The 111,734-nt window shown below is 61.1% G+C and carries 108 protein-coding genes and 6 pseudogenes (2 of these 114 running past the window's edge); 71 read left to right on the forward strand and 43 right to left on the reverse strand.

The window, feature by feature from the left end; translation table 11 throughout:
* The 5 genes in view from FJ970_RS32535 to FJ970_RS32555 are tightly spaced (at most 44 nt apart) and all read left to right on the forward strand, a layout consistent with a single transcriptional unit that may run on beyond the window.
* Positions 1-830, forward strand: partial view of an ABC transporter permease gene (locus FJ970_RS32535; RefSeq protein ID WP_140761852.1) — the 3' portion only. Its footprint begins 58 nt before the window's first position; only the last 830 of its 888 coding nucleotides appear in the window; its start codon lies beyond the left edge, outside the window; the stop codon is at positions 828-830.
* Positions 827-1,792: an ABC transporter ATP-binding protein gene (locus FJ970_RS32540; protein WP_140761855.1), complete on the forward strand. Its 966-nt coding sequence runs from the start codon at positions 827-829 to the stop codon at positions 1,790-1,792. The genes FJ970_RS32535 and FJ970_RS32540 overlap by 4 nt, the downstream gene beginning before the upstream one ends.
* Positions 1,789-2,817: an ABC transporter ATP-binding protein gene (locus FJ970_RS32545; protein ID WP_140761857.1), complete on the forward strand. Its 1,029-nt coding sequence runs from the start codon at positions 1,789-1,791 to the stop codon at positions 2,815-2,817. Before FJ970_RS32540 ends, FJ970_RS32545 begins: the two co-directional genes overlap by 4 nt.
* 1 nt (position 2,818) lies before the next feature.
* On the forward strand, positions 2,819-4,381 hold the full coding sequence (locus FJ970_RS32550; protein ID WP_140761860.1) for an ABC transporter substrate-binding protein: 1,563 nt from the start codon (positions 2,819-2,821) through the stop codon (positions 4,379-4,381).
* A gap of 44 nt (positions 4,382-4,425) precedes the next feature.
* Positions 4,426-5,109: a TetR/AcrR family transcriptional regulator gene (locus tag FJ970_RS32555; protein WP_140761863.1), complete on the forward strand. Its 684-nt coding sequence runs from the start codon at positions 4,426-4,428 to the stop codon at positions 5,107-5,109.
* Here FJ970_RS32555 and FJ970_RS32560 read toward each other — a convergent pair.
* Positions 5,106-6,644, reverse strand: a complete 1,539-nt coding sequence (locus FJ970_RS32560; protein ID WP_140761866.1) for a trimethylamine methyltransferase family protein — start codon at positions 6,642-6,644, stop codon at positions 5,106-5,108. The two genes, FJ970_RS32555 and FJ970_RS32560, sit on opposite strands and share 4 nt — an antisense overlap.
* Positions 6,629-8,710, reverse strand: a complete 2,082-nt coding sequence (locus FJ970_RS32565; protein ID WP_140761869.1) for an FAD-dependent oxidoreductase — start codon at positions 8,708-8,710, stop codon at positions 6,629-6,631. The genes FJ970_RS32560 and FJ970_RS32565 overlap by 16 nt, the downstream gene beginning before the upstream one ends.
* Positions 8,711-8,804: 94 nt before the next feature.
* On the opposite strand from FJ970_RS32565, the pseudogene FJ970_RS34045 reads away from it, so the two are divergent.
* A pseudogene (locus FJ970_RS34045) lies at positions 8,805-8,996 on the forward strand (Tn3 family transposase); the annotation flags it as partial.
* 424 nt (positions 8,997-9,420) lie between these two features.
* On the opposite strand, the gene FJ970_RS32575 reads toward FJ970_RS34045, so the two are convergent.
* Positions 9,421-11,844, reverse strand: a complete 2,424-nt coding sequence (locus tag FJ970_RS32575) for an EAL domain-containing protein (RefSeq protein ID WP_227792251.1) — start codon at positions 11,842-11,844, stop codon at positions 9,421-9,423.
* A gap of 154 nt (positions 11,845-11,998) precedes the next feature.
* On the opposite strand from FJ970_RS32575, the gene FJ970_RS32580 reads away from it, so the two are divergent.
* Positions 11,999-12,175: a hypothetical protein gene (locus tag FJ970_RS32580; RefSeq protein ID WP_181183002.1), complete on the forward strand. Its 177-nt coding sequence runs from the start codon at positions 11,999-12,001 to the stop codon at positions 12,173-12,175.
* A gap of 382 nt (positions 12,176-12,557) precedes the next feature.
* Here the strand turns inward: FJ970_RS32580 and FJ970_RS32585 are convergent, their stop codons facing one another.
* From FJ970_RS32585 to FJ970_RS32605, 5 genes are all read right to left on the reverse strand, one after another.
* Complete coding sequence (locus FJ970_RS32585; RefSeq protein WP_140765826.1) at positions 12,558-13,259, reverse strand: DUF4336 domain-containing protein; 702 nt, start codon at positions 13,257-13,259, stop codon at positions 12,558-12,560.
* Between the two features lie 378 nt (positions 13,260-13,637).
* On the reverse strand, positions 13,638-14,957 hold the full coding sequence (locus FJ970_RS32590; RefSeq protein WP_227792254.1) for a glucoamylase family protein: 1,320 nt from the start codon (positions 14,955-14,957) through the stop codon (positions 13,638-13,640).
* A complete protein-coding gene (locus tag FJ970_RS32595; protein ID WP_140765821.1) occupies positions 14,954-16,405 on the reverse strand; it encodes a GH39 family glycosyl hydrolase in 1,452 nt (483 codons plus the stop codon). The genes FJ970_RS32590 and FJ970_RS32595 overlap by 4 nt, the downstream gene beginning before the upstream one ends.
* Positions 16,402-17,967: a GMC oxidoreductase gene (locus FJ970_RS32600; RefSeq protein ID WP_140765819.1), complete on the reverse strand. Its 1,566-nt coding sequence runs from the start codon at positions 17,965-17,967 to the stop codon at positions 16,402-16,404. The genes FJ970_RS32595 and FJ970_RS32600 overlap by 4 nt, the downstream gene beginning before the upstream one ends.
* A gap of 7 nt (positions 17,968-17,974) precedes the next feature.
* Positions 17,975-18,784, reverse strand: a complete 810-nt coding sequence (locus tag FJ970_RS32605) for an SDR family oxidoreductase (protein WP_140765823.1) — start codon at positions 18,782-18,784, stop codon at positions 17,975-17,977.
* Between the two features lie 259 nt (positions 18,785-19,043).
* Between FJ970_RS32605 and FJ970_RS32610 the strand changes: the two genes are divergently transcribed.
* The 4 genes from FJ970_RS32610 to FJ970_RS32625 are packed head-to-tail and all read left to right on the forward strand — an operon-like array spanning position 19,044 to position 21,745.
* Positions 19,044-19,514, forward strand: coding sequence for a DoxX family membrane protein (locus FJ970_RS32610; RefSeq protein ID WP_140765817.1), 471 nt, complete (start codon positions 19,044-19,046; stop codon positions 19,512-19,514).
* Positions 19,511-19,954: a cupin domain-containing protein gene (locus FJ970_RS32615; RefSeq protein WP_140765815.1), complete on the forward strand. Its 444-nt coding sequence runs from the start codon at positions 19,511-19,513 to the stop codon at positions 19,952-19,954. Before FJ970_RS32610 ends, FJ970_RS32615 begins: the two co-directional genes overlap by 4 nt.
* A gap of 4 nt (positions 19,955-19,958) precedes the next feature.
* Positions 19,959-20,861 (forward strand): SMP-30/gluconolactonase/LRE family protein, encoded by a 903-nt coding sequence (locus FJ970_RS32620; protein ID WP_140765813.1) that lies wholly within the window; start codon positions 19,959-19,961, stop codon positions 20,859-20,861.
* Positions 20,858-21,745 (forward strand): VOC family protein, encoded by an 888-nt coding sequence (locus tag FJ970_RS32625; protein WP_140765811.1) that lies wholly within the window; start codon positions 20,858-20,860, stop codon positions 21,743-21,745. Before FJ970_RS32620 ends, FJ970_RS32625 begins: the two co-directional genes overlap by 4 nt.
* Positions 21,746-22,608: 863 nt before the next feature.
* Here FJ970_RS32625 and FJ970_RS32630 read toward each other — a convergent pair.
* Positions 22,609-23,369 (reverse strand): IS5 family transposase gene (locus FJ970_RS32630; protein WP_227792257.1). Its coding sequence is split into 2 segments (ribosomal slippage): positions 22,609-23,030 and positions 23,030-23,369, totalling 762 coding nucleotides; the frame shifts between segments, so codons are not numbered across the junction.
* Positions 23,370-23,746: 377 nt separating this feature from the next.
* On the opposite strand from FJ970_RS32630, the gene FJ970_RS32635 reads away from it, so the two are divergent.
* Positions 23,747-23,956 carry a hypothetical protein gene (locus FJ970_RS32635; protein ID WP_140765849.1) on the forward strand — a complete coding sequence of 70 codons (210 nt, stop codon included), beginning with the start codon at positions 23,747-23,749 and terminating at the stop codon, positions 23,954-23,956.
* Between the two features lie 540 nt (positions 23,957-24,496).
* On the opposite strand, the gene FJ970_RS32640 is transcribed toward FJ970_RS32635, so the two are convergent.
* The 3 genes and pseudogenes from FJ970_RS32640 to FJ970_RS32650 all read right to left on the reverse strand — a co-directional run.
* Positions 24,497-24,670: a hypothetical protein gene (locus FJ970_RS32640; protein WP_181178856.1), complete on the reverse strand. Its 174-nt coding sequence runs from the start codon at positions 24,668-24,670 to the stop codon at positions 24,497-24,499.
* A 53-nt stretch (positions 24,671-24,723) separates the two neighbouring features.
* The gene (locus FJ970_RS32645; RefSeq protein WP_224616344.1) at positions 24,724-24,987 is read right to left on the reverse strand and encodes a hypothetical protein; all 264 of its coding nucleotides are present in this window, start codon (positions 24,985-24,987) and stop codon (positions 24,724-24,726) included.
* 83 nt (positions 24,988-25,070) lie between these two features.
* Positions 25,071-25,701, reverse strand: a pseudogene (locus tag FJ970_RS32650) (SDR family oxidoreductase); the annotation flags it as partial.
* Between the two features lie 704 nt (positions 25,702-26,405).
* On the opposite strand from FJ970_RS32650, the gene sbmA reads away from it, so the two are divergent.
* Positions 26,406-27,662, forward strand: coding sequence for a peptide antibiotic transporter SbmA (gene sbmA / locus FJ970_RS32655; RefSeq protein ID WP_140765851.1), 1,257 nt, complete (start codon positions 26,406-26,408; stop codon positions 27,660-27,662).
* A gap of 116 nt (positions 27,663-27,778) precedes the next feature.
* Here the strand turns inward: sbmA and FJ970_RS32660 are convergent, their stop codons facing one another.
* Positions 27,779-28,129 (reverse strand): hypothetical protein, encoded by a 351-nt coding sequence (locus tag FJ970_RS32660; RefSeq protein ID WP_227792259.1) that lies wholly within the window; start codon positions 28,127-28,129, stop codon positions 27,779-27,781.
* Between FJ970_RS32660 and FJ970_RS33835 the strand changes: the two genes are divergently transcribed.
* Entirely contained in the window at positions 28,122-28,349 is a 228-nt protein-coding gene (locus FJ970_RS33835; protein WP_181178857.1) for a hypothetical protein, read from the forward strand. The two genes, FJ970_RS32660 and FJ970_RS33835, sit on opposite strands and share 8 nt — an antisense overlap.
* Before the next feature lie 708 nt (positions 28,350-29,057).
* Here the strand turns inward: FJ970_RS33835 and FJ970_RS32670 are convergent.
* A pseudogene (locus FJ970_RS32670) lies at positions 29,058-30,229 on the reverse strand (ISAs1 family transposase).
* A gap of 232 nt (positions 30,230-30,461) precedes the next feature.
* On the opposite strand from FJ970_RS32670, the pseudogene FJ970_RS32675 reads away from it, so the two are divergent.
* The 5 genes and pseudogenes from FJ970_RS32675 (at position 30,462) to FJ970_RS32695 (ending at position 35,959) form a co-directional block, all read left to right on the forward strand.
* A pseudogene (locus tag FJ970_RS32675) lies at positions 30,462-30,811 on the forward strand (DoxX family protein).
* Positions 30,812-30,919: 108 nt separating this feature from the next.
* Positions 30,920-31,378: a sugar dehydrogenase complex small subunit gene (locus FJ970_RS32680; protein ID WP_140764079.1), complete on the forward strand. Its 459-nt coding sequence runs from the start codon at positions 30,920-30,922 to the stop codon at positions 31,376-31,378.
* Between the two features lie 9 nt (positions 31,379-31,387).
* Positions 31,388-33,022, forward strand: coding sequence for a GMC family oxidoreductase (locus tag FJ970_RS32685; protein ID WP_140764080.1), 1,635 nt, complete (start codon positions 31,388-31,390; stop codon positions 33,020-33,022).
* The gene (locus FJ970_RS32690; protein WP_227792263.1) at positions 33,019-34,410 is read left to right on the forward strand and encodes a c-type cytochrome; all 1,392 of its coding nucleotides are present in this window, start codon (positions 33,019-33,021) and stop codon (positions 34,408-34,410) included. Before FJ970_RS32685 ends, FJ970_RS32690 begins: the two co-directional genes overlap by 4 nt.
* Positions 34,411-34,558: 148 nt before the next feature.
* The gene (locus tag FJ970_RS32695; RefSeq protein WP_140764081.1) at positions 34,559-35,959 is read left to right on the forward strand and encodes a mercuric reductase; all 1,401 of its coding nucleotides are present in this window, start codon (positions 34,559-34,561) and stop codon (positions 35,957-35,959) included.
* Positions 35,960-36,018: 59 nt separating this feature from the next.
* On the opposite strand, the gene FJ970_RS32700 is transcribed toward FJ970_RS32695, so the two are convergent.
* On the reverse strand, positions 36,019-36,687 hold the full coding sequence (locus FJ970_RS32700) for a trimeric intracellular cation channel family protein (protein WP_140764082.1): 669 nt from the start codon (positions 36,685-36,687) through the stop codon (positions 36,019-36,021).
* A 207-nt stretch (positions 36,688-36,894) separates the two neighbouring features.
* Positions 36,895-38,169, reverse strand: coding sequence for a M20 family metallopeptidase (locus tag FJ970_RS32705; protein WP_140764083.1), 1,275 nt, complete (start codon positions 38,167-38,169; stop codon positions 36,895-36,897).
* Between the two features lie 248 nt (positions 38,170-38,417).
* Between FJ970_RS32705 and FJ970_RS32710 the strand changes: the two genes are divergently transcribed.
* Together FJ970_RS32710 and FJ970_RS32715 are read left to right on the forward strand one after the other, a co-directional pair.
* Complete coding sequence (locus FJ970_RS32710) at positions 38,418-38,990, forward strand: NADPH-dependent FMN reductase (RefSeq protein WP_140764084.1); 573 nt, start codon at positions 38,418-38,420, stop codon at positions 38,988-38,990.
* Positions 38,991-39,733: 743 nt separating this feature from the next.
* Complete coding sequence (locus FJ970_RS32715; protein ID WP_210243073.1) at positions 39,734-40,033, forward strand: NAD(P)-binding domain-containing protein; 300 nt, start codon at positions 39,734-39,736, stop codon at positions 40,031-40,033.
* 234 nt (positions 40,034-40,267) lie between these two features.
* Here FJ970_RS32715 and FJ970_RS32720 read toward each other — a convergent pair whose 3' ends face one another.
* The 6 genes from FJ970_RS32720 to FJ970_RS32745 all read right to left on the reverse strand — a co-directional run bounded on the left by FJ970_RS32720 (position 40,268) and on the right by FJ970_RS32745 (position 45,166).
* Entirely contained in the window at positions 40,268-41,212 is a 945-nt protein-coding gene (locus FJ970_RS32720; protein ID WP_140764085.1) for a threonine/serine dehydratase, read from the reverse strand.
* Entirely contained in the window at positions 41,209-42,225 is a 1,017-nt protein-coding gene (locus tag FJ970_RS32725; protein ID WP_140764087.1) for a succinylglutamate desuccinylase/aspartoacylase family protein, read from the reverse strand. Before FJ970_RS32725 ends, FJ970_RS32720 begins: the two co-directional genes overlap by 4 nt.
* Before the next feature lie 80 nt (positions 42,226-42,305).
* Positions 42,306-43,094 (reverse strand): transporter substrate-binding domain-containing protein, encoded by a 789-nt coding sequence (locus FJ970_RS32730; RefSeq protein WP_140764089.1) that lies wholly within the window; start codon positions 43,092-43,094, stop codon positions 42,306-42,308.
* Positions 43,095-43,129: 35 nt separating this feature from the next.
* Positions 43,130-43,861 carry an amino acid ABC transporter ATP-binding protein gene (locus FJ970_RS32735; RefSeq protein WP_140764091.1) on the reverse strand — a complete coding sequence of 244 codons (732 nt, stop codon included), beginning with the start codon at positions 43,859-43,861 and terminating at the stop codon, positions 43,130-43,132.
* Entirely contained in the window at positions 43,848-44,498 is a 651-nt protein-coding gene (locus tag FJ970_RS32740; protein WP_140764093.1) for an amino acid ABC transporter permease, read from the reverse strand. Before FJ970_RS32740 ends, FJ970_RS32735 begins: the two co-directional genes overlap by 14 nt.
* Positions 44,495-45,166 carry an amino acid ABC transporter permease gene (locus FJ970_RS32745; protein WP_181178785.1) on the reverse strand — a complete coding sequence of 224 codons (672 nt, stop codon included), beginning with the start codon at positions 45,164-45,166 and terminating at the stop codon, positions 44,495-44,497. Before FJ970_RS32745 ends, FJ970_RS32740 begins: the two co-directional genes overlap by 4 nt.
* A 121-nt stretch (positions 45,167-45,287) precedes the next feature.
* Between FJ970_RS32745 and FJ970_RS32750 the strand changes: the two genes are divergently transcribed.
* Positions 45,288-46,049, forward strand: a complete 762-nt coding sequence (locus FJ970_RS32750) for an IclR family transcriptional regulator (protein ID WP_181178786.1) — start codon at positions 45,288-45,290, stop codon at positions 46,047-46,049.
* A gap of 6 nt (positions 46,050-46,055) precedes the next feature.
* On the opposite strand, the gene FJ970_RS32755 is transcribed toward FJ970_RS32750, so the two are convergent.
* Entirely contained in the window at positions 46,056-47,213 is a 1,158-nt protein-coding gene (locus FJ970_RS32755; protein WP_140764099.1) for a M24 family metallopeptidase, read from the reverse strand.
* The gene (locus FJ970_RS32760) at positions 47,213-48,412 is read right to left on the reverse strand and encodes a RidA family protein (RefSeq protein WP_140764101.1); all 1,200 of its coding nucleotides are present in this window, start codon (positions 48,410-48,412) and stop codon (positions 47,213-47,215) included. Before FJ970_RS32760 ends, FJ970_RS32755 begins: the two co-directional genes overlap by 1 nt.
* On the opposite strand from FJ970_RS32760, the gene FJ970_RS32765 reads away from it, so the two are divergent.
* Positions 48,345-49,142 (forward strand): TetR/AcrR family transcriptional regulator, encoded by a 798-nt coding sequence (locus FJ970_RS32765; RefSeq protein ID WP_181178787.1) that lies wholly within the window; start codon positions 48,345-48,347, stop codon positions 49,140-49,142. The two genes, FJ970_RS32760 and FJ970_RS32765, sit on opposite strands and share 68 nt — an antisense overlap.
* Positions 49,143-49,455: 313 nt before the next feature.
* Here FJ970_RS32765 and FJ970_RS32770 read toward each other — a convergent pair whose 3' ends face one another.
* The 4 genes from FJ970_RS32770 to FJ970_RS32785 form a co-directional block, all read right to left on the reverse strand.
* Positions 49,456-49,599, reverse strand: a complete 144-nt coding sequence (locus FJ970_RS32770; protein WP_181178788.1) for a hypothetical protein — start codon at positions 49,597-49,599, stop codon at positions 49,456-49,458.
* Positions 49,600-49,748: 149 nt separating this feature from the next.
* Positions 49,749-50,210 (reverse strand): RrF2 family transcriptional regulator, encoded by a 462-nt coding sequence (locus FJ970_RS32775; RefSeq protein WP_140764107.1) that lies wholly within the window; start codon positions 50,208-50,210, stop codon positions 49,749-49,751.
* Between the two features lie 61 nt (positions 50,211-50,271).
* Positions 50,272-50,736, reverse strand: coding sequence for a group III truncated hemoglobin (locus FJ970_RS32780; protein ID WP_140764109.1), 465 nt, complete (start codon positions 50,734-50,736; stop codon positions 50,272-50,274).
* A gap of 302 nt (positions 50,737-51,038) precedes the next feature.
* Positions 51,039-51,575, reverse strand: a complete 537-nt coding sequence (locus tag FJ970_RS32785; protein ID WP_140764112.1) for a PTS sugar transporter subunit IIA — start codon at positions 51,573-51,575, stop codon at positions 51,039-51,041.
* Between the two features lie 601 nt (positions 51,576-52,176).
* Between FJ970_RS32785 and FJ970_RS32790 the strand changes: the two genes are divergently transcribed.
* The 3 genes from FJ970_RS32790 to FJ970_RS32800 all read left to right on the forward strand — a co-directional run bounded on the left by FJ970_RS32790 (position 52,177) and on the right by FJ970_RS32800 (position 54,068).
* Complete coding sequence (locus FJ970_RS32790; protein ID WP_140764115.1) at positions 52,177-52,590, forward strand: DUF5602 domain-containing protein; 414 nt, start codon at positions 52,177-52,179, stop codon at positions 52,588-52,590.
* Complete coding sequence (locus tag FJ970_RS32795; RefSeq protein ID WP_181178789.1) at positions 52,587-53,111, forward strand: plastocyanin/azurin family copper-binding protein; 525 nt, start codon at positions 52,587-52,589, stop codon at positions 53,109-53,111. Before FJ970_RS32790 ends, FJ970_RS32795 begins: the two co-directional genes overlap by 4 nt.
* Before the next feature lie 105 nt (positions 53,112-53,216).
* Positions 53,217-54,068, forward strand: a complete 852-nt coding sequence (locus FJ970_RS32800; RefSeq protein ID WP_140764118.1) for an ATP-binding protein — start codon at positions 53,217-53,219, stop codon at positions 54,066-54,068.
* Here the strand turns inward: FJ970_RS32800 and FJ970_RS32805 are convergent.
* A complete protein-coding gene (locus tag FJ970_RS32805) occupies positions 54,065-54,916 on the reverse strand; it encodes a LysR family transcriptional regulator (RefSeq protein WP_140764120.1) in 852 nt (283 codons plus the stop codon). The genes FJ970_RS32800 and FJ970_RS32805 overlap by 4 nt on opposite strands.
* A gap of 186 nt (positions 54,917-55,102) precedes the next feature.
* Here FJ970_RS32805 and FJ970_RS32810 point away from each other — a divergent pair, with 186 nt between their 5' ends.
* From FJ970_RS32810 to FJ970_RS32850, 9 genes and pseudogenes are all read left to right on the forward strand, one after another.
* Positions 55,103-55,261, forward strand: a complete 159-nt coding sequence (locus tag FJ970_RS32810) for a twin-arginine translocation signal domain-containing protein (protein ID WP_181178790.1) — start codon at positions 55,103-55,105, stop codon at positions 55,259-55,261.
* The gene (locus tag FJ970_RS32815) at positions 55,258-55,860 is read left to right on the forward strand and encodes a gluconate 2-dehydrogenase subunit 3 family protein (RefSeq protein ID WP_181178791.1); all 603 of its coding nucleotides are present in this window, start codon (positions 55,258-55,260) and stop codon (positions 55,858-55,860) included. The genes FJ970_RS32810 and FJ970_RS32815 overlap by 4 nt, the downstream gene beginning before the upstream one ends.
* A gap of 24 nt (positions 55,861-55,884) precedes the next feature.
* Positions 55,885-57,653: pseudogene (locus tag FJ970_RS32820) on the forward strand (GMC family oxidoreductase).
* A 116-nt stretch (positions 57,654-57,769) separates the two neighbouring features.
* Positions 57,770-58,177 (forward strand): c-type cytochrome, encoded by a 408-nt coding sequence (locus FJ970_RS32825; RefSeq protein WP_140764125.1) that lies wholly within the window; start codon positions 57,770-57,772, stop codon positions 58,175-58,177.
* A 40-nt stretch (positions 58,178-58,217) separates the two neighbouring features.
* Entirely contained in the window at positions 58,218-58,427 is a 210-nt protein-coding gene (locus FJ970_RS32830; protein WP_140764128.1) for a hypothetical protein, read from the forward strand.
* Complete coding sequence (locus FJ970_RS32835; protein ID WP_140764130.1) at positions 58,424-58,795, forward strand: DUF488 domain-containing protein; 372 nt, start codon at positions 58,424-58,426, stop codon at positions 58,793-58,795. Before FJ970_RS32830 ends, FJ970_RS32835 begins: the two co-directional genes overlap by 4 nt.
* A gap of 142 nt (positions 58,796-58,937) precedes the next feature.
* A complete protein-coding gene (gene fsa / locus FJ970_RS32840) occupies positions 58,938-59,594 on the forward strand; it encodes a fructose-6-phosphate aldolase (protein ID WP_140764184.1) in 657 nt (218 codons plus the stop codon).
* Between the two features lie 243 nt (positions 59,595-59,837).
* Entirely contained in the window at positions 59,838-61,373 is a 1,536-nt protein-coding gene (locus tag FJ970_RS32845) for an FAD-dependent oxidoreductase (RefSeq protein WP_140764132.1), read from the forward strand.
* A gap of 79 nt (positions 61,374-61,452) precedes the next feature.
* Positions 61,453-61,749 (forward strand): hypothetical protein, encoded by a 297-nt coding sequence (locus FJ970_RS32850; protein WP_140764135.1) that lies wholly within the window; start codon positions 61,453-61,455, stop codon positions 61,747-61,749.
* 287 nt (positions 61,750-62,036) lie between these two features.
* Here the strand turns inward: FJ970_RS32850 and FJ970_RS32855 are convergent, their stop codons facing one another.
* Genes FJ970_RS32855 through FJ970_RS32865 form a run of 3 tightly spaced genes read right to left on the reverse strand, consistent with a single transcriptional unit; the run spans position 62,037 to position 65,007 of the window.
* Complete coding sequence (locus FJ970_RS32855; protein ID WP_140764138.1) at positions 62,037-62,657, reverse strand: Tim44/TimA family putative adaptor protein; 621 nt, start codon at positions 62,655-62,657, stop codon at positions 62,037-62,039.
* Positions 62,658-62,717: 60 nt separating this feature from the next.
* Positions 62,718-64,313: a cytochrome c oxidase subunit I gene (ctaD, locus tag FJ970_RS32860; protein WP_140764141.1), complete on the reverse strand. Its 1,596-nt coding sequence runs from the start codon at positions 64,311-64,313 to the stop codon at positions 62,718-62,720.
* Between the two features lie 31 nt (positions 64,314-64,344).
* Entirely contained in the window at positions 64,345-65,007 is a 663-nt protein-coding gene (locus FJ970_RS32865; RefSeq protein ID WP_140764143.1) for a 5-formyltetrahydrofolate cyclo-ligase, read from the reverse strand.
* A 131-nt stretch (positions 65,008-65,138) separates the two neighbouring features.
* On the opposite strand from FJ970_RS32865, the gene FJ970_RS32870 reads away from it, so the two are divergent.
* Together FJ970_RS32870 and FJ970_RS32875 are read left to right on the forward strand one after the other, a co-directional pair.
* Positions 65,139-65,984, forward strand: coding sequence for a LysR family transcriptional regulator (locus FJ970_RS32870; RefSeq protein WP_140764146.1), 846 nt, complete (start codon positions 65,139-65,141; stop codon positions 65,982-65,984).
* Between the two features lie 69 nt (positions 65,985-66,053).
* Positions 66,054-66,599 (forward strand): DUF488 family protein, encoded by a 546-nt coding sequence (locus tag FJ970_RS32875; RefSeq protein WP_140764149.1) that lies wholly within the window; start codon positions 66,054-66,056, stop codon positions 66,597-66,599.
* An 8-nt stretch (positions 66,600-66,607) separates the two neighbouring features.
* Here the strand turns inward: FJ970_RS32875 and FJ970_RS32880 are convergent, their stop codons facing one another.
* The 4 genes from FJ970_RS32880 to FJ970_RS32895 all read right to left on the reverse strand — a co-directional run bounded on the left by FJ970_RS32880 (position 66,608) and on the right by FJ970_RS32895 (position 68,710).
* The gene (locus FJ970_RS32880) at positions 66,608-67,162 is read right to left on the reverse strand and encodes a GreA/GreB family elongation factor (RefSeq protein WP_140764152.1); all 555 of its coding nucleotides are present in this window, start codon (positions 67,160-67,162) and stop codon (positions 66,608-66,610) included.
* Positions 67,163-67,324: 162 nt separating this feature from the next.
* A complete protein-coding gene (rnk, locus tag FJ970_RS32885) occupies positions 67,325-67,789 on the reverse strand; it encodes a nucleoside diphosphate kinase regulator (protein WP_140764155.1) in 465 nt (154 codons plus the stop codon).
* 318 nt (positions 67,790-68,107) lie between these two features.
* Positions 68,108-68,314: a hypothetical protein gene (locus tag FJ970_RS32890; protein WP_227792266.1), complete on the reverse strand. Its 207-nt coding sequence runs from the start codon at positions 68,312-68,314 to the stop codon at positions 68,108-68,110.
* 96 nt (positions 68,315-68,410) lie between these two features.
* Positions 68,411-68,710, reverse strand: coding sequence for an XRE family transcriptional regulator (locus FJ970_RS32895; protein ID WP_140764158.1), 300 nt, complete (start codon positions 68,708-68,710; stop codon positions 68,411-68,413).
* 317 nt (positions 68,711-69,027) lie between these two features.
* Here FJ970_RS32895 and FJ970_RS32900 point away from each other — a divergent pair, with 317 nt between their 5' ends.
* From FJ970_RS32900 to FJ970_RS32945, 10 genes are all read left to right on the forward strand, one after another.
* A complete protein-coding gene (locus tag FJ970_RS32900) occupies positions 69,028-69,537 on the forward strand; it encodes a hypothetical protein (protein WP_227792268.1) in 510 nt (169 codons plus the stop codon).
* A gap of 11 nt (positions 69,538-69,548) precedes the next feature.
* Positions 69,549-70,247: a CBS domain-containing protein gene (locus FJ970_RS32905; protein ID WP_227792270.1), complete on the forward strand. Its 699-nt coding sequence runs from the start codon at positions 69,549-69,551 to the stop codon at positions 70,245-70,247.
* Between the two features lie 33 nt (positions 70,248-70,280).
* Positions 70,281-70,679, forward strand: a complete 399-nt coding sequence (locus tag FJ970_RS32910; protein WP_140764164.1) for a group III truncated hemoglobin — start codon at positions 70,281-70,283, stop codon at positions 70,677-70,679.
* On the forward strand, positions 70,676-71,014 hold the full coding sequence (gene fdxA, locus FJ970_RS32915; RefSeq protein WP_140764167.1) for a ferredoxin FdxA: 339 nt from the start codon (positions 70,676-70,678) through the stop codon (positions 71,012-71,014). Before FJ970_RS32910 ends, fdxA begins: the two co-directional genes overlap by 4 nt.
* Positions 71,015-71,019: 5 nt before the next feature.
* Positions 71,020-73,038, forward strand: coding sequence for a hydantoinase/oxoprolinase N-terminal domain-containing protein (locus FJ970_RS32920; protein WP_140764169.1), 2,019 nt, complete (start codon positions 71,020-71,022; stop codon positions 73,036-73,038).
* A gap of 417 nt (positions 73,039-73,455) precedes the next feature.
* On the forward strand, positions 73,456-74,085 hold the full coding sequence (folE, locus tag FJ970_RS32925; protein ID WP_140764172.1) for a GTP cyclohydrolase I: 630 nt from the start codon (positions 73,456-73,458) through the stop codon (positions 74,083-74,085).
* Positions 74,086-74,176: 91 nt separating this feature from the next.
* Complete coding sequence (locus tag FJ970_RS32930; RefSeq protein WP_227792273.1) at positions 74,177-74,851, forward strand: RNA polymerase sigma factor; 675 nt, start codon at positions 74,177-74,179, stop codon at positions 74,849-74,851.
* Positions 74,852-74,972: 121 nt separating this feature from the next.
* Positions 74,973-75,497, forward strand: coding sequence for a DUF4142 domain-containing protein (locus tag FJ970_RS32935; RefSeq protein ID WP_227792276.1), 525 nt, complete (start codon positions 74,973-74,975; stop codon positions 75,495-75,497).
* On the forward strand, positions 75,494-75,802 hold the full coding sequence (locus tag FJ970_RS32940) for a cupredoxin family copper-binding protein (RefSeq protein ID WP_227792278.1): 309 nt from the start codon (positions 75,494-75,496) through the stop codon (positions 75,800-75,802). The genes FJ970_RS32935 and FJ970_RS32940 overlap by 4 nt, the downstream gene beginning before the upstream one ends.
* A gap of 54 nt (positions 75,803-75,856) precedes the next feature.
* Positions 75,857-76,021, forward strand: coding sequence for a hypothetical protein (locus tag FJ970_RS32945; RefSeq protein WP_181178853.1), 165 nt, complete (start codon positions 75,857-75,859; stop codon positions 76,019-76,021).
* Between the two features lie 45 nt (positions 76,022-76,066).
* On the opposite strand, the gene FJ970_RS34050 is transcribed toward FJ970_RS32945, so the two are convergent.
* Entirely contained in the window at positions 76,067-76,246 is a 180-nt protein-coding gene (locus FJ970_RS34050; RefSeq protein ID WP_415752058.1) for a hypothetical protein, read from the reverse strand.
* A gap of 35 nt (positions 76,247-76,281) precedes the next feature.
* On the opposite strand from FJ970_RS34050, the gene FJ970_RS34055 reads away from it, so the two are divergent.
* The 5 genes from FJ970_RS34055 (at position 76,282) to FJ970_RS32970 (ending at position 81,061) form a co-directional block, all read left to right on the forward strand.
* Positions 76,282-76,428 carry a hypothetical protein gene (locus FJ970_RS34055; protein WP_415752059.1) on the forward strand — a complete coding sequence of 49 codons (147 nt, stop codon included), beginning with the start codon at positions 76,282-76,284 and terminating at the stop codon, positions 76,426-76,428.
* Positions 76,429-76,823: 395 nt separating this feature from the next.
* Complete coding sequence (locus FJ970_RS32955; protein ID WP_140765838.1) at positions 76,824-77,867, forward strand: ABC transporter substrate-binding protein; 1,044 nt, start codon at positions 76,824-76,826, stop codon at positions 77,865-77,867.
* A gap of 43 nt (positions 77,868-77,910) precedes the next feature.
* Positions 77,911-79,011, forward strand: coding sequence for an ABC transporter ATP-binding protein (locus tag FJ970_RS32960; RefSeq protein ID WP_140765836.1), 1,101 nt, complete (start codon positions 77,911-77,913; stop codon positions 79,009-79,011).
* A 3-nt stretch (positions 79,012-79,014) separates the two neighbouring features.
* Positions 79,015-80,247, forward strand: coding sequence for an ABC transporter permease (locus FJ970_RS32965; protein WP_140765834.1), 1,233 nt, complete (start codon positions 79,015-79,017; stop codon positions 80,245-80,247).
* Positions 80,248-80,251: 4 nt separating this feature from the next.
* Complete coding sequence (locus tag FJ970_RS32970; RefSeq protein WP_140765832.1) at positions 80,252-81,061, forward strand: ABC transporter permease; 810 nt, start codon at positions 80,252-80,254, stop codon at positions 81,059-81,061.
* A 47-nt stretch (positions 81,062-81,108) separates the two neighbouring features.
* Here the strand turns inward: FJ970_RS32970 and FJ970_RS32975 are convergent, their stop codons facing one another.
* Both FJ970_RS32975 and FJ970_RS32980 read right to left on the reverse strand, forming a co-directional pair.
* Positions 81,109-81,996 carry a LysR substrate-binding domain-containing protein gene (locus FJ970_RS32975; protein WP_140765830.1) on the reverse strand — a complete coding sequence of 296 codons (888 nt, stop codon included), beginning with the start codon at positions 81,994-81,996 and terminating at the stop codon, positions 81,109-81,111.
* 100 nt (positions 81,997-82,096) lie between these two features.
* Entirely contained in the window at positions 82,097-83,311 is a 1,215-nt protein-coding gene (locus FJ970_RS32980; RefSeq protein WP_227792358.1) for a M24 family metallopeptidase, read from the reverse strand.
* Between the two features lie 254 nt (positions 83,312-83,565).
* Between FJ970_RS32980 and FJ970_RS32985 the strand changes: the two genes are divergently transcribed.
* Entirely contained in the window at positions 83,566-84,780 is a 1,215-nt protein-coding gene (locus tag FJ970_RS32985) for a M24 family metallopeptidase (protein WP_227792280.1), read from the forward strand.
* Positions 84,781-85,220: 440 nt separating this feature from the next.
* Here the strand turns inward: FJ970_RS32985 and FJ970_RS32990 are convergent, their stop codons facing one another.
* Positions 85,221-86,000 carry a creatininase gene (locus FJ970_RS32990; protein ID WP_140765419.1) on the reverse strand — a complete coding sequence of 260 codons (780 nt, stop codon included), beginning with the start codon at positions 85,998-86,000 and terminating at the stop codon, positions 85,221-85,223.
* 142 nt (positions 86,001-86,142) lie between these two features.
* On the opposite strand from FJ970_RS32990, the gene FJ970_RS32995 reads away from it, so the two are divergent.
* The 5 genes from FJ970_RS32995 to FJ970_RS33015 all read left to right on the forward strand — a co-directional run bounded on the left by FJ970_RS32995 (position 86,143) and on the right by FJ970_RS33015 (position 91,131).
* Positions 86,143-87,012 carry a LysR substrate-binding domain-containing protein gene (locus FJ970_RS32995; RefSeq protein ID WP_415752060.1) on the forward strand — a complete coding sequence of 290 codons (870 nt, stop codon included), beginning with the start codon at positions 86,143-86,145 and terminating at the stop codon, positions 87,010-87,012.
* Between the two features lie 91 nt (positions 87,013-87,103).
* On the forward strand, positions 87,104-88,240 hold the full coding sequence (locus tag FJ970_RS33000) for a spermidine/putrescine ABC transporter substrate-binding protein (RefSeq protein WP_140765415.1): 1,137 nt from the start codon (positions 87,104-87,106) through the stop codon (positions 88,238-88,240).
* 130 nt (positions 88,241-88,370) lie between these two features.
* Positions 88,371-89,216: an ABC transporter permease gene (locus FJ970_RS33005; RefSeq protein ID WP_140765425.1), complete on the forward strand. Its 846-nt coding sequence runs from the start codon at positions 88,371-88,373 to the stop codon at positions 89,214-89,216.
* A complete protein-coding gene (locus FJ970_RS33010) occupies positions 89,213-90,034 on the forward strand; it encodes an ABC transporter permease (protein WP_140765413.1) in 822 nt (273 codons plus the stop codon). The genes FJ970_RS33005 and FJ970_RS33010 overlap by 4 nt, the downstream gene beginning before the upstream one ends.
* Before the next feature lie 5 nt (positions 90,035-90,039).
* Positions 90,040-91,131 carry an ABC transporter ATP-binding protein gene (locus tag FJ970_RS33015; RefSeq protein WP_140765411.1) on the forward strand — a complete coding sequence of 364 codons (1,092 nt, stop codon included), beginning with the start codon at positions 90,040-90,042 and terminating at the stop codon, positions 91,129-91,131.
* A gap of 18 nt (positions 91,132-91,149) precedes the next feature.
* Here the strand turns inward: FJ970_RS33015 and FJ970_RS33020 are convergent, their stop codons facing one another.
* Entirely contained in the window at positions 91,150-92,151 is a 1,002-nt protein-coding gene (locus FJ970_RS33020; RefSeq protein ID WP_140765409.1) for a GlxA family transcriptional regulator, read from the reverse strand.
* Positions 92,152-92,273: 122 nt separating this feature from the next.
* Here FJ970_RS33020 and FJ970_RS33025 point away from each other — a divergent pair, with 122 nt between their 5' ends.
* The 6 genes from FJ970_RS33025 (at position 92,274) to FJ970_RS33050 (ending at position 100,175) form a co-directional block, all read left to right on the forward strand.
* Positions 92,274-93,527, forward strand: coding sequence for a sarcosine oxidase subunit beta family protein (locus tag FJ970_RS33025; protein ID WP_140765407.1), 1,254 nt, complete (start codon positions 92,274-92,276; stop codon positions 93,525-93,527).
* A gap of 13 nt (positions 93,528-93,540) precedes the next feature.
* Entirely contained in the window at positions 93,541-93,843 is a 303-nt protein-coding gene (locus FJ970_RS33030) for a sarcosine oxidase subunit delta (RefSeq protein ID WP_140765405.1), read from the forward strand.
* Positions 93,840-96,839 carry a sarcosine oxidase subunit alpha gene (locus FJ970_RS33035; protein WP_140765403.1) on the forward strand — a complete coding sequence of 1,000 codons (3,000 nt, stop codon included), beginning with the start codon at positions 93,840-93,842 and terminating at the stop codon, positions 96,837-96,839. The genes FJ970_RS33030 and FJ970_RS33035 overlap by 4 nt, the downstream gene beginning before the upstream one ends.
* 10 nt (positions 96,840-96,849) lie before the next feature.
* Entirely contained in the window at positions 96,850-97,410 is a 561-nt protein-coding gene (locus FJ970_RS33040) for a sarcosine oxidase subunit gamma (protein WP_140765401.1), read from the forward strand.
* Between the two features lie 17 nt (positions 97,411-97,427).
* Positions 97,428-98,702, forward strand: coding sequence for a serine hydroxymethyltransferase (gene glyA / locus FJ970_RS33045; RefSeq protein ID WP_140765399.1), 1,275 nt, complete (start codon positions 97,428-97,430; stop codon positions 98,700-98,702).
* Positions 98,703-98,789: 87 nt separating this feature from the next.
* Positions 98,790-100,175: an L-serine ammonia-lyase gene (locus FJ970_RS33050; RefSeq protein WP_140765397.1), complete on the forward strand. Its 1,386-nt coding sequence runs from the start codon at positions 98,790-98,792 to the stop codon at positions 100,173-100,175.
* Positions 100,176-100,201: 26 nt separating this feature from the next.
* On the opposite strand, the gene FJ970_RS33055 is transcribed toward FJ970_RS33050, so the two are convergent.
* Complete coding sequence (locus tag FJ970_RS33055) at positions 100,202-101,101, reverse strand: LysR family transcriptional regulator (RefSeq protein WP_140765396.1); 900 nt, start codon at positions 101,099-101,101, stop codon at positions 100,202-100,204.
* 186 nt (positions 101,102-101,287) lie between these two features.
* On the opposite strand from FJ970_RS33055, the gene FJ970_RS33060 reads away from it, so the two are divergent.
* From FJ970_RS33060 to FJ970_RS33075, 4 genes are all read left to right on the forward strand, one after another.
* A complete protein-coding gene (locus tag FJ970_RS33060; RefSeq protein ID WP_140765394.1) occupies positions 101,288-102,016 on the forward strand; it encodes an isochorismatase family protein in 729 nt (242 codons plus the stop codon).
* 55 nt (positions 102,017-102,071) lie between these two features.
* Entirely contained in the window at positions 102,072-104,153 is a 2,082-nt protein-coding gene (locus FJ970_RS33065; protein ID WP_140765392.1) for a hydantoinase/oxoprolinase family protein, read from the forward strand.
* Between the two features lie 17 nt (positions 104,154-104,170).
* Positions 104,171-105,970, forward strand: a complete 1,800-nt coding sequence (locus tag FJ970_RS33070; RefSeq protein WP_181178829.1) for a hydantoinase B/oxoprolinase family protein — start codon at positions 104,171-104,173, stop codon at positions 105,968-105,970.
* A gap of 63 nt (positions 105,971-106,033) precedes the next feature.
* Positions 106,034-107,539 carry an NCS1 family transporter gene (locus FJ970_RS33075; protein WP_227792282.1) on the forward strand — a complete coding sequence of 502 codons (1,506 nt, stop codon included), beginning with the start codon at positions 106,034-106,036 and terminating at the stop codon, positions 107,537-107,539.
* 625 nt (positions 107,540-108,164) lie between these two features.
* Here the strand turns inward: FJ970_RS33075 and FJ970_RS33080 are convergent.
* Positions 108,165-109,195: pseudogene (locus FJ970_RS33080) on the reverse strand (IS110 family transposase).
* A 599-nt stretch (positions 109,196-109,794) separates the two neighbouring features.
* Here FJ970_RS33080 and FJ970_RS33085 point away from each other — a divergent pair.
* From FJ970_RS33085 to FJ970_RS33095, 3 genes are all read left to right on the forward strand, one after another.
* A complete protein-coding gene (locus tag FJ970_RS33085; protein WP_140758461.1) occupies positions 109,795-110,532 on the forward strand; it encodes an amino acid ABC transporter ATP-binding protein in 738 nt (245 codons plus the stop codon).
* 51 nt (positions 110,533-110,583) lie between these two features.
* Positions 110,584-111,396: a transporter substrate-binding domain-containing protein gene (locus tag FJ970_RS33090; protein ID WP_210241231.1), complete on the forward strand. Its 813-nt coding sequence runs from the start codon at positions 110,584-110,586 to the stop codon at positions 111,394-111,396.
* Positions 111,397-111,520: 124 nt separating this feature from the next.
* Positions 111,521-111,734, forward strand: partial view of an amino acid ABC transporter permease gene (locus FJ970_RS33095; RefSeq protein WP_140758446.1) — the beginning only. The gene runs 482 nt beyond the window's last position; only the first 214 of its 696 coding nucleotides appear in the window; it begins with the start codon at positions 111,521-111,523; its stop codon lies beyond the right edge, outside the window.

Here is a 111,734-nt window from a genome sequence, read left to right on the forward strand (position 1 = left end):
TGTGTGCGTTGCTTACCGATCCGTTCACCTGTGTGGCGCTGATCCTGGTCGTGGGGTTCCTCGTCACAGCCGTCCTCGCGCCGTGGCTCGCGCCCTATTCTCCGGTCAAGATCGACGTGCTGCACAAGTTGCAGCCGCCATCGGCCGGGCACTGGTTCGGCACCGATCATCTCGGCCGCGATCTCCTGTCGCGCGTCATTTACGGCGCGCGCACCGCGCTGACGATCGCCATTGTTTCGGTGGCCATCGCCGGCGCCATTGGCCTGATGCTCGGCCTGATCGCTGGCTACGGCCCGCGCTGGCTCGACGCCATTCTGGTGCTGACATTCGACAGCCTGAACTCGCTGCCGATGATCATGTTCGCGCTCGCCATCATCACCGTGCTCGGCGCTGGCACCGGCACGCTGATCATCGTCATCGCCGCGACCTCGTTTCCAAGCTACGCCAGGCTGATCCGGGCGCAAACGCTGGCGCTGAAGAACAGCGACTACATCCTTGCCGAACGACTGATCGATGCCGGTGCCGCGCGCATCATCTTCATCCACCTTCTGCCCAATGTCGTCGGTCCGCTGATCATCCTCTTGTCGATGGACATCCCGGTCGTCATCATGGTGGAGGCCGGTTTGAGTTTCCTTGGCCTGGGCGTCCGTCCGCCAACACCGTCCTGGGGGAGCATCCTCTATGACGGCTACACCTCGATCCGTTCGGCCCCCTTCATGGTGATCTTCGGCGGGCTGCCGCTGGTGCTCGCCACACTCGGCTTCACCTTCCTCGGCGAAGGTCTGCGCGACTATCTCGATCCGCGCCTGCAACTGCGGAGGCCGGCATGACCGGCTCGCTCGCCGCCAATGACCTCAGCGTCCGCTATGAGACGCCGCATGGCAGCGTCCATGCGCTGCGCCATGTCGACATCGAGGCGCATCCGGGCGAAGTGATCGGCATCGTCGGCGAGAGCGGCTGCGGCAAGTCTACGCTGGTCACCGCCTTGGCCAACCTGTTGCCGGCCAATGCCCGCATCGACGGATCGATCAGCTACAACGGCGTCGACCTGGCAAAGCTCGACGCCCACCGCCAGCGCCTGCTGCGCGGCGACGAGATCGCACTGGTCAGCCAAGACCCGATGACGGCGTTCAACCCGGTGCTGACCATCGGCGACCAGCTCGTCGATTTCCAGCACCATCGCAAGGATCTTGGCCGGGTACAGAAGCGCGCGCGGATCGCCGCCATGCTTGGCCGCGTCGGCATCGCCGATGCCGAGCGCCGGATGCAGAGCTATCCGCATGAACTGTCGGGCGGCATGCGCCAGCGTGTCGCCATTGCCGCCGCCTTGCTGACCGATCCCGGCCTCCTCATCGCCGACGAGCCGACCACGGCGCTCGATGTCACCATGGAGGCGCAGATCATCCGTCTGCTGCGCGAGCTCCGCCGTGAATACAACGGCATCATCATCGTCGTCTCGCACCATCTCGGCGTCATCGCCGAACTCTGCGACCGGGTCTACGTCATGTATGCCGGCGAGGTGGTCGAGGGCGGCGAGGTCGATGCGATCTTCCACGACGCCAGGCATCCCTACACCCAGGCGCTGCTCGCCTGCGATCCCGCCCGGTTCCATGAGCGGTTGGACAGGCTGCCGACCATTCCAGGCTTCCTGCCCAACCTGACCCAGCCACCCACGGGATGCGTCTATGCACCGCGTTGCGGCCGCGCCTTCGCGCCATGCGGTTCTATCACCCCACCGCTGGTGAAACTCGCCGCTGCCCATGTCGCACGCTGCCACGCGGTGATGCCATGACCCCGCTGCTCGCCGTGGAAGACCTGTCCGCGAGCTTCGTTCGCGGCGGCTTGCTCAATCGGCTAATCAATCCGTTCCCTCTGCCGGGCTTCAACGTCATCGACGGCGTGACGCTGTCGCTGATGCCGGGCGAAACGCTCGGGCTGGTCGGCGAATCCGGCTCCGGCAAGACGACGCTGGCCCGCACCATCCTCGGCCTTGTCGTGGCAGCGGCGGGCCGCATCGTCTTCGAGGGCAGGGACGTGGCGACGCCGGCCGATTTCCGCGCCATGCGACGGCGCTCGGCGATGATGTTCCAGGACCCTGTCGCCTCGCTCAGCCCGCGCCTGCGCATCGGCACGCTGCTCACCGAACCGCAGATCATCCAGGGCGAGCCGATGCCGGACCGCCGCGTCGCCGCCAAGGCGCTGCTGGCGCTGGTTGGGTTGCCATCATCCTTCGTCGACCGCTTTCCGCACGAGCTGTCTGGCGGGCAGGCGCGCCGCGTCGGTGTCGCCCGCGCCTTGGCGATGAAGCCGCATCTGCTGCTCGCCGATGAGCCGACCGCAGGTCTCGATGTATCGGTGCAGGGCGATGTGCTCAACCTGATCGGCGAGCTCAAGCGCGAACTCGGTTTCGCCGCCATGATCGTCACCCACAACTTGGCCATGATCCGTCACGTCAGCGACCGGCTCGCCATCATGTATCTCGGCCGGCTGGTCGAAACCGGACCGACACTAGATGTGTTTTCCGCGCCGATGCATCCCTACACGGCGACGCTCATCCGATCGGAGCCGATACCCGACCCGCGCAGGCGTAACCACAACCCGGCCGTCACCGGTGAGATTCCGAGCGTGTTCCGGCGGCCTTCGGGCTGCGAGTTCCACACGCGCTGCCCGATCGCCCGCGAGCGCTGCAGGACCGAGCCGCCTGCCTATCGGTCGATGGGCGCCGGCCGGATGGTGCGTTGCCATTTCCCGCTGGAGACCGGCGGGCAAGAACGGGAAGCGTTTTCACGCGCTTCCGCAAACCAAAGGGGAAACTGACATGACGCAATGGACCATGGACAGACGTGCATTCCTGAAGGCAGCCGGCGCGCTGGGCGCTGGTCTCACGATGAAGCCAGGCTTTGCCTGGTCGGCCGTTGGCGACACGCTGCGCATGCGAATGGAAGGTGACCTGCAGTGCCTCGATCCTGCCTTCATGAATGGCGGCATCGAGGATGTCATGATGCGCGGCATCTACGTCTCGCTGAACCATTTCGGCGATATCCAGAAAGGCTCGCCATGGTCGCTGTGGGGCGCCGAGAAGCTCGAACAGAAAGACCCGAAAACCATCGCCTTCACCTTGATCGATGGGATGAAATGGTCTGGCGACTTCGGCGCGGTCACATCAGACGACGTGAAATTCTCGTTCGAGCGCATCGCGGACAAGGCTCTCGCATCGCCCTGGGCCTATCAGTTCGAGAAGCTCGACCAGGTCGAGGTCGTCGATGCTCGCAACGGCATCATCCACCTGAAAGAACCATACCAGCCGATCTTCGTCACCAGCCTGCCTTACTATGGCGGCCACATCATCAGCCGCGCCGGCACCGAGAAGGCGGGCGGCAAATTCACCACGCAGCCGCCGGCGACATGCGGGCCTTATCTCTTCAGCGACTGGCAGCAGAAGCAGAAGGTGACGCTGACCGCCAATCCTGACTGGCCGGGTCCGAAGCCGGATTTCAACAAGGTCGAGATCTATGTTGTGGCAGACGATCAGGCAGCGCAACTCGCCTACGAGGCCGACGCCTTCGACTACACCAAGATCGCCATTTCGGCGACCAAGGCCGTCAAGGCGAACCCACCAGCGGACACAAGTCTGATCGAGGCGCAGTCGACACGATATGTCTGGCTGACCATCAACATGCTGAGCCCGCGGCTCAAGGATCTGAAAGTCCGCCAGGCCGTGCAGTACGGCGTCGATGTCGGGCAGATCCTCACCGGCGTCTATGACGATCTAACCAGGCGTTCCACCGGCGTCGTCCAGCCCGGAACCAAATTCGCGCGGGCCGGCAATTTGATCGCCGCACCGGACTATGAGAAGTCCGCGTCGCTGCTCGCGGAAGCCGGCGTTAGCGACCTGTCACTGACCTTGACGGTGATGAACGATTCCATCCGCACCGCGACCGCCCAGATTATCCAGGCCAGCCTCGAACAGGCCGGCATCAAGGTCGAAATCCAACCGTATGACGAGGCGGCATTCTGGGGCGTCGGCGACAAGACGCAAGGCGATGGCTACAAGAACATCGATCTGGCACTGATGGATTTCGCCGGCGGCATCGATCCTTCCGAAAACCTGGTCTGGTTCCGTCCCGACCAGATCGGCGCCTACAACTGGTCGGGCTTCGACAGCCCCGAATTCGAGACCAGCTATCAGCAGCTGGTGGCGGAAAGCGACGAGGTCAAGCGCATCGCCCTGTCCAACCGCATGGAGGATCTGATGGAACAGTCCGGCGGCTTCGTCTTCATCTGCCACCAGCCGCTGGTCGCCATCCACAAGACCGCTTTCGAGCCGGTCATCTATCCCGACGGCCATCCCAATCCGGTGCTGTTCAAGAAGAAGGCATGACCGCCTCCGTGGACAGGAGGGGCGTAATCGATTAGCTGGTTTGCATGACGGATGCCCAACCAGAAGGTGCAAGAAGGAAGCGCGGTGCAAGAAAAGCTCCGCCGCGCTTCAGCCGCGAGCAGGCCGATGTGCGCCGCTCCATGCTGATCGAGGCGGCGACGCGATGCCTGTCGGTCGGCGGCATCGGCGCCTTCACCATCGACCGCATCTGCAAGGAGGCCGGCGTCTCGCGCGGCCTCATCAACCATCACTTCGAAAGCCTCGATGGCTTGCTGGTCGAGGTCTACAAATCCTCGCTCTACGCCAGCGTCAACAACCAGATCGCCGAAGCCAAACGCCGCCGCGCCGAGACGTCGGATTGGTCGCCGCAAGCAGCGCTTGCCGCCCTGGTGCACTCCAATTTTGCACCCGAATACTTCAGCCGCGAGAACCTGCTGATCTGGCTGTCGCTGTGGGGCGAGATCGCCGTCAATCCGCGTCTTCAGGCGGCGCATCGCGAACTCTATGACGCCTACCGGGCGGAGCTGGCCGAGGACATTGCCGCCGTCGCCATACCGCGCGGCAGGCAAGTCGACGCCCGGGCGCTGGCGCGCAATTTCATCGCGCTGGTCGACGGGCTCTGGCTCGAATGGTGCCTCGATGAAAGCGTGGTGACGCCGCAAGCAGCGGAAGCCGCAGGCTTCGAGATGCTTGAGGCTCAGGTCGGGCCTTTGCGAGACGCCTACTAGTTGAGCGGCGAACCGCCTTCGCGCTTGCGGCGCTCCATATAGTCCCGCAAGGCTTCGTCGATGCCCGGGTCGATCGGCGGCTGCTCGTATTCGGCGACCATCCGCTTCCAGACGACATTGGCGCGCTCGCGCGCGGTCACCTGGCCGCGCTCCATCCAGGTGTCGTAATTGTCCCAGTTGGATACCAATGGCGAATAGAAGGCCCGCTCGTAGCGTTGCATGGTGTGGGCGGCGCCAAAGAAATGCCCGGCCGGGCCGACCTCGCGCACGGCCTCCAGCGCCAGCGTGTCAATGTCAACGACCGGCGGATCGAAATAGGCCGACATCATCTGAAGCATCTCGGCATCGATAACCAGTTTCTCGAACGATGCCGTCAGGCCACCGCCGAGCCAGCCGGCGGCGTGCATCACCAGATGGGCGCCGCCCATCAGGCAGCCCCACAGCGACATGGCGCTCTCATAGGCCGCCTGTGCATCGACCGAATTGGCGGCGGTGACGTTACTGGATCGGAACGGCACGCCGATCAGCCGGCTGAGCTGGCCGGTGATCTGTGCGGCCTGCGTGTATTCGGGCGTGCCGAAGGCCGGGGCGCCGGTCTTCATGTCGACATTGGAGGTGAAGCCGCCATACATGACCGGCACGCCGGGGCGAACGATCTGGGTCAGCGCGATTCCGGCCAGCGCCTCGGCATGTTGTTGCGACAACGCCCCGGCCAATGTCACCGGGCTCATCGCACCAGCCAGCGTAAATGGCGTGACGACATTGACCTGGCCGTGTTCGGCCAGCGCGATCAGGCCTTCGGCCATCGGCTCGTCGAGCTGCAGCGGCGAGTTGGTGTTGATAATGCCGGTGAATACCGGCATCTCCTGCGCCAGGTTTTCGCGCGTCGTGCCGAGCGATATCGCCACCATTTCCAGCGCGTCGATGGCGCGCCCCCGGCCAAGCGCCTGCGGTTGCCAGTTCTTGTCGAGCAAAGTGATCTCAGCATAGTAGAGGTCGAGATGGCGGGTATTCTGGTGCAGGTCGAGCGGCTCGAACGGCCCGCCACCTTCCTGGTGCAGCACGTTGAACGATTGGATCAGCTTGAGGTAGTCGCACATCTCCGCATAGGTTCCGGGTCGGCGTCCGCGATCATTGTCCATGACATAGGCCGGCCCGCCCACCGACGACAGGATACAGTGCCTGCCGCCGACCTTGACGTTTTTTTCCGGGTTGCGGGCGCGCAGCTCGAACGAGGACGGCGCCGTGGCGACGCGCTCCATGATCATGGCGCGGTCGAAGCGCACCCGCATCTCGCTTTCGTCGACATCACAGCCCGCCGCGCGATAGAGCTGGCGCGCCCGCGGCTGCAGTACCCGCATGCCGATCTCTTCCAGGATGGTGAGACCCATCTCATGGATGGACTGGACCTGGTCGGCCGACAGCACCTCGATCGGCGCGTAAGGTCGCGTCAGCTGTTTCCACGGACGCTGCGCGATGCCGCCGATTTCACGCTGCGGGCGGCCGGGTCTGCGGCGGGCTATACTGCGTTCCATGGCTTGGCTCCTGTCGTGAAAGATGGTCGTTCGCGCAGCGGTATTCCTGCCCCTGCCGGCAGATCCAGATGGCGGGCGTACTTGTGGCCGGAATGCACCGCATCGGCGATCGAGGACGGCGCCAGGCAATCGCCGATCCGCGTTATCGACGGGTTGTTCTCGCGCTTGCGCGCACTTGCTGCGGAGAGCGCGTCGAATAGCGTCTGTTCGGCGATGCGTCCCGTCACCAGCACCAGCGTGCCGAAGTCGCGGCGCGTGACCCGGCGGGTGTAGGTGCAGGCGAATTCGGCAACGCCGTTCGCTGCCGACACCAGGCTTTGCGACAAAAGCAGGCCAATGCCGCTTTCCATCAACTGCTTCTGGACGAAGAACTGCTCGTCGGTCATCTGCGTCCAGCTCGACACCACTGGCAGCGGCGTGGCGATGGTCACCGCGTGGCCGGCAACGCGCAGTTTCTCCGCCAGCGCACCGCCCATAAAATAATGCTCGTCGTCATAGACCAGCACCGGACCCGTTACCGGGACTCCGGCGAAGATGTCGTCCGGCGTCAGGATCGACGGCGACGCCTCGATCCCGACCGGCATCTCGACGCTGGCGCCGACACCGTCGCGCCGCCAGAAGCTGCCGGTCGCCAGCACGATATGGTCGACGCCGAGTGATAGCACGTCCTCGGCGTCGAGCCGGCTGCCGGGATAGATCGCGACCGATGGCTGTTTGCCGAGCATGTGCAGGCGGTGGTCGCGTACCCGCGCCCATGCCGCCAGCCCGGGCAATGTCGCCTCCCGCGAGACGCGGCCGCCGAGCAAGTTGCCGGCTTCGGCCAGCATCACGCCATAGCCGCGCCGGCCAAGCGTCAGTGCGCATTCGAGCCCTGCCGGGCCGCCGCCGACCACTAGCACGCGCGCTTCCGAACCCTTGTTGTCGACCTGTTCGGGATGCCAGCCGCGCCGCCATTCCTCGCCGATCGTCGGGTTCTGGGTACAGCGCAGCGGCACGCTTTCATTGTTGGCCGAGCGGCAGATATTGCAGCCGATGCATTCGCGGATCTCGTCCTCGCGTCCCTCGAAGATCTTCTTCGGCAGGAACGGGTCGGCGATCGACGGGCGCGCCGCGCCGATGAAATCCTGGATGCCACGCCTGATCTGGCCGACCATGGTGTCCGGCGAGGTGAACCGCCCGACGCTGACCACCGGTTTTGTCGTCAGCCCTTTGACGAAGCCGACATACTCTTCCTGAAAACCTTCCGCGCTGAACCGTGACGATTTGGAATCGTTGCCGAGCGAGCCGGCAACGTTGATGTCCCAGAGATCCGGCAGCTCGGCCAGCATCTCGATGATCTCGCGCCCTTCGCCTTCCGAGGTGATGCCATGCGGTCCGTGCAGTTCGTCGACCGCCAACCGCACCGCCACCGCGCAGCTGTCGCCGACGGCTTCCTTGGTGTCCTCGATCATTTCGCGCAGCAGCCGCACGCGGTTCTGCAAGGCGCCGCCATACTCGTCGGTGCGGCGGTTGGTGCGGCGCGACAGGAACTGGAACGGCAGGTAGTCGTGCCCAGCATAGCAGTAGACGATGTCGAACCCCGCCCGCCGCGCGCGGATCGCGGCTTCGCGCTGCCAGCGACGGAAGTCGCTGATGTCCTGCCGGTCCATGGCGCGCGCGCCGCCGGGCTGGACAAACTTCGCTGGTTGCGCCGAGGGCGCCAGCAGTGGTTCGCGCGTCAGCCGGTTGTTGGTGTGGGCGCCGCCATGCCACAGCTCGACCGCTGCCAGGCTGCCATGGGCGTGGATGGCGTCGGCGGTGCGCGCCAGCTCGCGGACGTCGTCCTCATCCCACAGCGACAGGAAGCCAAACGGCGAGTCGTCGGAACTCGGATGGATCGAGCAATATTCCGTTGAGACCACGCCCCAACCGCCTGCGGCCTTGATGCCGCGCAGCGCAGCGCCGCTTTGCGGCCTGAGCGTGCCCATGCCGGTCGCATGCGGGGTCTGGTAGAAGCGGTTCGGCGCGGTGACGGGCCCGATGCGAACCGGTTCGAAAAGGATTTTGTAGCGGGGATTGCAGTGCATCGGGGCTTCGCGAATATGCTTGTTGAACGATCGTACAACAAGCATATTCGCGCTTTTGGTAAAACGCAATCCCAATGCCGCGCTTCGCACCTCGGTACGCAATCTCAAAGATCGTAAGTTCCACACGTTCGAGAAGGGCGACGCATACCCGGCACTGTCGAACCACATCGGAGCACCGATCAACACCACGCTCATTCTCGACCACTGGGACGATCTGCTTCAGCTGGCAGCGTCGATCACGACGCGATCCGTCGTGCCGTCGACCATCCTGAAGAAGCTCTCGGCACGACGGCGGGTAGTGTTTCAGTTTGAAAATAGCGCAAACGCCTGTTCCGTTTGATCGAGGTGGCGCAAACGCCTATAATAGCGGAAGCATGGAGGCCACTCATGTCGGTGCGCGCCCGCGAATCGCGAACAGCCTCAACCATCCGAACCTCAAAGGGGTCGGGGTTGGAACCCATGTGTTCAGTCTTACCTGTTTGGCAAGCGAGGCTCACATCCGAATGGCGAAGGTCATCGCAGAAGCCGGCCCGATTGCTGCTGCGCTTACAAAGCGGGTCACCTAAACGATGCCGGCGGCGCGGGATCTTCGCAGGAGCAAGGCAATTTCGTCCGAGGGAGGCGAGGACCAAATGTGGCTACTCAATCTCCAGGTCCACGCTAACCCGAGGCGCCCGGCGCCCCCGACTTTTTTATGCTCCCGTTCCGGCCTAGGCCGCGCTGCTCTTGACCACGTGCAATTCGTGCTTGTTTGGCCGTCGGGGAGCGGCTGACGAGTCTTCACCGCTTGTATGATGGACGAACTCGGCTATCGGGCAAGGCCGGCCGAGAAGATAACCCTGCATGGCGTCACAGGGTTCTGCACGCAGAAAATCTAACTCTGCGTCGGTTTCGACGCCCTCCGCCAGAACCGGCAGGTTGAGGCCCCGAGCGAGACCGAAGACGGCGCGCAGAACTGCGGCGGCCTCATCGCTCGCATCCACAGAATGCACCAGGGACTGGTCCACCTTGATCTTGTCAAACGGGAACGCCCGCAGGTTCGATAAAGAAGAGTAGCCAGTGCCAAAATCATCCATCGCGATCTGGACACCAAGGATTTTGAGCTTGTTGAGCACTGCGAGCGCTCGGCCAATATCCTTGATCAGCGATGATTCTGTAATCTCCAACTCAAGTCGGGATGGATCCAGACCCGTTTCCTTCAGTATCTCTTCCACCAGTTCCGGAAGATTCCCGCCATGGAGTTGTACGGCCGAGACGTTGACGCTGATCGCTAACGGTTGTTCCCATGACGCCGCTTCGGTGCAGGCGGTGCGCAGCACCCATTCACCGATCTTCAGAATGGCGCCGCATTCTTCCGCGATCGGAATGAACACCGCCGGGGATACGGCGCCCTTGGTGTTGTGATCCCAACGAAGCAAGGCTTCGAAGCCGTAGACCTTGTTTGATGGAAGCTTTGCCTGCGGCTGGTAGACGAGGCGGAACTCGTTGCGCGAGATTGCAAGACGAATGTCGTGTTCCATCTGGCGTCGGTCGCGCAGATGCTCACCCATGGCCGGCGCAAAGAAGCGATACACGCCACGCCCTTCCGCCTTAGCCTCATAAAGCGCGGCGTCTGCATGGCTTAGAAGCGTCGCGCGATCAGGCGCATCATTCGGGAATACAGCGATGCCGATGCTTGTGCCGAGCGTGACCCCGGCGGGCAGAATCATCCCTCCTCCGTCGCTAAACGCCTCCAGGATGGCTTCAGCGGTTCGCGTTGCATAAGCGGGGCTCGGCAGGCCCGGAATGATCACCGCGAACTCGTCGCCCCCAAGGCGCGCGAACATGTATTGTGGCTTGAGAATACTTTTGATCTTCTCGGCAACCAATTGAAGCACCTCGTCGCCGACGAGGTGACCGAAGAGATCGTTGATATCCTTGAAGCGATCGAGATCCAGGAAGAGGACGGCAAAGCAGCGGTCGGCGCCACGATGCGCCACGAACTCAGCGTCCAGCCTCTCGTTGAAGCTTCTGCGATTTGGCAGACCGGTCAGGGGATCGTGGTTGGCGAGGAAGTGAATCTCCTCCTCGGCCCGCTTGCGACCGCGGATGTCGCGCACTGCAAGAACCTTGTGTGGCTTGCCGCTAAAGACGATGCTGCGGCGGATCAACTCCACCGGTATCGTGGTGCCGTTCGTCGCCCAAAGCCCCGCCTCCAGTGGCTTCCGTTCCGTGTTAACGAGTTCGTCCTGCGACAGCGTGGGGAAGAAAGAAGCGAGCGAGCGGCCGACCACTTCCGATCTGTCGACGCCGGCAAGTGCGGCGAAGCTTTTATTGGCTGCAACAATCCCGGCCTCGTTGCACACAACCAGCCCCTCGACGGTGGCGTCTGCCAGTTCCTGCATACGCGCAGTCTCACCCGCGCGGCGAAGGTCTCGCAGATCGAGGCCGAGACCGACAAGGGCTAAAAGGATGATGACAGTCGAAGCGAGCGCCACACCGATCGCCATCCATTCGGCAGGCAGCGCCGAGGCCGAAACCACAACACGCGGATCAGGTATGATCGCTGCCGCGGCCATCGCCGTGAAATGGTGGCTGCAGATCGCAATTGTCAGCACCAGGGCGCCGAGCGCCTTCCACCTGACGTTGTTTTCCCGAAGCGCGACCGGCAATGCAGCGGCGCCGAACATACCGCCGAGGAGGATGGAGGCGGCAACGAGCGGCGGATCCCAGTCGATGCGGCCGGCGATCTCGAACGCGGCCATGCCGGTATAATGCATAACGGCGATCCCGCCGCCCACGATGGCGCCGCCAATCCAGCGGCCATGCTGCACGCGTGGTGAGATGCCAATGGAAAGGCCAGTTCCCGTCAAAATGATAGCCGCGACCAGTGAGACGATCGTCAAGGCGATGTTGTAGCCGCTCGGCACCGCGGGCTGGAAGGCCAGCATGGCGATGAAATGGGTAGCCCAGATGCCGAAGCCGGTGGCGACGGCAGCGACCGCGAGCCAGAACCGTTGCATCGCAAATTCGCTGCGCCGGACATGATGGAGAAGATTAACCGCAGCGAAGCAGGCCAGTGCGCAAACGAAGGCCGCTAGCGCAACCAGACGCAAATCATGCTCCGTTGCAATGCAGGTGTAGACCTTCAGCATGCTTTTTTCTCGAAGCCCGCACACACTTGCAAGAAAAATGCGTTGAGTAATGAATAAGTGCTTAAACTGCTTGCGCACTGTTTAAGAAATGATTTGTTGTTGCTATAAATAGCTCATCTGACCAGCAGCGACGATGCTTCTCATGCAGGCGGGCGTGGCAGACGCTCCAAGGCGGTGTCTGAGGCCGGGCGCCGCGACCGGCGACGGCTATGGCGAGAAGAACCCGCGCCGGCTGCGCAACGGCTACCGCGACCGCGACTGGCCGCGGCCGATGTTGTGGCTATGGTTCGTGATCCTGCCAGAGCCGAAGCGCTCCGAGCCCAAGGCGTGACCTCCGGCAGGGGGATTACAAGAGGCGCTGGTTCGATGACAGCCAGACCCTAAGTCGTCTCATCCGCCGAGCCACTACCTCACTGGAAGGCGCGGTGGCCGATGCGATGTAAGAATAATCTGGTTTGGGGAGCCGCTTCGGCTCGGCGCCTGCTGGGATGGTCGGGGCGCACCCGCATATCGAACCAGCAAACTGAACTGGCCAGCAATGATGTTTGTAAACTGGCGAGAGGCGTCTCGACGGCGCTGCCATTCGCGATCGCTGGATGGAGATCGATAGCCGCGTCTAAGCTTAGCAGTATGAAAGGGCCGGACGACGACCGGTGACTATGTAAGATCACCGGCTAGCCGCCATTCGGCGAAACCAGTTGGCGACGGTGAGACTACTGGATCAGCCATGAAAAGGCACGCCGCAAAAAGGCTTCGCCACCCGTCCTGACAACCTCACCGTGCGCCACGACGACGTGCTCGGGATGGTTTCCGATCAACTCACGAATCTTTGGGCGCGCGGTTGCACGGTTGCGGAAACTGATCCGATAGTCGATCGGCGGATAGCCCCAGCCTTCGACCATTTTCGAAAGGTTGGCGATTGGCCGCGTCCACCAAGGCCAATGGCGTTTCAAGAACGTCTCACTGAAGGTCTGCGAGAGGTCGGCGATGATGGCGGTGCGCGACGCGCGGTGAAAGAAGATCAGCTCGTCCATGAAAGGCGAATTGGTGAAATAGAACTGGTCGATCTGGCCGTTCCATTCGGCTGGCGGATTATCGGCCAGCGCCCCGGAAAAGCGGAGTTCCCTGCACTTGGCGATTGTCTGCGCCGTCGCCCATAAATTCGCTTCTGGGAATGCGGCCTGCCACTCGCCCAGAAACAGGTAGTGCAGCTTGTTGGGGCTGACGATATTCCGAACAGGGCCAAGCGCCCGAATCTCGTCCTCAATCGCTGCCGTCCTTTCGACAGGCGACCATAACCACAGCCCCCCATCGGCAAGACGCACGACGACCATGCGTGTCGGATAATCGAAGCCTTTGAATGAGACGACCCCGCCATCCGCAAACCATAGGTTCAATCCCAGCGGCTCCAACATGGTCGGGAAGTCTAATCCGCCAGATGGACGCTTTCCACCCCCTGAAGGAGCTAGAAGCGCGATTGCAGCGATATCGAAAACGGCCGTCCGACACGGCCGCAGCTTGCTGTCGATTGCTTGCCAGGTCGAAAAATGCACGATCGCGCAGGCGTCCCTCTCCGTCGAGGAAGAAGCCGATCGCTTAGATCCGTTTCTGAGTAAGTGGTCGCTTTGTACGAATGGTTTCGCCAGCGTTCCATGCTGCGCGACCGTGCATGCTAGGATCATAGTGTAAAGAACCCGTCATCGTTCTCCTTGACCTAGATTGGCTGAAGACGAAAACCGATTGAGGTGTGAAGCTCTGGCTCTATGCAACCGTTTAACTCCCAGTTGGTCGACCTACTCGCCGACAGTCTCGAGCCATCCTCCCCGAAAGCCGGCCCCGCGCAGACCGCGAACAACATGCTTGCAGCCGCGCATCAGCCGCCAAAGAAAATCGGATCGGTGATTCTCCACCATCAGCACGATCGGCCCCTGGTTCAGCCCCAGATGATCCGGAGCCACCCAGCCGGCAGGATCTCCGATGTCTGGCGAAAGCGTCGGGTTGAAACTCGCCTTGAAACCGTAGGAATTGTCGAGATTGAGGTTGATATCATGGAAATGGCGCAGCGCTGGCAGGACGATCTCCGGAGCAAAAGGCAGTGATGCCGCGACTGCCCAGGGCGACAGAGTGCCATCGTCGGGTCCGAACGGCACGCCGCGGGCGCGATAGCCGTAGAACCGCCGCTCGACCCCGCCGATCCGTCGCGTCTGCCATCCTGGCCCGTCGCTGGCAGTCACGCCCCAGCTGTTCTCGTGATAACCGGAAAATTCCATTGAATTACGGGACGCGTATTCGCGCTGGACATAAGTCGCCGTCCGGCTGTTCTCGAAATAATCGCTTTTGTGGTCGCGCATGAAGCCGTCGCGGATGCCGCGGAAGTCGAGCCAGACATGCGACAACTGATGGATGAACAGCGGTCCTGCATAGACGAACTCGTGGCCGTAGATCTTCTTCCAGCGGTAAGTTGACAGCCACGCCTGGTAGCTTTCAGGCGGCAGGCAATGCGTCGGCGAGCCGATGCCGAGGACATAGAGGATCAACGCTTCGTCGTAGCCTTCCCATCGGTAGCCAAGGAATCCTTTTTCCGGCGTCCAGCCATGGGCCACGGTGGCGCCGCCATTGCGAGCCCAGTCCCAGTCGACGCGCTCGTAAAGCGCCTCCGAGAGGGTGCGGATTTCCGTTTCGTCCTCGGAGTTCTCCCGGAAATATGCGCCTACCGTCAGGATGCCGGCGATCAGAAGCGCGGTGTCTATCGTGGACAGTTCGCAGCGCCAGACGCGCCGTCCCGTCTCCATGTCCAGGAAATGGTAATAGAACCCCTTGTAGCCGGTGGCATCCGGTCCGGTTCCTTGCGTGCCCTTCCAGAAGAAGCGCAACGTGGCCAGCGTCCTCGCGCACGCCTGCTCGCGTGTCATGAAGCCGCGCGCCACCCCGACCGGATAGGCCGCGAGCGCGAGCCCGACCGCCGCGATGCTGGCGGGGGAGCCTTTTCTGGATCTGTCGGCAACCAGCCCGTTCGCCTCATTTGCTTCGTAGAGGAAATAGGCGAATGACTTGCGCTGGAGCGCCGCCAGCAGGTCCTCGCCGACCGGCATCTGGTCCGGATCGGCTTTCATTGACCGAGCCTGGATGGAAGAGCGACCGTCACTGCGGCGACCGACTGCGGCGGCATAGAAATCTCGAAGCTCGCCGTGTTGGCGTCGTTCTTGATCTCGATCGGTTCGCCCCGGAGCTCTGACCGTCTCTTGAGTTCATCGACCGACGCTGCGTCCAAATATTCCGGCTCGCCCAGTTGTTCCCAGTGGCGCTTGGCATTGGCGTGCTCGATATCAATGCGCTGAACCGAGGCGCCCATCCCCGACGGCGCGGATTCGAGCGCGAAGAGAACCTGCTCCGTTTCAATCGGGTGGCGTGGCAGTCCAAAGTTCGTCAGCACCACCGTGGAGCTTCGGTCGCCGTGCACGAGCCAAGCATCGACGGTTTCATGGCTGCCCTCGACAGGCAGCATCTGCGTGCCCAGTCGATGCAGCAGCTGGAATGCGCGATACGCGGGCTTGGCGATCCCGTGGATGTTGAGCAATCCGAACCCTCCCTGGAAGGGGACGGAAGGTAAATAGTTCTCCTCGAAAATGTCTGAGAACGTCCAGTAACTATACCCCTGAACGAGCCCTCTCGCCTCCATGACCGTCTTGACGATGAACGCGGCGGCATAGGGGTCGTCGTGCATGGCGTCGCGCGGGTTCGACGATGTGCACCATTCCGTGTAGTAGAGGGGCAGATCGCCCGCTTGCTTGCGCGCGATGCGGGCTTCGTCGCGCAAGGCGCTGCGCCTGCTCGCGGCAAGCTGTGCCTCGCTGTCGTCGCCCGGCTTGCCGAAGTCATCGGTTGGGTAATGATGCGTGCTGACGAAATCGGCTGGAAGATTGCTGGTCCGGCAATAGTTCAGAAAATCCTCGATCCACGCATTGTCGGCTGTCGCGGGGCCGCCGACCTTGAGCATCTTGTCGACGCCTTTAATGGCTTCGACGGTGTAGCGGTACAGCTCGAAGTAGTCGCTCTGCTTTCCGCTCCCGAAGGCAGCGAGGTTCGGTTCGTTCCAGACCTCGAAGAACCACTGCCGCACCTCGTCCAGGCCGTAGCGGTCCACCCAGTGGCTCACTAGCTTTCGGATCAGCACCGCCCATTGCGCGTGGTCCTTTGGTGGCGTGACATTGGCACCATAATGGAAAACCGTTTGATCGCCCGAGGCCAGGGCGGATGGCATGAAGCTCAGTTCGACAAAGGGCCTCATGCCAATGGAAAGAAGAAAATCGAAAATCTGGTCTGCGTTGAAGAATGAATAGAAGAATGTGTCACCTTCGGCGACGAGCGTCCCCATGTTGTCGCATAAGATACCGTGGAACCTGACATGCCGCATGCCCAACTCGTCATGCGTTTGCTTCAACTGAGTTTGCCAGTCGGCGCGCAGCGCAAGCGTAGCATGGCCGCTGCCTACCGTGTGCTCCCAGAAATGCGGAAAACTGGTCGCGGGTCCGTTCAGGTCGCTCGAAAACATAGCCGTCATAGGAGCCGCTCCTTGATCCGGTCCGCGACACGGAGCGCGTTGGCGATGATGGTCAGTGTGGGATTGACCGCGGCGATCGACGGAAAGAAGCTCGCATCTGCGAGGTAGAGGTTGTCGAGTTCATGCGCCTTGCAGTCGACGTCGAGGACCGACACTGCGGGATCAGTGCCGAAGCGCGCGGTTCCTGCCTGGTGCGCGGTTCCGGCAATCGGGATGTCCTGGCTGAGATAGAGCTTGCGTTCCAACAGCAGCGGATGCGCCCCAGCCTTGCCCAATATTTGCTTGAGCTTCTGCCGGAGCCGGCGGTGCGCCTCCTGATCGCCGTCGGCGAGGTCGAGGACGACCCGCTCGCCATCGTAGCGAATGCGGTTCTCCGGGCGCGGAAGATCCTCGCTCGACAGCCAGAAATCCATCGAGTGCCGCGCCATTTCATCGAACGGCATCTTCGGCAACCATTCCAGCCACTGGGGCAGCACTTCGCCCCTGATCTGGGCGCCATGCGACGTCGCGCACATCTGGATCAGGCCGAGCGGGTAGCCCCAGTCATCTTCTGACTCGAAGTAGAAATCAGAGACGGCGAGAGTCTTTTGGAAAATGGTTTCGTTCGGCTCAAGCATCAGGGCCATCAGCACGGATTGATTGTGCCGCATGTAGTTGCGGCCGACCTGGCCGGAACCGTTGGCCAGGCCGTCGGGATGCTTGTCGTTCGCGGAGCGCAGCAGAAGCAGCGCCGAGGATAGCGCGCCGCAAGCGACCACCACAATGTCGGCCGTATAGTGCTCCTTCTCGCCGTAGCGAGTCACGGCCACGTCATTGATCTTCCTGCCCGTCGCATGAGTTCCGAGCCTGGAGACGTAGGCATTGGTGAGCAGCATCAGATTGGGATGCGCCTTGAGCGCCGGATCGACGCATACGACCTGCGCGTCCGCCTTGCCGTTCAAGAGACAGGGAAATCCATCGAACGCATCGCAGCGAATGCACGTGCTGGTCGGCGTGACCTTGCCATCCTCCTCATGGAGAAGGATGCCGAGCGGCAGATGAAACGGTCGCAATCCGCCGGCCGCCAAAGCGTCGTGCAGCGCCTGGATGCGCGGCTCGTGTGAAACGGGCGGATAGGGAAAAGGGCCGCTCGACGGCGGTTCGGTCGGGTCTTCGCCGCGTTGGCCGTGAACGTGAAAGAGCCGTTCGGCCTCGGCGTAATAGGGTTCGAACGCTTCATATCCCAGCGGCCAGGCGGGAGATATGCCGTCCTTGTGGCGAAGCTCGCCAAAATCGCGTTCGCGCATTCGAAGGAGCGCCGCGCCATAGACCTTCGAATTGCCTCCGACATAATAATGCAGGCCGGGGCGAAAACTTTTGCCGTCCTTGTCATACCAGATGTCGTTCGCCTGATAGGCGGCATCCACGAACACCGCCTGCGCATCCCAGTTGGCGCGCGAGCGCGGCAGATAGCCGCCGCGCTCGATGAGCAAGATGCGCTTGCCCGTCGGCGCCAGACGTTGCGCTACCGACGCCCCGCCGGGACCGCTGCCAATGACGATGACGTCAAAATGGTCTGTCATCGCGTTTTTAACCGTTGGTCGAAAAGCCCGGAAAGAGGGTCATGCCGCCATCGACGAAGAGCGTGGTGCCCACGACGTAGTCGGACTCGTCGGATGCCAGCCAGACGGCCGCCCGCGCGATGTCTTCCGGCAGCCCGATCCGCCCGTAGGGGATCAGCGTCAGCAGGCTCTTCAGGGCCTCTGGCGTGTCCCAGGCAGACGTGTTGATGGGTGTCCGTATCGCGCCCGGCGCAATGGCGTTGACGCGGATGCGTTTGGGGGCAAGCTCCTGGGCCATGCTTTCCATCAGCAGTTTGATGCCGCCTTTCGAGCTGGCGTAATTGGCATGGCCGGCCCACGGTATCTCCTGATGCACCGAACTCATGCAGATGATCTTGCCGGCCGCGCGCGAGACGGACGAAACGACCCCGCGGCGCAGGAATTCGCGCGTCGCGGCCCGGGCGCAGAGAAATTGTCCGGTCAGGTTGACAGCGAGGACCTTGTTCCACCCTTCCAGCGTCATCTCGGCAAAGGCGCAATCGCGTTGCAGGCCGGCATTGGCGACGAGAATGTCGATAGTGCCGAATTCGCGCATGGCGCGCTCGAACATTTCCTCGACCTGATTTTCCGCCGAAACATCAGCCTTGTGCGCGATAGCCTTGCTGCCGGCCTGATGAAGTTGATCAACGACGGCGTTCGCGGCAGCTTCGCCTTCGACATAGTTCACCACCACATCGGCACCCGCCCTTCCGAGGGCGATGGCGACGCTCTCGCCGATACCGGAGCTGGCCCCGGTTACGATGGCTTTTTGCCTGGCCAATGGCTTGAACTCGGGCATGGCGGACTTCGAACCAGATGCCAATATTGCAGACCCTGAAAACTGCGCGGATGCGAATGAACGCCTCGGAGAAGCAAAAGGTCCGCTCGTTTCGTTACATCGCGATACATGTTCGGGAACAATTTTGTGATGCGTCGGTTCCGAACCAATTGGTGCCTGAACGTATATCCACGGTGACGCGGCCCTCTCGCCCATGGAGTCCGACGCGGCCATGCGCTGCTCGGCGGGGGTGCCGCCCGTGCATCGAAAGGGTTGTCCGATGCCCGTCCTGATCGCTCTCGCGGTGCGCTGTTTGTTGATAGGGCTCTTTCTGCCGTTCAGCGCGTTGGACAAGGCGCTGAACTTCAGGCTGGCGATAGATCAGGCATCCCAGGCGGTTCCAAACCGCCCGCTGGCGGCGGCTTTGATCGCCTGCGGATTTTGCGTCGAGGTCTTCATGTCGCTCGCCATCTTGGGCGGGGTCGCCGATCGACTGGCAGCCTTGATCCTGGCTGGCTACTGCCTCATCACGGCGCTGTTGTGGAAACAGTTCTGGCGCCAGCCCGACTTTCGGCTGAAGGGCAAGAGCAGCGGCCGGGAAGTCTTTTGGGATTTCCTCAAGAACGTCTCCCTTGCCGGCGGCTTTCTTCTTCTCGCCTTCGGGTCGAATGCCGTCGGCGTCGAGCATTTCCTGCGTCATCCGCTGGCCTCCTCAAACCCTTATCAGCTGGTTCCAGGAGAAGCGAAATGAGCGCACGGCCAACGGTTCATTATTGCCATCTATGGACGGACGACGATGGCATCAGCCGTCAGACCCAATGCGCGATGACGGAGTTCGACCTGAAGTCGATAGCGCCACCCGCCGATCCGCAGTGGCAGGGCAAAAAATCGAGCGGTCGGATGACGACGCTTGTCACCGTGCTGCCTGTCGGCTGGATCGGCACATGGCACGAGAACCCCAAGCCGCAATGGATCGTTCCCCTCTCGGGCCGCTGGTTCGTCGAATCGATGGACGGCGAGCGCGTCGAGATGGGGCCAGGCGAATTGTCTTTCGGCGGCGATCAGAACTGCCGGGAGGTCGACGGCAAGCGCGGTCACCGATCCGGGACGGCGGGCGATGCGCCTGCCGTGTTGATGGTCGTTCAGTTGGAAGACGTGCCCGCGCCATCTCGGCCTTGCGAATTCAGATAGTGCGATGAAGAATTTCGACATCATCGATCGACGGTTTTCCCATTATATCCTCGAGAATGCGCCGCTCGAGGAACTCGCCGGCGGATTTCGCTGGATCGAGGGGCTGGTGTGGATGGGCGACGCAAACTGCCTCCTGTTCCAGGATCTGCCGCGCGACCGGACCATGCGCTGGATCGAAGACGCAAGCGTATCCGTCTATCGCGCTCCCTCGGGCTACGCCAACGGGCAGGCGCGCGACACACAGGGCCGCCTGATCTCCTGCTCGCACCGCAAGCGGTGCCTGCTTCGGACCGAATGGGACGGCACGGTCACGCGGCTGGTTGATCGGCACGACGGTAAGCGCCTCAACGCGCCGAACGATGTGGTCGTGAAGTCGGATGGCTCGATCTGGTTCACCGATCCACTTTACGGCATTCAGACCGACTATGAAGGCGGCTGCCAGCCTTCCGAGCAGCCGCCTGCGCTGTATCGGTTCAATCCGCAAACCAAGCGGATCGCCGTTATGTCCGGCGATTTCGACGGTCCGAATGGCCTCGCATTTTCCCCTGACGAAAGACGTCTCTACGTTGCCGAAACCGGCGATCAGACCACCGACGATCCCAAGCGGTACATCATGGCCTTCGATGTCGCGCCGGACGGCGCGCTCGCTAGCGGCGAAATCTTCCATAAGATAGAGCCCGGCTATGCGGACGGGCTGTGCGTCGACGGAGACGGCAACCTTTGGTCCAGCGCGGCGGACGGTGTTCACTGCATCGCACCGGAGGGCAAACTGCTCGGGAAGATCTTGGTCCCGTACCGCGTTTCCAATCTGACGTTCGGCGGCCCGTTCCGGAACAGGCTCTTTATTGGCGGCTCGCACACGCTTTATGCCATCTTCCTCAATCGCCGCGGGGTGTCGTGGCCATGACCGCCGACGTGCCGTCCATCGAGAGGATCGCCTGTTTCAGCCTTACGACGGCCGATGCCGAAGGCGGCGCCCGGTTCTACGAAAAAGCCTTCGGCTGTCGCCGACTCGCAAAGGACCGCCTCGGCGGCCCGCAATTCGAGCAACTGATGGGCCTGAGCGGCGCCGCCGACCGGATCACGCTTGGCATTGGACGCCAGACCATCGAACTCCTGCAGTTCGATCTGTCGGGCGACCCTTATCCGTCCGGATCGTCTGCTTCGGACCTGGTGTTCCAGCATTTTGCGATCGCCGTCACAGACATGCACCAAGCCTTTCAACGGCTTTCGACCGTGGCGGGCTGGACGCCCATCTCCACGGGCGGGCCGCAGCGCCTGCCGGCCTCGTCCGGTGGCGTTACTGCGTTCAAATTCCGAGATCCGGAAGGCCATCCGCTTGAGTTTCTCCAATTCCGCGGAGGCGGCGACTCGCGCTGGCCGGCAAGCTCGCCTCACGAACCGTGTGTGGGGATCGATCATTCTGCGATAACAATCTCCGACACCGATGCCAGTGTCGCCTACTACGAGAACATCGGCCTTAGCGTGTCCGCGCGCTCGTTCAACCACGGGATCGAGCAGGAAAGGCTTGACGACGTGCAAGGCGCCGAGGTCGACGTGGTTGCGCTCACACCGGTTACCTGCATTCCGCATCTTGAACTGCTATGCTATCGCAAGGCTCAGCGGGCCCCGCTTGTTCATCCTGCACCTCCCCCAAAAGCCAACGATATTGCCAGCACACGTGTTGTGTACGAGGCTGGCAGAGCATGGAGTGCTGCGGATAGGGGTGTAACGCGCGCCATGCGCGACCCGGACGGCCATGCTTTCGTGATAGCTTCTCCAAACGCATGAATTTCGCCTCGCCAAGACTCCGGCGAACCTGGTGACGTGTTGATGTGGTTTGAGCCGTGATACCCGCCCCAGGCCTCGGCTGTCACGTATGGCCTTACATCGGAGCTTGTGCAAAATGGGCAGGGATCCCACCAGCTGTCTCCCTCAATAACGGCGATTCCAGCTTCTAACGGCGTTTAATTCGTCGATGCAGACCGGGCCGGATGCCGCCCGGGAAAATGGCATCCAACAACGGGGAAGCGTTTCGGCGGATTGACAATCCTTACTGGCCGCAGCCGTCAATCCCAATCCTGATCAGGTGTGGCGGGACGGCGTGTTGAGGCTCGGGTGTGGAAGTGTATCATTTTAACACAATCGTAAATTTGTAGACTCCCGCGATGCATCGGCAGCTAGTGTCTCCGTCCAGGCTAAGGGTGGGAAAGCTGCGGACCCGGGAGGAAAACGATGTCTGTCCAAAAAGGCGACTTTCGAACGAACAGAGCCGACTATTTGATCGCCGCGGCGAAAGGCCGATCGGCCGTTGATCTCGGCCGCGATGAGATACTGGAAAGGAAGTCTCTGTGGCTACGAGATCCGCGTACTGCCAGATTCGGCGCGAATCCGCGTGATAGCGCTCCGGGATCGAGAGGCAGACCCCGCGGCAATTAGCAGCTCTGGTACTTCCGGCACACCCTGCCTTTGTGCTACCCCAGCTTCGTCCTTATGGATGCCTGCCGATCATTCAGGCAGGGGCGTATATTTGTCGTCAGCCGGTGCCGTGTTTCTTTCCGAGCCCCCGCCGATTGGTCCGCTGGCACACCCCAAACCCGACGGCTACCGGGCCGCTCCCGTATCGGCACTCCTAGGGCGTAGTGACGATTTAACTACCTGAGCCAGATGGCGATAGCTGCAAGTTTGACAAAGCCCATGAAGTTGGCGAGCAGCTTGTCGTATCGAGTTGCGACGCGGCGGAACTGTTTGAGTTTGTTGAAGAAACGCTCGATGATGTTGCGCTCCTTGTAGAGATCAGCGTCGTAGGGACGCTGATGCTTTCGATTGCGCTTGGGCGGGATGACGACGTCGGCGCCTATTTCTGCGATCTTTTCAAGCAAATGGTCGGCGTCATAGCCCTTGTCGGCGATCGCTGCGCCGGTCTCGAAGCCGTCGACGAGATCATGCGCGAAGGCGATGTCATTACGCTGCCCTGGGCTTGCGATCAGGCGAACCGGTAACCCAAGAGCATCGCCTGCCGCATGGATTTTGGTGCTCAGGCCGCCGCGAGACCGGCCCAGACCTTGGGCATCCGCCCCCCTTTTGACCGGCGCGCACCGGCGGCGTGCTGATGAGCGCGCACAATGGTCGAGTCGATCATCAGCCATTCCAGATCGGCTTCGCGCGCAAGAACCATAAGCATCTCGTCGAGAACGCCCATTTCGATCCAGCGATAGTAGCGCCGCTTCACGGATCGATAGTCGCCGAGCCGCTCGGGTAGATCACGCCAGCGCCCACCCGAGCGGGCCATCCACAGCAGGGCATCGAGGAACTTCCGGTTGTCGGTGCGCGGGCCGCGCTTGCCCTTCGTACCGCCAGGCACAAAGCCCTTGATCCGTTCCCACTGATCGTCTCGAAGCGCATCGCAGTCCATCGCTGACCTCCAAAAATCAGCGTTGAATCTGATTTGCCCTTCCTTGGGAATCCCAACCCGTTAAATCGTCACTACGTCCTAGCGAAGCAGAGTTGGGGATTGCGCGAGAGCAAGCAACGGATGCGTGCGGCATGCGCGACTTACGTTGCACGGTGCAAACCGCCCTCAGCCCCGCTCTCTTGCCGCAGGATCAGCCGCCGTCCTTCCCCTCAGGCGGCTGCCGTGGGGCGCCCCTGCTTGCGTTCCACACCAACGCTCTAGTCTGCTCGTCTCCGCTAATGCAGCGCGGGCTGGGACGCCCCATCCGCGTAAATGTCGGCTTGGTCGAATGTCTGCCATATTTGGGGTAGACGCTGCGGCACTTGGGGAGAAATCAAATGCCCGCACTCACCTTGGCAGTCGATATTGCAGACGCGGTAGCAGCGGCAAAGAAGCGTCGGCAGTTTTCGTTTGACCTGCAATCCAAGGCAAAGGAACTGGCGATGGCTCACCCAGATGCGGAAGCCAGCATCGGTGATGTGACAGATGTCCTCGAAGAGGAGAGCTTGGCCGCTGGCATTGTTCTGGTTTCCGAGCCTGGCAGATAGCCGGCCACAGCAGCGTTGGCCCGTGCTGGTAGCTGAGCACGGGACGAGCGGAAAACCTTTAGCGGCTCTCGCCGTCAAACTTAAACTTGCCATTGCAGACGTAACGATTCCGGCCACTTCCTCACGGTTGCGACCAGTGATGGGGTCGGTCATCTTAGTGCCATTGATTATCACTGTCACGTTGACCGAGCCGAACTGTTGCTCACACCAGACTTCGGAATGTAGCGGCATGCAGGGAAGGACACGGCGAGGCGAAGGGGTGTCCCATTGGTCCCTATCAAGGAGTGCAGGTGATTTCACCGGAGACGGCTATGCCCGCCTTGTTTGAGCGCAGATCATAGCTGCCCAGCGGAAGCGCAAGTTCGGCGGCAAGTTTCTTCAGCTTTTAACGAGCTGTCGTGTGAAAACGTCTCTTATGCTGCTCGTCATAGGAGCAACTTCTGTTCCAGTCGAACATGTCGGCCTCCATGAAACGAAACAGGCCCGGCGATCGCTCGCGACCCCAGGCCCATCATCGGTTGGTTTTATCCGGTGAAACGATCAGGCGGCCGCGCGCCCCTCGATGACATCGGCGCCGATCTCGTCGGCGGAGACCTCATCGAGATAGGCGCGGCCGCAGGAGTTGCCGGCAAGCCAGTGCTCGGCCGCCTCGCTGTTTTCGGCCAGATGCGGAAGCTCCGGGCTGTCGCCGAGGGCCTGCAGCACGCGGACCATGTCGATTTCGGGGGCCTGGCTGATGTGCCGGGCCTGGTGCGGAACGGGAGGGCCTATTCGGCAGCCTGGAGGTGGTCCGTCTCGTCGCTGTCGTCGATGGTCACCGGCTCATCGGAGGACGCACCCGCACCCTCGGCGAGAAAGGCTGGCAGTTCGGCGGCATCGCCATCGAGCGCCGCCTCGTCCGGCAGCTCGCCGGCGACGGCGTCGCCGGTATCGTCAGCCACTTCGTCGACGTCGAGGCGCAGCGGCTCGGGCAGCCAGTTCGATCCTTCGAGAAGACGGGCGGCTTCACGCGCCACGATGTCCTTCTTCATGTGATCGATCAGCTGCGCGGAGTCCGCGCCACGGGCTTCACGGACAGCCTGCAGGATCCGCGCCTGGTGAGGCGAACGAGGAACTCGAAGATCGGGGCGACCGGCTTGGCCTTGCGCCCCATCTTGTTGAGCGCCCAGTCGAATTGCGGCGTATTGACCGCAGGCAGGTCGACCATCGTCAGGTGTACATCGAGCTTGTCGTGGATGATCTCGGAACGCAGACTGTCGGTAAACCCGCTGATCGCTGCTTTGGCGCCGCAGTAAACCGATTGCAGCGGCACGGAACGATAGGCCAGTGCCGACCCGACGTTGACGATGGTTCCGCGATTTCGCACGCGCATTCTCTTCAGCGCCGGGCCATCATACCATGTACCTGTCCGAGGTAAGTCACCTTGGTGCCGCGCTCGACCTCTTCGGCAGTCAGCTTGGCGACGGGGGAAAATATCGTCGCCATCGCGACATTGACCCAAATGTCGATTGGACCGAGCTCCGCTTCGACCCGATCCGCGGCCGCCTCAACCGCGGCAGGATCGTGACATCCGTCGGAATCGGCAGCGCGTTTACGCCGTACCGCCGCACATCATTGGCTGCCCGCTCAAGCCGCGCGGCATCACGCGAAAGCAGGCCGACATCGAAGCCCTCTCGAGCAAACTCCTCGACGGTGGCGCGACCGGCGCCCGCGCCGGCACCTGTGATCACCACCACCTTGGCCATACATCCTCTCCTGGATATGGCCATCTAACGACGGGTTCGGAGTGTTGTTCCGGGCCGAATGGCGAAAATGGGCCACGGCGGAAACATTGGCGTCGTGCGCCGTTTAGGGATGGACAGCGCTGAGCGCCGCCTTGCCGCCGGGAGGATGGGTTGCTTGAACACTATCATTTGATCGCCATCGGCAGCTGCCTAGGCTGTGCTTCGTTCGCCTATGCGCCCGCGCCAACCGGAAAGCGCCTGATCCTCGAACGATTATCTACCGGGCGAGGAGGCTGACTGGAGCGCGCAGGCTGCCTTGGTCGACGGCAGGTACCAAGTCGGCCCACGCGCAGGTAATCTACATCGATCCAATGCTGGCGAAAACACGACAATGTGAAGCTGGTGACCAATGCCGACGGCCAAGAGGAACCCTGCCGTCCATGGAATAGACGTGGCTATCCGGATGGGGCAGGTCCTCAGACTGCAGGCAGAAGTCCATAGAATGGCGCGCGAACTCGCTGAACGACATGTCCGGCAGCCTGAAGCAAACCAATCCCGGAGTGAAGCGCAAGCTGAAGGCGGTTTTGTCGGATCGGGTGGTCGGCCGTCGCTCGATCTCACCCTGGCTCCGCCACTTGTCAAGTCATCCCAAATAGCCCTTCGGGAGCTTTGTGCGCCTGCGTCAGATGGCGCTTTCGCGTTGCGTAGTTGAAGGAGAGCCTCTCGTGTTCGTATCGTTCTTTCCCAGGCCGCGCCTGTTCTTCCTCTCAGCTTTTTTGTGGACCGTCCTCGCCATGACGCTGTGGTATGTCGTCGGCAAGCACGCGGGCGTGTCTATAGGCCTGCCGCCGCTTCCGCCCGGGACGATGCCGCGGGTCGATGCCTCGTATTTCTGGTCCGGGCCATTTCTTTGGTTTGATATCTATTTCGCGATCGCATTAGGCATATTCGCGGCATTCTGGATGTTTATGGCGCCGCACCCTTGGGCGCTCTGGTCCATTCTCGGTTCCGCCCTCATCATTTTCACCAACTACATTCAGGTTGAGGCCAGCGTCGCGATCAACAATTGGTACGGACCTTTTTACAATCTGATCGAGGCCGCCTTGTCCAGATCGGCGCCTGTCACTTTGGCCGAGTTCTACACAAAGATCGGCGGGCTCGCGGGGATCGTCGGCGTCGGTGTCGGCGTCGGCGTGCTGACGCGCTTCCTCGCTAGTCACTACATCTTCCGCTGGCGTACGGCCATGAACAGCTACTACATGGCGCATTGGAGCCGGCTGCGCACCACCGAAGGTGCCTCGCAGCGCGTGCAAGACGACACAATGCGCTTCGCCTCGACGATAGAAACCCTGGGCATCAATTTCATCGAGTCGGTCATGACGTTAGTCGCCTTCCTGCCCGTCCTGCTCCGCCTCTCCGCCGATGTGACCGAACTGCCGCTCATTGGGCACGTGCCTTATGCACTCGTCGTCGCCGTTGTCGTCTGGTCTATTTTCGGAACGGGTTTGCTCGCTCTCGTCGGCATCCGCTTGCCGGCGCTACAATTTCGTAACCAGAGGGTTGAGGCGGCCTACCGCAAGGAGCTTGTTCATGGCGAGGATAGCGCCGAGCGGGCGCAGCCGGCGACGATCGCGGAACTCTTCTCGCACATCCGGCGCAATTACTTTCGACTTTATCTCAACTACGTTTACTTCAATGTGGTTCGACTGACTTATTTACAGGTAGATAACATCTTCCCCTACGTCGTACTGGGACCAAATATTGTGGCTGGCAAAATCACGCTAGGTGCCATGAACCAGATTCTGAACGCCTTCCTGCAGGTACGTACGTCTATGCAGTTTCTGATCAATTCGTGGACGGTGATCGTGGAACTCTTGTCCATCTACAAGCGCCTGCGCGGCCTTGATGCCAATATCCGGGGCGAACGCCTGCCCAAGATTGACCGGCGCTTCCGCGAGGATCCTCTCGAGACTCCCTGGTGACCTCGGCTAGTGACCATCACCGTTGATCTGCTGCGACGTCAAGGAGTTCGGATCGATCTCCCGCTGCTTCAGCATGTACCGGATCTGCTTCGGCCCCTTGTTCAGGAAGACGCCCGTCAGCAGGGACAGAATCCAGAAAGGCGCGCCGAAGAGGCTGCCTGTGTGGTCTCCGGTTTAGGAGTCACGTCAGGGTCGGGCGCTTTCGTGCGCTCTGCCTTGAGCTGGATGCGGATGCGGACGTCGTCGGACTGCGGCGTGTCGTCGAGCTGACTCTGGATCTCCTCGAGGATCTCGGCACCCTGCTCGCAAGTCCCGCTGCTCTTGTGATCGCGGATGAAGATTCTGTAATAGCGCATGATCATTGCCCCGAGGCGTTCGCGGTTCGCTTCCCGCTGTGCCTGCCGCCTCGCCTTGTTTACAGCCTTGAAGAGGCTGGACATGCACTCGAGAAAGATGTCGATGACCACAGCGTTTAGCAAGTGCTCTAATTGCCATTGCTTTGCACAGCCAGATTTCCCTCTCGGCGAATTTGAGGAGGCGAGCAATGGAAATCGTGCATTCCTGTCGCGGCTGAAATTTGCCTGGCTGATTGGCTGGCACATCCTGCTGCCGGCAATTACCGTCGGACTGGCCTCGTTCATCGCGATGACAAAGTTGCCGGAAAGGGGCGTCGCGACTTTCCTTTGAAGACGCCGCTGAGCTGAAGTCAAACACCAAGCGCAATATTGCGGGCTCGATCAAACTCGTTCTGGCCGGTGTTCTTGCGTTATCTCGGCCTGCCGCCATTCTCTGAATCAAACGGTGGCCTAGTTATTGGAACGCTGACATTCGTGATGTCCAGATTGCCAAGCCGATGATGACAATCAATATCCAGAAGAGCGAATTAAAAAGCATGCGAACAAGGTCGCGGTTTTGCTCCTTGGTGACGCCAAGTCGATCCGAGATAATGTCGCCCGGCGCGATAAACAGCCAGAGTATGAATCGACCGAGCCTTCCCATGTCCCGTTCCTCGCCGCTTCAGCCAGACACCAAACCACCAAGCTCCGTGCAAGTCGAGCGTGGTCATACTTGAAATCTCTCGTTCAGATGCACATCAGTCCTTGGCACCGGAAAATCAGCAAGGCTAAGAACAGATTGCCGCCGCTCCGTTGCGCGGCACGCCAACGGCGTCGCCTCATGCCAACGGAATTTCGGGCGTGACGCCGTTTAACCAAGGCGCAGCTCGTTAACCGTCAAAATCGTGTCTGGATGCCGTTTCATTCCCGACGCGATGCCAACGCAACCATGCATGGCATGTTGCGCTTCATCTCGGGCCGCATAACCGGTCCCGAACGACGTGATCTTGCAGTCCGTCAGGCAACTACCCAGCAACTACCCCAGGGCTGCGAATCCAGGTTAACGGGGAAGTTGACCGAGGATTGAGGCGAGGTAGTCGGGGCTCCATCCGGCCTTTTTGCGCCTCAGTTTGATCGACTGCCTGTCGTTGATTGCCCGGACGAGGTTGAGGGCAAAATGGCGGACGATGGCCATGTTGTGGGCGCCATGGCCCTTTCTGAGCCGCGACTGGTCGTCCTTGAAGACGACATCAAGGGTCCAGTGCAGGGCATTCTCGATCAGCCAGTGGCCGCGCACGGCGTGGGCGGCCCGTTCGGCGGTGAGGTCGGCGGAGGCGATGAAGTAGCGGGTATCGAAGCGGCTCCTGTCCTTCAGTCCGGTGCGTGAAAAGTGACGCGGACGATGGCCTTGACCTCAGGCAGGCGCAGTTCGCCGGGGAAACGGCGCTGGCCTGCGAGCCATCCAGTCTCGCGGCTGACGGTGACGACGCGTTCCTCGATGCGGCCATGGCCCTTGTCGAGGTCGGTGAAGCTGTCGAGGCTGTCTTGCGGCGCGTCGTCGAAGTAGCGCTCGATCTCGGCGCGCAATGTCGGCTGATTGGCCTTGACTGCGAGCAGATAGTCGGCGCCGTGAGCGCGGATTGCGGTTGCGATGGCGGCATTTGTGGCAATGGCGTCAATGGAGACGAGCGCGCCCAGGAGGCCGCCATTGGCGCCGAGGCGCTCCAGAAGCACGGGAATGGCCGTTGTCTCGTTGCTCTTGTCGGCCACGGCCTCCTGGCCGAGCACCAGCCGTGCGGTGGTGGCGAAGGCGGAAACCAGATGCAGCGGCGCCTTGCCTGCGCTCTTGTCGTGGCTGCGCCGCGAGGTCTTGCCGTCGATGGCAACGAAGTCGGGCTTGTCCGGCCACGTCTCGCGCACCCACGCGGTGAAGGCGCCGGCAAACAGCGCCGGATCGATGCGGTTCATGAGCAAAGTCAGCCAGCGGCCGCCCGGCACGCCGTGATGGTAGGGCAGATAGCGGCGCAGGAAGTCAAGATGGGCATTTCCCCACGCTGCTATCAGGTCGTAATCCTCGCAGTCGCAGATCGTGCCGCAGACGACCAGAAGCAGCACCTCGGGCAGCGGATGGGCAACCCGCCACGGCTCACGCGGGTCTTCGATCTCGCCAAAATGCTCGAGAAGCGACCTCAGGCGGGACTTTTCGAATCCTTCAAGGGCGACAGTGGTCATGGCGAGGCTCCGAATCATGGGACCCCCATGGAATCAGATCAGCCGCAATCCCCAAAGCGCGTTAACCCGAGTTCGCAGCCCTGGCAACTACCCTTGCGGCATTGACTCCCGACAGGGCCAGCGTAGGCTGGAGGGCACTCAGCGCGTCGGTCGTCTGGCATTGCCGTGACCGGGGGGAAGCCCATGATCGATCAGGTAGCGGGACCTTCTGCTACGGCTTTGCCTCGGCGCGATGTTCATCGCCGCGCGATGCTCAAAGTCAGGGTTTTCACCATTCCCGGCACCGTTGCCTTTTTCAAGTCGCTTGGGCTGCCCGGCTGGCTGGCCTATGTGACGATCGTGGCGGAACTGGGTGGCGCGGCCTGTCTCATCCTGGGCATTTATCCGCGCTATGTCGCCCTGCTTTTGGTGCCGCTCATCCTTGGCACCATCGTCACCGTGCACGGCAAAAAGGGATGGCTGTTCAGCAACACCGACGGCGGCTGGGAATATCCGGCGTTCTGGGCTGCGGCTCTTTTTGCAGTGTTTCTTCTGGGCGACGGAGCAGCCACGCTGGTCGCATCGCCTTATTTCGGGTTTTGACGATTTGAGGCGATAGTCAAAGCAGCGATTGTGCGTTGCGCTTAGCGAGGACAGGTCGTGGAAAGGCTTGCCGATTCAATCGATCCACCGAATCCTAGCCGGCGACTGATGCTGTTTGGGCTGGTTTCAGCCTATACGGCCTCTTTGATACCTTGGGCATTGGCCCAGGAGGAGACCGATGCGGATAGCGGTGCTTTCCTGGCGGTTTCCGCCATTCTGGTCGGCCGCCAGTCGCTCGATCAGGCGCAAGCCCGACGCTTATACGCAGCGCTTGTCGCCGACGAGCCCGGGTTTCCGGCGGCCGCCAAGGCGCTGCTCGACACAATCGAGCAGCGCAAGATCGATCCCATGCAGTTGCAGAAGATTCTCAACGACGAAAATTCGCCGCTCAAGCTTGTGCCCTGGCGGATCGTGACGGCCTGGTACATGGGCATCGTCGGCGACGGCGCGAAGGCGCGCTGTCTCGCTTTTGAGACGGCACTCAACGCGCAGGCAGTTGCCGATGTGTTGAAGCCGCCGACCTACGCCTATGGGGCCTATGGCAGCTGGATCAGAAAACCGATCTGAGGGAATATGATGGCCGACATCCTGTCAGCGGATTTTATCGTCGTCGGCTCGGGGATCATGGGTTCACTGGTGGCGCACAAGCTGGCGCTCGCGGGTGCGTCGGTGATCATCCTCGAAGCGGGCCCCCGCGTCACCCGCGGCGAACTGGTGGCGCGCTTCCGCAACTCCACCCGCCGCAGCGACTGGATGTCGCCATATCCGCCCGCCTCCTGGGCGCCGCACCCGGTTTACCAACCTGAGCCGAACAACCATCTCATCCAGGCCGGGCCATATCCCTACGCGGCCGAGTACATCAGGCAGGTCGGCGGCACGACGTGGCATTGGGCGGCGCATGCCTGGCGCAACGTACGCAACGATTTCAGGATCAAGAGCCTCTATGGTGTCGGCGTCGACTGGCCGATGAGCTACGACGACCTCGAACCATTCTACCAGGAGGCGGAGGAGATCATGGGCGTTTCGGGTGCGCCCAACACCGGTTCGCCGCGCAACAAGCCGTTTCCGATGGAGTCTGTGGCCGAACCCTATGCCATGCGCCGCCTGCGCGAACGGCTTGTCTCCGACTATCCGGTCGTGTCCAATACCACGGCGCGCAACAGCCGCCCTTATGACGGCCGGCCAGCCTGCTGCGGCAACAACTCCTGCCAGCCGATCTGCCCCATCGACGCCCAGTATCATGGCGGGCTTGCCGCGGCGGCCGCCGAAGCAGCTGGTGCAAGACTGATCGCCAACGCCAATGTCTACAAGCTCGAACATGACGAAAAGGGTCGCATCGCGGCGGCACTCTACTACGATTCCGACAAGGCCTCGCATCGGGTGACTGGCAAGACCTTCATCGTCGCCGCTAACGGCATCGAGAGCCCGCGCCTGTTGCTCCTTTCGGCCAGCGACAAGTTCCCGAACGGCCTCGCCAACAGCTCCGACATGGTCGGGCGCAATTTGATGGATCATCCCAGCACGTCGCTGACCTTCGACGCGGACGAGGACGTGTGGCTGGGGCGCGGGCCGCAAAGCCCAAGCTCCATCAACACCATGCGCGACGGCGCGTTCCGCTCGGAGCATGCGCCTTACCGGCTCGATTTCACCAATATCTCGCGGGTCGACGGTGCGACGAAGAGCCTGATAGCAGCGGGTGTCTACGGCGCTGAATTGGAAAAGCGCCTGCGCTTCAGCGCGGCGCGCGAGATGAACGTGAAGAACGTGCTCGAAGTCCTGCCGGACCCTGAGCACAGGATCACGCTCAGTTCGGAAAAGGACGCGATGGGCATCCCGAAGCCCGAGGCGCATTATGCGATCGCCGACTATACCGTGCGGGGCCATGAGCGATCCCAGCAGGATTTTCGGCGCATTGCCGAGCTGATGGGCGGCACCAATCTGCGCTTCAGCAAGAACGGAGACTTCGCCAACAACCAGCATATTTGCGGCACGTTGAGCATGGGCAGCGACCCCAAGACCTCGGTCTGCGACGGCTATGGTCGCGCGCACGATCACGAGAACCTGTTTCTCGCCAGCACCGGTGTGCTGCCGACAGCGGCGACTTGCAATTCGACGGAAAATGGCCTGGCGGTAGCACTGCGCTCGGTTGCGCACATATTGGGACAGCAAGCGGCCTCGACCGGCGCTGCTGGCGGCGCGGCAAAATCATGAGCCGCGCCATGCCTCGCCTGTTTCGCCGCTCAGGTGTTGCCTTGGCGCTGTCGATTGCCGTGAACCCTGCTCTTAGCGCGGATATGGATCAGATTGCCCGCGGCAAGTATATCGCTACTGCCTCCGATTGCGTGGCCTGCCACACCGCTCCCGGCGGCGCGGTGATGGCGGGCGGCCTGCCGCTTGCAACGCCGATCGGGCCCATTATGTCAACCAATATAACCCCGTCGAAGGAAAACGGTATCGGCAGCTATACGCTGGAGCAGTTCGGCGCGGCGTTGCGCAAGGGCGTGCGTGCCGACGGCAAGCATCTCTACCCGGCCATGCCCTATACGGCCTATGCACTGCTGTCGGGCGACGACGTCGAGGCACTCTATGCGTTTTTCATGAACGGCGTGGCCCCGGTCGAGACTAGCCCCGCCGAAACGAAACTGCCGTTTCCGTTCAACATTCGCCTGTCGATGGCGGCCTGGAACCTGCTGTTCCTCGACAACGGCCCTTACAAGCCCGATCCGGCGCATGACGCCGAATGGAACCGCGGCGCCTATCTGGCGCGTGGACCCACGCATTGCGGTACCTGCCATTCGCCTCGCAATCTATTCATGGCGGAAAAGACCTCCAGCGAAATGGCCGGCGGCGATGTCGGCTTCTGGCATGCACCCAACATCACCTCCGATGCCAACAGTGGTGTGGGCGGGTGGAGCGTCGAGGAACTGGTCACTTACATGCGTGACGGCCATGCCGCCGGCAAGAGCCAGGCGGCCGGTCCGATGGCGGAAGCGGTAGACAACAGCTTGCGATTCCTGATGCCTGAAGATTTGCAGGCGATCGCGGTCTACGTGAAATCCATACCGGCGGCTCACGATGCCGTCGACACGAAGCCGGTCTTTGCATGGGGCAGTCCTTCGGACGAACTGGAGAGTATCCGCGGCTTTGCGTTGCCGCAGGATCGCGACAAAATGAGCGGCCCGCAGCTCTACGACGCCTATTGCGCGAGCTGCCATCAGGCACAAGGGCAGGGCAGTTTCGAAGGCGGTCTGCCGCCGCTGCTGCACAACACCGCGCTCGGCCGAGAAAATTCCAACAATTTGGTGATGGTGATGCTGGAGGGCCTGCGTCGCCAACCGGACGTTCTGATGCCCGGCTTCGCGAAGGAACTTTCGGATACGCAAATTGCCACGCTGGGCACCTATCTGATTCAGCATTTTGGCAACCCGGCGGCCAAAGTGGACGTTGGGCAAGTCTCGGAGCTGCGCGCCGGCACGCAGAAATCCATGCTGGTTCCGGCCATACGAGTGGCCATGGTCGTCGGCGCGCTGGTGCTGATCGGGCTTGTCGTCCTATGGCTGCGTCGGCGAAGAAATAGGGCCGTTGTGGTCCAGCATTGAGCGGAAGTCACGGTGTGACATGACGCTCTCAACCCTGTGCATGTCGCCCAAATACTGATCTGCTTTGGGATGAGGGGATGCATAAAAACAAAGGCCCAAGCCGCGTCGAATGAATCCGTTCAGATGCGATGGCCTGGCGGAGATGGTGATGGCCCTGCCGGAACAGTTCGATGCCCTGGTTCTCGGAAGCGGCGAGGGCGGCAAGTATCTCGCGTGGCACCTGGCAAAATCAGGGCGTCGGACCGCGGTCGTGGAACGAAGATGGATTGGCGGTTCCTGCCCCAACATCAACTGCCTCCCCAGCAAGAATGAAATTTGGAGCGCGAAGGTCGCGGATCTGGCGCGCCATGCCGCTAAATTCGGCACGCGGACTGGTGCGGTTACGGTCGACATGGGCAAAGTCCGCCAGCGGAAGCGTGACATGGTCGAAGGCCTGATCGCGATGCATCTGCAAAACTACAAGGCGAGCGGCGCCGAACTTGTCATGGGTAGTGGTCGCATGGTGGAATCGAAGACGATCGAGGTAGGCCTGAACGACGGTGGAACACGCGTCCTGAGTGCTGATCAAATCTTCCTCGATGTCGGGACCCGCCCCGCGATCCCGGACGTGCCCGGCCTGACTGACGCAGCGCCGCTCACCAATATCGAGGCACTCGATCTCGACTATGTCCCTTCGCATTTGATCGTGCTGGGAGGCGGTTATGTCGGTCTCGAACTGGCCCAGGCCTACCGTCGCTTCGGCAGCCGGGTCACCGTCATTGATCGTGGATCTCGGCTGGCCCGCCGCGAAGATGCCGATGTCGGTGGCGAAGTAGAGCAATTCCTGGCCGCGGAAGGCATCCACATACGCCTGTCGACGGATATTCTCAGGGTGAAAGGTCAATCCGGTGGAACAATCAGCCTCGTGCTGCGCACGCCCTCGGGCGAGCGGACCATGGAAGGCAGCGACATTCTGGTGGCGGCCGGCCGCGTTCCCAACACAGCGGGAATCGGACTCGAAGCGGCGGGCGTCAAGCTCGACGATCGCGGATATATTCATGTCAACGAAAGGCTGGAGACAAGCGCGCGCAACGTATGGGCGATCGGGGAGTGTGCCGGCAGCCCACAGTTCACGCATGTCTCCTACGACGATTTCCGGATCATCCGCGATAACCTCGCTGGAGGAATTCGCACGACACGGGACCGGCTGGTCCCGTATTGCATGTTCACCGATCCGCCCCTCGCGCGGGTGGGTCTGAACGAAGATGAGGCGATGCGCAAGGGTATGGCGGTGCGGGTCGCGCGGCTTCCGATGAAGGCGGTGTTGCGCACGCGAACCATCGACGAAACCACGGGGTTCATGAAGGCGATCATCTCCGCGGATGACGACCAAATTCTTGGCTTTGTCATGGTCGGCCCGGAAGCGGGCGAGGTCATGGCCACGGTACAGACGGCCATGCTCGCCGGCCTGCCATACACGCACCTGCGCGACGCCATATTGGCGCATCCGACCATGGCGGAGGGCCTCGGTGCGTTGTTCTCGAATGTTGCGGCCCGCAACGGATCGTAGGCGCCACGAGAGGCCGGACGGTGCCCGGCGGAGGCCGTGGACATACCGCGACCGAGGATTCAGCGTGGCTCCTCATCGCTCGAATTATCTGTTTCAGCGCGCCGCTGCGCCGACAGATGGGCGACTGGCAGATGCCAGCCATGTCTGATCGCCATGAAGCGAAGGCCGAAACACAAGATTGCTCCGGCCAATGCCGAGATGCCATAGGAAAAACCGAGCATATTGCCGACGACGGCGATGGATGCACCGGCCAGTGCTGCCACAGCGTATAGATCGGAACGCAACACCTGTGGAATTTCCACAAGAAGAACATCCCGCAACATGCCACCACCGATGCCAGTCAACATGCCGAGCAGGGCTGACATTACCGGGCTTAATCCGAACTGAGTTGCCTTTTGCGCACCGGCGACGGCGAAAAGCGACAGTCCCGCCGCGTCGAACCACAGAACGGGTTCGCGCAGCCTGTCGACACCGGCATACCAGAAGGAAACGATGAGACCGGCGAGAACCGAAACCAGCAGATATCGTCCGTCAGTCAGGGCCGCCGGCGGCACTGCGCCAATTAAGAGATCCCGGGTAATCCCACCGAAATTTCCGGCAACGAATGAGAGCACGAGAATGCCGAAAATATCGAGGCGCCGATTGACTGCCGCAACTGCGCCGCTGATCGCAAAGACGAAGGTTCCGACCAAGTCGAGAACGTGCACGAAGGTTCCAATGGCGACCATGCCGTTCCTACTCGTGAAGGCTAGGGTGCAGGACTGATACCGGTTTTGGGTAAATCCGGGCTCAATCAAGTACCCGATCTTCTTTGTCCATCTGAGGGGACGTTCGGCGCTCCAAAATGCCAGACCGCAAGCGCGAAACGACTTCAGAAAAGTTCGCATGCAAGCGCAAAAGGCAATCCCGACAACCACAATCCTGGCAGGCGAATGTCACGCCGCACCGAGCCAGGCCAACGTGCCAACGACCAACGCCTCGACGCCTGTTTCCAGGGTGGGATGCAGAACCGGCGCGAATTGCGGGCTGTGATTGACCGGCAGTTCGTTCAGCTTTCCCGCCGCCTTGGCCTTGGCATAGACTTTGGGATCATTGCCGCCCACGAACCAGAACACCGAGGGCACCTGCCATGCGGTGCCGAAGCAGCCAAAATCCTCGCTCGCTGGGGCTGGGCCGGTATGTTTCACCCGATCTGGCGAGAAATAACCGCGAAACGCCTCGGCGATGCGGTTGCTGGCGGCTTCGTCATTCACGTTAAGCGGGTAGCGGTCGAGCGGCGTGATCTCCGGCTTGCGCGGCGCGCCCGAGGCTTCGGCCTCAGCATTGACTATCCGCTCGATGGCGGCAAGCACATGCTTGCGCACGCCAGCGTCGAATGTCCGCACATTGAGCTTGATGACGGCGTCGTCAGGAATGACATTTTCCTTGGTGCCCGCCTGCAGCACGCCAACCGTGACCACCGCCGCATCGTTGGCTGCAACCTCGCGGGAAACAATAGTCTGCAGCCGTAGCACGACGGACGCCGCCATGACGACAGGATCAATGCTTGCCTGCGGCATCGAGCCATGCGCGCCACGGCCAAAAAGACGAATTTGCAGGCTGTCGGCCGCGGAGGTGATGGGGCCGGCGCTGCCAGCAACGGATCCGGAGGGACCGACCATGACATGCTGGCCAAGCACGACATCGGGTTGAGGAAAGCGTTTGAGCAGGCCGTCGTCGATCATGGCCTGAGCGCCTTGCGCGGTCTCCTCACCCGGCTGGAAGACGGCCATCAAGGTACCCTTCCAGGCATCGCGCGTCTGCGACAGGAGTGTAGACGCCCCGACCAGCCAGGCCACATGCATATCGTGACCGCACATATGGCCCACCGGCACAACATTGCCTTCGGCGTCCTTCGCCGTAACCTTGCTGGCATAGGCAAGCCCAGTGTTCTCTGCGATCGGGAGCGCATCCATGTCGGCGCGCAGCATCACCGTCGGGCCTTCTCCGTTGCGGAGTAAGCCAACCACACCCGTTTTGCCCACCCCGGTCGTCACGTCGAAACCGGCTTTCTTGAGCCTGTCGGCGGCAATGCCCGCTGTGCGCGTCTCCTGCATCGAGAGCTCGGGATGTGCGTGGACATCCTTGTAGAGCGCCTCAAGCTCGGGCAGCAGCTTGGTCATGTCCTTCAACATGGCGGAAGCGCTTTTGGTGTGGACATGCTTTGTCATGACGGACTCCTGTTCGTCCTCGATGCCTCCCGCTCTGGAACGGTCCGGGCAAGTCGGCGATCATGATCATGACCATCCACAGCGGCGGCAAGGTGGATCTTCGCAATCAACTGATCGTGACCTTGTCTCGCGCCAACGTAGCTGCCGCACAATCAGGGTGACAATCGGATTCAACAGGCAAACAATGATTTTCTGGGATGCGGGGTTGGTTTTCGATCAGACACGGCTCGACGAAGCAGGAGACCCTTATGACTACGCACAAAGTGGGCTATCTCATCGGCAGCCTCGCCAAAGGCTCGATCAATCGCAAACTCGCCAAAGCACTGGTGCGGTTGGCGCCGCCCGAACTCGAAATGTCGGAGATCGCCTTCAAGGACCTGCCGCTCTATAGCTACGACTATGATGCCGACTATCCCCCCGCCGGCAAGGCGTTCAAGGCGGCCATCGCAGCCGTCAATGCTGTGCTGTTCGTCACGCCGGAATACAATCGTTCGATCCCGGGCGGGTTGAAGAATGCGATAGACTGGGCGAGCCGACCCTACGGCACCAACTCGTTTGCCCGCAAACCGTCCGCAGTGATCGGCACGTCGCCAGGCGCAATCGGCACCGCCGTCGCCCAGCAGAATCTGCGCAGCGTGCTCGGCTTCTGCAACTCGCCCCAGATGAACGCCCCGGAAGCCTATATCCAGTTCACACCGGGGCTGATCACCGATGACGGCGAGGTCACCAATGACGGCACCGCCGATTTCCTGCGCACCTTCATGCAGGATTTCCACACCTTCATCGCGAGGGTTCGTTCAGTGCTGCCGAAAGATGCGTAGAGGCCGCTACAAGGGGCGCGTTATCCCTTGCCTTTCCATCTGTGGTCGATGTCTCTCTTGCTTTGTCCAAGCGGCGAGCGGACCATGGTATTGGTACCATGTGGGAATTCGCGGCCGAGCGTTAAGCCGCCGCGCCAAACGCTGCATATGCTGAAGGAACCGAACCCAGGATTCCTGGCAATGACTGCCCGAAGCACAAGTAGCGCACGAGAGTTGACACCGTTGTCTTCTCCGCCTCAACGCGTGCGGTATTCGCCGCGGCAGGATCCGGGTCAAGGCTATTGCGCTCGGTCTGGTGCGTATGCCCACGGCCGCGCGTTAACTCAATGGTCCCGAATCCGTCTAGAGGACGCCGACGTGTTCGATGAACGTGAGCGGGTCTTCCTGCGATTCGGCAAGGCGATCCTTTCGCTCCGGTGCTGTTCAAGCACACACTTGAGCACTTCGCTGTGCAAGCGCTGGCCGATGCCATGATCGTTCTCGGTTTCTACAGAATACTATCTGGGTTCAGCCAGACTTCAACCTGCGCAACCATCCCGTGGAAGACCGGAATTGGGTCAAGGGCTGACCTGGAACGCGCACAATCTGCTGAAGGAACAGGATCATGAGCAAGAAGATCGGATCTATTGGCCTCGGAACGATGGGCTTCCCTATGGCCGTCAACCTCAAAAGGCCGGTTCGAGGTGATCGGCTAAGACGCCTTCAAAGGCATTTACGAGAAGGCGGGCGGCGCCGGCATCACCATGGTCGATACGCTCAAGGAGGTCGCCGAACAGTCAGACGATGAGATCACCTCGACGGTGCGCGACTATGCACAGAACGTCGAGGTCATCCTTGGTCAAAAGGGCCGGCTCGCGGCGCATGCCAAGGGCAAGACGATCATCATGCGCACGCTCCACCCCGAGACGACGAACGGGCTGGGTGAGAAGGTCGAAGCAGAAAGCGATTTCACGCTGATCAGCGCGGCGGTGAGCGGCGGGCATTCGGGCGCTGTTCAACGCGGTATCCGCGACGCGCCTGTTCACGTCCATGGGCAGGGATAAGCCTGCGGCATAACAAATCGGCCGTAACGCGGGAGAGCGGATCGAACATGCCACTACAAACCTTCCGCCATCGTCTGATGGGTTAGAGTGGCATAGCTCGAGGCACGGCAATCTCGATGAAGGGTGCGCGGCCGTAACTGAACGAACCTCCGGTGCTCTCCCGAGCAGCGTGCCCAAATGGGATGTCGTGCGATGCAGGCACAGCTTTTGTCCGCTTTTCTGACACCAGTCAGCTTATCCCCGGATCGCATCCGGCCCCGCACCGCAAACGATGGCGCAGATCCGCTCGCTCGCGTTCAGCCGTACTCGGCCTTCTGCGATTGCGGCTATCGCGGCCGCGCCACTGAGGTCGGCGGCGAGGCCCATCTCGAACCAAAGGCCCTTCGCGGCGCGCAGCATCTCGTCGTCATCGACCAGCACGATCTCGTCGACTTTGTCACTGACAATGTCGAAGATGCGGTCGTCGGTCTTAGCACACGCCATGGTCGCCACCGAGGTCGTCACCTTGTCCAGCGCGACGTTGCGTCCTGCTTCGAGCGCGCGCAGCAGCACTGGTGAGCCCGCCGCCTCCACGCCGACGACGCGGATATGCGGCGCCAGCGCCTTGATCGCCGTCGCCACGCCGCTGATCAGCCCGCCGCCACCCATGGCGACCAGCACCGTCGTCACGTCCGGCATCTGGTGGAGGATTTCGAGACCGACGGTGCCTTGCCCGGCCACCACCGCCGGGTCGGCGAACGGGTGGAAGTAGACCGCACCAGTCTCACGAACGAAGGCCTGAGCCGCCTCGTTCGATTCATGCCAGGCAGAGCCGACGATGTGTGTGGCCGCACCCCAGGCTTGCAGCTTCTCGATCTTGGCCGGCGAGGCATTGGTGGGCAAGAAGATGGTGGTCTGCACGCCGGCCATGAGACCGGCGCGCGCGGTGGCAATGCCGTGGTTCCCGCCCGACGCGGTGACGATGCCATGCGTCAGCATCGCACGGTCCAGCGACAGCAGCTTGTTGGTGGCGCCGCGCGCCTTGAACGACCCGGTGACCTGCAGCAGTTCCAATTTCAGCATCAGTTCGACATCGCCGGCCAGGGGTGTCTTGAAATTGGAACCGGCGATCATCGGCGTGCGTCTTATGTTGCCCTCAATGCGCGCGGCGGCGGCGCGGATGTCTTCCAGCGCAATCACGCTAGCTCTCCTTCGTAGCGCGTGGCGACAGTGACGCAGCAATTGCCGACGACGACACGGCCGGGCTGGCGGCGGCCATAGACGATGCCGTCCGAGAGGTAGCGCACGGTCTCGGGCGCACGGCCGGGATCGGCCAGATTGTGGATGCGGCCGGCGTCCTCGCCAGCATGGACCACGGCGCCCAGAGCATGGAACGGTTCGAACACACCGTCACTCGTTGCCAGCACATAGCCGTCATGGCCGGGAATGCGCAGGATCTTTTCAGGTCGCGCGGCCCGCGGCTTGCCGGTCGGCGGCAGCACACCGAGATGGCTGAGCACATTGCGCACACCCTTGCGGCAGATGCCGAGCGCATCGAGCGACACCGTGCCGGCGCCGGCCATCTCGGTGCCGACCGTGGTCAGCCCGGCGCGCACCGATGTGGCTGTCGAGGTGCGCGGTTCGCCGAGATTGTCGATGACGACGGTCAGCGGCGCGTCGAAGGCCAGTACTGCCTCCATGTTGCGCTTGCGGTGGGCGGCATCCGGCGCCGGCTCGATGATGGCGCTGGGCAGGATGTTGAGCGAGGAGCCGCCTGAATGAAGATCGACATAGGCGTGGCCGAGCGGCATGACGATGTCGCTGACATAGGCCGAGATCTGCTGGGTGATCGTGCCGGTGGGGTCGCCCGGAAAGGTGCGGTTGAGGTTCAGCCCGTCAACCGGCGAGGTGCGGCGGCCGGCCAGAACGGCGGGCAGGTTGATCGCCGGCAGGAAGATGATGCGGCCGCTGACCATGCCCGGGTCGAGATCGCGGATCATTTCGCCGAGCGTGATCGGCCCCTCATATTCGTCGCCATGGTTGCCGGCCTGCAGGATCGCAGTCGGGCCGCTGCCATTGCTGATCACGGCAATCGGGATGCGCGTCGCGCCCCAGGCGTCTTCATGTGGCGAATGCGGGATGTCAACGAAGCCGACCTGCTTGCCGGCGCGGTCGAAGTCGATGGTGGTGCGGGCGGTGGACATGCGAGCCATGTTTCTCTTTGGAACTCTTGTGGGGATGGAAGCGGGCCGAGAAAGGGCGGCGGGGGCGGAAAACCCCCGCCGCCGAAAGGTCAGATCGGGGGCAGGGTCGGCAGGGTGGTGCCGATCCACTTCTGCGACAGCGCCGAGAGCGAGCCGTCAAGCATGCCGAGATGGATGTAGGTGTCGAGCCAGCGCAGCAGTTCGGGACTACCCTGCTGGATGCCGATGTAGCATGGCGAGAACTGAAGGATGAATTTTGGCTTCAGCTGCACCTTGGGGTCCTTGTCCATCAGGTCCTTGGCGACGACATCGGCGGTGGCCAGCAATTGCGCCTGGCCAGAGGTGAAGGCGGCGGCGGCGGTGGCGTCGTCGTCGAAGCGCACGATCTTGGCGTTGGGCGCGGCCTTGGTCAGTTCGAGGTCCTGCGTCGTGCCGCGCGCAACGGCGACGGTCTCGTCCTTGAGGTCGGCGGGGCTCTTCACCGCGATGCTGTCGGGGCCGAAGACACCGATCGAAAGGGCTGAGTAGGGCGAGGTGAAGGCAATCTGCAGCGCGCGTTCCGGCGTCGCGCCCATGGCGGCGATGACGATGTCGAGGCGGTCGGTGACGAGATAGGGTACGCGGTTCGCGCCGGTGATCTGCTGCATTTCGAGCTTGACGCCCAGCGCCTCGGCGATCTTCTTGGCCATGTCGACATCGAGGCCGACCGGCTCGTTCTTGGCGTCGACCGAACCGAAGGGCGGCACGTCGATGGGCACGCCGATGCGCACCGTGCCGGCGGAAAGGATCTTCTGCAGGTCGGCCGCGCTGGCCGGCATTGCCGAGACCGCGCCGGCCAGGAGCACGGCTGTGACGATCCTGGTAAGATGCTTGAACATGGAACTTCCCCTTTTTCTGGTTGGGCTTTCTTTTCCTAGTGAAGGACGGCGCTCAGGAAGCTCCTGAGTTCGGCCGTACGAGGCTCGAGCAAGGTCTCACGCGCTGGCCCATCCTCGTGGATGCGGCCCTCGTGCATGAAGATCACGCGGTCGGCGACGTTCTTGGCAAAGTTCATCTCATGGGTGACGAGCATCATGGTCATGCCTTCGCTGGCGACGCTTTCGAGTACGCGCAGCACTTCGCCGACCAGTTCGGGGTCGAGCGCAGAGGTGATCTCGTCAAACAGCATCAACGTCGGCTGCATGGCCAGAGAGCGGGCGATGGCGACGCGCTGCTGCTGGCCGCCCGACAATTCGTCGGGATAGGCAAGCAGCTTGTCTGCGAGGCCGACCTTGGCCACCACGGCGTGGGCGACCTCGCGGGCGGCCGGCCTGTCGAGCTTGCGCACCAGCTTCAGCGCCAGCATGACATTGCGCTCGACATTGAGATGCGGGAACAGATTGTAGCTCTGGAACACCATGCCGGCGCGCTGGCGCAGCAGGTTGAGGTCGGCCTTGGGCGCGGTGACGTCGATGCCGTCGACGACGATGCGGCCGGCCTGCACCTTCTCCAGTCCGTTGATGCAGCGAAGCATGGTCGACTTGCCCGAGCCCGAGCGGCCGATGACGGCGACGATCTCGCCTTTTTCCACGTTGAGCGAGATGCCCTTCAGCACCTCGACCGCGCCGAAGCGCTTGCGGATATCGGCGATTTCAACGAGCGACATGAAGTCTCCTTTCCAGCATGCGGGCGAGCTGGGAGAGGGAAAAGCAGATGACGAAATAGATGGCGGCGGCGGTGAGATAAACCGGCAGCGGAGCAAAGGTCGCACCGCTGATGATCTGGCTGGCGCGGGTCAGCTCGACGAAGCCGATCAGCGCGGTGAGCGAGGTGTTCTTCACCAGCTGGACGAGGAAGCCGACGGTCGGCGCGACGGAGATGCGGATCGCCTGCGGCAGCACGACGTGGCCAAGCCGCTGCGCGTAGGTGAGGCCGAGCGCCGCGCCCGCCTCCCATTGGCGCTGCGACACCGATTGCAGGCTGCCGCGCCAGATCTCTCCGAAGAAGGCCGATGCATAGATCGACAGCGACAAGGCCGCCGCCGTCCAGGCGTCGACCGAGAGGCCGACCAGCGGCAGGCCGAAGAAGAAGACGAAGAGCTGGCCGAGCAGCGGCGTGCCCTGGATCAGGTTGATCCAGGCGATGGCCAGCCAGTTGAGCGGCCCGAACGGGATGACGCGCAGCACGGCGACGACGATGCCCAGAAGGCCGCCGCCCACCGTGGCGGTGAACGCCAGCAGCAGCGTCCAGCGCGCGGCCTCGATCAGGTAGACGATATCGGTGCCGCCAAATTCGCGGATCATCGGCGCGGCCTCTTGACGAAGACCGCCCAGTAGACGCCGGCGAAGAAAGCGCGGAAGCCCAGTGTGAGCACGAGATAGGAAACGGTGATCAGCGTGTAGGTCTCGAAGGAGCGGTAGGTGCGTGAATCGATGAAGGCGGCCTGGTGGAACAGTTCGGTGGCGCCGATCGAGGAGACGACGCTGGTGGTCAGCATGATCAGCACGAACTGGCTGGAAAGCGCCGGGTAAATGGCCTTCATTGCCTGGAACAGCACGACATGGCGAAAGGTCTGGCCGGCGGTGAGGCCGAGCGATCGGCCGGCCTCGATCTGGCTCTGGCGCACGGACTGGAAACCGGCGCGCAGGATTTCCGCACCATAGGCGCCCATGTTGATCGACAGCGCGATCAGCGCGGCGGTGTTGGCGCCAAGCTTGATGCCGATAGAAGGCAGGCCGAAGAAGACGATGAACAGCTGCACCAGCAGCGGCGTGTTGCGCAGCGCCTCGACATAGACGCGGGCGCAGGCGCGCAGTGGCGTCAGCGGGCTTATCGAGGCCATGGCGACGATCAAGCCGATGGCAAGTCCGCAGAGCATGGTGACGACCGAGAACTGCAAGGTCAGCAGCACGCCTTGCACGATCTCGGGGATATAGCGCAGCAGGACATCAAACTTGAAATTATAGCTCATGGATGCAGAGCGTCCCCTATGCAACGCTAGGCAGATCGCTATTTTCCGCTCGGATTTGCCTGGACACCACGCTATCGTCGCTTCATATGTGACGTCAAGCGTCATCTATGAAGCGATACAAATGACGGACGACAAGCTCAATTACAGCGCGCCGGCCCTCGAAAAGGGACTGGATATCCTCGAATTGCTGGCCAACGCCGGCCAGCCCTTGGGCACGCGCCAGATCGCCGAGGAACTGGGGCGATCGAAGAACGAGATCTTCCGCATGGTCCATGTGCTGTTTGCGCGCGGCTACATCCAGCGCGACGAAGGCGGCGAGGGGCTGATGCTGTCGAACAAGCTGTTCGGGCTGGGCATGCAGACGGCGCGCGCCCGTGACCTGGTGAGCACGGCGGCCCCCATCGTCGAGCGCTTCGCCGAGGAAGTGCACCAGGCGGCGCATCTGGTTGTCGCGCATCGCGGCGAAACCGTCATCATCGCGGCAGCATCGGGCGGGGCGGACATGAACTTCTCGCTCAAGCTCGGCTATCGCCGGCCGCTGGCGGACGCCCATTCCGGGCTGGTGCTGATGGCGTTCCAGCCCAAACCGGTGCGTGACCGGATGATCGCCGAATGCCTGATGCTGATGCGCGAGCCGCCGGACCCGACGACGCTCGCCGCCGAACTCGACGCGGTGCGCGAGCGCGGCGCCATCATCCATGAAAGCCGCGACATCATCGGCGTGACCGACGTCGTCTGTCCGATAATCGCCGGCGACCGGCGCGCCGTGGCCTGCGTAACGGTTGCGGCGGTCAGCCGACGCAGCGCCGCGCCCAATTTCGAGGCCATGCTGGCGCGGCTGAAGCTCGCTTGCGCCGAGATCGCGCATGAGCTTGGAGGGTAGGGACGCTCAGCCCGCGACGATGATGTCGCGCGGCGTGCGGGACAGCACCTCCGCACCGGTCGTGGTGACAAGCACATTGTCGATGATGCGCGCTCCAAGGCCTTCGGCGCCGATATAGACCGGCGGCTCGATGGTGACCACCATGCCAGCCTTCAGCATGTGCGGGCTGTCGCCGATCATGTGCAGCGGCTCGGCCCAGCTCGGCGGAAAGCCCGGCCCCAGCGCATAGCCTGATGTGTGGACACGGCAGGCTTCGAGCCCGGCCTCACCGATCACGGCGCGGGCCGCCTGGTGCGGCACGGTTGCCGGCACGCCATCGCGAATCGCCGCGATCATGGCATCGCCGGCGCGCAGGACGACGTCGTGCAATTCGGCCATGCGCGGCGTCGGCGTGCCCAGCGCGAAATTGCGGCCGATAGTGGCGGTGTAGCGGTTGAAGGTGGTGCCGAATTCGATGTTACCGAAATCGCCATGTTCAAGCCGGCGCGCGGTCGGCGCGCCGTGGCTGTAGGCGGAGCGCGGGCCGGAGACGAGGTTGATCGGGCTAGCGGCGATGCCGCTGCCATTGCGCAGCAAGGTCTCGTGGATGCCGCCGGCCAGCGCCAGTTCCGATACGCCCACCGCGAGTTGGCAGGCGAAACGCTGCATTCCGAGGTCGGCAAGGGCCGCCGCGCGCCTCATAAATCCGATCTCGGCCGGCGACTTCACCAGCTTCAGGCCGGCGATCAGCTCGGTCGCCTCGGTGACCAGGGCATCGCCGATGACGGCGCGAAGGCCGAGATAGTGATGCGGGTGGAGATAGTAGGCCGGCACTTCGAGGCCGACGCGCCTGCCGAGCACGCCGTGGCGCCGCGCCATGCCGGCGAAGACTGCGACCGGATCCTCGTTCTCGCCGCCGCCATAGCCTTGTACCTCGCCGGCAAGGGCGTCCGTCTCGAATTCATGCACCTCGCCCTGGCGTGTCAGCACGACCAGCGGCTCGTCACGCGCGCCGACCAGCAGGCATTGGAATTCCTGGTAGCTTTTGGCATCGCTGCCGGTCAGCCAATGGATTGAGGCGGGGTGGACGGCAACCAGCCAGTCGAGGTCGCGTGCGGCCATGGCGGCGCGGACACGCGTCAGCCGATCAGCGAACTCGGCGGCGGTGAAATCATGTTTCGACATCAGTCTTGCGTCACCGCCATTGCCTCGATCTCGATCAGCAGGTTCTCGAAGGCAAAGCCGGCGACGCGGATCGCGGTCACCGCCGGACCAGGCTCGGCGTAGAATTCGCGCTGGACGCGGGCAATCACCGCGCGCGTCGCCTCGATCCCGGCCCAGCTGCCTTCGACGTGATAGTAGATGTAGAGCTTGGCGACATCGCTTTCGTCGAGCCCGCCTTCGGCCAGCGTGCGGCGGATGAACTCGAAGACGTTGCGGGTCTGCGTTTCCATGTCGTCGCCGACGGCCTGTGCCTTGTTGTCGGCCGAGATCTGGCCGCCGATGAAGGCGAGCCCGCCGACCTTCCAACCTTGCGTGAACTGGGTGTTGGGAATGCTCCAGTCCCAATGGTTGGCCGGCTGCAGGCGCTGCTTGTCGTCGCCGAGCATGCCGATGCCCTCGACCTGGATCAGTTCGTCGGCATTGCCCATGCCCTGGATGCGCAGTCCGGCACCGGCCGCCGAAGGCGCCGACATGTAGCGGCGTCGCACATTGGTCATCTTCTCCCAGAAGTCGGTGACCTCGCGGCCCTCGCCGAAAAAGCGGAAATAGGTGTTCTGGCGCATCAGGCTGTGGCGGTCGCCGCCGCCCGACCGCAGCATCGTGTCGAGGTTGCGGAAGGCCTCGTCGGTCTGCACCTCGATATCGCCAAGCCCGAGCACATCGCCTTCGGCATCGAGCGAGCGCTGGCCTCCGACAAACAGCATGTCGCCGACCTTCCAGCCATGGACGAAGGGCAGCTGCTTGCGCCAGCGCCAATGACCGGGCGGGTCGAGCAGTTCGCGCTTGCCGCCGATGACCACCCAAGCGTCGACCATCAGCAGCGCGCCCTCGCGGTCGAGGCCGCAGCGGATTTCCGTTGTGGTCGGGCCGGGGGCCGCGAAACAGCCGGCGCGCACGGCATCGAGTTCGTCGAGGAAGGCGCCGACGGCATCGGCCTCGCAACTGAAATAGATGTTGTGCTTGACCACATCGGCCATGCCCGCGCCGGCCTGGGCGAGGAGGGCCGCCAGCCGGTCGAAGATGGCGCGCGCCTGACCGATTATGTCGCTTGCGACGATATTGCCGTTGGCGTCCGTCGCCATCAGCCCGCCGATGAAGACGATGTCGCCCGCGCGGACGGCCTGCGGCGCCGATCCTTCGATATCGCTGAATGTCTGCATCCGCACCACGTATCCTCCCCCACCGATTCCAACTTACTTACCTGCAAGTCAGTATTCCGTCAAATGCTGGGGATGCCGCAAAGCTTCGGCGTCCAAGGCCAACGCATTTGGCTATGATGGAAGCATGGACGAGACCGACACCAGACAGGCGATCAAGGATACGGCGCTGGAGCTTCTGGTGCGCCATGGCTATCGCGGCACCAGCTTCGGGGATATTTCGGCGGCGCTCGGTACGACGCGCGCCAATATTCACTATCATTTCGGCAACAAGCAGGCGCTCGTCGACGAGGTGCTTGGCGACTACATGGAGGCGACGCTGAGTGCCTTGCGCGCCGTGTGGTCGGATGAGGGTGCGAAGCTCTCCGATCAGGTAGAGGCCATGATCGCCTACAGCCGCGGCCGCTTCTTGCATTTCAATCCACCCGACACGAAGGGACGAAATTGGAGCCTGATCACAAGGCTCAGGCAGGACGCCGAACTTCTTGGCGCCGATGGCCAGAAGATGCTCGACCATTTCGGCGCGGAGCTTTCCATGCTGTTTACGGATGCCCTATCGGCTGCAGGCCGACGTGGCGAGCTAGCTCCAAATATTGTCCCTAGTGATGCGGCTCTGCTGCTCGCGGCGATAGCCGACAACGCTGCGCCGATCACGCTTGCCGAAGGCGGTTTTGACATGCTGGAGAAAACGTATCGCAGCCTGGCGCAGATCATCAAATCCAGCACCTACTGACTTTCAGTCGGAAAAGCACATAGAGGAAGGCGGTTTGAACCGAGGCTGACTGACGCATCAAGCGACTTGCACTTGACGCCGACATTGGTCATCCACAGGAGGAGGCGCGGCCCACCTAGTCGGGAGGCAACAATCTCGTAGGGTATTCGACGCAAATAAGAGTCTGCGGTGGCGATCGAGGCGGCCGCCGCGTTAAGTAGACAGACGCTTTGGGAATTTCTCTTGTCAAATCAGCCCAAGAAAACCGGTCCTGTAAGCCCCTCGAGCATCGGGCTTGCCGGCAATGCGCGGCGGCGACTATGCCATTCCGGAACTAGACGAACATCATGACAATAATCGCGCCGATGACGATCAGAACAAGGCCGCCGATCAGCATCGGCAACAGACTGTTGTCCGAGTCGATACCAGACTCAAACTGCTTTGTTGTCGGCTTGTCGCTCTTATTTGGTTCAGCCATAGCTCGTCTCCTTGTGTGACAAAGATCAGCATCTGTCCGGTAAAGGGAAAGGCCTCCGTCGGGGCCCGCGACGACCCTCTGCTCAGTCCTCAAATTGATCGGGCGACGAGATGGAAACACTTTGTCCCCGACCGTAAGAGACTTCGACCTTACCCGCCGCTTTGCGTCACGCCGAAAGCTTGGGGTGACGCGGGCCGGCCAAGGAAATCCTGAGGCATCAGTGCGACGTCGGCCAGCGTGTAGCGGTCAAGAACGTTCTGGAAGGAGGCTATCGCTTCGCCAAACATGCTTGAAAGCTTGCAGGATCCGGTGAGCACACATTGGTTTCCGGTAGCAAAGCACTCCACAACCGCAAAATCCGGCTCAGTCAGCCGTATGACATCGCCGATCCGGATCATCTCGGGCCGGAGTCCCAGAACGAGGCCGCCGGAACGGCCGCGGACCGCCTTCAGGTATCCGCCGCGCGTCAGGGTATTGGCGACTTTGTTGAGGTGCGTTTTCGATACCTCGAAGATCCGGGCAGTTTCCTCGATCGTGATCAGGTGATCACCGGCGGAGGCCGCGTACATCAGCATTCTCAAGGCATAGTCCGAGAAGTTGGTCAGCCTCACCGGCGCTTCCTCTCTTGGGTTGGCGTGCTGCAATGGCAACCACTCACAAACCAATTCGGCATCACAGGTCTTTCTCGGCAATCGGTTCGATGCCAATCGTGGTCTCGCCGCGGCTGAAGGCGACCGCAAGACGAAAGCTGTGAGCGATGCGCAGCGCGCGATCCATGAACAGCGCCGCGACTTCAGGCGGGCAGATACGGCGCACTGTTACGCGAAATAACGTCAACCAACGCCGGAAATGCACCTCGCCAAGGCTGCCTATCGCGAGATGTGGGGGCAGGGGCCGACCTTCATATCGGGATGTTCGCAGCAGTGTCGCGGACCAGAAGTCACACATCTTCGCCAGATGACGCGGCCACTCGTCGGATTGTATCTGCTGGCGGAAGATGGGACCAAGAAGCTCATCACGGCGAATTTCTTCATAGAAGCCGTCAACCACGCCGCGGATCATGGTCTCGTCGAGCACATCCGGCAACGGGAGGCCGTCGACGATGATCGTTCTCTTGCTCCGGCTATTCCCGCTCATGTGCTCGCCCTCATTTCCGCCAGGCCAATGCGGCTTTTGGAATCGCCGCCAGGCTCAATCCAGGCCGCCGGCTCGTCGGCAGCACCGAAGTGCGCAGTCCTTGCAGCCATGGTTTGGGGATCAGGATCTATCAATGGCTTGCATTCTGATTGTGCCTTGGCTTGGCATCGAGGTAAGCATCTCAACTAAAACATACATTGTCAATGTATGTTTTAGGAATATGATCATGAAGTCGGGGTTCGATGGACTGGCAAGCTTTCTGTCGAACTGCACCCTGCTGAAGGCCGAGGCGTCGGAGTTCCTCAAAGGCGTACGTCCGCTACTAATGAGGCGTCGCGCAACTGGCCAGGCATGAAGCCGGCTGCGCACGTGTGCCAATTGGCGGAAATGACCGAGCGCGGATCAGCATCGAGTATCGCCATCACCTCACCGGCTGACTGTGCCTGTTGCAGTCCCTCTCGAGTCCGAGGCATCCGAAGCACCCGGCACACCTGCGAAAGAGCGGGAAGGAAGGCGGAGACGGCGGACCGAGGCCAGAGCAGGGTATAAACGATATCGACCGGATCGTCGTCCGGCCCGCCGAAATCGATAGGCCGATGCAGTCGAGCAAAAGATGCCACGGGAGAAGAGATCGTGTCGAACAAGGCGTGCGGGGTCGCAACGCCGCGGCCGAGACCTGTCGAGCCGTGACACTCGCTGCGCCAAAGGCTATGGAGAACCATCTGCTCGTCGAGTCCGGCTCTCCGCGCTATCCTGACGGCTATTTTCGACAATGCGGAATGCTTGCCCTTTGTCGCGAGGTCAAGCGCGACATCTTCTTCTAACAAGTAGGGGATCATCACAGTTGCCTGTAAGACTGATCCAAACGCAATCGCGGACAACGGTCAGTCACATCGCCAGCGTAGGGAAACGTTCACTTTGGACTGAATTGGAATCCCGGCTTTCCCGGACGCGAAGCCCAACGTCTTTCGCGTCCGGGCTAGAGGAGCCTGCGTTGAGGCGCCACGGATCTCTTCGGAAATTTTGCGTGAAAATATGCATAGCAACTGAAATGTAGTGAAGGCCTTTTTGGAATCAAGCGACGCCAATAGTGGCCGTCGCTTCAGAGTTATTCGGTTCTGTGGGTACAACCCCTTCGACGATTTGACACGTGCCGTCTTGGTTCGCGAGCTATCGCGAATGGTCTAAGGGGTCTTGGTAATGCGCATTCTGGGATCTTTGCCATCGAGTGACTGAAGAGAATTCATGGATGCAAACAGGAGATACCAAATAAACGCAAAAACAATGCACTGAAATGCCACTTAATTTCGTTTGACGGACGTGGCCGTCTCCTCCTTGCTTGGCGGGCACGAATAGGCCGTGTCAGCGATGAAGATCGGATATTAGGTCTTCCATCTTTTGGCTGTTGCGCGGCTTCTACCAAAACAAGGAGTTACCGTGATGAAAACGCTTGCCTTCGCAGTTGTCGTGACAATGGCCAGCTCGCTTTGCGCTATCGCGGCGAGCGATGTCGCCAAATCTCCGCCGGCTGCTCCTTACCAACAGGTCAGCAAGCTTGTGAAATTGCCAGACTTCCTCCCCGGCATGGGCCAGCTCTTCGTCGATCCGGCGACATTGCCGGCGGGTCCATTCCTTGCCTATGATCACGACGGCAAGCTTGTCAGCACCATCTACATGCTGCCGATCAAGGATCTCAATCCGGACAAGCGTTTTGACGACCTCGCGGCGCCGGGCGGCAATGTCGACCATGTCGACGTCTACTACAATGCCGGGCATCCGGGTGTTCCCGAACCGCATGTCCACGTCGTGTTGTGGCACGTCTCGGCCACCGACGAAGCCCGTGTCGCCAAATGATGCTCACGCGTCGTCAGATACTGGGCGGGGGCGGCGCGCTTGCCGCCGCCCTTTCTCGCTCTTCTCCGGCCGCATGGGCCGAGGAGGTGGTGGAAATCGCGATGCGAGGGCGCGACGACGGCTCACAGGTCTGGTTCGACCCGATCGGCATTCTGATCAAACCAGGACAGACGGTCCGCTGGACCAATCTCAATTCGGGCAATTCGCACACTACGACTGCATACAGTCCGACGAACTTCGAGAGACCGCGCCGCATGCCCGGGGCCGCAAAACCGTGGGATTCTGGCTACCTCCTGCCCAACGAGAGTTTTTCGGCTGCCTTCACTGAGCAGGGGGTCTATGACTACTACTGCGTCCCGCATGAGCACGCCGGCATGGTCGGCCGTATCATCGTCGGCGCGCCCGAAGCGCATGGCTGGACCGAGCTGGTTGGTGCGAATGGCGATTTGCCGGAGAAGGCCCTCAAAGCATTTCCGAAAGTCGAAAACATCATGATTCGCGGGGTCGTCCAGCGCGATTAGGTCATGTCCGCGAAGGCGCCTGGCTGAACAACGAGGATTGGATACCGCGATCAGACCGGGCCACGAGTTCCCTGGCTGTCGTCAGTGACCGATGGGGACGTTTTCATGACGGGCGACGTGCATCCATGCGGAAATCAGCCACAATCTCAGACAGGGCGGGACGGGCGCTCTCGGTTGCCGCCCGCTTCTCTCGATGCCCGGACCGCAATCGAACGACGCGGGCAGGCGACACATCGGCTTGCTGCATTGGGCGAAATGACGGGCGGCATTGTCCATGACTTCAGAAACCTGCTGGCGGTCATCGAATCCGGCCTGAGGCTTGCCGAAGCAAGGGCTGACGAGCCAAACCATGTGCTGACCTGCATTGCGATGGCGCGGGAAGGAATCGCTCGTGGGATCGATTTGACCTCGCAGCTCCTCGCTTTTGCAAAGCACCAGGAACTCGATGCCCATGCCGGCGACCTCAATGAATTCCTCAGGTCCTTCGAGCCATTGCTGAGATATGGCGCCGGTCCCGATATACGCGTCAGGCTTGAACTTGGTTCCGATATTCCGGACTGCCTGATCGATCCTGCATTGTTCGACACGGCGGTGCTTAATCTCGTTGTCAACGCACGGGATGCCATGCCCAAAGGCGGCGAGATCAGGATTGTCACCGAGCGGTTGGTGCAGGAGACCGCCATACCTGACCACGTGGGGCCGGGAACCTATGTCTGCGTTCGCGTCAAGGACCAAGGGTGCGGTATGACCGAGGAAGTCTTGCGAACGGCGTTCGATCCCTTCTTCACGACCAAAGGCGATAAGGGCACGGGCATCGGGCTGTCGCAGGTGCGCGCAGTGATGCGGATGATTGGCGGCCATGTTCGCATTGCGAGCGAGACGGGGATTGGGACGACAGTCGATCTGCTGTTCCCGTCAATCCAACCGGAAGTCAAAGCGTCGCCAAGCAATGACTAGAGTTTGACGTCGCCACCTGCAACGGCATGCAATCCCGCCAGGGCAGGACCCACAACGCTCTCGTCCGCACTCGCGGATTGGACCGCGTAAACCGGGTAAGAGAACTGCGGCATTTCAGGCACAAGATGAAGCCGGCCCGCTTCTATGTGAGGTTGCACTGAACTCATTCTGAAATACCCGGAGCCGCCAGCCGCAAGAACATAGTTCAGCGCGAGCGGACCGAGATCGAAAGAAAGATCCGGCGCAGCACTCGGGAAATTCATCCCGTGATGAAGTCCAAAATCCGGCCCCCAGTCCATATAGACATAATCGGATTCATCCAGGAGACGCGATTCGGAATTGGTAGTCACCAGGACGAGTTTCTCTTCCAAAAGCAGATCGATCTTCAAACCCGGTCTGTGCGGGGGCGCGTACATAATGGCCAAGTCGACCAGTCCCGACGCGACCTGATTGATCAGATCCTGCGGCACGTCGACGTGTACTCTAAGCGCAATATCCGGAAGCGAATGGCGCATCCATCTGACCCAATCGAGCAGAAGGGGTTGCGCAAGGCTGACTTCGCTTCCGACCGTCAGAACGGCCCGGCGGCCCGGCGGCACTGCAACCTGATGAAGGGTTCGCTGCCATAGCTGGACGAACATCGGGGCGTGGCGCAGGAACTGCTCGCCAGCCGGGGTGAGCGAGGCTCCGCCCTTGTGCCGAACGAAAAGAGAACGGCCCAATTGCTGTTCAAGGTTGCGGATTCGCGCGCTCACGGTCGTCTGAGCGACGTTCAGGCGTTCCGAAGCTCGAATGAAACTCCCTGTAGAAACGATCTCGATGAAAGTGCGGGCGAGCTCAATGTCCATTCTGCATATAGCATAAAAATTGCGCTCAAATGTCAATGAATTTCGTTTGCCACATAGTAAGTGCGAACATTAGGCTCCGGTAATCCACCAAGCTTAGCGCTGGTTGCTGCACAGCGCGGTTGGAGCGAGCGCAAGCTCTCTCCATCGCTACCCATCGTATTGCCTGCGGCGTCACAAGGAGAGATCATGTCGACGAGAGAAAAGAGCCATGGCGGTGTGGGGCGTCGCGACTTCCTGAAGCTGTTCGGCGCAGCAGGGGCAGCAGCGGGTACACTGCCGCTTGGCGGATCCGCATCGGCGGACGAAAACATCGCGCTACCGCCAGTACGAAACATCATCACGTGACTGTCGCCGAACCTCATACTCGAGGGTCCGGCTATGAATTCTTCAACGTCGACGAATCCGCCTTCATCGAGGCAGCGGTCGATACGCTCATTCCAAGCGATTCAACAGGCCCTGGTGCCAAGGAACTCGGCGTTGCGACCTACGTCGACCGGCAGATGGCCGGCGGATACGGCAAGGGCGACCGTCAGTATCTGGAAGGACCGTTTGGCGAGGGTACGCCCGAGCAGGGCTATCAATTGCCGATGACGCCATCGGAAGTGATCCGAGCCGGCATCGCGGATGTCAGGGCCTACGTGCAGAAAAGCCACAAGAGCACCTTCGAGGGCTTGTCGGCAAAAGATCGTGCCGAGGTCATGGCTGACCTTGAGAGCAACAAGATCGAGCTTCCGACAGTCCCGACGGCAACCTTCTTCGGGCTTTTGCTCCAGCTCACGATCGAGGGTTATTTCGCGGACCCGATGTATGGCGGAAACAAGGACGCGGCTGCCTGGAAGATGATCGGCTTTCCCGGCGCGGATGCCATGTACGCGGACAAGATCGAGCCCTTCCGGAACAAGCCTTACAAGGCTGAACCGAAGGGCATCCAGGACCTCATTTGATCGGCGGAAGAAGGAGATTTTGACATGACCACCAAACTGAACCCGGTAGATGTCCTGATTGTCGGTCTTGGGTGGACAGGCGGCATCATTGCCAAGGAGCTTGCATCCACCAAGCTGAAGATCGTCGCCCTTGAGCGGGGAGGCCCACGTGACACCAATCCGGACTTCATCGACCCAGAAATCCATGACGAATTGCGTTACGCGGCTCGCTACGATCTCATGCAGAACGTGCGACGGGAGACCATCACATTCCGCAATGGTGAATCGCAAACGGCGCTGCCTATGCGTCAACTCGGCTCCTTCCTGCCCGGCCAGGGCGTCGGCGGCGCCGGCGTGCACTGGAACGGCGTCACATGGCGCTGGCTCGAATGGGATCATCAGGCGCGCACCAGGACCGCCGACAAGTACGGCGAGAAGATCATCCCTTCGGACATGCACCTGCAGGACTGGCCGATCACCTACGACGATCTCGAACCCTATTATGACAAGTTCGAAAAAACCTGCGGCACCTCCGGCAAGGCCGGCAATATCAACGGTCGGAAGATCGATGGTGGCAACATCTTCGAGGGAGCGCGAAAGGAAGAGTACCCTAATCCGCCGATGATTGCCGCGCAGAGCATGATGATGTTCGAGAAGGCGGCCCGCAATCTGGGCTACCACCCTTTTCCAAATCCGTCGTCAAACGCGTCGCGGGATTACGTCAATCCCGACGCGTGGCCTTCGGCCAGTGCCACTACTGTGGATTCTGCGAGCGGTTCGGTTGCGAAGCGAATGCCAAGGCCAGCCCGCATTTCACCGTTATCCCGCTGGCGCTGAAGAACCCGAATTTCGAGCTGCGCACCAACTCGATCGTACTGAAGGTCAATCTCGACTCGACCCGCAAGCGGGCGGTCAGCGTCACCTATCTCGACGCACGCGGGCGTGAATTCGAACAGCCTGCCGACCTCATCATCCTGTCGGCCTATGCGCTCGGCAACGTCAATCTGTTGCTGCAGTCCGGCATCGGCGTGCCCTACGATCCGGCAACGGGGAAGGGCGTGGTCGGCCGCAACTATGCCTATCAGTGCGGTGGCGGGGCCACCGCCTTCTTCGACAAGAAGACCATCCTGAACCGCTACATGGGCGCCGGTGCGCTCGGCACCTGCATGGATGATTTCAACGGCGACAACTACGATTTCGTGAAGGCAGGCTATATCGGCGGCGGCGGCATCAGCTGCAGCAACTCGGGCGCCCGGCCTATCCAGTCGCATCCAACTCCGCACGGCACGCCGCGCTGGGGCTCCGACTGGAAGCAGGCAGTGGTCGACAATTATGACCGCGCGGCGAGCGTTGGCAATCAAGGGGCCGTCATGGCCTACCGACAGAACTACTTGAGCCTTGATCCGACCTACACTGACGTCTTTGGACGTCCGCTGATGAGGATGACGTTCGACTTCCAGGACAACGAGGTAAAGCAGATGAACGGTCAGGCCGACATCTGCGTGGAGATCGCCAAGGAAATGGGTGCGACCAAGGTCGATCGGAGCATCCCGCCTGTGCCCTATTCCATCGTGCCTTATCAGAGCACGCACAACACAGGCGGGGCAGTCTTCGGAGCAGACCCGAGCACCAGCGTTCTGAACAAGTATCTTCAGGTCTGGGATGTCCCGAACGTATTCGTCACCGGCGCTTGCGTGTTTCCGCAAAACGCAGGGAAGAATCCGACCGGGCCGGTAGGTGCTCTTGCCTACTGGGCAGTGGACGCGATCAAGAACCAGTATCTGAAGAGCCCAGGCCGATTGGTTCCCTCCTGAGGCAACGCCTGCCGGATCCGCGGTTCGGGTCCGGCAGGCTGGGTGTGTTTCGAACCTCATATTGCCGGGAGCCGGCTCGACCGGAACCAACCATTAACTCATTGAAAGCAGCACACATGAAATCGATCATGCTTGGATTGGCGACCGCGGTTCTCACCGCAGTCGGTTCGGCCCATGCGCAGGACGCATCTCCTGGCAATGCTGAGGCCGGCGCCGTCGTCTTCAAGAGGTGCATGGCCTGCCACCAGGTCGGCCCTGATGCAAAGAACGGAGTAGGGCCTGTATTAAATGGCGTCGTTGGCCGTGCGGCAGGCACCTACCCCGATTACATTTATTCCGCGGCGAACAAGGATTCAGGGCTGACCTGGGATGAACCGACGCTGACGACTTACCTGCGCGCGCCGCGCAAGCTGGTGCCAGGCACAAAGATGACATTCGCCGGCCTCAGCAAGGACCAGGAGATCGCCGATGTGATCACCTATCTCAAACAGTTCAACGCTCAAGGACAGAAGGCCGCCCCCTGAAACAGGGGACGATCTGTTCCGGCTTGCGAAGCGCTACCTTATGAAGTTCCTCCTGCATCAGGGTCTGGGGTATTCCACGGTTCATCAGATTGGTGATTACCTGCGCAGCCATGGAACCGGTCATCACTGGATCGCGCGATATCGCGGCGACATCTTCGTCATCGTATCCGATCAAGCCGACGAGATAATCCTTCGAAAGGAGTTCTCCGGGCTTCTCGATGCCGTCAACGACGCGGAGACGGACGGATGAGCGGAAAAGTCTTCAACGAGAGAGTGAAATTGAAGCGGGCATATGAGAGCCCTGTTGCCGACGATGGCACGCGGTTGCTGGTTGACCGGCTTTGGCCGCGCGGGGTCAAGAAGACCGAGGCCGCCATCGACTATTGGATGAAAGAACTCGCGCCAAGCACCGAGCTTCGGAAATGGTTCGGACACGATCCAGCCCGCTGGGAGGAGTTCCGTCGGCGATATGCGGCGGAAATCCACGCGCACCGCGACGAGGTCGACCGGCTGCGCGACCTGATACGGCAGGGCGCCGTCACGCTCGTCTACTCGGCTCACGACGAGGCCCACAATGATGCCGTCGTCCTGAGAGAGATTTTGCTGGGACATCGATAGAGACGCCGCGCGGCGCTGCCATTGACCTTCAAAAGCATTGGGCGTGCGATCACGACAGCGAGACCGAAATCACCTTATGGAACCAAACTGGAGAAGCCTCATCAAAGCATCGATGGACACGCTCACGTCGAGGAGAAACACCATGAAATTCTTTGTTGATACCGCCGACGTGTCTGAAATTCGCGAGCTTGCTGCGGCTGGATTTGTCGACGGGGTGACCACGAACCCATCGCTCATCTCAAAGACCGGTCGGCCGATCAGCGATGTGATCAAGGAGATTTGCGGGACGATCGAAGGCCCGGTTTCAGCGGAAGTCACCGCGCCCGACTTCGACGGCATGATCGCCGAGGGGGAGCGTTTGGCCAGCATTGCCGCCAATGTGGCGATCAAGGTGCCGTCGTCCTGGGATGGGTTCAGGGCTTGCAGGGCGCTCAGTCAGCTCGGGTACAAGGTCAACGTGACGCTGTGCTTTTCAGCCAACCAGGCGTTGCTCGCAGCCAAGGCAGGCGCGACCTTCATTTCGCCGTTTGTCGGCAGGCTCGACGATCTCGGTCTGGACGGCATGGAAGTGATCCGCGAAATCCGGGCGATTTACGACAATGACAAATCCTTCACGACGCAAATCCTCGCCTCCTCAATTCGCACCCCACTCCATGTCAAGCACGCGGCGATGGCAGGCGCCGATATCGCGACGGTGCCACCGGCGGTGCTCAGAAACCTCGCCAAGCACCCGCTCACCGACAGGGGTCTCGAGTCGTTCCTCGCCGATTGGGGCAAGGCGGGGCAGGCGATCCTATAATCACCGCAGTGGAATCGCTAAGGAAGCCATCATAAAAATTGCACTCAATCACCGATTAAATTCGTTTGCAGGATACCGGAGATGGCAGGAAACTCAGCCCAACGCGTGACGTGGTCGGAATGTTTGCTGCAAGCGGCGCTGAGAATCTGAAGGCGCACTAGCCAGGCAGAAAATATCCCGAAGCTGTGGGATTGCCGCCTCGCCGGACGAGCGATTTTGTAACAGGATCGCCAGGAGAAGAAAATGGCTGAAGGCCATACCGTACTAGTGGGACCGAATCTGGTCCAGGGCATCGCGTTGTCAGACCTTCCCGATGGCGGAAAGCTTGTCGGCCATTGCGGCGACGAACAGGTGCTGTTGGTGCGCCGAGGGACAGAGGTCTTCGCCACCGCGGCGACATGCACACATTACAGCGGGCCGCTCGTCGAAGGTCTTCTGGTGGAGGATACTGTCCGGTGTCCCTGGCATCACGCATGCTTCGATTTGCGCACAGGCGAGGCCTTGCACGCCCCTGCCTTCAATCCACTCGCTTGCTGGTCGGTGGAACAGCGCGACGGCCGGATATTCGTGGGCGAGAAGCGCAAGCGGACAGCACCAAAGCCGCGCGACGGAAGCTCTGGCCAGATTCCTGGGAAAATCGTCATTGTCGGCGGCGGGGCGGCTGGTTTCGCCGCGGCCGAAACACTGCGGCGCGAGCAGTATCTGGGCAGCATCGTCATGATCAGCGATGACCAAGCGCCGCCTGTCGACCGACCCAACCTCTCCAAGGACTACCTCGCCGGAAAGGCACCGGAGGATTGGATGCCGCTCCGGGGGGAGAAGTTCTATTCAAAAAACAACATCGGCCTGCGTCTCGATACGAAGGCCGTTGATATCGACCTGCATTCCCGGGAGGTCGTCCTCGCGGGTGAAGGCAGGATCCCATACGATAGGCTGCTGCTCGCCACGGGGGCAGAACCAGTTTGTCTTACTATCCCCGGCGCCGACCACCCACACGTTCACACCCTCCGCTCGTTCGCAGACTGCAAGGCGATCATCGAGCGAGCCACGACTGCGCAGCGCGCCATTGTGCTTGGCGCCAGTTTCATTGGCTTGGAAGTTGCCGCGGCCCTGCGCGCGCGCGGCATCGACGTTCACGTCGTGGCACCAGATAAAAAGCCTATGGAGCGTGTCCTGGGTTCACAGATGGGCGACTTCATCCGGGCCCTCCATGAGGAGAACGGCGTTGTTTTCCACCTTGAGGACGTAGCGAGCCGCATCAACGGCAGCAGGGTGAAGCTCAGAAGTGGCGGCACGTTGGCGGCGGACTTCCTTGTGGCCGGCATCGGCGTGCGGCCGCGGACCGGGCTTGCCGAGACGGCTGGGCTAAGCCTTGATCGCGGTGTCGTGGTGGACGCCTTTCTGGAGACGAGCACGCCCGGCATATTTGCGGCCGGCGACATTGCACGGTGGCCCGATCCCCACACTGGTGAAAACATTCGGGTCGAGCATTGGGTCGTTGCAGAGAGACAGGGGCGAACTGCGGCACTCAACATGCTCGGCCATCGCGAGAAATTCGCTGCCGTGCCGTTCTTCTGGAGCCAGCACTACGACGTTCCCATCAACTATGTCGGCCATGCCGAGCGATGGGACGAGATCGCAGTCGAGGGTGACATTGCCGCCAAGGATTGCCTGATCCGCTTCAAACGCGAAGGGCGCACGCTAGCTGTCGCTTCGATCTTCCGCGACATCGAGAGCCTAGAAGCCGAGGTGGAAATGGAGCGCCAAATAGCGACCTAGCAAACGCTCTCCGGCACTCCGATCCGAGAGAGCACAACCAACATGGCAGAGCGGTGCATGACCGAAAGGAGTTCGACCTATGTCCAAAACGCAACAGGAACTTGGCAATGCCAATGGTTTGCGCACGGTTGCGCCCGCTCAGCATTATTCAAAGATCGTCGAGTTCGCCAAGGAGGTGGCTAGGGAAGCGTCCGATGCGATACCGACCTCGGTTGAAATCTTCTCGGACGGCGGCCACTGGTACTGCCGGGTCCGTCGAGGCAATCAAAAAACCCGGCCAATGGGCCCCTATACCAAGCAACAGGCTGAGCGGATCCAGGAAACTCGAAGCATGTTGATCGCCAAAAGGGGTACCGCTCGGATTATGTTCGATTAGGGTGGGACCTTCGTGATCACGCCGACCGGCGCACTTCTCATTCAATGATCGTTTGTCATTAGGTTTTTGGAACCTGCGCGGCAGACCTTCCGGCGTTCGAGGGTTGCCGCATTGCGCTGCTTGAAAATGACCGACTGAACCGAGTCATGTCGAATTGGTTGAAACACCAGTAGCGAATGCGCATCCTCAAAATTGAACAAATCTGCCCATGCAGTCCAGCGCTCTGGGGTCGACCCCCACCGACGGTGACCAGGAGGTCAGGCAGGCATCGGAATGACACGCGCTTGCTATTCGCCTTCCGTGGCGATCAACATCCAATTCCTCTTGGTTGACAGGGTTTCGCAGGCGAACGTCCATGTATCGGTCACCTCGACGATCTGCTTGGGATCGCCGGCGACGATCGTATCATCTGCCAACCGTGTAACCTGGATCAAATCGGAAACGTACCGAACAACAATTTCAGCGGTACCATCCTTTTCCAGAGCGTCGACCACCTTTGCTTCGCTCGTGCCGATGAATGTGAGTTGCAGCATCTCCCCGCAATCCCGGCGTCCCGCAATCGCTTGCTCGAAGGTATAAAGCACTTCCGGCCCGACGAGGTGCTTCAACGTCTGGAAGTCGCTGTCCACATAGGCTCTCAGGATAGTTTCGTAAGCGGTCTTGGCGCCGGCCAGGAATTTGGCGAGGTCGAAATCCGGGTCGATCTTTCGGATCAAATCCGAGGGCGCGTCCGCGGAGGAACGGGGTTCCGTACTCGCGGTTCGTTGGCCAGTCAGCGCATCGTCCCGCTTAGGCTTGTCTTCACCTGAGCGCGGCAGAAGTTGGCTCCAACTGCCCAGCAGTGCCCAATAAAACGCGATGATCGCCACGATCAGGATGTGGTTGCTCGGATCTGTTGTCTCGTTCATGACCTTCTCCCGATAAGTATCGAAGCGACGGAAGGTGTCGATTTGGAACAGGGTGCGAAGTCAGAGAATGCGCGGCAGCTTTTCCCACTGATGGAAGGGCGGCGGCGACGGAAGTTGCCACTCGAGCGTGGTCGCGCCTTCGCCCCATGGATTGGCTCCTGCCTGGCGTCTGCGGCTGAAAGCTTCCGCCACCGCGATGAAGAAGACGACAAGCCCGGCCGTTGAAATGTAGGACCCGATCGAGGACACGAAATTCCAGCCGGCAAAAGCGTCGGGGTAGTCGGCATAGCGTCGGGGCATGCCGGCCATGCCGAGGAAATGCTGCGGGAAGAAGACGAGATTAACGCCGACGAACATCAGGCAGAAGTGCAGCTTTCCCAAAACTTCGCTGTACATGTAGCCTGTCATCTTCGGGAACCAGTAGTAGAAGCCCGCGAAGATCGCGAAGACCGCCCCCAAAGACAACACATAGTGGAAGTGGGCGATGACAAAGTAAGTGTCGTGATACACGCGGTCGATACCGGGGTTCGCAACCATTATGCCAGTGACGCCACCAATGGTGAACAGCAGGACGAAACCGAGAGCCCACAGCATCGGCGTCTTGAACTCTATCGAGCCCCCCCACATGGTCGCCAACCATGAAAACACCTTCACGCCGGTCGGAACGGCGATGACCATCGAAGCGAAGGCGAAGTAGCGCTGCGTGTCGACTGAAAGGCCGGTCGTATACATATGATGTGCCCAGACGACAAAGCCGATCGCGCCGATTGCCACCATCGCATAGGCCATGCCGACGTAACCGAAGATCGGTTTCTTGGCGAAGGTCGAGATGACGTGGCTGATGATGCCGAAGCCAGGGAGAATCATGATGTAGACTTCGGGATGGCCGAAGAACCAGAACAGGTGCTGGTAGAGTATCGGGTCGCCGCCGCTATCCGGAACAAAGAAGGTCGTGCCAAAATTGCGGTCCGTGAGCAGCATCGTGATCGCGCCGGCAAGCACCGGAAGCGACATGAGCAGCATGAAGGCGGTGACCAGCATCGACCAGGCGAACAGAGGCATCTTGTGCATCGTCATTCCCGGCGCGCGCATGTTGAAGATGGTCGTGATGAAGTTGATCGCGCCGAGGATCGATGACGCTCCTGCGAGGTGGATCGAAAGGATGACGAGATCGACGGCAGGGCCAGGCTGGCCGGAGGTCGAAAGCGGCGGATAAAGCGTCCAGCCGCCACCATGGCCGAGCGTGCCGGGCGCTCCCGGCACGAACATCGAAGTGACGAAAAGGCTAAACGCGGCCACGAGCAGCCAGAACGAGATGTTGTTCATGCGCGGGAAAGCCATGTCGGGCGCACCGATCATGATCGGCACCATCCAGTTGCCGAAGCCACCGATCAGCGCCGGCATGAGGACGAAAAAGATCATGACCAGACCATGGGCGCTGACGACGACGTTGTAGACGCTCGGATCGCCGAATATCTGCAAACCTGGTTCCTGCAACTCCATGCGGATCAAAACAGAAAGCGCCGTGCCGAAGACTCCCGCCATGATCGAGAACAGCAGGTAAAGTGTCCCGATATCCTTGTGGTTGGTGGAAAACAGCCACCTGACGAGAAAACGGGGCTTGTGATCATCCAAGGTCGTGGCCGGATTAGACATGATGTGCTTCCTGCTCTTCACCTGCGCTCAGTCATTCATCCGTGACGATCACATCCATCGGAATGTCGTGTGGCTGCGGATAGATGGTTTGAATTCTGCTGCCGGTGTAACCGACGCCGACGACGAAAGGACGCTTCGGCGCGGCGGCCAAGGTCCGGTCGAAGAAGCCGCCGCCATAACCCAGGCGATAGTTGGCCTGGTCGAAACCGACAACGGGCGCGACGACCACATCCGGTTGGACCGATGGCCCGTGTGAGGGGACAAGAATATTCCATATGCCGCGTTCCAGAGGGTCTCCCGGTCCCCAGATGCGAAACTCCAGCGGCCAGCCTTTTTTGATGACGACCGGCAACGCGACCCGTCCGCCGCGCTCGATCACCCGTATCGCCCAGTTGCGAAGGTCCGGTTCGCCTCGAAAAGGCCAGTAGCCGCTGACGATGCGACCGCTCACCCGGCCGACAACTAGGTCGAGAGCCGAAGCGATGCGCAAAGACCTCGCAGCGCGTTCCTCGGCGTCGACGGCCAGACGCTCGTCGATCAGGCGCTTGCGCTCCGCCTTGCGCCATCGACAGACACCGGTCCATGCGTCTTGCGCAATCGCTTCGGCGCCATATCCTGGGACGAGTTCGTGCATGAAGCATGGCGGAGAGGCGTACTCTCGCGTTTCCAGGGGACCATCCTCCTGATCGGACATTACGCACTCCGTTCCATAGACCGCCGCGGCCGGATATCTCTGCTGAACGAGGTTGCGCTGCGTAAAACAGGAAGGCAAACGGAATTAAATGCTGTATTAGTGCAACATTATTGCATTGATCCGGGACCAGCATGGACATTGACCGCGCTCGCACTTTTTTGGAGATCGTTCATTCGGGCAGCTTTCTGAAAGCCGCAGACCGACTCCACGTGACCCAGACGACAGTGAGCGCGCGGATACGCACGCTGGAAGACGAACTCGGACGTCAGCTCTTTATCCGCAATCGCAATGGAGCGCAGCTGACGCAGGCAGGCAGAGAGTTCGAGCGGTTCGCCCAGTCATTCGTGCAAATCTGGGAGCGGGCACGCCACCAGCTCGCCATCCCATCGGGAAGGACAAGCGTCGTTGCCCTGGGCGGAGAGCTCAGTCTGTGGAACCCCCTGCTGCTCGACTGGCTGGTCTGGATGAAGAACGCCAAGCCGGAAATCGCTATCCAAGCCCAGGTGGGTGTGCCGGACCAGCTCCTCGATCAGCTCAGGACCGGCGTTCTGGACATCGCGGTGCTCTATGCGCCGAAGCTGCTGCCAGGTTTCAGGGTGGAGCTTCTTGTCGAGGAGCAGCTCGTCCTGGTTCGGACCACGGACAGAGACGGGGAACTGGGTGCCTCCAGGGACTACGTCTATGTAGATTGGGGGCCGCTGTTTGCCGCGCAGCATGGTGCCAGTTCCTCGGTCTTCGGCGAGCCGGGATTGATGGTCGGCCTTGGCCCGCTCGGGCTGAGCTATATCCTGCGTGCCGGTGGCATGGGCTATTTCCGCAGGGGGGCGGCGGCTCCCCATATCGAGGCGGGGCAGCTGGAGGCCGTGAAGGGTGCGCCGGAATTCACCTACCCGGCCTATGCAGTCTATCCGGAAGCAAGCGCGGCGCGAGCCGACGTGCAGGAGGCGCTACGCGGCCTGAAACAGGTGGTGAAATGACCGCGCTCTTTGTTCCAAATCACTGATCATGCCGCCGGAAATAGATCCGTCGCCATGGATTAATTGAACATGCCTTATCCATTCCACACCATCGGTCACTCGGCCCGGTCGATTGCCGAATTCGTAGCTCTGCTGCGGGTCGCCGATATAAGCCTGGTGGTCGACATAAGAACCATCCGGCGCTCGCGTGCCAACCCGCAGTTCAACGGCGAGGTGCTGGCGGAAAAGCTGGCAGCATACGGGATTGGATATGAATGCATTGCTGAGCTTGGCGGCCTGCGCGGCAAGGCGCATGGTATCCCACCGGCGCTTAACGCATTCTGGATCAACCAGAGTTTTCACAACTACGCCGACTACGCGCTATCAGTGGAGTTTCTTGGCGGCTTGGACCGGCTTGTGTACTTCGGCAGGCAGCGGCGATGCGCCGTCATGTGCTCTGAAACGCTCTGGTGGCGCTGTCACAGAAGGATCGTCGCGGACTATCTGATCAGCCGCGGCGAGTCCGTTTTTCATCTGATGGGTCATGACAAGGTCGAGCCAGCGAAACTTACCGACGGGGCGCGGGTAAGAGCTGACGGAACGCTTGTCTACCCGCCTTCGCAACCTCCGGGATAGTCGAGCCTTCAGGCGGCCGACGGACCTGGGTCGTCGAATCCGACGTCCGAAACCGCCAAGCGTTTGTTCTCCGCTTTGTCTTGCGGTTCATCGGAACGATGGACGACGCGCAGAACCGGTCTCCCCGAGCCCGGCGCGGCACCCCCCGCCAGCTTCAATTTCTCGCGGGTTGCGTCTTCGGGCTGATAGACCACTTCATGAACAGTCAGCGTTTCTAGGCCGCCGTCTGCGGTCGGAATGGATATGGACTGACCTTCGGCCAGACCAAGCAGCGCCAGGCCGCGCGGACTGGTGATAGGCAAAAGCATGCCAACCAGGCCGCGCATCTCGTCATGTGAGACGATGCGCGTTTCGGCAGGGCCGTCGTTTACCCGATAAGCCACGCGGCTGCTGAGGGTCACGACGGTTGCCGGAATATCATCCCGAAACACTACAACCGCGCTCGAAATCTTCCGTTTAAGGATAGTCAAGAAGGCTTCCCCTCGGGCAGGATGACGATCCCGCATCACTTCAAGAATTGTGTAGTCCTTTGTAGTCAGTTGGCAGCTGTCGATAGTGGGCATGGTGCGTCTCCAGCCGGTCCGCGCAAGGGGGCCAGCGTCAAGCAAATGATCGGGTGTGGAAAGCTGACCCCCTGTGCCGGACCACGAGAGACCGGCGCAGGGGTCAGACACCCGCGATCAGGCTGCCTGCGTGATTGAGGAGACGGATGGAAACGCCCATGGCTAGACGTCCGCCGCAATCGTCGAAGACGCTGGTGCGCGCCAATCAGCCGTACCGGTTTCCGGAGCGGGTTGGTCCACTGCAAGTACCGACAGTTCGTGCCGGCGCCCATCGCGCGCGATCCACATGATCGACTGTCCAGCCGAGAGGCCGATCAGAGCCGTGCCAATCGGCGTGAGGATTGAGACCTTGCCCTCGGAGATATCCGCATCGCCAGGAAAAACCAGCGTAACTGTCTTTGCGTCGCCGGTATCAGGCTTGAACGTCACGGTAGAACCCATACGGACAGTGCCGGCGGAGACCCAACCATCGGCGACGACGCGCGCGCGCTCAAGTTCCGCGAGCAGTTCGTCGATAGCTTCCGGATTTCGTGCAGCAACGGTGTTTGCAAGCGCCGATAAACGTGCATGGTCCGACTTTGAGATACGGATGTTCGGCTTGCGCCGGGTTTTCGTATTGTGTTGCATTTGAATACTCATGCTCTTGCCGGCACCAGCCGCCCACCAACGGTGTCGGAGCTGAGTCGGTCCGTGAAAAATCCTGCTGACAACGCCGAGATCCCAGAGGCTTGCGGTCCTGCGGGACCATCCCATTTGGGCTAACGCACCGCCCCCTCGGCTCAGGGCGTATGGCTGAGCCGGGGGCTAGATTCCCGCTATGGGGCAAACCCGGAAAAGAAAATCGTGACGAATTTTGACTGCGGCGTTCATAAGGCCATAGATGGTGAAGCAATCCGGGAAGTCAAGTCAGCCACCTCGTCGCAGCTGGCAGGAATCAATGCAGACTTAGTTAGAGCGAGCACTAAGCAACGTTCTTATCACGAGCTCTCGTCCGGTCCTGTTTATCCCGGTTCCGCTCGGTCTTTCTTGCGCCAGTCCGAGGAAGACAAGACGTTCGGCCAAGGCTTTCGATAAAAATGGATAAGGCCCGCGGTTCATGCGCTTGAGCGCCGTTCGCTCCTCCTCGGTGAGATCGTCCCAGATAACGGTCATGAGGGCCACCTCCCTTGTTTGCGTTGTCTAGCCGATGCAGCTTCTGGATTGTCCAGCGATGGACCGCGACCGCGAGCCCCGAAGAAGATGTGGGGCCTATGGAACGGCATCTATTCCAACAATGCCGCCTTCATTCTCCAGGACGCCGATCCGCTTGACTTCCGAGCGGTTGAGTTTCAGGCGAACGCCGATGCCGCCGCCATTCTCGGCGATGAAAACGGCGCCGGCGTTTTCAAGCGCGGTTTGCAGCGTGTCACAGACATCCTGGCTGGGAAGGCTGATCCGGCGTTCGAATTCCTCGACAATCAACGTGTCTACGCCTGAATTGACGGCGAGCTTTCCCCGGGTCCATTCGACCAGCGCGCGAGCGGCGCGGCATTGAGCACCAGTGATCATGTAAAATCTCCTGCTGGACTGCTTTCCTGGACGAAATCGCGCTGCCGACGGCCAAGACGTTTCGGTCGGGCGGGTTCATCCGGCAAAAAATGCATATCGAACCCGAAAAGGAAAGGGCCGCGTTAACTGCCAGATCAAATTTGTGGTGCAAAAAAATTAAGCTAAAGCGGCAATAAATTTCGTTTGTTTTGCATGCAAGGATGAGTGAAGCTTCCGCGCAGCGAAATTGACAGGATCCGGTGCCAGGCAGCAGGTTTCAGCGCCAGGATGTGGAAATCTTGGCGGTATCGCGGGAAGGGCACGGGCTTAAGATGGACATGCTTGAACACGACGTCGGACCACTTTCCGGTCGGGACATTCAGCGCCGTGTGGTATCCGCCGACCGCCTCAACGCGAATGACTGCGCCCCGATGGCTCCCGCGGATTACAACGCTCTCAAAGCACGGCTGCGTGAAGAACTGCTCCTGCAGGCACAGACCCGACTGCCGATCACCTATGCAAGGCTGGCCGACAGCATGGTTGTTTCCGATGCAACGGGCGTGATCCGGGACGCACTTGAACAACTGATGGATGATGATGCGGACGACGGCCTGCCGTTGCTTGCGGCTGTTGCCGTGAAGGCGCTCGAACCTGGTCTGCCGGCTCCCTGGTTCTTCCGGAAAGCCGAGGACATTGGTCTGTTCGCCGGCGATCCGGCCGATCTGGAAGCCTATGCTTTCCATGCACGGGAGTTCTATCGCGCGATCAGCCTCCATGCTGGTTTGTCACACGACGGCCAAGGCTCTGGAAGAACCTTGCCGGCGGGTCCCGCGCCTGCAAACAGGTGAAGGAGAACGAAATGCTGATCGCCAAGGACGTTATGACCTCACCGGTTATCACAGTAGGGCCGGACAGTACGCTGGAAGAGGTCGCCGATATTCTTTTGTCGCATGGAATTAGTGCCGTGCCGGTGACTGATCGAGGTGTGTTGCTGGGCATCGTCAGTGAAGGAGACCTGATCCGCCGGGCAGAGATCGGTACGGCCCCGCAACATCGTTCCTGGTGGCTTCGGCTTTTCGGCAACAACGCCGCTCTTGCGGAAGGCTATCTCAAGTCTCATTCCGCGCATGTGACCGATGTCATGACAAGACAAGTTGCGACTGTGGCCGAGAACACGCCGGTTATGGAGATCGCCACGCTGCTTGAACACAATCGGATCAAGCGTGTTCCGGTGCTACGCGACGGGCAGGTGATCGGGGTCGTCAGTCGCGCCAATCTGGTCCGGGCCTTTGTCGCCGCCAGGAAACGTTCTCGAGCCCCGGTCTGGCGCAACGACAGCAGTATCAGGTCGGAGATTCTTGATGCCTTGCGATTCGAATCATGGCCGTCGACCGGGAGTCCGGGTGTAACTGTGAGCAACGGCGTGGTCACCTTATGGGGAGCTTACTTATCCGAGCAGGAGCGGAAAGCCTTGCTCATTCTGGCTGAAAACACCGCTGGCGTACGAGCTATCGACGATCACCGCATTCCCCTCGATATGACCTATGGCGTGGTCTGAAGGGCCGGATGAGCGCTGCATCAGACTATGCCCTTGACGCTGACATTCCCGATTTCCGAAGAGCAGATTCGACTGCGCGTCTACGCCTTCTGCGGCAAGATCCGCCCCGACGCAGATCTCGGGCCGAGTTTCGAGCGCTTCGCTGTCGGCGATTGGGAAACGCATCTGGCGAAGACGTGCGATTTCTGGTCCTCGGCCATGCTGACCACCGGGCCCTCCAAGGCAAGTTTCGCCGCGGTCCGCAAGCACATGGGTAGGTTGGAGACCGATCTGCTCGACCGGTGGCTTACCTTGTTTGGCGACAGTTGCGGCGAAGTGCTGGACAGCGAGACTGCGGGGCTCTGTTGGCTGAAGGCGGCCCACCTCGTCGAAAGCCTGAAGCTGATCTTGTCCTATCGTCCTGGCCCGGCATGGCTGAGACACGCCGCATGACGTTCGTGGTCACCGACAATTGCATCAGATGCAAATACATGGACTGCGTGGAAGTCTGTCCGGTCGACTGTTTCTACGAAGGCGAGAACATGCTCGTCATCCATCCCGATGAGTGCATCGACTGCGGCGTCTGCGAGCCAGAATGCCCGGCGAAGGCCATTTTTCCCGATACCGAGCCTGGTCTCGACGATTGGCTCGCGCCGAACGCTGAGTACGCCTCTACGTGGCCTAATATTGCGATCAAGCGTGATCCACTCGCCGACGCCAACGCGTTCGACGGCGAAGCGAACAAGCTCGCGAGATATTTCTCGCCGGAACCCGGGCTGGGCGACTGATCAAAATGAACGCATATGCGCATCAGCCGTCGCCTCTGTACCTGGGCATCGACACCGGCGGCACCTACACTGATGCCGTGCTGTGGTCGGAATCGACAGGCATCGTGGCCAAGGCCAAATCGCTGACCACGCGGTACGATCTTGCCGAGGGCATCGCTGGCGCGGTCAACGCTGTTTTGTCCGAAGCCGCCATCGAACCTGGCGCGATCAAGCTCGTCTCGATGTCGACCACGCTCGCGACCAACGCCCTCGTCGAAGGGCAGGGCGGACGGGTCGTGCTGGTGATGATCGGCTTTGCTGAAGCCGATCTTACCCGGAACGGATTGTCAAAAGCCCTCGGCTCCGATCCCGTGATCTTTTGCCCGGGCGGACATGACGTCCACGGCGATGCGCGTCAGCTGGTCCTGGACGCTCTCGTGGCTGCGTTGCCGTCTCTCGCCGACACGGTTTCTGGCGTCGCCGTAGCTTCTTATTTTGCGGTCCGCAATCCAGAACACGAGATCGCAGTGCGTGACGTCATCCGCGAGCGTACCGGGCTTCCAGTGACCTGTTCGCACGAACTGTCGTCGAAACTCGGCGGCCCGCGTCGGGCGCTGACGACGCTTCTCAATGCGCGACTGATCTCGATGATTGATCGCCTTGTCAACGCCACCGAAGGCTTTCTGGCAAGACGCGGGATCGTCGCTCCGCTCATGGTCGTGCGTGGCGATGGCGCGCTCATTACCGCTGAATTCGCCCGCGCCCGGCCGATCGAGACCATCCTCTCAGGACCAGCGGCAAGCCTGGTGGGGGCGCGCTACATGACTGGCGTTGATAACGCCGTGGTGTCCGATATCGGCGGCACCACCACCGACATCGCCGTTCTCGACGGCGGCCGCCTTCGGCTCGATCCGGAAGGTGCCACCGTCGGCGGAATGCGCACCATGGTTGAAGCCGTCGCCATGCGCACCTTTGGCCTCGGCGGGGATTCGGAAGTCTCGCTTCACGAGCGGTCGCTGACTTCGACGATAGTGCTTGGGCCCCGTCGGCTCGTGCCGCTGGCGCTCGCCGCGGTGAAGCACGGCGATGCCGTCTACCAAGGCCTCAAGCGGCAATTGCTCAGTCCCAACGCCAGCCGTTTGGACGGTCGTTTCGCATTGCGCACAGGTGTGCCCGAAGGTCTGGCCGCAGGCCTGACGGTTACTGAGGCGCGGCTCTATGGCGACATTTCGGCAATTCCCGCCGCACTCGATCGGCTGCTCGTATCGACGTCACAGGTCGCGACGCTCAATCGCCTGGTCGCGCGCGGTCTGGTGCACATCGCGGGCTTCACGCCATCCGACGCGGCACACGTTCTGGGCCGGCAAGGAAATTGGGATCCTGTCGCGGCTCGATTGGGCGCCGAATTGTTCGCACGCAAACGCTGCGGCCAGGGGCATCGCGTCGCCAGAGGCGCGGAAGCTTTTTCCGGGATGGTTCTCACCGCGGTGACCCGGCGTTCTGCCGAAGCCATTCTTGAAACCGTTTTTTCCGAGGACGGGCTGGATGGCGGGGTCTCGGTTGCCAATCCGCTGGTTCAGCGCGCGGTTGGCCGGCAAGGTGGCATGGCGCGCCTGTCGATCGCACTCGACCGGCCGGTGATCGGCCTCGGCGCTTCGGCATCGCTTCACTACGCGAGTCTGCCGCATTTGATTGGCAATGACTGCACCATTGCCGAACACGCCGACGTCGCAAACGCACTGGGTGCCGTCGTCGGGCAAGTGCGGATGTCGGCGGAAGCGCGCGTCAGCCAGCCGGAGATCGGGCTATTCCGTCTGAATTCAGGCGAGCGGCTGGACGACTATGACACCGAGGACGAAGCAATGGCTGCCGCCGAAACCCACATTCGCGCCTTGGCAGCAGGTCTCGCCGAGCGCGCGGGGACCGATCAGGCGCGAATCGAAATCTCACGCGACATAAGGGTTGCTACAATCGAAGGAGAGCGAAGTTTCGTCGAAGCCATCGTCGTCGCGACAGCCACCGGGCGGCCGCGCGTCGCGTCATGACGCAGATCAGAGCCCCCTCCGGTCATGACCGCAGGTCCCGCGACGAGCGCGTGCCGGTACAAAGACCGAAGCAAGCAATGGTGCCAGAAACAGCGAACCAAGCTGCGCCGTGGTCGGCGTCACAGACTCGTAGCAGGCTCACCAGCTAACCGGCGGCATGGGCATTGTCGCGACGCCACGATGGACACACCAAGAGCGAGGTGGGAGTCGGTTTTTCACGGACTGTTTCGATGCCATTTTGGTTCTCCTTCAGGATCCTGACGACGTGTGTCGAGAACGCGGCGGACGTGAAACTGGAGGAGAGGTTTCGAAACCTTCCCGTGGTTCGCCATGGGTGCGAACCTTGCTCCCTGCCTGTCGGGAACCAATCCTCGCTGGGCGCATCCAATAGTTTCGAGCGTGGACCCGGAGAGACCGATGGACCTGCATTCGCAAATTCTGGACGGCGCCGAAGACCGCGTGCCGGCCTCCGCCGAGGGAAGTTCAGCGGGAAACGGGACGCCCAAGACAATCGGCTGCGCCCGCCCGACGCGCTTCGATGCAGAGGCCGCGGTCAGGACGTTGATCTCATGGGTCGGAGACGATCCGGCCCGACCCGGGCTTGTCGATACTCCTGCGCGTGTCGTTCGTGCTTATGAAGAGTGGTTTGCCGGCTATCGGCAAGATCCTGTGAGACTGCTCGAACGGACGTTCGATGAGATCGGCGGCTATGACCAGGCGGTCGAACTGCACGACATAGCGTTTCATTCGTTCTGCGAACACCACATGGCGGCAATCCACGGCAAGGCATACGTCGCCTACATGCCCGTCAGCCGCGTGGTGGGTATCTCCAAATTGGCAAGGGTTGTCGAGGCTTGTGCCTGTCGCCTGCAGATACAGGAGCGGCTCGCGGAAGACATCGCTCGCGCCATTGAGGATGCCCTGCAGCCGGGTGGAGTGGCCGTCGTGCTTGTTGCCGAGCATGGCTGCATGACATCGCGTGGCATCCACGCGCACGGCACGCGCCTGGTCACCAAATGGAGGTTTTCGACACGGACCTCGATCTGAGGCGCGAATTCCTGTCGTCGATTCCAGTGTGACGAATTTTCGGGAACCCTTGTTGTCGAGACCCATCTATTGAAGGGCAAGGAGACTGCTCATGTTGTACGTTCGACGAGACGCGACCGAAATCATCGCCGCCTCTGATGACCTGGTATTGGCACAGCGCGCCATGGCGCGCGACGGCGCTGCCTTCCGCACCATCATCAAGACGCATAACCAGCGGCTTTACCGGATCGCGCGCGGCGTGGTGCGCAACGACAGCGAGGCCGAGGACGTCGTCCAGGAGGCCTATGTCAGGGCCTTTGCCCATCTCGAAAGTTTTCGCGGCGACGCCTCGCTCGGCACGTGGCTGTCGCGCATCGTCATCAACGAAGCGCTTGGCCGGTTGCGTAAAAGACGGCGAACGGTGACGATGCCCGACAACCCCCAAGCCGAAATCATCCGGTTCCCCCTCAACCCAACCGACGATCCGGAGCGGACGATGGCGCAACGGCAGATTCTGGCCCTTGTCGAACGGGCGACCGACACCCTTCCAGATCTTTACCGGATGGTGTTCGTGGCACGGGTGATCGAGGGCCTGAGCATTGAAGAGACGTCAGAACTACTCGGCGTGCGCCCCGAAACTATCAAGACCCGCCTGCATCGCGCCCGCGTCCTGCTGCGCAAGGCGCTGGACGACCAAATCGGGCCAGTGCTCCTCGATGCCTTTCCCTTCGCCGGCCGGCGCTGCGAACGGCTGACCGCTGCCGTGATGGAGCGGCTCGGCTTGTGAGACTGATCCTGGTCGAATTCAGCTGATTTGGCGGGAACGTTTGCCGCTACCCAGCATCCAATTGACCGTCAACTGAAAACGATGCCCGATGCGATTTTCGAGTCCGGGCGAAGGAGATCTCATGCTTATTCGTCACACTGCCGCCCTGGCCGCCTTGCTGCTGCTCGGCACAGCCCCGCTCGCGCAAGCCGCCGATAAACCAACCGACCCGCAGATCGCGCACATCGCCTATACTGCCGGCGTGATCGATGTCGAGGCGGCCAAGCAAGCGCTCAAGAAATCAAGGAACAAAGAGGTGCTCGCCTTCGCCAAGGACATGGTGCGCGACCACGAAGCGGTGAACAAGCAGGCGCTCGATCTCGTCAAGAAGCTCAAGGTGACGCCGGAAGACAACGCCACCAGCAAGGCGCTCACCAAAGCCGCCACGGAAGAGCGGGCCAAGCTCGCCGACCTGAAGGGTGCGGCCTTCGACAAAGCCTATGTCGACAATGAAGTGGCCTACCACAAGCAGGTAGACGGCGCTCTCGAAACGCTGCTCATTCCTTCAGCCAGCAATGCCGAACTGAAGAGCCTGCTGGAGACCGGCCTGAAGATATTTCAGGGCCATGAGCAGCATGCCGAACACGTCGCCAGTATGCTGAAATGAGGCCGGCGTTGATGGTGCCGACATTGGCGCTGACGTTCATTGCAGCGCCGGTGAAGGCCGAAACCATTCAGGTCACCATCGACAAGCTGGTGTTCTCGCCAGCCACCGTCGAGGCGAAGGTAGGCGATACGATCGAGTGGGTGAACAAGGACATGTTCGCCCACACGGCCACCGTCAAGGGCGGTTGGGAGGTGATGATCCCGCCGAAGAAGTCCGCAAGCCTGACATTGAAGGCCGCGGGAGCGGTCGACTATTTCTGCCGCTTCCATCCCAACATGAGGGGTCACATCGCGGTGGCGCCGTAGCTGGAGCGTGGGATCGCGGCAGGCGCCGCGATCCCACAATTGGGGAGGTGCGTCGTGACCAAGCCGGTTGCACAACCCAAGGCCGCGCTTGCCTTTGCGGGCGGCGGCAGCTTCGGCGCTATTGAGGTTGCCGTGCTGAGCTCACTCGCGCGTCGCGGCATTGCAGCGGATATGGTTGTCGATCGAGCGTCAGAACCGGATACGCATCGTGACGACTGATGTTGTAGCCCCAAACAGTCTTGCGCTGAACACGGCGCCTACACGTCAGAACTCCTGCGCGGCGGTTTGATGTCGGTTCCGGTCGGTCTCGCGACCCAGGCGTGCGGCATGTCGCGCGTGCTGCGGTTCGGCCGCATCGAGTTTCCGCTCGCAATCCGCCGGGCGCTGCCGGCCCATGGCAATGAGCTTATCCTTGTCGTGAAAGGACCAGCCTTGCTTCGACAATCACGGTGCTCGAAACCGGGTATGCCAAGCGACTGATGAACCAGACCTTCGCGATCTTCGAGATATTCGACATTGCCGGGGTGCTCTATCTCGCAATCAATCTGCTGTTGATCGCGATCATCCGTTCCATAGAATGTTTTCTCATGCGGCATGAAAACTCATCTGGTAAGATGACGGCGTGAAGCTCAACTTAGTCGACTGCAGTTCCATGCGCCAGCCAAGACAAGTGGCGGACCACGGAAACCATCTGGACTTTTCGCGGTTCCTCCGAGCTCCCGACGATGCGCGTATTCCCAAGCGTTAGCTGTAGTGCCTGGGCCGTGCGCCGGAATTTTCGAAAGTTGGAGTAGGCGGGCGCTACGCGGATCTGCTCCCAAGTTGAACGGCGGCAACCGGACCATCCGAAATGCAGAGGCAAGAGCGCCTGCTCTCTCGAAGGCCAAGATAACGGGATCTGATGGAGTCATGTCATGTACTTATTTGCCGGCGCCAATTTGCGAAACTAGCGTTGTGAGACTGGCCAAGGCGGAAAAATAATGAGCCGAGGTCTGGTTCAACTCACAACGGAGTGACGGGCATGGCGATCAAATCAATCGGACCGGCGCTAATTTTCTCCATCGGCGTGCTTTTTTCGACAACGGTGATGGCGCAGGACGCGCTCTCCGTCATGAGTTTCGGCGGCGCCTACCAGGAAGCGCAGCGCAAGGCCGTATTCGAAACCTACACAGCCAGCACAGGCATCAAGATTGACGAACAGGAATATGGCGGGGAAATCGCCAAGATCAAGGCGATGATCGAATCCGGAAACACCACCATAGACGTCGTCGATGTTGATGCGCCCACGTTGTTGCAAGGCTGCGATGAGGGCATTTTCGAAAAGATCGACTGGTCAACGATCGGCCCGAAAGAGGATTGGATTGAAGGCACGACGTCCGATTGTGGCGTTGGCACCATTGTCTATGCGACGACGCTTGCCTATGACGGCGCCAAACTTTCCGACGGCCCGAAGACGATCAAGGATCTGTTCGACACGAACAAATACCCGGGGAAGCGGGGCCTGTGGAAGAACCCGGCAACCAATCTCGAATTTGCGTTGCTTGCTGACGGAGTGCCCCCGGGCCAGGTCTATGAGACGCTTTCGACGCCCGCGGGTCTCGACAGGGCCTTCGCCAAGCTCGATACCATCAAGGATAGCATCGTGTGGTGGGAAGCAGGCGCACAAGCACCGCAGCTGCTTGCCTCGGGCGAGGTGACGATGACAACTGCCTGGAATGGCCGCATCTACAACGCCAACAAAGAGGGCAAGGACTTCCGCATCGTCTGGGACAACCAGATCCTCGATTCCAACTACTGGGTGATTCCGAAGGGCGCCAAGAATGCGGAAAGCTCCCTGGCCTTTATCAAATACGCAGCTGATCCCAAAATCCTGGCGGGCATCACCAAGTACATCCCTTACGGACCGGTGCGGAAATCCGCTTCCCAATTCGTAGCGCCCGAAGACGCCAAGAACTTGCCAACCAGCCCGCAAAACCTGACCGTTTCGCTGACGCTGGACAATGGGTTCTGGGCTGACAACGGAGATGAAATCCGCAAGCGGTTCACGACGTGGCTCGCACAATAGCGCGGCCATCCGGAGGATAGCATCGATGAACTTTTCTCGACGAATGTCACCTGCAACGGACAGTCAAGTCGATGCCCTCGTTCGGTTCGAGGATGTGAAGAAGTCCTACGATGGCATCAACTTCGTCGTTAAGGACTTGAACCTGACCGTCTTTCGCGGCGAGTTCCTGACCATGCTGGGGCCTTCGGGCTCCGGCAAGACCACGACCTTGATGATGCTGGGCGGCTTCGAGCAGCCGACGCTCGGTCATATCCTGCTCGACAACAGGCCAGTCGAGCGGCTGCCGCCGGAAAAGCGCAACATCGGCTTCGTGTTCCAGAACTACGCGCTGTTTCCGCACATGACGGTGGCGGAGAATGTCGCGTTCCCGCTGCGCTATCGCGGCAGTACAGGCGCTGCCGCCAAAGAAAAGGTGCGTCAGGCGCTTGGCCGCGTAAACCTTGAAACGCTGGGTGATCGACGCCCGGCACAGCTTTCCGGCGGCCAGCAGCAGCGCGTCGCATTGGCCCGCGCGCTGGTGTTCGAACCGTCGCTGGTGCTGATGGATGAACCGCTCGGTGCGCTCGACAAGCAGCTTCGCGAGCACATGCAGATCGAGATCAAGCAGCTCCAGACCTCACTCGGCATCACCATGGTCTACGTCACGCACGACCAGTCCGAGGCGCTGACCATGTCGGACAGGATCGCGGTTTTCCATGACGGCCGCATCCAGCAGCTTGCCGATCCGGTGACGCTCTACAACGAGCCGTCCAATCGTTTCGTGGCTTCCTTCATAGGCGAGAACAACACCTTGCCTTGCACCTTGGCCGGGCAGGAAGCCGGTCGCGCTGTGCTGCGCATGGCCGATGGGACGACGTTCAAGGCGGCGAATGGCAACCCGGCTGCCGGCGACGCACTCAGCCTATCGGTGCGGCCTGAAAATCTTTCGCTCGCCGGCGCCGCGACCGGTAGGGAGGTGAACCGCTTTTCCGGCACGGCGCGAGACGTATTCTTCCTTGGCGATCATATGCGGCTGTCGGTCGAGGCACTCGGCGGCCAGCTTGTCACCGCGCGTATCCCCGCCCGCCAGGGGCGGGCTTTCGCTCTCGGCGAAGAGGTGATGCTCGAATGCAGCGTCGCCGAATGCCGCTTGCTTAGGGGCTGAGCCATGACCGCCGTCGACACCGATCGCATCAACGTCTTCATGGCCGTGCGTCGTGCCGAACGTCCAGCCAGGCGCGCCGCTCTTACGCTGGCGCTGCCGCTTATTGCCTTTCTGGTCGTCGTCTTCGTCGCGCCGATTCTCTACCTGTTGGTGACGGCCGTCGGAAATCCGGAGACGCGCGAGGTACTGCCGCAGACAATGGTCGCGCTTGAAAGCTGGGATGGTGCGGCCGCGCCGGACGAGGCGGTGTTTGCCGCCTTCGCAGCGGATCTCAAGATCGCCAAGAACAACAGCACGGCTGCCCTGCTTGGCAAGCGCCTGAACTACGAGATATCCGGCATGCGTGGGCGCGTCCTCGCCGCCGCCCGCATGGTCGAGAAACTGGACGTCGGTCCTTACAAGAAAAAGTTCGTCGAACTCGACAAGAACTGGCGATCGCCGGAAATCTGGTCGGTGATCAAGCGTAATTCTTCGGTGCTCACGCCCTACTATCTGTTGACGGCCATTGACCTCAAGCAGGATCCGGATGGTTCGCTTGTGCGTGTCCAGGACGACCAGGCGATCTTCATCAACGTTTTGCTTCGCACACTCTTCGTCGCCGGGCTCGTGACCGCCTTCACGCTGCTTCTTGGCTATCCCGTCGCCTATGTGCTCACCATCGCGCCGAAGGCAATCGCCGGGGTCATGATGCTGATGGTGCTGTTGCCGCTGTGGACGTCGCTGCTGGTTCGTACCACTGCCTGGGTGGTGCTGCTGCAATCGGACGGGGTTATCAACGATCTGCTGATGGCGCTTCACCTGACCAGCGAGAAGGTGCAACTGATCTTTACGCGATTCGGCACGGTCACCGCCATGACCCACATCCAGCTGCCCTTCACAATCCTGCCGATCTATAGTGTGATGCGCTCGATCCCGACCACGCAGCTGCGCGCTGCCCGCTCGCTCGGCGCGCCGCCGCTTTCCGCATTCTGGCGTATCTATGCGCCGCAAACGCTGCCCGGCGTCGTTGCCGGCTGCCTGATGACCTTCATTCTTTCACTCGGCTATTACATCACGCCGGCGCTGGTTGGCGGTCCGCGGGACCAGATGGTCTCCAACTTCATCTCGGTCTACATAAACCGGGATCTCAACTGGGGCCTGGCCGCCGGTCTCGGTGTGGTCCTGCTCGTCGTGACGCTCGCCATTTACCTGTTGTTCCTGCGCCTCGTCGGCGCGGACAAGATCAAGCTGGGGTGACGCCATGTGGCTGCCTTCCTACGCAACGCCGTCCGAACGCCTGATGCGCACACTCGTGGTGGCATTCGCCGTCGCGGTGCTATTGTTCCTGATTGCGCCGCTGTTCATCATCGTGCCGCTCTCCTTCTCCAAGGATCCTTTCTTCACCTTGCCGGTGCGGGAATATTCGTTGCGCTGGTATGCGGATTTCTTTGGCAACGCGCGGTGGATGAACGCCATATTCAACAGCGCGGTGGCGGCGGTGATGACCACGATCCTGGCCACCACGCTCGGCACCTTGGCGGCACTCGGCATTTCGCGGCCCGATTTCCCGGCGCGGCGGCTGGTCATGGCATTGATAATTTCGCCGATGATCGTGCCGATCGTCATCGTGGCTGTCGGCAGCTACCTCTTCTTCGGCCAGTTCGGCTTGACAAACACACGCACTGGCCTCGTCCTGGCGCATACGGCGCTGGCGACGCCGTTCGTCGTTATTACAGTGACAGCAACGTTGTCCACCTACGACACCAACCTTACTCGAGCGGCATTGAGCCTCGGCGCGTCGCCATTATCGACCTTCTTCCGCGTCACTTTACCGAACATCATGCCGGGCGTGGTGTCAGGCGCGATCTTCGCCTTCGCGACCTCTTTCGATGAGGTGGTCGTTGCGCTGTTCATGACGGCCGCCGAGCAGCGTACTCTTCCGGTGCAGATGTTTTCGGGCATCCGCGACCAGATAAATCCGACCATCATGGCGGCCGCCACGCTGCTGCTTGCGCTGTCGATCATCCTGTTCATGATGCTGGCGCTGCTGACCCGGCGTCGGCTGAAGTAGTTGGCTTGCCGCTCCTTCGGTCTCGAGCCGAGAAAGCAGTTCTCAACCTATGTCGCAACGCCTTGGCCGGCGACGAACATGTCGGCAAAACGGGCTGCAAAACTCTGCGCCACGGCCGAACGCTTGCGATCGGGGCTGACATAAATGCCGACCACGACATCGGCGAGCCGGGGAAGATGGTTCGACGGCTCGATGATCCGAAGCTTGTCCGGAATGATCCGGCGCGCCAGAACCGTCACGCCGAAGTCCGCGCCCACGGCAGCCTCCAGGCCGGCGAGGCTTGGGCTTGTGTACACGATCTCAAAATTGCGTCCGTCACGCTGCAGCGCGGTCAGCATGTTGCGGCGGTAGAGGCATCCTTCCGGGTAGCAAACGATGCGCAGCTCATCCTGTGTTCCCCCATCCTCCGGTTGATGGGCGGATTGCGCTCCGGCGACCCAGGCCAGCGTTTCCTTCCAGGTCATGAACGCGCCTTCGGCAGGCCCATCGGGGGTCATCGCCACGACGATGTCGAAGAGACCGTTGCGCAGGCCTTGCAGCAGGTTGTGCGACAGGTCGCAGACGACGTCGAAGGTGAGGTCGCCGCCGTCGCGCGCCAGGCTGGCCATCAGCTTGGGCAAGAAATGATCGGCGTAGTCATTGGGAATGCCGAGCCGTAGCCGGCCCTTGCTGTCACGTTTCGAGAGCTTCAGCATCATGTCGTCATTGAGCGTCAGGATTTGGCGTGCGTAGCCGGCAACGAGTTCGCCCTGTTCCGTGATCTGCGCGCCACCTTCCTTGGTGAAGAGCGAGACGCCAAGCAGATCTTGAAGCCGCCTCATCTGAAGGCTGATCGCCGGCTGCGTGCGGCCGAGTTTTTCGGCGGCCCGCGTGTAACCGCGCAGGTCGATGACGGTGATGAATGCGCGGAGAAGGTCGGTCGGGATGCTGCGCATGGTAAGCTCCACATTTGCCGATTAGATCACGCTGCTCCAAACAAACGCAAGCGGGCCTCCCTTTTCAGGAAGGCCCGCCAAGAGTCGTGGCAATCGGCGATCACGCCTTGACGATGTTGCGCTCAGGGCCGAACGGGAATTTGGTGATGTTTTCCGCCCCATCTTCCGTCATCACCAGAATGTCGTGTTCGCGATAGCCGCCGGCGCCCGGCAGGCCTTCGGGAATGGTCAGCATCGGTTCCATTGAGACGACCATGCCCGGTTGCAGCACGGTGTTGATGTCTTCGCGCAGTTCCACGCCGGCCTCGCGGCCGTAGTAATGCGACAGCACGCCGAAGGAGTGGCCATAGCCGAACGAGCGGTAGCCGAGCAGATTGTGGCTGCGGTAGATTTCGTTCAATTCCGTCGCCACGTCGCCGCAGCGTGCGCCGGGCTTCAGAAGTTCCAGGCCGCGACGGTGGACGTCGCAGTTGATCTCCCAGATGCGCAGGTGCTCGTCGCTGGCGTGGTCGAGGAACAGCGTGCGTTCGAGCGCGGTATAATAACCCGAAATCATCGGGAAGCAGTTGAGCGAGAGGATGTCGCCTTTTTGAACCTTGCGCGAGGTCACCGGGTTGTGTGCGCCGTCGGTGTTGATGCCCGACTGGAACCACACCCAGGTATCCATCAGTTCGGCATGCGGAAAGGTCTTGGCGATATGCCGGACCATGGACTGCGTGCCGGCCAGCGCGACCTCGTACTCGGGAACGTTCGCCCCGATGGCCTTGTAGATGGCGTCGCCGCCGATATCGGCGGTGCGCGCGCCTTCCTTGATTAGGGCGATTTCCTCTGCCGATTTGATGGTGCGCAGCCACATGGTCGGCGCACCAACGTCGACGAACTCGACGTCGGGGAAGGCGTCCTGCAGCAGCTTCCTGAATTCGAGGTTGACGTGGTCGAACTCGATGCCGATCCGCTTCACGCCGGGTAGCGTTTGCTGGAGGGCATAGAAATAGTTGTCACGCTGCCAGTCGGTGTAGGTGATGTTGTCGCCGAAGGTGCGGCGCCAAGGCTGGCCAGCATCGATGCCCGCCGAGACGGACACCGCCTTTTCAGCAGTCACCACGAAGGCGTAGCGGCGGCCGAAATAGCAGAACATGAAGTCCGAGAAGTAACAGATGTTGTGATACGAAGTGAGCACGGCTGCGTCGAGCTTCAGCTCGGCCAGAATGCGGCGAAGGCCGTCCTGGCGCCGGGTCATTTCACCAGCGCTGAAGGTCGGGACCGCCCTCTCGCCATTGTGCATTTTCTGCAGCCGCAACAGTTCGTTGGGCATCCCTTTGGCATAAACGTTCATTTCATTGCTCCGCATCTAAGTGGGTTTCAGGTTGGAAGCGGACTATAGAAATTCGGCCGCGCCGCCGGAAATGAGAAGTCGATATCGAGGGATTAGCGTTCCTAATCGCTCGCCATCGCCCAAACGGCTGACGATCTCCATAACTTGCCGAAATGCAGGTATCAGGTGAATAAATTTTCCTGATGCGCGCGTCGATTGTAGCTTCCTTGCATCAACCTGCAAGGAGCCGCGCGATGACCGATGACATGTTGCACGTTATGGCGTGGCACAATGGCGAAAAGGAGTATTCGCCGTTCTCGGAGGCCGAGATGAAACGCCGCCAAAACGACGTGCGCCGCTGGATGGCTGAGAACTCGGTCGATGCGGTGCTGTTCACCTCCTATCACTGCATCAATTACTACTCGGGCTGGCTGTACTGCTATTTCGGTCGCAAGTACGGCATGGTCATCGACCATGACAGCGCGACGACCATTTCTGCCGGCATCGACGGCGGCCAGCCTTTCCGTCGCAGCTTCGGCGACAACATCACCTACACCGATTGGCGTCGCGACAATTTCTACAGCGCCCTGCGCCAGCTCGCCACTGGCGCCAGGCGGATCGGTATCGAGTTCGACCACGTCAACCTCGACTTCCGCCGTCAGCTCGAGGAGGCGCTGCCGGGCGTCGAGTTCGTCGACATCGCCCAACCGTCCATGTGGATGCGCTCCATCAAGTCGCTGGAAGAGCAAAAGCTGATCCGCGAGGGGGCGCACGTCTGCGATGTCGGCGGTGCCGCTTGCGTGGCTGCCGTGAAGGCCGGCGTGGCTGAGCACGAGGTGGCGATCGCGACGACAAATGCGATGATCCGCGAGATCGCAAAATCGCACCCTTATGTCGAACTGATGGACACCTGGACCTGGTTTCAGTCCGGCATCAACACTGACGGCGCGCACAATCCGGTCACCAACCGCAGCGTCCAGTCAGGCGATATCCTGTCGCTTAACACGTTCCCCATGATCTTCGGCTATTACACCGCGCTCGAACGGACGCTGTTCTGCGACCATGTCGACGACGCCAGCCTCGACATTTGGCAGAAAAATGTCGCGGTTCACCGCCGCGGACTCGAATTGATCAAGCCCGGCGCGCGCTGCAAGGACATCGCGATCGAACTCAACGAAATGTACCGCGCGTGGGATCTGCTGAAATACCGCTCCTTCGGGTATGGCCATTCCTTCGGCGTGCTCTGCCACTATTATGGCCGCGAAGCAGGGGTGGAGCTGCGCGAAGACATCGACACCGTGCTGCAACCCGGAATGGTTGTGTCGATGGAACCGATGGTGATGTTACCGCAAGGCATGCCTGGCGCTGGCGGCTATCGCGAGCACGACATCCTGATCGTGAAGGAGGACGGCGCGGAAAACATCACCAAGTTCCCGTTTGGTCCGGACCATAATGTCATCAGGACCTGACGGGTGTGTTTTACATCCCGCACGATTGGAATCGAGGGACGTCGCAACACGCAAGCCGGCCAGACCCATCGAGGTCACCTGTTTATGGCCTCGCATGCGTGTTTGTCATTTACCTGACAAGAGTGTTCATGTCCGACACCCTCGTGGAGCGCAAGGATGTCTCCTTGGCCCCACCAGGCGAAAATACTGACAAAGAGATAGCGCAGGCGCCACCGAATTGGCCTTTTCCATACTGATTACACTTATCAAGCACCGGCCAGCGTCCATATTTTGATACAGCAACTGCCTGGCAGTATGACCTACCCATCTCTCGACGGCCGGCAGCGGCGGACATTGGTGAGCGCCCCCTACTGGCATGCAGAGGTATCTCCCAGCCTGCCTGCGGACACGGGGTCCTGGGTCAGAATCCCGATCGGCTATCCAACTTGCTGGGTGCAAACTCAGCGCGGAAATTCGACCTGCAATGCCTTGACGATGCCGCTCACGCAAACGTCCAGCAAGATTTCGCCCTTCTCCTTCGAAGCTTCCTTGGGCGATGACAGCGTGCCGCTCGTCGGTGTCCATTCAGGCTTTGGCGGGTAGACATCATAGGGCGGAAAGGTCGCCGGCTCATGATCGATGGCGCGCTCGAGATGAACGAGATTCGGATAGAGTGCCAACATCAGCGATGTTTCGAGCACGCCGCCGTGCTCCAAGTCCCAGCCGGCGAACCCGTTGGGATAAAGACGCGCGATCGTCGCCTTGTCGACGAAATCCCAATAGGACAGCACTACGATCTTCATGTCGCCAATGCCTGACCAGCGCAGTTCGCGCAGCGCCAGATCGATGCCCTCGACGATGAACCATGAGTTTTCAAAATGGCCGTTCATCAAACAGATATTGCGCACGCCATGGCGGGCGAACTCCTTGATGACATCGCGCAGTGCCGCGACCAGTGTAGCGCCATCCAGGCTGGTCGTGCCCGGCAAGTGATTGCCGCCACCCGATTTCTGATGCGACTTGTAGCCATAGGTGAAGGGCGGCGCGACCAGCGCTCCAATCTCTCCGGCGACGCGACGGGAGAATTCGACCGGTAACAGCACATCGACATGCATGGGCATGTGGTGGCCATGCTGTTCCATCGAACCGACAGGGAGGAGGATGGGCACCGAACCGCCACGAACCTTTCCGTCATAGTCCGGCCAAGGCAGCTCGGCGGCAAAAACAGTGGCATCCGGCATGGCGTTCTCCAACTTCAGCTGTTGGATTGATGATTAGTTGCGATGCCCGTATATGAAAAATTGATATTCATCATCCTCGTATGAGAAATCCAAATCCATGCGCAACATAGTCAATTTCCAGACGGACCTCTTGAGGACCTTCGTGTCGGTTATCGATCTCGGTGCCTACACCAAGGCCGGAGACGCGCTCGGGCGCACCCAGCCCGCGATATCGCTCCAGATCCGCCGGCTAGAGGAACTGGTCGGCGCACAACTCATCAGGCAGGTCGGACGCACACTGCTTCTTACCAGCGAGGGGGAGATGCTGTTGAGTTACGCCCGCGAGATGCTGCGGCTCAACGATGAGGCCGCTTCCTATTTCAACCGGTCGAAGATAGCTGGCGTGTTGCGCATCGGCTTGCCGAACGACTACGCGGTCGCTTTCCTGCAGGGCGTGATCACCGAATATACCAGCCAGCATCCGGGCATCTCACTGGAAATCCATTGCGGTTGGAGTGCCGACATTCTCGATCGGCTGCGCGCCGACGAACTCGATCTGGCCGTAGCAATGGTAAACAATGAGCGTTCCCAATATCTGTCGCGGTCGTGGATCGAGCGGCCGATTTGGGCTGCCGCCGAATCCGCGCGCTTTGAGTTGGAAACCGGCGTGCCTTTGGCAGCGCACCCGGAAGGATGTGCCTATCGGGCGCGCATGATCCAGTCTCTGGATGCCGCCCAAATCCGTTGGCGGATTGCCTATACCGGATCCGGCATTGCCGGGCTCCAGAATGCCGTGGTGAACGGCTTTGGCGCCAGCGCGCTGACCCGCTACACAATGCTACCAGGGATGCGAGTGCTTGACGACAGTGACGGGTTCCCAGCACTCGCAGAAATCCGTGTCGGTTTGTTCTACAAGCACCCCAGACTGTCCGACGCAGGTATCCGGCTGGTCAACCATATTGTCTCGCGTCTGGATGAAGCGGGTGTCTCCGGCGACCCCGTGCGCCGGCCAATCGAGCTGAACCGTCAATAAGGTGTGCAAATGCATTTATTATTAGAATTAATTTTTCAAATGGATTGCCCCTTCATACCCTAGCTGAAACTACAAACCAAGGGGAACAATCATGACAATCAAGAAAAGCTTGTCCGGCGTACCCACCCGCCGCGACCTACTGAAGAGTGCAAGCATTTTCGGCGGCGGCGCCCTCGCCATGCCGTTTCTCAGCCGGCTGGCTTTCGCCGAACCGGTCGAGCTCAATATGCTCGCCTGGTACGGTCATGCGGAGCCCGACGTCGTGGCCGAGTTCGAGGCCGCCAACAACGTCAAGTTCAAGCCGAAATATTATACCGGCGGCGACAACATGCTCGGCCTGATTTCCCAGTCACCCCCTGGCACCTTCGACGTCATCCTGTCCGACGCGGAATACGTACAGCAGCTCAACGCTGCCGGCTATATCGAGAAGCTCGACCCGGCAGACTATCGGTTCGACGAGTTCTTCCCAGAGTTCCAGCATTTTCCTGGCCATTGGCAAGGCGACAATCTGTACTCGGTCATTACGCGCTTCGGATTTCTCGGTGTGGCCTACAATACCGAGGCGATCACCGAAAAGGAAGCTTCGACCTACAACATCTACTGGGCTGATAAACTGAAGGGTAAGGTCGGTCATTTCGACTGGCATCTACCAAATCTCGGGCAAATCAGCCTGCTTGACGGCAACGCCAAACCGTACGACATCGATACAGCCGCCTGGGGCGCACTGCAGGAAAAGATGAAGACACTGCGTCCGCAGATCGGTGGATTCTTCGACTATGGCGGCACCTTCTCCTCGCTGCAGAACGGCCAGATGCTGGCGATGGCTGGCATTGGCGACTGGATCACCGGAGCGCTGGAAAAAGGCGGCGCCAAGGTGCGTACCGTAATCCCGGAAGAGGGAGGCCTTCAGTTCACTGAATCCTTCTCCATCGGCAAGGGCTCCACCAAGGCCGATCTGGCGAAGAAATGGATCCAGTACATCACCTCGGCCAAGGGCCAGGTGAAGTCAGCCAACATGGTCGCCTATCCTTGCCTCATCCCCAACAAGAAGGGCTGGGAACTGCTGGCCAAGGAAACGCCGGCGGAAGCCAAGCGCCAAGGCATGCTGCTCAACGAGAGCAACGTCATGGACATGATCCGCGCTGGTCGCATCAAATATCGGCAGTTACCGGTCCAGCAGAGCCTTGAGGACTGGAACGATTTCTGGTCGGATTACAAGGGCGCTTAGAACCCCGGATCGCGATATCTAGACAGCTTCGTGAAACGTGGGGCGGGCCGCTGCGCCCGCCCTTGCATTGCGGCGTGCCTGCGCGGCAGCCAATCAGATGAGCCGTGTTCCAACGGCAGGGCTTGCTTCCATGCGGAAATCGATCACTCTCTACGGGCTGACCTTCTCCTTGCCGATGCTGATCTGGCAGGTGATGTTCTTCCTCGCACCGCTGGTCTTCCTGATCGCGCTGAGCTTCTGGACGGTCCGGAACTTCCGCATGGAGTCGGACTTCAATCCGGACAATTGGGTAAGGATGCTCGGCCGCGGTGTGTTCTGGGACGCCTATTTCCGAACGCTGAAGTTATCCGCCGCCGCCGCCATCATCACCAGTGCGCTGGCCTTTCCCTGCTCCTACGGAATTGCCTTCAAGCTGTCGGATGCGGCACGGCGCTGGGCGGTGTTCCTGATGGTCATTCCGTTCTTTACGTCCTATCTCGTGCGCGTCTATTCCTGGCAGATCTTTCTGTCCGACAATGGCATCTTCAACGCGGCGCTGGCCAGGGCCGGCATCGGTCCTTTCGGCATGCTGAATTCGACTTTCGGCACGTTGATCGGTTACCTGACGCTGAGCTTCCCGCTGGTGGTGCTATTGCAACTGTTCAGCCTGATTTTCGTCGACAGGAACCTGATCGAGGCCGCGCATAATCTGCGCTGCGGGCGGCTGCGTACGGTGTTCGAGGTGGTCGTGCCAGCAGCCAAGGTCGGACTGGTTATCGCCGCGCTGTTCTGCTTCATCCTCACCTTCGGCGACTTCGTCAGTCCACTCTATCTCGGGGGTGGCGACCCGCCGACGCTGTCCATTCTGATCACCGACACCACCAAGTCCGGGCAGCAGTGGCCGCGCGCGGCGGTCATCGCGCTGACCATGATCGCGACCTTGCTGGCGGTGGCCTTCGCGGCCGTGAGCTATGCCTACCGGGAGCGCGGACGATGAGCGACTTCAACCGCAATCGATGGGTCGACTGGGCACTGAAGCTTTACATCGTGCTGTCGTTCGCCTTCATCTTCGCGCCGATCGCGGCGAGCTTCGTCTTCTCGCTCAATGTCGACCGCTTTCCGTCGCTGCCGCTCGGCGGATTCTCGACGGTCTGGTATCAGACGGTCTACGCCGATCCACTGGTGTGGGAAGGCTTGCGCAACACGCTGGTCGTTGGGGCGATCGTCTCCGTGCTGGCGACGGCGATCGGCTTTGGTGCCGCTTACACGGATTTCCGCTACAGGTTCTTCGGCAAGCCGCTCTATCTCGCGCTGGCATTGTTGCCTCCGACCATTCCAGTCGTCATTCTCGGCCTTGCCATGCTGGCCTTCCTGTCGAATGTCAGCCTGTCGGGTGAAATCCATTCCGTCATCATTGCTCATGTGGTTATGTGCGCGCCGTTCGCGATGGCGATCTGTCGGCTCCGCCTGTCGCAGATGGATCCGTCGCTGGAAGCAGCGGCCTGGAACCTCGGCGCCTCGGAATGGATGGCCATGCGGCATGTCATCATTCCGTTCTGCCGTCCGGCGATCTTCGCTGCGCTATTCATCACGATGGCGGTTTCCTTTGATGAGTTCGCCGTGGCCTGGTTCGTGTCGGGGCTGCACGAAACGCTACCGGTAAAGGTGCTCGGCTTCCTGCAGGGCCAGGTTAGCCCGCGCATCAATGTCATCGGCACCTTCGTCTTCCTTGCTTCGATGACACTGGTGATACTCGCCCAACTCCTTCTTATGAAACGCAGTCCTGCCCTCAAGAGCGGCGGCAAAGCGGAGTGACAGCCATGACCGAAGAAGCCCTTGTCGTTTTTGACGGAGTGGTCAAAAGTTTCGGCAGTTTCGTTGCCGTCGAGCGTATGGACCTCGACATTCGCAAGGGTGAGTTCCTCGCCATCATGGGCTCGAGCGGTTGCGGCAAGACGACGACGCTGCGCATGCTTGCCGGTCTCGAGGCGCCGACCGAAGGCGAAATTCGCCTCGCCGGCAAGCGCATCAACGATCTACCGACGTGGCGACGCGACACGCCAATGGTATGGCAAAGCCTGGCGCTGTTTCCGTTCCTGACGGTGCGCGAGAATGTCGAATTCAGCCTGCGCATGCGCGGCGTCGACAAGGCCGAACGCGTCCGGCGCGTCGACAAATGGCTGGAACGCATGCAGATCACCGAATTCGCCGACCGCAATATCGCGCACCTTTCCGGCGGCCAGCGCCAGCGCGTGGCGCTCGCCCGCTCGCTGGTAACAGAGCCCGAAATCCTCTTGCTCGACGAGCCACTGTCGGCGCTCGACGCGCATCTCAAGGTGCGCATGCAGACCGTTCTGTCGAATCTGCAGAAGGAGCTCGGAATCACTTTCGTCTACGTCACCCATAGCCAGTCCGAGGCGTTCTCGATGGCCGACCGCGTCGTCATCATGAGCCGCGGCCGCATCGAACAGATCGGCAATCCGCAGGAGATCTATCGCGCGCCCCGCACCCGGTTCGTAGCCGAGTTCTTGGGTTCGTCGAATGTCTTCGCCGGCAAAGTTTCGTCGGTAGCCACCGATGCCATCAGGATCGCCACGCCCGCGGGCGAATTCGACGTCGCGCGCAATCCGACCAAGACATTGGCAAAGGGCGACAAGGCGACTTTCGTGGTCTCTGGCGACAGGGTGCAACTCACCAGTCGCCGGCCGAGTTCCGGCAATGCCATGCACGCCTCGGTGGTGGGCGAAGAATTCGTCGGCGCCACCGCTGTCGTCCATCTTGAAGGCGCAGACGGGCTAGAGCTCAAGGCACAGAAAAGCCATGACGAACTGGAACAGCTCAACCTGACGCCTGGCGCGAAAATCTGGATGTCCTGGCGCCCTGAGGCGAGCCATATCCTCCCTGGCGAATAAGACGCCGTATCCAACTCACTAAGCGTTGCCTCGAAAGGTCGCCGGCGTCACGCCGCGGCGCTCGCGGAAGGCGCGGATGAAGTGGGACGAATCGCAAAAGCCGGTCGAGTTGGCGATTTCGGTTACCGAATTCGGTGTGTTCTTGAGCAGGAACTCACCATATTCAAGACGCATGATCTTGTAGGCCACGGTCGGTGCCATGCCGATGGTGCGCTGGAAATGCCTTTCAAGCTGCCGCCGGTTAACGCCGAGGCGCCTGGCAAGTTCGTCGACGGCAATCGGAGTGTCGATGGCCTGCTGCATCAGAAGCAGCGCTTTCTTCACCATCGGGTCGTCGGTGTGCAGGTCGAGCGGTATCCCCGGCTGCGGTGTCTCGGCCCGCTCGGCCTCGTCGATGATCATGATATGCAGGCTCTTGCGGGCCTGTGCGCGCCCGACATGCTTGTCGACCAGATAAGCGGCGAGATGCGCCGAACTGGCGCCGCCCGAACAGGTCAGCCGGTCGCGGTCAACAACGAAGATCTGGTCGGAGACCGGTTTTAGCCCGTCGAACTGTTCCAGAAAATCGTCGTGGTGGAACCAGCTGACGCAGCACTTGTAGCCGTCCATCAGGCCGGCGCGGTGCAGAGCGAAGGCGCCGGTGCAGACACCGATCATTGGTATGCCGGCACTCGCCGCCCGGTGCAGGAACCGCACATAGTCCGGATGCAGGTTTTCTATCTCGTCGATCAGCCCGCCAACCACCACGATGTAGTCGAAGCGAGCCGGATCGCCCAGCCGCTCCTCGGGCTGAACCGCGATGCCAGAACTGGAGATGATGGGATCCATCGTGGCGGACAGCACGCGCCAGCCGCAGAGGATCGGCCGGCTGCGGTCGCCTTCGTCGGCGGAGAGACGAAGCACGTCGACAAAATTGGCGAAGGCGCACAGCGTAAAGCGCCGGGCCAGGATAAACCCGACTGAGAGACGCCTTGAGCCGCCACGCTTTGGTGCAGGTCTCGAGATTGTCCGTGTTTCCATCGTGCCGGGTCCAGTTAGCGCAAGTCTGCCTGTCGCACTGGTAATATTACTATGACGCAAGCGTTCTGTCCAAGACTTGGCGTTGCGTGAATAATCCCGGCATGTTGAACCCGGGGTAGGTCATGACCCGTTTTTCGTTTTCCGCGCTTTTGCGCAATGCCGCGACCGGCAACAAGAGCTGGCAGCCGCAATGGCCGGATGCCGAGCCGAAGGCCGAATACGATGTCGTCATCGTCGGCGCCGGCGGTCACGGGCTTGGTGCCGCCTATTATCTCGCCAAGGAACATGGCATCACCAATGTCGCCATTATCGACAAGGGCTGGCTGGGCGGCGGCAACACCGGCCGCAACACCACAATCATCCGCTCCAACTACCTCTATGACGAGAGCGCCAGGCTCTATGACCACGCCCTCGACCTGTGGGAAGGCTTGAGTCAGGAGCTGAACTACAACGTCATGTTCTCGCAGCGCGGCGTGATGATGTTGGCGCACTCCGTCCATGACGTGCAGAGCTTCAAGCGTCATATCCACTCCAACCGGCTGAACGGCGTCGACAATGAATGGCTGACTCCGGAGCAGGCCAAGGCCTATTGCCCACCACTCAATATCGCTAGCGACGCGCGCTATCCGGTGATGGGAGCGGCGCTGCAGCGGCGCGGCGGCGTCGCCCGCCACGATGCGGTCGCCTGGGGCTATGCAAGGGGCGCGGCGGCGCGCGGCGTCGATATCATCCAGAACTGCCCGGTGACTGCGATCCGCCGCGACACCTCGGGCAAGGTCATCGGCGTCGACACGCCGCGCGGCTTCATCAAGGCGAAGAAGGTGGCGGTGTCGGCCGCAGGCCATACCTCCGTGGTCATGGACACCGCCGGAGTTCGCCTGCCGCTGGAGAGTTTTCCGCTGCAGGCGCTGGTGTCAGAGCCGGTGAAGCCGATCTTCCCCTGCGTCGTCATGTCGAACACGGTGCATGCCTATATGAGCCAGTCCGACAAGGGCGAACTGGTCATTGGCTCGGGCACCGACCAGTATGTTTCGTACAGCCAGCGCGGCGGCCTGCCGCTTATCGAGCACACCATCGCGGCAATTTGCGAGGTGTTCCCGATCTTCACGCGCATGCGCATGCTGCGCAAATGGGCCGGCATCGTCGACGTCACACCGGACCGTTCGCCGATCATCGGCAAGACGCCGGTGGCAGGGCTCTATGTCAATTGTGGCTGGGGCACCGGCGGCTTCAAGGCGACGCCTGGTGCGGCGCATATCTTCGCCCATACCATCGCCCGCGACGAACCGCACCCGATCAACGCGCCCTATACGCTCGAGCGCTTCACCACCGGCCGGCTGATCGACGAAGCCGCCGCCGCCGCCGTCGCCCATTGAGGGGAGAAAAAAGATGCTGCTTATCCGCTGCCCTTACTGCGCGGCCGAACGGCCGGAACTGGAATTCAGCTATGCCGGCGAGGCGCATGTTTCCCGCCCAGCCGATCCCTCCGCACTCAGCGACGACGAATGGAAGAACTTCCTGTTTGTCCGTTCGAATGCACGCGGCACGCATTTCGAACGGTGGCGCCACATGCATGGCTGCGGCCGCTTCTTCAATGCCGTGCGCGACACGGTCAGCGACCGGTTCGCCATGACCTACAAGGCTGGGATGGCGCGCCCGACGGAAACCGAGATCAGGGAAGCGCGTTCATGAACAGCTATCGCGTATCCGGCAAGGGCCGCGTCGACCACAAGCGGACGGTCCGCTTCACCTTCAACGGCGAAACCTTCGAGGGCCGTCAGGGCGACACGCTGGCCTCGGCGCTGCTCGCCAATGGCGTCCACCTCATCGGCCGCTCGTTCAAGTATCACCGGCCGCGCGGTTTCCTTTCCGCCGGATCGGAAGAGCCCAATGCGCTCGTCGGCGTCGATCGCGGCGTCGGCCGGTCCGAGCCCAACACTCGGGCGACAGTGCTCGAAATCTTCAACGGGCTGAACACGATCAGCCAGAACCACTGGCCATCTCTGAAGCGCGATATCGGCGCCATCAATGATCCGCTCTACATGCTGTTTTCGGCAGGCTTCTACTACAAGACTTTCATGTGGCCGAAGTCCTTTTGGAACAAGGTCTATGAGCCGTTCATCCGAGGTGCCGCCGGTCTCGGCAAGTCGCCCTCGCTTCCCGATCCCGACAGCTATGCCAGCCGTTTCGCCCATTGCGACGTGCTGGTGGTAGGCTCCGGTCCGGCCGGGCTTGCGGCGGCTCTGGAAGCGGGAAAGAGCGGCGCCAAGGTTATCCTTGTCGACGAGAATCCGGAATTCGGCGGCTCGCTGCTTAGCGAACCCGACGCCGAGATCAACGGCCTGCCGGCCTGGGATTGGCTGACACAGACCAGCGCCGCACTTGCCGCGATGAAGAATGTCACGCTGCTCACCCGCACCACGGCAATCGGCTATTATCACCAGAACTTCGTCGGCCTGTGCCAGCGCCTGACTGATCACCTTTCCGAACCGTCCGACGGGGCTCCGCGCGAACGGCTGTGGAAAGTACGGGCAAAACAGGTCGTGCTGGCGCAAGGGTCGATCGAGAAGCCGCTGGTGTTCGACGGCAACGACCGCCCGGGCATCATGCTGGCAGGCTCGGCGCGCACCTATCTCAACCGCTACGGGGTCAAGGTTGGCAACCGGCCGGTGGTCGTCACCTCGCACGATTCGGCCTGGCTGACCGCCTTCGATCTGGCGCAGGCCGGCGCCAAGATCGCAGCGATCGTCGACATCCGCGCCAAGGTTCCGGAGTACCTCGTCAAGCGCGCCAGGGCGTTGGGCATCGAAACCCTATGCGGCTGGACTGTAACCGGAACCAAAGGGCGTCTTCGCGTCAGCTCCGTGCGGGTCAACCCGATCGCAGCCGGCGGCCAGGTCGGTCCGGCCCGGACGATCGCCTGCGACGCGCTGCTGATGTCGGGCGGCTGGACGCCGAGCGTCCACTTGTTCTCGCACACCAAGGGCAAGCTCGACTGGAACGAGGATCGGCAGATGTTTCTGCCGGGCGCGCGCACCGAAGACAGCCGCTGCGCCGGCGCCGGCAATGGCAACTTCGGTCTGGAGGAGTCGCTGCTGGAAGGCGCTTCGGCTGGAGCCGGCGCCGCGACTGAGGCCGGCTTCAGCGCCAGTGCCGGTTCCTACGCGGTGGAAGGCGAGGTGCTCTGCACTGGTGCCAGCAACTGCGAACTGCCGTCGGACAAGAACGCGTCCTGGGCCAAGGCCTTTGTCGACTTCCAAAACGACGTAACCGCCAAGGACATTCGGCTTGCCGTGCGTGAGGGCTTCAAGTCGATCGAGCACATCAAGCGCTACACGACCACCGGCATGGCGACCGATCAGGGCAAGACCTCCAACATCAATGGTCTCGCCATCGCGTCCGATGCGGTCAAGCGGCCGGCGCCGTCGGTCGGGCTGACCACGTTCCGCCCGCCTTATACGCCGACCACGTTCGGCGCCTTCGCCGGCTACAATCGCGGCGACCTGTTCGAAGTCACGCGCAAGACGGCGATCGACAGCTGGGCCGAGGAGAATGGCGCGGTCTATGAGCCGGTCTCGCTGTGGCGGCGTGCCTGGTATTTCCCCAAGAGCGGAGAGGACATCCACCAGGCGGTGGGGCGCGAATGCAGGGCGACGCGCCAGTCGCTCGGCATGTTCGACGCTTCGACGCTGGGCAAGATCGAGATCGTTGGTCCGGACGCCGCCGAGTTCATGAACCGCATGTATACCAACGCCTGGACCAAGCTGGCGCCGGGGCGGCTGCGCTACGGATTGCTGCTCGGCGAGGACGGTTTCATCCGCGACGACGGCGTCATCGGCCGGCTTTCGACGGACCGCTTCCATGTGACGACCACGACGGGCGGTGCGGCCCGCGTGCTGGGCATGATGGAAGACTATCTCCAGACCGAATGGCCCGAGCTGAAGGTCTGGTTGACCTCAACCACCGAACAATGGGCGGTGATCGCGCTGAACGGCCCGAACGCCCGCAAGCTGCTCGAGCCGCTGGTCGAAGGCATCGACCTCAGCAACGACGCATTCCCGCATATGTCGGTCGCCGAGGGCAAGATCTGCGGCGTGCCGACGAGGCTGTTCCGCGTCTCCTTCACCGGCGAACTCGGCTTCGAGGTCAACGTGCCGGCGCGCTATGGCCGCGCCGTCTGGGAAGCGCTGTACGAGGCTGGCCCCAAATACGGCATCACGCCTTATGGCACCGAGACGATGCATGTGCTGCGCGCCGAGAAGGGATACATCATCGTCGGCCAGGACACCGACGGCACCGTGACACCAGATGATGCCAGCCTCGTCTGGGCAATCGGAAAGACCAAGCCGGATTTCGTCGGCAAGCGCTCGCTTGCCCGCCCGGACATGCTCAAGGCCGACCGCAAGCAACTGGTCGGGTTGCTCACCAGCGATCCGAAAACCGTACTGGAGGAGGGGGCTCAGATCGTTCTCGACCCGAGCCAGCCGGTGCCGATGAAAATGGTTGGCCACGTCACCTCGTCCTACTGGAGCGAGACGCTCGGGCGATCAATTGCACTTGCCATCGTCGCGGGTGGACGGGCGAAGGAAGGCCAGACCATTCACGTGCCGATGCCGGACAGAACCCATGCAGCCGAGATCGTCGGCATGGTGTTCGTCGATCCAGAAAACAAGCGCCTTAACGCCTAGGAGACCCATCATGCTTCAGGAACGCCACCCGCTGATGGGGCAGCGGATTTCGCTTGCAAAGCGGTCCTCCCTTACCATCCACGACGCCGAGGATTGGGCACGCTTCAACTTCCGCATCGCGCCGGAAAACCTGGGAGCTGCCTCGAAAGCCTTTGGCTGCGCACTGCCGGCGACGATCGGCGCCACGGCGACTTCGGGTGGCAGGCTGGCGCTTTGCCTCGGTCCGGACGAGTGGCAGCTCTACGCGCTGATCGCCGAAAGCCGCGCCATCGAAGCGACCTTCGCCGCTTTCTACGCGAACTGTCCGCACAGTCTGGTCGATGTCGGCCATCGCGAAATCGGCATCGCCGTCGAAGGAGAGGCGGCTGTGCTGGCGCTGCGCTCGGCTTGTGCCTTCGATTTCGACGCAATGCCTTCGGGAACCGGAACGCGCACCCTCTTCGACAAGGCGCAGGTCATCTTGATCCGTCACGACGAGCACCGTTTCCGCATCGAGGTCTGGCGCTCATTCGCCGATCACGTCTGGGGATTGCTGCGGGCGACCAGCCGCGAAATCGCGCTCGGCATCTGAGAACACGGAAGAAATAAATGACCCTGCACCAGACACGCTTGAATGCCCCACTCGGCGACGCCGAGATCGCGGCTTCCATTGGCCGCGAACTCGACCGGCAGATGAACCAGATCGAACTGATTGCGTCTGAAAACATCGTCTCGAACGACGTGCTTCTGGCGCAAGGGTCGGTGCTGACCAACAAATACGCCGAGGGCTATCCGGGCCGCCGCTACTATGGCGGCTGCGAATTCGTCGACGAGGTCGAGACGATCGCCATCGACCGCGCGAAAAAGCTGTTCGGCGCCGGCTTTGCCAATGTCCAGCCGCATTCGGGCGCGCAAGCCAACCAGGCGGTGTTCCTGGCGCTGCTCAACCCGGGCGACCGCATCATGGGCATGTCGCTGGCGCATGGCGGGCATCTCACCCATGGCTCGCCGGTGACGATGTCGGGCAAATGGTTCGACGTCGTCAGCTACGAGGTGCGCCAGTCGGACCAGCAGATTGACTACGATCTGCTCAGGCGAAACGCGCTGGAAACGAGGCCGAGACTTATCATCGCCGGCGCTTCAGCCTATCCGCGGGCCATCGATTTCGCCGCCTTCCGGGGAATAGCCGACGAGGTCGGCGCCTATCTGATGGTCGACATGGCCCACTATGCCGGGTTGATCGCCGCCGGCCTCTATCCCGATCCGCTGCCGCACGCCCACGTCGTCACCACCACGACCCACAAGACGCTGCGCGGCCCCCGCGGCGGCATGATCCTGACCAATGATGAGGCGCTGGCGAAGAAGTTCAACTCGGCAGTGTTTCCAGGCAATCAGGGCGGGCCGCTCATGCATGTCATCGCCGCCAAGGCGGTCGCCTTCGGTGAGGCGTTGCGGCCCGACTTCAAAACTTACGCCCGCCAGGTGATCGGCAATGCCAGGGTGCTCTGCGAGACGCTGATTTCGGGAGGCCTCGACATTGTCTCGGGCGGCACCGACTGCCACATGGTGCTGGTCGACCTGCGGCCGAAGATCGTCAAGGGCCGCGATGCCGAGCAGGCACTGGAGCGCGCCGGATTGACCTGCAACAAGAACTCGATACCCTTCGATCCGGAGAAGCCGGCAGTCACCTCCGGCGTGCGGCTGGGCACCTCGGCCGGCACGACGCGCGGCTTCGGCGAGACCGAATTCCGCCGCGTCGGCGAACTGATCCTCACTGTCATCGAGGCGCTGGCCGAGGCCGGGCCGCAAGGCAATCGCACCGTCGAGGAGAAGGCTCTGGCCGAGGTTCGCAGCCTCTGCTGTCGCTTTCCGATCTATCGATAGCACCGGCCTGACGCCCGTTTCCAAATGACTTTCGCCATGCCAAGGGGCAGGGCGGTGGTTCCTGCTGTAGCCAGTCGGGATGTTCACATGTTCCTTAGCGTATTCGACATCTTCAAGATCGGCATTGGCCCATCGTCTTCCCACACCATGGGGCCGATGACGGCGGCAGTGCGGTTTCTGCAGATGCTGCGTGATCGCGGCAGGGGCGTTCAGGCCACCAGCCTGCGAGTGACGCTTCACGGTTCATTGGCCTTCACCGGCAAGGGCCACGCGACGGACCGAGCGGTGGCGCTCGGACTGCTAGGCTACGCGCCAGCCGATCTCGACGTCGATGCGGCCGAGCAGCGCTTGCTCGATCTTAGCCAGACCAGAACACTGCGACCGCTCGGCTTGCCGCCGCTCGCCTTCGATCCGTCTGCTGACGTCGTCTTCGACTATGGGCCGCCGCTGCCGGGGCATGCCAACGGCCTGATCTTCGAGGCCTTCGATGCCGATGCCAAGGTCTGCTTGACTGAGACCTTCTATTCGATTGGCGGTGGGTTCGTCGTCACGGCTGCGGAGCGCGCGGCGCCAGAAGCGGCAACAGCCGGTGAAATAGCAGCCTGGCCCTATCCATTCGATAACGCCATTTCGATGCTGCGCATGGCAAAAGAAAGCGGCGAGTCGGTCGCGGCGATGAAACGGGCGAACGAACTTGTGGCGCGGCAGCCGCGCGAGTTTGAGGAGGGCATCGAGCGGACCTGGACGACGATGAGCCGCTGCATCGACCGTGGGCTCGCGCTTGACGGCGAACTGCCGGGCGGCCTTCGCGTCAGGCGACGCGCCAAGAAAATCCTCCAGCAACTTGAGCAGGAACGCGGCTCGAACCGGACGCAGCCGCACTTCGCCTCCGACTGGCTTAGCGTCTATGCCATGGCGGTCAACGAGGAGAATGCTGCCGGGGGCAAGGTGGTCACAGCGCCGACCAATGGTGCCGCCGGCGTCGTGCCGGCGGTATTGCGCTACTATCTTGACCATTGCGTCGGCGCTGATCCGGCACGTGTTTCGGAGTTTCTGCTTACCGCCGCCGCCATCGGGGGACTAATCAAGCACAATGCCTCGATCTCGGGCGCGGAAGCCGGCTGCCAGGGCGAGGTCGGCTCGGCGGCAGCGATGGCCGCTGCCGGACTCTGTGCGGTCCTCGGCGGCACACCGGAGCAGGTGGAGAACGCAGCCGAGATCGCATTGGAACACCACCTCGGCATGACGTGCGATCCTGTCGCGGGGCTGGTCCAGGTACCTTGCATAGAGCGCAATGGTATCGGCGCCACCAAGGCGGTCGCGGCCGCGTCGCTGGCGTTGCGCGGCGACGGTTCCCATTTCATGCCGCTCGACAACTGCATCGAGGCGATGCGCCAGACCGGCGAGGAAATGAGCACAAAATTCAAGGAAACCAGCCTCGGAGGCCTCGCCGTCAACCTGCCGGAGTGCTGAGCACGTTCGCCAGGACAGGCAGGCACTCAGCCGCGCGCGGGAAGGTTTTTTGCGACTTCGACGAAATGCCGGACCGCCTTTGCCCGGTTGGCGCGCTTCCAGACAAGGACTGTCTGGATTCGGAAATCGGGATGTATGATCGGCCGCACCTCGACGTTGCGCCCCAGAAAACCGATCAGGCTCTCGGGGTAAACCGTTACACCGAGGCCAGCTGCCACCAGGCCGAGCAAGGCGAGTGTATTGGAAGCCTCAAGCTTGATGTTGAGCGGCACGCCTTCGCCAGAAAACATGTCGTTCAGCCGCCACCGATAGGCCTCCCACTCGATCATGTCGCCCAGGATCAACTCCTCTTCGGCCAAATCCGCCGGGCGGACCTCGTGCAGTCGGGTGAACCGGTGATTTCTCGGCGTCACCACATAAAGCGGATCTGCGGTCAGCAGCAGGCTGTGGAAGTCGCTGTGGTCGAACGGGCCGATCATGTAGCCGATGTCCACCTCGTCGTGCGCCAGCGCCAGCTTCTGACCCTGCGTGCGGATATAACGCAAATTGACCTCGACATGCGGGTAGAGCCGGCGGAACCGCGACACCGCATGCGGCATCAGCTCGGTCGCCGCGAAGGCCATGTAGCTGAGGCGCAGAATGCCGGTCTTGCCTTCGGCGACCAGTTTTGCCGCTTTCACCGAACGCGAATAGTTCTGCAGCAGCCGGGCGTTCTCCTCATAAAAGGTGCGCCCCGCCGGGGTCAGCGAAACCTCGCGCGTGGTCCGTTCGAACAGCGCGAATCCAAGAATGTGCTCCAGCTTCTGGATGCGACGGGTCAGCGCCGACTGGTCGAGATTGAGCCTTTCGGCGCTGCGCCTGAAATTGAGCTCTTCGGCCACGACCGTGAAGGAATGAGTCAATTCAAGGCCGGCTTCAGCATCCATTGCGCGCACCCAACTTCAAGCACAGCAATCTATCGATTGATGCGTCACGTGCAACAATAATTGGCAAGACACCAATTCAGCGCGGGCCCGTCGTGCGGCATTGTCTTCACGGATAACCCAACGGGATCCCCCGCAGGTCATCGGAGCAATCAATCAAGGCCTCGCGGCCGATCAAGAGGAACAGCCATGAGTGACGTAGACAACAAAGAACTCGACCGCATGCTGCAGAAGGCCTTCGAGGCGTCGACCAAGATTTATCAGGAGCGCGGCTTCCAGCGCCGTGTCGGCTTCGGCAAGCGGCCGGCCTTGATCAGCGTTGACCTGGCCAACGCATGGACGCGCCCCGGCAATCCGTTTACCTGCGACCAGGAAGCCATGGACAAGGAGATCATCCCTGGCATGCAGCGCCTTCTCGAGGCTTGCCGCGCCAATGGTCATCCAGTCATCCATGTGACGACGGCCTACGAGATCACCGATCGCAATGCTGGCTTCACCGACATGGGCCTGTGGCACTGCAAGATCCCGATCGATGTCGTCGACCTGAAGAACAAGGATCTGTGGGCGATCGACTCTCGCATCGCGCCGATCGAGGGCGAATACACGATGCTCAAGAAGCGCGCGAGCTCCTTCCATGGCACCGGCCTTGCAGGTCTGTTGCGCGCTGCCGGCGTCGACACTATCCTAGTCACCGGCGTGACCGCCACGGCATGCGTTCGCACCACGATCTGCGACGGTCTCGCCGATGGCTTCCGCACCATCGCGGTGCGCGAGTGCATCGGTGACCGTGTGCCTGGCGCCGTCGCCTGGAACCTCTACGACATCGACGCCAAATTTGCCGACGTCCATAGCGTCGACGAATGCGTCGATTATCTCAACAAGGTCAACGACACCGCCTCGCGTATCGCGGCGGAGTAGCAATTGGGCGCGTCCCTTGGGACGCGCCTTTCTTTTTTCCCAGGGAGGAAACAGCATGGCTCGCATAGGCGTGGACGTTGGCGGAACCAACACCGACCTCGTGCTCGAATGCGCAACGGGCGTATTCTACCACAAGGTTCCGACAACCTTGAAGAACCAGTCGATCGGTGTTGTCGAAGGCGTCAGGGGCATATGCGACATGGCCGGCATCGACACGAGTGATGTCGACGTCATCGTCCACGGCACGACCACGGCGACCAACATCACCATCGAGCACAATGGTTCGGAAACCGGCATGCTGACCACGCGGGGCTTCCGCGACATCCTGCATATCGGTCGTCACAAGCGCCCTTACAATTTCTCCCTGCATTTCAGCGTTCCGTGGCAGGACCAGCCGCTGGTGAAGCGCCGCAATCGCATCGCCATTTCCGAACGCATCCTGCCGCCCAAGGGCGAAGTCGAAACAGCGCTTGACGAACAGGAAGTCCACGACGCGATCAAGGTCTTCAAGAAGCGCGGCATCAATTCCATTGTCATCGGCTTCATGTTTTCGTTCCTGAACGACCAGCATGAGCGTCGCGCCAAGGAGATCGTCCTGGAAGAAATGCCCGACGCCTATGTCACGCTGTCGAGCGAAGTCGCCAATGTCATGCGCGAATACGAACGCTTCTCGACGGCGGCGATGAACTGTTATGTCGGGCCGAAGACCGCCTTCTACCTGCGCGATCTGGAATCGAAGCTGCGCGAAGCCGGCGTGTCATCCAAACTGCGCATCATGCAGTCGAACGGCGGCGTCTCCACGGTGGAATCCTGCGCCACGCGTCCGGTCCGCATCCTGATGTCTGGCCCGGCCGGCGGTGTTATCGGCGGCGCCTCGGAAGCCGTCATGGCTGGCGTCAAGAACATCATTACGGTCGACATCGGCGGCACCTCGGCCGACATCAGCACCATTCCGGACGGCCGCGTGAAGATCATGAATCCACGCGACACCTTTGTCTCGGGCCATCCGGTGCTTACCCCGATGATCGATCTCGTCACCATCGGCGCTGGCGGCGGCTCGGTCGCCTATATCGATGAAGCCGGTGCTTTCAATGTCGGTCCGCGTTCGGCCGGCTCCGAACCCGGTCCAGCATGCTATGGGCGCGGCGGCACGGAGCCGACCGTCACCGATGCGCAGATCGTGCTCGGCCGGCTCGACGCGGACCTTGTCCTTGGTGGCGACCTCAGGCTCGATCCCGAGCTTTCGAAAAAGGCGATCGAGGATAAGATCGCCAAGCCGCTTGGCTTGTCGGTCAAGGACGCCGCGATCGGCATCATCAAGATCATCAACAACAATATGGCGCTGGCCATTCGCTCGAACTCGGTGGCGCGCGGCATCGATCCGCGTCAGTTCTCCATCCTGCCTTTCGGCGGTGCCGGCCCGCTGCATGGCGTGGCGCTGGCCGAGGCGATTTCGGCCCGGGACGTCATCGTCCCGGTTGCGCCCGGCATCACCGCGGCGGTCGGGCTCTTGAAGACCGACCTTCAGTATGAGCACACCGAAGCGGTGATCGTTGAGCTGAACGCAGCCGGCGATAGCGACCTTGATCGCATCAACCGCGCTGCCGAAGCACTGCGCGCCCGAGTTGTCGCCGAACTGGATGACGACGGCATTCCGCGCGACAAACAGTTCATCGAGATCGTAGCCGAGTGCCGCTATCACGGCCAGGGTTTTGAGCTTCGTGCCACAATGCCAAACGGGCTGGTGACGCAGGCCAACAAGGCGGTCATCATCGGAAGTTTCCACGATCAGCATCAGCTCGACTACGGCTACAGCTACCGTGACCAGGAGGTCGAACTAATCACGCTTCGCGCCATAGGCCGGGCCGCCGTCGAGCGGCTGCAAGTGCCCAAGGTGCGGCCGGCTGATGGCTCCAGTACTGACCGCGCGCTGATGTTCGTGCGGGCAACGACATTCGACGACGGACGCACGCTGGAGACGCCGCGCTACGACCGCACCAACCTCTACGCGGGCGACCGCGTCAGCGGACCGGCGATCCTGGTGCAGCACGATTCAACGACACTGGTGCCGCCCGGCTATGTCGCCGAAACGCTTGAATACGGCAACACGCGCATTCATCGCGCAGGCGTTGCCTGAGAAAGGGAGGATTTTACATGATCAGCATGGCCCAGGCAGTGGCGCTCAAGGAAGTGCCGGCGGAAATCGATCCGATCACCTTGCAGGTACTTCGCGGCTCGTTCGAAACCATCGCGGAAGAGATGGCACATGTTCTCTACCGCATGTCCTTTTCGTCGATCATCCGTGAATCCGAGGATCTCGGCGCCGGACTGTTCGATGCCGATTTCAACACGCTTTGCGAGTCCGAATCGACGCCGATGCACATCGGCTCGATCCCTGGCTACCTGCGCGGCATCCAGGCGACGCTGGAGGATGGGGAGTGGTATGACGGCGACGTCGTCGTCCACAACCATCCATATCACGGCTCGAGCCATTCCCCCGACCTCGCCATCGTGGTGCCGGTCTTCTACCAGGGACGTCTGGTCGGGTTCGCGGGCAACACCGCCCACCACGTCGACATCGGCGCGGCGACGCCGGGCCTTATCATCGACGTGCCTGACGTTTTCGCCGAAGGCATGCTGTTTGCTGGTACCAAGCTCTACCGCAAAGGCCAACCGAACAACGCCATGTGGAATTTCATCCGCAACAACAGCCGTGCGGCCCGGCAGCTGGTGAGCGACATCGAAGCGCAGGTCGCTTCGGCCCGGCTAGGCGCCAAGCGCTTCGTCGAACTCATCGAAAAATTTGGCGAAGGTATTGTCTTCCAGGCGGCGAACCAGCTGATGGACTATGCCGAACGCATGATGCGCCAGCGCATCTCCGACATCCCGGATGGCGAATACACGGCCGAAGGCTCGCTCGACGATGACGGCCGCAATCGCGACAAGCAGCTGAAGGTCAAGGTCACGATCCGGGTGAAGGGCGACGAACTCGATGTCGACTTGACCGGATCGGCCGACCAGACGCCGACCGCCTACAATGTGCCGTTCGAAGGATCGACGAAGGTCGCGGCTTATGCGGCGTTCCGCAAACTCCTGCTCGACGCCTATACATCGGATGTCCGCGTGCCATCGAACGAGGGATCATTCCGCCCGATCAACGTGATCGCGCCCCTGGGCTCGATTTTCAATCCGAAGGCGCCGGCCTCCGCCGAAGCCCGCTTCACCCAGTGCAACCGGATGATCGATCTGATCATCAAGGCGCTAGCGCCGGTGATGCCGGAAACCGTGATTGCCGGCAGTTCGGCCTCGATCTCGTTCGCCGCCTATTCCGGCGTCCGTCCAAGCGGCGACTACTGGGTGTTCCTGGAAGTGAATGAGGGCGCCTATGGCGGGCGTCCGCGCTCCGACGGCCCCGACAGCATCGACAATCTGATGGCCAATACGCGCAACAATCCACTCGAGGATCTGGCCATGCACATTCCGATGATCTGCGACCGCTATGAGCTTCGCGACGATATGCCGCCGGGCGCCGGCGAGTTCCGCGGCGGTCTTGGCGTGGTCAAGGCCCAGCGTGTCCTTTCGTCCGGCTTCATCACCCACGAATCCGAACGCCACAAGGAAGCTCCCTGGGGGGTGTTCGGCGGAACTGAAGGCGCGGTTGGCAAATGCGTCGTTTACAACACAGCGAACCCGGCTAGTGCGCGCGAGATGTATTCGAAGTTCTCCGGCCTAGCCGTCGAGGCCAATGACGTGATGGCCTACTACAGTCCCAACGGTGGCGGCTACGGCTCGCCGCTGAAACGGCCTGCTCAGAAGGTCCTCGAAGACGTTCTGGACGGCTTTTATTCCGCCGACCATGCCCGCGAAGTCTATGGCGTGGCCGTCGATGTCGAGGCGGAAACAGTCGACATCGAAGCTACCGCGAAGCTGAGAGCAGCCAAGAACCAGACATAGGTTCGTCACGAGCACTCGCATCCGCAAACACGAGATTATATGCAACCGTAGATGGAGGTAGCCGTGACTATTGCAGCTCAAACGATATCGGTCGAGCATGAGCGAAGCACGCTCATCGAGGAATCGATCCTGCCTACAACTCTTGCCCAGCGGCCTATCACCACCCTGGGCTACGCCGGGATCTGGATCGGCATTGCAGTCATTATCGCAACCTATTCCCTCGGCGCCACCGGCGTTGGGGGAGGCGTGTCCCTCGCAGGCGTCATCCTGACGATCTTCTTCGCCAATATCGGCATCGGGCTGTTCATGCTGTTCACGGCCGATATCGGCACCGAGCATGGGCTGCCGTTCGCGGTCTATCTGCGTGCGCCTTTCGGCGTTCACGGCACCCATGTGCCGGCCATCTCGCGTGGCCTTGTCGCCTCGATGTGGTTCGGTATCCAGACATATCTGGGGGCCCTGGCGCTGAACGGCATCGGCTCGCACTTTCTTGGCTTTGACAATTGGTTCGTCTGGTATGCCTTGTTTGGCATCGTCCAGGTCGTCAACACGGCATTCGGCATCAAGGCGATTGAAAAGCTGGCTGCTCTGGCAGCGCCCTGCATCATCGCGATTTCGGTGTGGATGTATTTCACCCTTGACGGTATTGCCCAGACCAAGGGACTGAACATCTGGAATTTCCATGCCGAAGGTCACATGTCGCTCGCAGTGCTCTTCATCGCCAACCTCGGCTTCTGGTCGACCATGGCAATCGACATTCCGAATCTGACGCGCTTCGTGAAGACCGTGCCGGGCACAAAGTCCTTCCTGAAACGCAACAAGAGCATTTTCGCCGCGCAACTGATCGCCCTGCCGCTGACGCAGGCGATGATTGCCGGCATCGGCGGCGTTTCGTTCATCGCAACGGGGAACTGGAACCCGATCGAAGTCATCCAGGCCGAAAGCCAGGGCTTCGCACTGATCTTGCTCCTGGTGCTTGTCGTCCTGGCGCAGTGGTCGACCAACACTGCCGCGAACCTGATCCCGTCGGCTCTGACTCTGGTCAACCTCTCGCCGCGTTACATCAACTACAAAACGGGCGTTGCGCTCGCCGGAATCATCGGCACGCTCTGCTTCCCGTGGCAGATCCTCAACAACCTGTTCGTCTTCCTCGGCTACTACGGCGCCTTCCTGTCGGCGATCGGCGGCATCATGACGGCCGACTACTATCTGATCCGCCGTCGCCGGCTGAACGTGCCAGATCTCTACTGCATGACTGGCCAGTTCCGCTATTCAGGTGGCGTCAATTGGGCGGGCATGCTCGCTTGGCTGATCGCCGGCGGCATAGCTGCGTATTATTCCGACTACGCCTTCATCATCGGCTTCCCGCTCGGCCTTGTTCTGTACTACGTCTTCATGAAGGCGCTGGTGCTCCCAGGTAACCCTCAGCAGGAAATCGAGAGCGGCTACTCCGACCGCTTTCTCGCAACCTCCGTCGGCGAAAACTGGGTCCATGTCGGGCACGGCAAGTTCCAGCGGATGAGCGCTTCCGAATTGGGCGCCGCTAACATAGGTCGCGAAGACCTTTAGCTATCTTAGCTCCGCCAGACTGCTTCAAGTCATTGGGCGTCGCCGGATTGTTGCGGCGCCCAACTGGGGCTGGAGGATACAAGCACGGCCATTGTCGCAGTCGGAGGCGCTCGTGCAAATATGTCAGTATCGCGTCCTGATCGGGACGCTCGGTCGCAGGATCTGTCGGTTCGGCCCGCACGCTGTCGCAACGGCGGGATACGGGTCGCGTTCATGGCGCAAAGGGGACGGTTGTATCCTCTTTCGGATGCGAGGGGGAATCTTCTGGCTCGCCGAGCACCTTGGCGGCAATTTGCGCGACGCAACTTCTCGCGAGCTGTCCTCAAGGTGATAAGGCTGAAGCTAACAAGACTGCGCTTTCATCGCCTTTTGAGTGCTCCCAAAGTTGTCTAATTGCGATGGGGTCGTCAACCGTCTTTTAGGCGTTTCGACGGCGCTGCCGGTGCATGGTTGTCTACGCGGTCGACAGGAGTCGCCGCACGATGGGGCTTCGCGGGAGGAGCCTTCCAATGTCGCATACGCACGCCACTCAATCAGCGTGCAACTTTCGAGGCGGAATGACTCTGCCCACGTCCCGGCAGGGACGTCTCAAGCGCTCGGATGTTGAACGCTATTCACAAAAATCTCATGCTGCGACTCCTCCGAGTTGCCGATCGAAGTATGCACTGGTCTTGAGCATTGCGAGCATCGTCACATCTAAATTGCGCGCAACGGCTACAGCAGCACGTTTGAAGACAAACCTTTCCTTGAGTTTGAGCCCCCATGTCCGCAGGCAACTGGCAGCCTAACTGCGGGAAAGCATGACCGTCGCAGCTTCGTAAAGAGAAGGGTGCGCAAACGAGGATCGCCCCGCCTCGAGATGTGACCATCATAATCAATCTCGCCCGATTGGTAGCGGCGGGTTGTCAGGCCGAGCCAGGCACCGACGGAGCGAGATGTCTTGAAGTTGCTCGGATCTTCGATGGCCGCCGCAAAGGACGTTGCAACAGTCACACCGACGCCGGGGATCGACATGAGAATTTTACAGGTCTCGCTTTGGCGCGCATCCACAATGAGTTGACGGGCGAGATCGGCAGCGCGCATGCGAAGGCTGCACCACGCTTTCAGCAGTGGCAGGATAACAGGAGCCAGTTGCTCTTGGTCCGCAAGGAGGCGTTGGACATGCCTCTCGAACATGTTCCCCTTGCCCGCCGGCACGATTATGCCGAAGGTCTTCATGAGCCCGCGGATCTGGTTGGACAGCTCAGTGGTCATGCGAACCAGGCGGGCGCGGGCCCCGACCAGCGTGCGGGTCAGCATGCTGTCGAATCCCTTGACGCGTACTTCACGATAGAAGCCCACCTCCGCCAGATGCGCCAAACCATCCGCGTCGTTGGCATCGGTTTTATTGGGCGCCATATCGAGCGCAGCCTTGGCATGACGTGCATCGATGCAGATTGCCGGCAACCCCTCAGCGCGAAGCGCATGATAGAACCATACCGACAGGGGGCCGGTTTCGAACACGACGCGTTTCACGTCCGGCGCGCGCTTGTGAACAAGCTCGGCAATGAGCTTCGGATCAGAAGCACATTTGCCCCGCCAGACGCGGGCGCCGGCGCGTCGAATTGAGATTGCCGTCTCTTTCATCGAGACATCAAGGCCGATAAAATCATCCATGGCTGCTCTCTCCGATAGTTGCCTGGGCCCGTGCGAATCGTGAGCCCGTACGTCCATCTTATCGGGGGAGCAGCCACCTCCCATTTGGGATTGGTTTCATGGGGCTTCGCTCCCGCAATTACCCCATGTCGCATAAAGGGCAGCCTGGAATTTTGAGCCTAGGTACCGAGCAGGCGAGTGCCCGCTGGCCGGACATCTCCCGCTGCCTGGTGACCTGCAGCCAGCAATTGCTCGGCGACACATATGATTTAGCGCAAACTAAGTCAGTTCGCCGGCCTCATATCTGGAAAGCACCTGACGAAGCTTATATTCCACCATAGCGTGCCTTCGAACCTTACAAGCATCTCGAAGAAACCGCTTGTTTTGGCCAGTTCGATCGGCTTTCATGACGGCGCTTGCGAGAGTACCAGAATGCATTGGATAGGAAAGATGACCGCCGGCTTTCGAACTAGCCGATGCGACGGCAAAATTGATACGCCCGAATTTGGGCACTTAATGTCGACTGGGGGAATCCTTGGGCTAATACAGAACGTTCAATCACGACGCGAACCTGTGTTCGCGATATCGTGAAGCTTACGCCTGATCAGGATCGCAAGCCGATCATCGTCGCTGAAGACGTCCGCAAGACCTATCGGTCCAATGATGGCCGTTCACACCTTGCGCTTGCCGGGGTCACCACTGCAATCGGGCATGGCGAGGTGCTCGTCATCTTCGGACCTTCCGGCTCCGGCAAGAGCACATTCCTTCGCACGATCAACGCGCTGGAGAGGATCGATTCCGGGCGGATCGTCATTGATGGCGTTTCGCTTTCTGAACCCGGGGCTGACCTCAACAGGCTACGCGCCGACGTGGGTATGGTCTTCCAATCATTCAATCTATTCCAGCACCGAACGGCGCTCGACAATGTCGTGTTGCCGCAAACCGTGGTGCGTCGCCGTTCACGGACGGAAGCGTTGCGTCGGGCACATGAGCTGCTCGACAAAGTGGGCATAGATGATCGCGCGGGGCACTACCCCAGCCAACTGTCCGGTGGACAGCAGCAGCGCGTGGCCATCGCCCGCGCGCTGGCCATGGACCCCAAGGTGACGTTGTTCGATGAGCCGACCTCGGCGCTGGACCCGGAAACCGTCACCGGCATTCTCGACCTGATGAAGGTTTTGGCATCTGAAGGGATGACGATGGCGGTGGTTACCCACGAGATGGGCTTTGCGCGTGAAATCGCCGACCGCATGCTGTTCATGGACGCCGGATTGATCATCGAGGAAGGCACCCCTCAGCAGATTTTCCACTCGCCAAGGCAAGAGCGGACAAAGGAGTTCCTCAATCAGATACTATGATGTTGGACAATGTCAGATCGCAATCAACAAGGAAGAAAAGGGAGAGAGAAGATGAAGAACAGTTTCAATACCAGATTGACCGGAGCAGCCGCGACCTTGGCGATGATGCTGGCAGCCTGGTTCACGCTAGCGAGCGTGGCGCACGCCGACGAAATGGACGATATCCTGAAGCGGGGCGAACTGGTCGTCGCCGTCCAGACGCAGGGTCCGCCGGTCAGCTTCGTCGATAAAAAGGGCGAGCGCACCGGCCTTGCCGTCGAGTTCGCCAAGCAGATGGCTGCCGATCTCGGCGTGAAGGTTGTATTCCAGGATTACGACTGGAAAGGCCTCATTCCGGCGCTTCTGGCTGGCAAGGCAGACATGATTGCCGGCGACATGACCCCTACGCCGCAACGGGCGGCGCAGCTTTTGTTTTCCCGGCCGATGTTCTTCAACGACACGCTGGCCTTTGCCGCCAAGGACTCCCAGTACAAGACGTGGCAGGACCTCAACAAGGAAGGTGTGACGGTGGCGGCGCTGCAAGGCAGCACCTATGCCGATGCCGTGACCAAATATCTGCCGAAAGCGACGCTGAAGGTGTTTGCAGGCGGCGGCCCGGCGGTAGCGCAGACCCTCACCATGGGGCGGGTCGACGCGATGGTCGGCGGGCAGGACTATAATTCGTACGTGCGTCAGTTCGAAAATCTCAAGCCGCTCGAAGGCATAATGACGCGTGAGCCGCTGGCCTTTGCCACCCGGCCCAACGCTTTCCACCTCAAGATGTGGCTGGACAACTATGTAGAGCTGAAGACCGCCGATAATTCGCTGCAGACACTGCTGGCCTATTGGTGGACCTCCGATGCCTGGGAGAAGGATCACAAATAGGGCTTCTGAAACCGATCGACGCGGTGATCCCGCGCCGCGTCGATCAAACCCCTTCTGCCCATAGCCTACATCCTGACTAGGTCGCCGAGGCGGTCAAAGCCCTGAGCTCCAATGCGGAAACCGGATGAACTGGGTCCTTGATTTTTACAACTATCGCATCGTCGAGCAGTATCTCGGGCGCTTCGCCGAGGGTCTTGAAAATACGCTTGTCGCGGCGGCTGTCAGCCTCATCGCCGCCGTCACCCTTGGCACGGTGTTGGCGCTTTGCCGCATGTCGAGCCGCGCAATTCTGTGGCGCCCGGTAGCGGGCTATGTCGCGTTCATTCTGGCGACCCCAC

Source organism: Mesorhizobium sp. B2-1-8, assembly GCF_006442545.2.
GTDB lineage: Bacteria > Pseudomonadota > Alphaproteobacteria > Rhizobiales > Rhizobiaceae > Mesorhizobium.

Excerpts from the sequence above, each read along its gene's own strand:
- FJ970_RS32540 (WP_140761855.1), top strand. The coding sequence starts at position 827 with ATGACCGGCTCGCTCGCCGCCAATGACCTCAGCGTCCGCTATGAGACG.
- FJ970_RS32845 (WP_140764132.1), top strand. The coding sequence starts at position 59,838 with ATGGCTGAAGGCCATACCGTACTAGTGGGACCGAATCTGGTCCAGGGC.
- FJ970_RS33005 (WP_140765425.1), top strand. The coding sequence starts at position 88,371 with ATGCGGAAATCGATCACTCTCTACGGGCTGACCTTCTCCTTGCCGATG.
- FJ970_RS32865 (WP_140764143.1), bottom strand. The coding sequence starts at position 65,007 with ATGTCCGATCAGGAGGATGGTCCCCTGGAAACGCGAGAGTACGCCTCT.
- ctaD (WP_140764141.1), bottom strand. The coding sequence starts at position 64,313 with ATGTCTAATCCGGCCACGACCTTGGATGATCACAAGCCCCGTTTTCTC.
- FJ970_RS32550 (WP_140761860.1), top strand. The coding sequence starts at position 2,819 with ATGACGCAATGGACCATGGACAGACGTGCATTCCTGAAGGCAGCCGGC.
- folE (WP_140764172.1), top strand. The coding sequence starts at position 73,456 with ATGGACCTGCATTCGCAAATTCTGGACGGCGCCGAAGACCGCGTGCCG.
- FJ970_RS32980 (WP_227792358.1), bottom strand. The coding sequence starts at position 83,311 with ATGCCCAACGAACTGTTGCGGCTGCAGAAAATGCACAATGGCGAGAGG.
- FJ970_RS32955 (WP_140765838.1), top strand. The coding sequence starts at position 76,824 with ATGGCGATCAAATCAATCGGACCGGCGCTAATTTTCTCCATCGGCGTG.
- FJ970_RS33040 (WP_140765401.1), top strand. The coding sequence starts at position 96,850 with ATGCTTCAGGAACGCCACCCGCTGATGGGGCAGCGGATTTCGCTTGCA.
- FJ970_RS33020 (WP_140765409.1), bottom strand. The coding sequence starts at position 92,151 with ATGGAAACACGGACAATCTCGAGACCTGCACCAAAGCGTGGCGGCTCA.
- fdxA (WP_140764167.1), top strand. The coding sequence starts at position 70,676 with ATGACGTTCGTGGTCACCGACAATTGCATCAGATGCAAATACATGGAC.
- FJ970_RS32810 (WP_181178790.1), top strand. The coding sequence starts at position 55,103 with ATGTCGACGAGAGAAAAGAGCCATGGCGGTGTGGGGCGTCGCGACTTC.
- FJ970_RS32680 (WP_140764079.1), top strand. The coding sequence starts at position 30,920 with ATGCTGTTTGGGCTGGTTTCAGCCTATACGGCCTCTTTGATACCTTGG.
- FJ970_RS32695 (WP_140764081.1), top strand. The coding sequence starts at position 34,559 with ATGGCCCTGCCGGAACAGTTCGATGCCCTGGTTCTCGGAAGCGGCGAG.
- FJ970_RS33065 (WP_140765392.1), top strand. The coding sequence starts at position 102,072 with ATGGCTCGCATAGGCGTGGACGTTGGCGGAACCAACACCGACCTCGTG.
- FJ970_RS32595 (WP_140765821.1), bottom strand. The coding sequence starts at position 16,405 with ATGACGGCTATGTTTTCGAGCGACCTGAACGGACCCGCGACCAGTTTT.
- FJ970_RS32575 (WP_227792251.1), bottom strand. The coding sequence starts at position 11,844 with ATGCTGAAGGTCTACACCTGCATTGCAACGGAGCATGATTTGCGTCTG.
- FJ970_RS32685 (WP_140764080.1), top strand. The coding sequence starts at position 31,388 with ATGGCCGACATCCTGTCAGCGGATTTTATCGTCGTCGGCTCGGGGATC.
- FJ970_RS32545 (WP_140761857.1), top strand. The coding sequence starts at position 1,789 with ATGACCCCGCTGCTCGCCGTGGAAGACCTGTCCGCGAGCTTCGTTCGC.
- FJ970_RS32565 (WP_140761869.1), bottom strand. The coding sequence starts at position 8,710 with ATGCACTGCAATCCCCGCTACAAAATCCTTTTCGAACCGGTTCGCATC.
- FJ970_RS32830 (WP_140764128.1), top strand. The coding sequence starts at position 58,218 with ATGAAGTTCCTCCTGCATCAGGGTCTGGGGTATTCCACGGTTCATCAG.
- FJ970_RS32890 (WP_227792266.1), bottom strand. The coding sequence starts at position 68,314 with ATGACCGTTATCTGGGACGATCTCACCGAGGAGGAGCGAACGGCGCTC.
- FJ970_RS32690 (WP_227792263.1), top strand. The coding sequence starts at position 33,019 with ATGAGCCGCGCCATGCCTCGCCTGTTTCGCCGCTCAGGTGTTGCCTTG.
- FJ970_RS32795 (WP_181178789.1), top strand. The coding sequence starts at position 52,587 with ATGATGCTCACGCGTCGTCAGATACTGGGCGGGGGCGGCGCGCTTGCC.
- FJ970_RS32790 (WP_140764115.1), top strand. The coding sequence starts at position 52,177 with ATGAAAACGCTTGCCTTCGCAGTTGTCGTGACAATGGCCAGCTCGCTT.
- FJ970_RS32920 (WP_140764169.1), top strand. The coding sequence starts at position 71,020 with ATGAACGCATATGCGCATCAGCCGTCGCCTCTGTACCTGGGCATCGAC.
- FJ970_RS32615 (WP_140765815.1), top strand. The coding sequence starts at position 19,511 with ATGAGCGCACGGCCAACGGTTCATTATTGCCATCTATGGACGGACGAC.
- FJ970_RS32560 (WP_140761866.1), bottom strand. The coding sequence starts at position 6,644 with ATGGAACGCAGTATAGCCCGCCGCAGACCCGGCCGCCCGCAGCGTGAA.
- FJ970_RS32930 (WP_227792273.1), top strand. The coding sequence starts at position 74,177 with ATGTTGTACGTTCGACGAGACGCGACCGAAATCATCGCCGCCTCTGAT.
- FJ970_RS33000 (WP_140765415.1), top strand. The coding sequence starts at position 87,104 with ATGACAATCAAGAAAAGCTTGTCCGGCGTACCCACCCGCCGCGACCTA.
- FJ970_RS33070 (WP_181178829.1), top strand. The coding sequence starts at position 104,171 with ATGATCAGCATGGCCCAGGCAGTGGCGCTCAAGGAAGTGCCGGCGGAA.
- FJ970_RS33090 (WP_210241231.1), top strand. The coding sequence starts at position 110,584 with ATGAAGAACAGTTTCAATACCAGATTGACCGGAGCAGCCGCGACCTTG.
- FJ970_RS32960 (WP_140765836.1), top strand. The coding sequence starts at position 77,911 with ATGTCACCTGCAACGGACAGTCAAGTCGATGCCCTCGTTCGGTTCGAG.
- FJ970_RS34055 (WP_415752059.1), top strand. The coding sequence starts at position 76,282 with ATGAACCAGACCTTCGCGATCTTCGAGATATTCGACATTGCCGGGGTG.
- FJ970_RS33060 (WP_140765394.1), top strand. The coding sequence starts at position 101,288 with ATGAGTGACGTAGACAACAAAGAACTCGACCGCATGCTGCAGAAGGCC.
- FJ970_RS32730 (WP_140764089.1), bottom strand. The coding sequence starts at position 43,094 with ATGTTCAAGCATCTTACCAGGATCGTCACAGCCGTGCTCCTGGCCGGC.
- FJ970_RS33035 (WP_140765403.1), top strand. The coding sequence starts at position 93,840 with ATGAACAGCTATCGCGTATCCGGCAAGGGCCGCGTCGACCACAAGCGG.
- FJ970_RS32970 (WP_140765832.1), top strand. The coding sequence starts at position 80,252 with ATGTGGCTGCCTTCCTACGCAACGCCGTCCGAACGCCTGATGCGCACA.
- FJ970_RS32600 (WP_140765819.1), bottom strand. The coding sequence starts at position 17,967 with ATGACAGACCATTTTGACGTCATCGTCATTGGCAGCGGTCCCGGCGGG.
- rnk (WP_140764155.1), bottom strand. The coding sequence starts at position 67,789 with ATGCAACACAATACGAAAACCCGGCGCAAGCCGAACATCCGTATCTCA.
- FJ970_RS32605 (WP_140765823.1), bottom strand. The coding sequence starts at position 18,784 with ATGCCCGAGTTCAAGCCATTGGCCAGGCAAAAAGCCATCGTAACCGGG.
- FJ970_RS32765 (WP_181178787.1), top strand. The coding sequence starts at position 48,345 with ATGAAGACGATGTCGCCCGCGCGGACGGCCTGCGGCGCCGATCCTTCG.
- FJ970_RS32725 (WP_140764087.1), bottom strand. The coding sequence starts at position 42,225 with ATGGCTCGCATGTCCACCGCCCGCACCACCATCGACTTCGACCGCGCC.
- FJ970_RS33015 (WP_140765411.1), top strand. The coding sequence starts at position 90,040 with ATGACCGAAGAAGCCCTTGTCGTTTTTGACGGAGTGGTCAAAAGTTTC.
- FJ970_RS33055 (WP_140765396.1), bottom strand. The coding sequence starts at position 101,101 with ATGGATGCTGAAGCCGGCCTTGAATTGACTCATTCCTTCACGGTCGTG.
- FJ970_RS32895 (WP_140764158.1), bottom strand. The coding sequence starts at position 68,710 with ATGATCACTGGTGCTCAATGCCGCGCCGCTCGCGCGCTGGTCGAATGG.
- FJ970_RS32590 (WP_227792254.1), bottom strand. The coding sequence starts at position 14,957 with ATGAAAGCCGATCCGGACCAGATGCCGGTCGGCGAGGACCTGCTGGCG.
- FJ970_RS32555 (WP_140761863.1), top strand. The coding sequence starts at position 4,426 with ATGACGGATGCCCAACCAGAAGGTGCAAGAAGGAAGCGCGGTGCAAGA.
- FJ970_RS32700 (WP_140764082.1), bottom strand. The coding sequence starts at position 36,687 with ATGGTCGCCATTGGAACCTTCGTGCACGTTCTCGACTTGGTCGGAACC.
- FJ970_RS32620 (WP_140765813.1), top strand. The coding sequence starts at position 19,959 with ATGAAGAATTTCGACATCATCGATCGACGGTTTTCCCATTATATCCTC.
- FJ970_RS32610 (WP_140765817.1), top strand. The coding sequence starts at position 19,044 with ATGCCCGTCCTGATCGCTCTCGCGGTGCGCTGTTTGTTGATAGGGCTC.
- FJ970_RS32835 (WP_140764130.1), top strand. The coding sequence starts at position 58,424 with ATGAGCGGAAAAGTCTTCAACGAGAGAGTGAAATTGAAGCGGGCATAT.
- FJ970_RS32745 (WP_181178785.1), bottom strand. The coding sequence starts at position 45,166 with ATGAGCTATAATTTCAAGTTTGATGTCCTGCTGCGCTATATCCCCGAG.
- FJ970_RS32990 (WP_140765419.1), bottom strand. The coding sequence starts at position 86,000 with ATGCCGGATGCCACTGTTTTTGCCGCCGAGCTGCCTTGGCCGGACTAT.
- FJ970_RS32940 (WP_227792278.1), top strand. The coding sequence starts at position 75,494 with ATGAGGCCGGCGTTGATGGTGCCGACATTGGCGCTGACGTTCATTGCA.
- FJ970_RS33010 (WP_140765413.1), top strand. The coding sequence starts at position 89,213 with ATGAGCGACTTCAACCGCAATCGATGGGTCGACTGGGCACTGAAGCTT.
- FJ970_RS32760 (WP_140764101.1), bottom strand. The coding sequence starts at position 48,412 with ATGCAGACATTCAGCGATATCGAAGGATCGGCGCCGCAGGCCGTCCGC.
- FJ970_RS33030 (WP_140765405.1), top strand. The coding sequence starts at position 93,541 with ATGCTGCTTATCCGCTGCCCTTACTGCGCGGCCGAACGGCCGGAACTG.
- FJ970_RS32900 (WP_227792268.1), top strand. The coding sequence starts at position 69,028 with ATGCTTGAACACGACGTCGGACCACTTTCCGGTCGGGACATTCAGCGC.
- FJ970_RS32850 (WP_140764135.1), top strand. The coding sequence starts at position 61,453 with ATGTCCAAAACGCAACAGGAACTTGGCAATGCCAATGGTTTGCGCACG.
- FJ970_RS32875 (WP_140764149.1), top strand. The coding sequence starts at position 66,054 with ATGCCTTATCCATTCCACACCATCGGTCACTCGGCCCGGTCGATTGCC.
- FJ970_RS32640 (WP_181178856.1), bottom strand. The coding sequence starts at position 24,670 with ATGGTCCGCGTGCTGCAGGCCCTCGGCGACAGCCCGGAGCTTCCGCAT.
- FJ970_RS32705 (WP_140764083.1), bottom strand. The coding sequence starts at position 38,169 with ATGACAAAGCATGTCCACACCAAAAGCGCTTCCGCCATGTTGAAGGAC.
- FJ970_RS32715 (WP_210243073.1), top strand. The coding sequence starts at position 39,734 with ATGGTCGATACGCTCAAGGAGGTCGCCGAACAGTCAGACGATGAGATC.
- FJ970_RS32770 (WP_181178788.1), bottom strand. The coding sequence starts at position 49,599 with ATGGCTGAACCAAATAAGAGCGACAAGCCGACAACAAAGCAGTTTGAG.
- FJ970_RS32870 (WP_140764146.1), top strand. The coding sequence starts at position 65,139 with ATGGACATTGACCGCGCTCGCACTTTTTTGGAGATCGTTCATTCGGGC.
- FJ970_RS32585 (WP_140765826.1), bottom strand. The coding sequence starts at position 13,259 with ATGTTGGAGCCGCTGGGATTGAACCTATGGTTTGCGGATGGCGGGGTC.
- FJ970_RS32755 (WP_140764099.1), bottom strand. The coding sequence starts at position 47,213 with ATGTCGAAACATGATTTCACCGCCGCCGAGTTCGCTGATCGGCTGACG.
- FJ970_RS32825 (WP_140764125.1), top strand. The coding sequence starts at position 57,770 with ATGAAATCGATCATGCTTGGATTGGCGACCGCGGTTCTCACCGCAGTC.
- FJ970_RS33050 (WP_140765397.1), top strand. The coding sequence starts at position 98,790 with ATGTTCCTTAGCGTATTCGACATCTTCAAGATCGGCATTGGCCCATCG.
- FJ970_RS32625 (WP_140765811.1), top strand. The coding sequence starts at position 20,858 with ATGACCGCCGACGTGCCGTCCATCGAGAGGATCGCCTGTTTCAGCCTT.
- fsa (WP_140764184.1), top strand. The coding sequence starts at position 58,938 with ATGAAATTCTTTGTTGATACCGCCGACGTGTCTGAAATTCGCGAGCTT.
- FJ970_RS32935 (WP_227792276.1), top strand. The coding sequence starts at position 74,973 with ATGCTTATTCGTCACACTGCCGCCCTGGCCGCCTTGCTGCTGCTCGGC.
- FJ970_RS32740 (WP_140764093.1), bottom strand. The coding sequence starts at position 44,498 with ATGATCCGCGAATTTGGCGGCACCGATATCGTCTACCTGATCGAGGCC.
- FJ970_RS32985 (WP_227792280.1), top strand. The coding sequence starts at position 83,566 with ATGACCGATGACATGTTGCACGTTATGGCGTGGCACAATGGCGAAAAG.
- FJ970_RS32750 (WP_181178786.1), top strand. The coding sequence starts at position 45,288 with ATGACGGACGACAAGCTCAATTACAGCGCGCCGGCCCTCGAAAAGGGA.
- FJ970_RS32905 (WP_227792270.1), top strand. The coding sequence starts at position 69,549 with ATGCTGATCGCCAAGGACGTTATGACCTCACCGGTTATCACAGTAGGG.
- FJ970_RS32635 (WP_140765849.1), top strand. The coding sequence starts at position 23,747 with ATGCCCGCACTCACCTTGGCAGTCGATATTGCAGACGCGGTAGCAGCG.
- FJ970_RS32965 (WP_140765834.1), top strand. The coding sequence starts at position 79,015 with ATGACCGCCGTCGACACCGATCGCATCAACGTCTTCATGGCCGTGCGT.
- FJ970_RS33025 (WP_140765407.1), top strand. The coding sequence starts at position 92,274 with ATGACCCGTTTTTCGTTTTCCGCGCTTTTGCGCAATGCCGCGACCGGC.
- FJ970_RS32785 (WP_140764112.1), bottom strand. The coding sequence starts at position 51,575 with ATGATCCCCTACTTGTTAGAAGAAGATGTCGCGCTTGACCTCGCGACA.
- FJ970_RS32710 (WP_140764084.1), top strand. The coding sequence starts at position 38,418 with ATGACTACGCACAAAGTGGGCTATCTCATCGGCAGCCTCGCCAAAGGC.
- FJ970_RS32800 (WP_140764118.1), top strand. The coding sequence starts at position 53,217 with ATGACGGGCGACGTGCATCCATGCGGAAATCAGCCACAATCTCAGACA.
- FJ970_RS32880 (WP_140764152.1), bottom strand. The coding sequence starts at position 67,162 with ATGCCCACTATCGACAGCTGCCAACTGACTACAAAGGACTACACAATT.
- FJ970_RS33835 (WP_181178857.1), top strand. The coding sequence starts at position 28,122 with ATGACCACAGCGTTTAGCAAGTGCTCTAATTGCCATTGCTTTGCACAG.
- FJ970_RS32805 (WP_140764120.1), bottom strand. The coding sequence starts at position 54,916 with ATGGACATTGAGCTCGCCCGCACTTTCATCGAGATCGTTTCTACAGGG.
- glyA (WP_140765399.1), top strand. The coding sequence starts at position 97,428 with ATGACCCTGCACCAGACACGCTTGAATGCCCCACTCGGCGACGCCGAG.
- FJ970_RS32735 (WP_140764091.1), bottom strand. The coding sequence starts at position 43,861 with ATGTCGCTCGTTGAAATCGCCGATATCCGCAAGCGCTTCGGCGCGGTC.
- FJ970_RS32975 (WP_140765830.1), bottom strand. The coding sequence starts at position 81,996 with ATGCGCAGCATCCCGACCGACCTTCTCCGCGCATTCATCACCGTCATC.
- FJ970_RS32780 (WP_140764109.1), bottom strand. The coding sequence starts at position 50,736 with ATGAGCGGGAATAGCCGGAGCAAGAGAACGATCATCGTCGACGGCCTC.
- FJ970_RS32645 (WP_224616344.1), bottom strand. The coding sequence starts at position 24,987 with ATGAAGAAGGACATCGTGGCGCGTGAAGCCGCCCGTCTTCTCGAAGGA.
- FJ970_RS32855 (WP_140764138.1), bottom strand. The coding sequence starts at position 62,657 with ATGAACGAGACAACAGATCCGAGCAACCACATCCTGATCGTGGCGATC.